The following is a 113,442-nucleotide window of genomic DNA, read 5'->3' as shown; positions in this document are numbered from 1 at the left end:
CGGCGCCCGCCCCCCAGGGGCTGCCACTCCCGGTGCCCGCCCCCCAGGGGCTGCCACTCCCGGTGCCCGCCCCCCAGGGGCTGCCACTCCCGGTGCCCGCCCCCCAGGGGCTGCCACCCCCGGTGCCCGCGCCTCAGGAGCCGCCGCCCCCGGGGTCCGCGGAGGCGAGCCCGCCAAGCCCCCCGGCCGACCCGCGACCGCAACGCAGCGCCCTGCTCCCAGGCCTCCCGCCCCCGCCGCCCGCAAGCCGCGCCCGCCCGCCGGCCTCCGCCCCCTGCCCCGTTCCCGGGCCACTCGGCTCCTCATCCCCTACCTCGGCCTCGACGCACCGGTCATGGAGCTCGGCCTCGACCGCGACCGCCGCCTCACCGCCCCGCCGGACGACGACCCCAAGCTCGTCGGCTGGTACCGGCACGGCGCCTCGCCCGGCGAACCGGGCACCGCCGTGGCCGTCGGGCATCTCGACACCGACAGCGGGCCCGCCGTCTTCGCGGGGCTGACCGAGCTGAAGCGGGGCCGGATCATCAAGGCCCGGCGCGCCGACGGGCGGATGGCCGTCTACACGGTCGACAGGATCAAGTCGTACGAGAAGGCGCGCTTCCCGAGCCAGGAGGTGTACGGCGCCCGGGGCCGCCCCGAGCTGCGGCTGATCACCTGCGGCGGCAGCTACGACCGCAGGAAGGGCTACTCCGGGAACCTGGTCGTCTTCGCCCATCTCACCGGCATCCGCTGACCCGGCCCGGTCCCGCCCGACGGCCGGATCGGGTCGTCCGCCTTCTCACCACATGGACCGAAGCCCCCGATCTCGCCCGATGTCTTCCCCCGGCCGGGCACATTCCGTTAACTTCCGTGACCCACAGCCCCGTACGACCCGCACGGGGCTTCCGACCGCGGAGCACCATCGCCCGGACACCCCTCGGGGGCCCCTCATGACACGCGCCATCTCCCTGCACGACGTGAGCAAGGCCTACCCGCGGGGTCCCCGCGCGGTGGACCGGCTGACGCTGGACATCACGCCCGGCGAGTTCCTCGTGCTGCTCGGCCCGTCCGGCTGCGGCAAGTCGACCGTCCTCAGAATGATCGCCGGGCTGGAGGAGATCGACGAGGGCCGGCTGCTGCTCGACGGCCAGTACGCCAACGACCTGCCGCCGTCGGGCCGGGACATGGCGATGGTCTTCCAGAACTTCGCCCTCTACCCGAACATGACCAGCCGCGACAACATCGGCTTCCCGCTGCGCATCGAGTCCCCGGGCGTGGACCATCGTCCCCGGGTGGACGCCACCGCCCGCATGCTCGGCATCGAGGACCTCCTCGACCGCCTGCCCGGGCAACTGTCCGGCGGTGAGCGCCAGCGGGTCGCGATGGGCCGGGCCATCTCCCGCCACCCCTCCGCCTTCCTGATGGACGAGCCGCTGTCCAACCTCGACGCCAAGCTCCGCACCCACCTGCGGGCCGAGATCTCCCGGCTCACCAGGGAGCTGGGCGTCACCACGATCTACGTCACCCACGACCAGGCCGAGGCCATGTCGCTCGGCGACCGGGTCGCGGTGCTGCGCGGCGGTGTGCTGCAGCAGGTCGACAGCCCCCGCGTGGTCTACGCGCTGCCCAGCAACGTCTTCGTCGCCGCGTTCATCGGCACCCCGCGCATCAACCTGCTGCGCGGCCTGGTGCGCGCTCCGCTCGACGGGGCGATGACCATCAGCCTGGGCAAGCAGTTCCTGCGCCTGCCCGAGCCGCTCTCCCTCGACCACCAGCTGCTGCGCGTCCAGCAGGGCCGCGAGGTCATCGTCGGCCTGCGCTCGGAGGCCGTCCGGATCGCCAACCACAGCGCCGCCCGCCCCGGCGAGGTGCCGATCACCGGTCTGGTCGAGCACGTGGAGTTCCAGGGGCACGAGGTCCTCGTCCACTTCGATACCGGCTCCAGCCCCGCCGTCGTCGCCGAACTGGAGGCCGCGCGCCCCCGCCCCGGCCGCCCCGCCCGGCGGCGCCGCGACGGCTCGGTCCTCACGCGGCTGCGGGAGCGGTCCGGAGCCGGACGGGCCGGACCCGTGATCGCCCTGGACCGCCCCGAGGACCCACCGATGGCCGCGACCGCCGACGCCCGCCTGCCCGGCGACCTCATCGTCCGCACCACCCCGGACCTGGCCCTGCGCCACGGCATGCAGGTGCCGCTCCTCGTGGACCTCGCCCACCTCTTCGTCTTCGACCAGCACGGCGACCGCATCTGCCCGCATCCGGCGCGGCAGCCCGACCTGGGGGAGTGAGGAGCCGCACCGCCGGTCGGGACCCGCGCCGCGCTGTGACGGCCCGGCGGCATCCGGGTCCCGCCACCCCGGGATGTCTGGCGCCAGAAAACTATCGCCGCTAGTTTATGTGGCGGACGACGACGCCCCGCCCCCGGAGGAAGCGCGATGAAGGCATACGACGGCATGTACATCGACGGCGCCTGGCGCCCCGCCGCCGGCCAGGACGTGATCGAGGTCGTGAACCCCGTCGACGGGCAGGTCATCGGCACCGTCCCCGCGGGCACCCCCGCGGACGTCGACACCGCCGTACGGGCCGCCCGCGCCGCTCTCCCCGGCTGGGCGGCGACCCCGCCGGCCGAGCGGGCGGCACGGCTCTCCGCACTCCGGGACGTGCTCGTGGCCCGCGCCGACGAGATCGCCGGGACCGTCACGGCCGAACTGGGCTCGCCGCCGAAGTTCTCGCAGGCCGTCCACGCGGGCGTGCCGATCGCGGTGGCGGGCTCGTACGCGGAGCTGGCGGCGACGTACGCCTTCGAGGAGAAGACCGGCAACTCGGTCGTGCACCACGAGCCGGTCGGTGTCGTGGCCGCGATCACGCCCTGGAACTACCCGCTGCACCAGATCGTCGCCAAGGTCGCCCCGGCCCTCGCGGCGGGCTGCACGGTGGTGGTGAAGCCGGCCGAGGACACCCCGCTGGTCGCCCGGCTCTTCGCCGACGCCGTGCACGAGGCGGGCATCCCGGCGGGCGTCTTCAACCTGGTCACCGGTCTCGGCCCGGTCGCCGGTCAGGCCCTCGCGGAGCACCCCGGTGTCGACCTCGTATCCTTCACCGGCTCCACCGCCGTCGGCCGGCAGATCGCCGCCATCGCCGCCGGGCAGGTCAAGAAGGTCGCCCTCGAACTGGGCGGCAAGTCCGCCAACGTCATCCTCCCGAGCGCCGACCTGGCCAAGGCGGTCAACGTCGGGGTCGCCAACGTCATGTCCAACTCCGGGCAGACCTGCAGCGCCTGGACCCGGATGCTGGTCCACCGCGACCAGTACGACGAGGCCGTCGAGCTCGCCGCGGCCGCCGCCGCCAAGTACGGCGAGCGCATCGGCCCGGTCGTCAACGCCAAGCAGCAGGCACGGGTCCGCGGCTACATCGAGAAGGGCGTCGCGGAGGGCGCCCGCCTGGTCGCCGGAGGCCCCGAAGCCCCGCGCGAGGAGGGGTACTTCGTCAGCCCGACCGTCTTCGCCGACGTGACCGAGGACATGACCATCGCGCAGGAGGAGATCTTCGGCCCGGTCCTGTCGATCCTGAGGTACGAGGACGAGGAGGACGCCCTGCGCATCGCCAACGGCACCGTGTACGGCCTGGCCGGCGCCGTCTGGGCGGGTGACGAGGCCGAGGCGGTGGCCTTCGCGCGCCGGATGGAGACCGGCCAGGTCGACATCAACGGCGGCCGCTTCAACCCCCTCGCCCCCTTCGGCGGCTACAAGCACTCCGGCGTGGGCCGCGAACTCGGCGTGCACGGCCTGGCCGAGTACCTCCAGACCAAGTCCCTTCAGTTCTAGCCCAGGGGGTCCTTCCGTCATGGCTGTCCGCGCCGCCGTCCTGCCCGCAGTCGGCTCCCCGCTGGAGATCACCGGCATCGACCTGCCCGAACCCGGCCCCGGCCAGGTCCGGGTCCGGCTCGCCGCCGCCGGGGTCTGCCACTCCGACCTGTCCCTGTCCGACGGCACCATGCGCGTGCCCGTCCCGGCCGTCCTCGGGCACGAGGGCGCCGGTACGGTCGTCGCCGTCGGCGAGGGGGTCGGCCACGTCTCGCCCGGCGACGGGGTCGTCCTCAACTGGGCCCCGTCCTGCGGCGCCTGCCACGCCTGCTCGCTCGGCGAGGTGTGGCTGTGCGCCAACGCCCTCAAGGGCGCCGCCGACGTCTACGCCCGCACCACCGAGGGCACCGACCTCCACCCCGGCCTGAACGTCGCCGCGTTCGCCGAGGAGACGGTCGTCTCCGCGTCCTGCGTGCTGCCCGTCCCGGACGGCGTCCCGCTCACCGACGCCGCCCTCCTCGGCTGCGCCGTCCTCACCGGCTACGGCGCCGTGCACCACGCGGCCCGGGTCCTGCAGGGCGAGACGGTCGCGGTGTTCGGCGTCGGGGGAGTGGGCCTCGCCGCCCTCCAGGCCGCCCGGATCGCGGGCGCGTCGAAGATCGTCGCGGTGGACGTGTCCGCCGGGAAGGAGGAGCTGGCCAGGACGGCCGGCGCCACCGATTACGTCGTCGCCTCCGACACCACCGCCCGCGAGATCCGCGGCCTCACCGGCAAGCAGGGCGTCGACGTCGCCGTGGAGTGCGCGGGCCGCGCGGTCAGCATCCGCACGGCCTGGGACTCCACGCGCCGCGGCGGCCGCACCACGGTCGTCGGCATCGGCGGCAAGGACCAGCAGGTCACCTTCAACGCCCTGGAGATCTTCCACTGGGGCCGCACCCTCTCAGGCTGCGTCTACGGCAACTCCGACCCGGCGAAGGACCTCCCGGTCCTGGCCGAGCACATCCGTGCGGGCCGCCTCGACCTGAGCGCGCTGGTCACGGAACGCATCTCCCTGGACGGCATCCCGGCGGCCTTCGAGAACATGCTGGCGGGCAAGGGCGGCCGGGCCCTGGTGGTCTTCTAGCCCGCGATTCAGGTGCCCCGGCCTCCGCGCGAGGCCGGGGCCTTCGGCGTGCCCGGGCCCGCGGTCGATGCCAACTACAGGTAAAAGTCCTGGTGCGCGACCCGTTGACGTCCATACCGTCCGGTCAGTACGTTCCCCGGAACTCGAGCCACCCCCCGTTCCGTCCCCAGCACCCCCGGAGCGTGCACCGCATGGACACGGCACCTTCCGCTCAGCCCGTCACCACCACGCCCGCCGTCGGCAACCGACGCCGGGTGGCCACCGCGGCGGCGCTCGCCTCGGCCGTCGAGTGGTACGACTACTTCGTCTTCGGCATCGCCGCCGCCCTCGTGCTCGGCGACCTCTACTTCCCCGCCGGCAGCGCCACGGCAGGCGTCCTCGCCTCGTTCGCGACCTTCGCCGTCGGCTTCCTCGCCCGGCCCATCGGCGGCATCGTCGCCGGCCACCTCGGCGACAAGCGCGGCCGCAAGCCGATGCTCGTCCTCGCCCTCGCCCTGATGGGCGTGTCCACGACCGCCATCGGCCTGCTGCCGACGTACGACACGATCGGCGTGGCCGCCCCGATCCTGCTCGTCCTGCTCCGGGTCGCGCAGGGCGTCGCCGTCGGCGCCCAGTGGGGCGGCGCGATGCTCCTGGCCACCGAGTACGCCCCGGAGGGCAAGCGCGGTGTCTACGGCAGTGTCGTCCAGCTCGGCGTCCCCATCGGCGTGGTCACCGCCAACACCGTGTTCCTGCTGGCCGGCGCGCTCACCAGTGACTCGGCGTTCGCGGCCTGGGGCTGGCGGGTGCCGTTCCTGGTCGGCCTGCTGGTCCTCGCCCTCGCCTGGTACATCCACAAGCGTGTCGAGGAGACCCCGGCGTTCCGGGAGGCCGAGCGGGCGCTCGCCGAGAAGGAGAAGTCCGAGCAGAGCTCGCCGCTGCGCACGATCCTGCGCGGCCACCTGGGCACGGTGTTCCTGGCCGGCGGCTCCTTCGCCGTGAACACCGCCACCTTCTACATCCTCATCACCGGCGTCCTGGACTACACGACCCGGGAACTGGAGATGAAGAAGGGCCCGGTGCTCATGGTCTCGCTCTGCGTCAGCCTCACCCAGCTCGTGCTGATCCCGGCCGCCGCGGCCCTCTCCGACCGCGTCGGCCGCATCCGGATCTACGCCTTCGGAGCCGTCGGCATCGCCCTGTGGGCCGTGCCGCTCTTCCTGCTGATCGACACCGGCTCGCTGCTGTGGCTCGCGGTCGGCACGTTCGTCGCGAGCTGCTTCCTGAGCATCATGTACGGCCCCCAGGCCGCCCTGTTCGCCGAGCTGTTCACGCCCGAGATGCGCTACACCGGCGCCTCCCTGGGATACCAGATCGCGGCCGTGGCGGGCGGCGGGCTCGCGCCCTTCGTGATGGTGCTGCTGCTGGAGGCGACCGGCACCTCGATGGCCGTGTCCGGCTACATCGTCGTGCTCTCGGTGATCGCCCTGGTGTCGATCAAGATCCTCGCGGACCGGGCGCGCGCGGCCGAGGCGCGGTCCGCGCCGGAGACGAAGGCCGAGCCGGAGACGAAGGCCGAGCCGGAGGCGCAGGCCGGGTCAGCGGGCTGAGCCCGCTGCCTCCTCGGGCCGTGTCTCCGGAACCGCTCCCGGAGCCACGGCCCGGGCCGCCGCCCGCGACCGCGACCGGGACACCGCGACGCCCGCAAGGCACAGCACGCCGCCGACCAGCGTGAGCAGCCCCGGCACCTCGCCGAGGAACAGCCAGGACATCAGCACGACCAGTGCGGGCGCCGCGTACGTCGTCGCACCCATCCGGCTCGCGGTCGTCCGGGACAGGGCGTACGCCCAGGTCGTGAAGGCGAGGGCGGTCGGGAAGACGCCCAGATACACCATGTTGAGCGTCGCTGTGGCGGGCGCCGTGGCGGCCTCCTGCACGAGCTGCCCGGCGAACGGCAGGCACAGCACCGCGCCGACCAGGCACCCGAACGTGGTGACCTGCAACGGGCTCGCCGTGCCCAGCGCCGGCTTCTGCGCCACGACACCAGCGGCGTACGTGATGGCCGCCAGCAGACACAGCAGCACCCCGAGCATCGAGGAACCGCCCTCGCCCGACATCGACAGGCCCACCGTCACGGCACCGGCGAACGACACGGCCATTCCCGCCAGCAGCCGCGGCGGCATCGGGTCGCCGAGCAGCCGGGCACCGAGCAGCGCGATGAGGATCGGTCCGGTGTTGACCACCAGGGCGGCCGTCCCGGCGTCGACCTGCTGCTCGCCCCAGTTCAGCACGACCATGTAGCAGCCGAACCACAGCACGCCCGATATCGCGATCCCGCGCCAGGCCGAGCGCGGCGGCAGCCCCTCCCGCCGCAGCAGGCAGATCACCCCCAGCGTCAGCGCCCCGGCCAGCAATCGCCCGAGCGCCAGCGCGCCCGGTGAATACGCGTCACCCGCGCTGCGGATCGAGACGAAGGCGGAGGCCCACAGCACGACGGTCACCGCGGCCGCACCGGCGGCGAGCAGATCCGCGCGGTGGGCGGGAGGGCGGGGGGAGTTGATCATCATGGCTCCGAGGCTAGGGGGTGTGCAGGTGCGAACGCTCGCGGTTTTCGGGCCTTGTGGTGCGGGCTGACCGACGGGGTGTCGCGGCAGGTCCGGACCCGTTCCGGGGTCTCGGCGCAGCGCCGTCGCCGCCACGCCCGGCACATCGAAGTCTGGTCTCAGCGCAGCGCCGTCGCCGCCACGCCCAGCAGATCCAAGAGGGCGCGCTCACCGGCCGCCGTCACCTTCACGGCCCGCTCGGAGCCGACGCGCACGCACCACCCCGCGTCCAGCGCGTGCCGGCACAGCGCCGCGCCCGCAACGCCCGCGAGATGGGGACGGCGCTCGGTCCAGTCCAGACATCCCCGGGCCAGCGGCCGCCGGCCCCGGCGTTCCAGGCCGATCCCGGCCGACGCGAACCAGGCCAGCCCCGCGTCGGTGAGCGCGAACCCCGTTTCCTGCTCCAGCAGGCCGCGAGCCGTCAGCGCGTCGCTGACCACGATGCCGAGCCGCCCGGCGAGATGGTCGTAGCAGGTGCGGCCGCGGGCCATCGCCGAGCCGGCGCTCGACTCCCGCAGGGTGCGCGGCCGTGCGGTCTCGTCCGGCGCGACCTGCGAGGCCAGGTCCTCCAGCAGTTGCGCGACCCGCGCGTCGGCCAGCCGGACGTACCGGTGCCGGCCCTGCCGCTCCTCGGCGAGCAGTCCGCCCGCGACGAGACGGCCCAGGTGCTCGCTCAATGTCGACGCGGCGACTCCCGCGTGCCGCGCCAGCTCGCTGGCGGTCCAGGCCCGTCCGTCGAGCAGCGCCAGCAGGCACGCGGCCCGGGTCTCGTCCGCGAACAGCGCGGCGAGCCGTGCCAGGGCCGTCGCCTTCGGGTCCCTCGTGGTCATGCCCTCCAGCATGGAACACGAACGGTTCGGCCGGCGCCGAAGCGTCGTCTACGCCGTGGGCCGCACCTGCTCGTACTGTCGCGTCAGCCCGTCCAGCAGGGCCGTCAGCCCGGTCTCGAAGGCCCTCTCGTCGATCTTCTCCTGCTGTTCGGCGAGGAGGTGGGCCTGCTGGAGGTGGGGGTAGTCGGCGGGGTCGTAGGCGCTCGCGTCGTCCACGAAGCCCCCGGCGAAGGAGCCGAGCGCGGAGCCCATCACGAAGTACCGCATCAGCGCGCCGATGGAGGTGGCCTGCGCCGGCGGCCAGCCCGCGGCGACCATCGCGCCGTAGACGGCGTCCGCGAGGCGCAGTCCGGCCGGGCGGCGGCCCGGGCCCCGGGCCAGCACCGGGACGATGTTCGGGTGGTCGCGCAGCGCGGCCCGGTAGGAGACGGCCCAGTCGTGCAACGCGGTCCGCCAGTCCCGGCCGTCCTGGAACATCGACAGGTCCACCTGGCCGCTCACCGAGTCGGCGACGGCCTCCAGGATCTCGTCCTTGGTGCGGAAGTGGTTGTACAACGAGGGCCCGCTGACCCCCAGTTCGGCGGCGAGCCGCCGCGTGGAGACGGCGGCCAGCCCCTCCGCGTCCACGAGCGCACGGGCCGTCTCGACGATCCGGTCGGTGCTGAGCAAGGGCTTGCGCGGTCGGGCCATGGCGCACATAGTAGGGCTGCACCGAGAAACTAGCAGTGCTAATTTAAATCTACACTTACGGCGTGCAGTGGGGTGACCTGTGGTGAATCTGGGGCTCAGCGAGGAGCAGAGCGCGGTCCGGCAGCTCGCGCGGGACTTCGTGGAGCGCGAGATCACCCCGCACGTCGTCGCCTGGGACCGCGCGGAGGAGGTCGACCGCGCCATCGTCGAGAAGCTCGGCGAGGTCGGCTTCCTGGGCCTGACGATCGATGAGGAGTACGGCGGCTCCGGCGGTGACCACCTCGCGTACTGCCTGGTCACGGAGGAGCTGGGCCGGGGCGACTCGTCCGTGCGCGGCATCGTCTCCGTCTCCCTCGGGCTCGTCGCCAAGACCGTCGCCGCCTTCGGGAGCGAGGAGCAGAAGCGGCACTGGCTGCCCGGCCTCACCTCCGGCGCGTCGATCGGCTGCTTCGGCCTCACCGAACCCGGCACGGGCTCGGACGCGGGCAGTCTCGAGACCCGGGCGGTTCGGGACGGCGACGACTACGTCCTGAGCGGCACCAAGATGTTCATCACCAACGGCACCTGGGCCGACGTCGTCCTGCTCTTCGCCCGCTCCACGGACGCCCCCGGCCACAAGGGCGTCTCCGCCTTCCTCGTCCCCACCGACACCCCCGGCCTGACCCGCCGCACCATCCACGGCAAGCTCGGGCTGCGTGGCCAGGCCACCGCCGAACTCGTCCTGGAGGACGTGCGCGTACCCGCCTCCGCCCTGCTCGGGGAGGAGGGCAAGGGCTTCTCGATCGCCATGTCGGCTCTCGCCAAGGGCCGGATGTCCGTCGCCGCGGGCTGCGTCGGCATCGCCCAGGCCGCCCTCGACGCGGCCGTGCGGTACGCGGGGGAGCGGGAGCAGTTCGGCAGGACCATCGCCCATCACCAGCTCGTCCAGGAGCTGCTGAGCGACATCGCCCTGGACGTCGACGCCGCCCGGCTGCTGACCTGGCGGGTCGCCGACCTGATCGACCGGGGGCGGCCGTTCGCGGTGGAGTCGTCCAAGGCCAAGCTGTTCGCCTCGGAGGCCGCCGTCCGCGCCGCGAACAATGCGCTCCAGGTCTTCGGCGGCTACGGCTACATCGACGAGTACCCGGTGGGCAAGCTGCTGCGGGACGCCCGGGTGATGACCCTCTACGAGGGCACGAGCCAGATCCAGAAGCTGGTCATCGGGCGGGCTCTGACGGGCGTCTCGGCGTTCTGAGTACCTGTCTGAGTACCTCGGCGGATGTGGCGCGGGCCACGTCCGCCGATGCTTTCCCCCATGAGTGACACACCGGGCAAGCAGCAGAACACCGCCGCCTTCTACGGCCAGGCCGTCGCCTCCTTCGCCGTCGCCATGGCGGCCACGGCCATCGGCATCTACCAGTTGAGCGCCGACGCCTGGGTGCGGGCCTTCCTCGCCATCGCCGTCCTGTACCTGGTCACCTCGGCCTTCACCCTGTCCAAAGTGATCAGGGACCGGCAGGAGGGGCCCGGAGCGGTCCCCTCGTACGCCCCCTACGAGAAGCACTGAGCGGCCACACTAAGCGCTCGCTCACCTTCGGCGGTATGGTGTTGCTCCTGCCAGTGGAGAGGGGCGAGCGATGAGTACGGCGGAGGAGACGGCCGGCGGCGAGGCGCAGGCGTGGGGCGAGGTCACGCCCGACGCGGCGCGGCGGCTGCTGGTCGCCGCGGTGGAGGCCTTCGCCGAGCGTGGCTACCACGCCACGACGACCCGCGACATCGCGGGCCGCGCCGGGATGAGCCCGGCCGCGCTCTACATCCACTACAAGACCAAGGAAGAGCTGCTGCACCGCATCAGCAGGATCGGGCACGAGAAGGCCTTGGAGATCCTGCGGACGGCGGCCCGGCGCGATGGCAGTCCCACCGAGCGGCTCGCCGGCGCGGTGAGCTCCTTCGTGCGCTGGCACGCGGGCGGCCGTACCACCGCCCGGGTCGTGCAGTACGAACTCGAGTCGCTGGGTCCCGACGCCCGCGCCGAGATCCTCGCGCTGCGCCGCGAGGTCGACGGCGAGGTGCGCGGGATCATCGAGGAGGGCGTGCGGTCGGGCGAGTTCGACGTCGCCGACGTGCACGGCACGACGCTGGCCGTGCTGTCCCTGTGCATCGACGTGGCGCGGTGGTTCAACGTCGGCGGGCCCCGGACGCCGGAGGAGGTCGGCGAGCTGTACGCCGACCTCGTGCTGCGGATGGTCGGAGCCCAGGGCCCGACGGCCTGAGGGGCGCCGGGCCCCGGCCTCAGAAGTAGTAGCGCGCCACCGACTCGGCGACGCAGACCGGCTTGTCGCCGCCCTCGCGCTCCACGCTGAAGGCGACGGCCACCTGGACGCCGCCGGGCACCTCGTCGACGCCGCTGATCGTCGCGGTGGCCCGCAGCCGGGAACCCACGGGCACAGGGGCGGGGAAACGCACCTTGTTCGTGCCGTAGTTGACGCCCATCCTCACGCCCTCGACGGCGATCAGCTGCGGCCCGAAGAGGGGCAGCAGGGACAGGGTCAGGTAGCCGTGCGCGATGGTGGTGCCGAACGGGCCCGCGGCGGCCTTCTCCGCGTCGACGTGGATCCACTGGTGGTCGCCGGTGGCCTCCGCGAAGAGGTCGATCCGCTTCTGGTCGATGTCGAGCCAGTCCGTGTACCCCAGTTGCTCGCCCACCGCCGACTTCAGGTCGTCGACGGACGTGAAGATCCTCGGCTCTGCCATGTCTTCCAGGCCTCTCGTGTGCGGGGAGTCTGCGCGCTCATATCTCTAAGCGACTGCTTAGCATGGTCGGCCGCGGTGGCTGTGTCAACGGAATCGGTAGGGTTCGCGGGGTGCACCGGATTCCAGAGAAGATCCACGAGCTCACGGTCGGCCAGCTCGCGGCGCGCAGCGGCGCCGCGGTCTCCGCCCTGCACTTCTACGAGTCCAAGGGCCTGATCGGCAGCCGCCGGACCGCGGGCAACCAGCGCCGCTACTCCCGTGACACGCTGCGCCGGGTCGCGTTCATCAGGGCCGCGCAGCGGGTGGGCATCCCGCTGGCGACGATTCGCGAGGCGCTCGCGGAACTCCCCGAGGAGCGCACGCCCACCCGGGAGGACTGGGCGCACCTCTCCGAAGCCTGGCGCGCCGAGCTGGAAGAGCGCATCAAGCAGCTGAACCGCCTGCGGGATCACCTCGCCGACTGCATCGGCTGCGGCTGCCTCTCCCTCGACAGCTGCGTCCTGTCCAACCCGGACGACGCGTTCGGTGAACGGCGCGCGGGCTCCCGCCTGATGGTGGAGCGGGGCCGTCGGGGTCAGGGCTGAGAGGCCCCGGCCGAGGGCACGCCGATCGCCTCACGACCGGCCGTACTCCACCAGCCCCACCGCGACCAGCTCCGCATTGGACCCCGCCCGGGCCCCGTCGGGCCGCACCAGCACGTCCTCCAGTCCGACCCTGGTCGCCAGCCCCAGCCGCCCCGCGAGCCGCAGCACCGGCCACGCACCCCCGTCCTCCCCGTGCAGCAGCACAGGACGGCCGTGCGCGGACCCCAGGTCGGACAGCAGTCCCCGTGCCGAAGCGACCGCGCTCAGCGGGTCCGGGTCCGTCACCTCGGCCAGAACCCGCAGCACCCTCGGCCCCAGCGCCGACGCCGCGAACCGCCTCGCCCCGTCCGTGCCGGACCAGATGCCTGCCTCCACGCCCACTCCGCGCTCCATGAGCAGAGCGGCCGTCTCCTCCGCCCCCGGCTCATGCCAGTTGACCGAGGCGTGGTCGGGCAGCACGGTCCAGCCGCGTATCCGCTCCAGCCGGGCGGCCGGGTCGGGTTCCGCCCACGCGCCCGTGGTCACACCCACCGGCACCGGCACCCGCGCCCGGATCGCCGCCAGCGTCGCGCCGAGCACCCGCGGCGACAACGTGTCCCGTCCGCAGGGCGTCTTGGGATGGACGTGGATGTCCGTCGCCCCCGCGGCCACGGCCCCGGCGGCCGAGTCGGCCATCGACTCGGGTGTCAGCGGCACGGCCACGCCGTCAGCGGCCGTCCGCGAACCGTTCAGGCACACCTGCATCATGGCGTCGATGGTGCCAGTCACCACCGGCAGTGGGGGTGCGGCATCCCCGGCGCACCCCTTCGCGCACCCGCATCCGTCAAGCCGACACCAGCAACCTGGTCCGCCTGGCGTAGGCCAGGGCCTCGGGCGTGAGCACGGGACGCGGCACCAGGATTCCGCAGTCCGCGCAGACCGGACCGGACGAGGGTTCGTGGTCCAGGTCGTACCTCCAGACGAGCTGCGCGCCGCCGCACACCGGGCACGCCGAGCCCGGCTCGCGCTCCAGCGCGGCGATCAGCCGGCGCAGTACCTCGGCCAGCGGTTCACGGGGATGGACCGCCGGGTCGTCGCACCACGCCACGCCGAAACCGCCCCAGGTCAGCCGGTGCCAGTCGTCCACACTGCCCGGCCTGCGCAGTCCGTCGTGCTTCTCCTTCTTGCGGCGCTCGGCGAACTCGACCTCGTAGGCCAGCCAGACCGCCCGCGCCTCCTCCAGCTCGTCCAGTGCGGCCACGAGCCGCACCGGATCGGGAGAGCGGTCCTCGGGACCGAATCCCGCCCGGGAGCAGAGATGGTCCCAGGTCGCCCTGTGCCCGTAAGGGGCGAACCTCTCAAGGCACTTACGCAGCGAATAGCGCCGCAGGGCCAGATCGCACCGCGGATCGCGGACCTGTCTCGCCAGACTCCGGAAACCGGCCATCGTCCTGCACCTCCGTCACACCTGCACCTGTAATCCGGTCACTTCGGCGTCGTCGTAAGGACGTCGCCGAATAGACGTATCGACAAGCGAATCGGCTCCATCCGATTTCAAATGGCCTCCATAAGCGGCCCGAAGAGGCTCGCCAGTCGACTGCCGTGATCCGTGTGTCTGTTGTGCCGACTTCAAAAAGTGACGCTTGTTCATCTTCAAGCCGGGGGATACCGGCGGTAACATCCGGCCCACCCCCGTCGGGAGGAGCCCCCATGCCACGGCGTGCCCCACGCACCGTTCTCGACAGAATGAGAACTCCCAGCGGAATCCCCGGGTTCCTGAAGACAGCATCGGTATGCACCCTGATCGCAGGTCTCTTGTCGCCGCTTGCCCCGGCTGCCGCATCGGAAACAGCGGTCGCGCAGCCCACCGCCGCGGCGAACGACTTCTGCGGGAACCAGTGTTCGGACATCCTCCCGCCCGGCCAGAACGGCAACGCCACCCTCGCCCAGATCCTCCTGAACCAGGCCTTCGGCACCCAGCCCGAGCACGCCGAGGACCAGCTCGGGCCCTACGCGAACCTCGCCAAGGGCTACCCCGCCCTCACCAACGACAAGATCAACACCTTCTTCAACGACGCCTCCTTCGGAGTCCCCGCCGACCAGGTCGCCTCCAGCGTGAAACCCGCCGGACGCGGTGACGTGACGATCGTCCGGGACAAGAAGACCGGCGTGCCGCACATCACCGGCACCACCCGCTACGGCACGGAGTTCGGCGCCGGATACGCGGCAGCCCAGGACCGGCTGTGGCTGATGGACGTCTTCCGGCACGTCGGGCGCGGTCAGCTGACCTCCTTCGCGGGCGGTGCGCCCTCCAACCAGGGCCTCGAGCAGCAGTTCTGGCGGCACGCCCCGTACGGCGAGGCAGATCTGCAGGCGCAGATCGACAACGCCGTCGCCACCAACGGCGAGCGCGGACAGCAGGCCCTCGCCGACGTCAAGGCCTACCTCGACGGCATCAACGCCTACATCGACGCCTCCGACAAGGGGCGCACCTTCCCCGGTGAATACGTACTCACCGGGCACAAGGACTCAGTCACCAACGCCGGCACCATCGAGCACTTCAAGATCACCGACCTGGTCGCGCTGGCCTCCGTCATCGGCGCGCTGTTCGGCTCGGGCGGAGGCGGCGAGGTGAACAACGCCCTCTCGCTCATGGCCGCCCAGGAGAAGTACGGCGTCACCGAGGGCACCAAGGTCTGGGAGTCCTTCCGGATGCGCAACGACCCGGAGGCCGTCCTCACCCAGCACGACGGCAGCTTCCCCTACGGCGCCAAGCCCGCCGACCCGCAGGGCGCTGCCCTGCCCGACGCAGGTTCGGTGGAGCCGGAGCCGCTCGTGTACGACCGCACCGGCAGCGCCGCGACGGCCGCTGCGACCGGCGCGTCCGGTCAAGCCGCGAAAACCGCCACCTCGTCCGCGAAGCGCGGCATGTCCAACGCCCTCGTCGTCAGCGGCAAGCACACGGCCAGTGGCCACCCCGTCGCCGTGTTCGGTCCGCAGACCGGCTACTTCGCCCCCCAGTTGCTGCTGCTCCAGGAGATCCAGGGCCCGGGCATCAGCGCCCGCGGCGCCTCCTTCGCCGGCCTGAGCATGTACGTCGAACTCGGCCGCGGCCAGGACTACGCCTGGAGCGCCACGACCTCGGGCCAGGACATCATCGACTCCTACGCGGTCGAGCTGTGCCAGGACGACTACCACTACCTCTACCGCGGCACCTGCACGCCGATGGAGAAGGTCGAGCAGAAGAACGCGTGGAAGCCCACGACCGCCGACGGCACCGCGGCCGGCTCGTACACCATGCGCGTGTGGCGCACGAAGTACGGCCCCGTCGAGTACCGCGCGACGGTCGGCGGCAAGAAGGTCGCCTACACCACCCTGCGCTCGTCCTTCCTGCACGAGGCCGACTCCATCATCGGCTTCCAGATGCTGAACGACCCGGACTACGTCAAGGGCCCGGACTCCTTCCAGAAGGCCGTCCAGCACATCAACTACACCTTCAACTGGTTCTACGCCGACTCCGAGCACACCGCGTACTACAACAGCGGCGACAACCCGGTGCGCGCGGCCGGCGTCGACTCCGAGTTCCCGGCGTGGGCCCGGCCGGCCCACGAGTGGCGCGGCTGGAACCCGGCGACCAACACGGCCGACTACACCCCGCCCTCCGCCCACCCGAACTCCATCGACCAGGACTACTACGTCTCCTGGAACAACAAGCAGGCCAGGGACTACACGGCCGCGCCCTGGGGCAACGGCCCGGTGCACCGCGGCAACCTCCTGGAGGACCGGGTGAAGAAGCTCGTCCAGCAGGGCGGGGTGACCCGCGCCGCCCTGGTGAAGGCCATGGCGGACGCCGGGCTGGCGGACCTGCGGGCCGAGGACGTCCTGCCCAAGCTCCTGAAGGTCGTCACCGGCGCACCCGTCACCGACCCGGCCGCGGCGGCCGCCGTGAGCAAACTCCAGGCCTGGGTCGCCGCGGGCGGCAAGCGCACGGAGACCGCCGCCGGTTCCAAGAAGTACGCCGACGCCGACGCGATCCGCATCCTGGACGCCTGGTGGCCGCTCCTGGTCAAGGCAGAGTTCGAACCGGGCCTCGGCAGCGAGCTGTACGAAGCCGTCACGGCCAACCTCCCCGTCGACGAGTCCCCGTCGGCAGCACACGGCCCGACCGGCTCGCACGCGGGGAGCTCCTTCCAGTACGGCTGGTGGAGCTACGTCGACAAGGACGTCCGCGCCGTCCTCGGTGAGCAGGTGAAGGGGCCGCTCGCCCGGAAGTACTGCGGCGACGGCAGCCTCGGCGCGTGCCGCGACACCCTCGTCAGCACCCTGAAGGAGGCGGCCGCGAAGACCGCGGCCCAGGTCTACCCCGGCGACGACGTGTGCGCGGCCGGCGACCAGTGGTGCGCCGACTCGATCAACCACCGCACCCTCGGCGGCATCAAGCACGGCAAGATCAGCTGGCAGAACCGGCCGACCTACCAGCAGGTCGTGGAGTTCACCGCACACCGCTGAGGCACCGTCCGGCGGCGGGTCAGCGAACGCGGCCCGCCGCCAGGACCAGCCGGGCCAGCTCCGCGTGCAGGATGTCGCTGTGCGCACCGGCCGGCGGCCCGCCCCGTCTGACCACGGCCGCCGCGTCGACGTTCACGCACCCCGAGGCGGGCAGCTTCGCCTTCAGGGCCTCGGCGAGGGTGTACGCGCGCGTGCCCGGCACCGCCTGCACCCCGTCGTGGCCCATCGCGCCCCACTTGGCGCCCAGGGCCCGCCTCAGGACCGGCTCGGCGGCCGACCGGCTGTCGCCCGCCATCCGCGAGGCCAGCGGGTACACCGTGCCCAGGGCCGTGTCATGCCGGGAGTGACAGCACACCAAGGGCCCGTCGACACGGTTCTGCTGCCCCTGGAGCACCCCTCCGGCCCGGGCGTCGTGCGGCAGCCGGGCCGCGAACGCGTAGTGCGAGAACGCCCCTTGGAGCAGCGTCACCGACTTCACCGTGCGCACCCCCTCGGGAAGCCCCCGCAGCGCGAACGACACCAGCCGCGCGCCGAAGCTGTGCCCGACCAGGTGCACCCGCACCCCTGGGGACGCCTCGGCCAGCTGCCCGACGACCCGGCCGAGCCCCCGCTCACCCACGGTCCCCGCGCGCCGCTTCATCGCGTAGTACGTCGCCTGCCGCAGCAGTTCGTGCGCACCGTGCCAGGGGTTGGGGATCGTGAACCCCCGCGGCGACCCTGGCGCCTCGCACTCCGTCAGCGCCCGTGCGAACTCCTCGCAGGCCGCCGCCGACGGTCCGGCGAACATCTCCGGCTCGCTCTGCGGCACGCCCTCCGCCACCGTGTCCGCGGCGAACAGCGCCTGCGGCCCCGGCGCGACCACCTCCACCAGCGTCCGCACCAGCCGCCCGAACTCCTCCAGCTCGGCCTCCTCCGGCGGCTGCTGCTCCAGCAGCCGGGCGATCTGGTCGACCAGGATCGCCCGGCCCGGGAAGGTCTCCAGCAGCGCGTGCCGGGTGTCCTTGTCCAGCACCGGGCGCCCCGGCGGATCGGCCGCCACGGCCCGCGGGAAGTCCGGGATCGGCTCGTCGGCGAACCGCATCGCCGGCCACAGCACCCCGACGTACCCGATCCGCGCCGCCGGGGCCAGCCGCGGCACGGGCGCGAGGAAGCGGTCGTAGAGGCGGGTGGCCCCGGAGCGGTCGTTGTTCCAGCCGTGCGCGAAGACGATCAGATCCCGCACGCCCCGCTCGGACACCCCGGCGAGCAGCCGGTCGCGAAGGCGGCTCTCCGGGTCCCCGTCCGCGTCGAAGACCAGCTCCCAGTAGGGAGTCACACTCATCGCCGGATCCGCCATGACAGGCCCCCTAGCCCCCGGTGACGCCACGATGTGGCGCATCGTCCTGCCAACGGGGGAGCTTGGCCATACGTCACGGGCGCATTCGGCTCAGCGGTAGAGGAGGTACTTCCGCCGCGTCCTGCGGAACGCCGCCAGGTCCTCCTGCCACCCGGCCACCACCTCGTCGGTCCCCGCGCCCGCGTCGATCATCGTCCGTACGCGCGCGGAGCCGGTGAGCTTGTCGATCCAGTTGTCCGGGCGCCAGGCGAAACCGCTCCAGGCCTTCTTCGCGGTCACGAGCAGGGCGATTCCCGTGCGGACCGGATCGAAGGCGGCCCGGTCGTGCACATGGACCTGCACACCGCCGATCGTCTTCCCCTGGAACTTCGAGAAGGTGGGCGCGAAGTACGCCTCCCTGAACCGCACGCCGGGCAGGGCGAGTTCGTTCGCCGCCGCCGCCCAGCGCCGGTCGACGCCCTCCGCGCCCAGCAGCTCGAACGGCCGGGTCGTGCCGCGCCCCTCCGAGAGGTTCGTGCCCTCGAACAGGCATGTTCCCGAATACACCAGAGCCGTCTCCGGCGTCGGCATGTTCGGGCTCGGCGGCACCCAGGGCAGCCCGGAGGCGTCGTAGAACTCCGAGCGCCTCCAGCCCGACATCGTCACGGTCTCCAGCGGCACGGGCTCGGGCAGAAACTCACCGTTGAACAGCCGCGCCAGTTCGGCGACGGTCATTCCATGGGCCTGGGCGATGGGCTGCCGCCCGACGAACGTGGCGAACTCCTTGTGCAGGACCGGGCCGAGGGCCGCCCGGCCGGTCACAGGGTTCGGCCGGTCCAGCACCACGAACCGCTTGCCGGCGAGCCGGGCGGCCTCCATGCAGTCGTAGAGCGTCCAGATATACGTGTAGAAGCGGGCGCCGACGTCCTGGATGTCGAAGACGACCGTGTCCACGCCGGACGCGGTGAAGACGTCGGCGAGGGGCCGGCCGCTCTTGAGGTAGGTGTCGTAGACGGGCAGGCCGGTCGCCGGGTCGTCGTGGCGGCCCTCGGAACCGCCGGCCTGGGCGGTGCCGCGGAAGCCGTGTTCGGGGCCGAAGACGGCCCTGAGATCCACTCGGGTGTCCGCGTGCATGACGTCGACGATGTGCCGGGCCTCGCGGGTGATGCCGGTGGGGTTGGTGACGATGCCGGTCTTCTGGCCGTCGAGCAGGGCGTAGCCGTCGTGGGCGAGGCGTTCGAAGCCGGTGCGGAGTTGCCCGCGGCGCTGGGCGGCGGATGCGGTGGATGTCGCCGATACGGCTGCCGCCGTGGCGGTGGTGATGACGGCTCGTCTGGAAGGGCGCATGCGGTGACCTCCTTGAGCGGGGACGGTCGGCAGTGGCACGGTATGCGCTCCCGCGGGTCGTGGGGAGGCTGCGGGCCGTCTGTGGCCGGCCGCGCAGTTCCCCGCGCCCCTTTCGGGCGGGCTGTGCTTCCGTTTCGGGGGCGTTGTCGGCCGGCCCTTCCCTGGTACATACCGACCGGTTAGTCTGGCGCCATTGCAGAGCCGCGACCGAGGAGACCGATGGTGGGAGCCTTTCAAGACGCCGGTGTCGTTGTCACGGGGGGTGGCGGCGGAATCGGTGCCGCGTTGGCCCGGCGGTTCGCCGCCGAGGGAGCCCGGGTCGTGGTCAACGACCTGGACGCCGAGCGGGCCGAGCGGGTCGCGGACGAAGTCGGTGGCATCGCCGTGGCCGGTGACGCCTCGGCGGTCGTCGAGGGCGCCCGGGACGCCCTCGGCGGCACCGTCGACGTCTACTGCGCCAACGCCGGTGTCGCCTTCGAGGGCGGGGCCGCCGACGGACCGCTGGACGAGATGGCCTGGGCCGCCTCCTGGGACGTGAACGTGATGGCCCACGTCCGGGCCGCCCACGCGCTGCTGCCCGGCTGGCTGGAGCGCGGCAGCGGACGGTTCGTCTCCACCGTGTCCGCCGCGGGGCTGCTCACCATGATCGGGGCCGCGCCCTACGCCGTCACCAAGCACGGCGCGCTCGCCTTCGCCGAGTGGCTGTCGCTGACGTACCGGCACCGGGGGGTGAAGGTTCACGCCATCTGCCCCCAGGGCGTGCGCACCGACATGCTCGCCGCCACCGGCAGCGCGGGCGACCTCGTGCTCCAGCCGACCGCGATCGAGCCGGAGACCGTGGCGGACACCCTGCTGAAGGGCATCGAGGAGGACAGGTTCCTGATCCTGCCGCACCCCGAGGTCGCCGCCTACCATCAGGCCCGGGCCGGCGACACCGACCGGTGGCTGTCCGGCATGAACCGCATCCAACAGCAGTGGGAGGAGGCCCGATGACCGGCTCCCGTTACGCCGCCAAGCCCTGGCTCGCCCTGCTCAACGACGCCCAGAGGGGTGCGATCAGCCCCGCGGACTCCCTCGTGCACGCCCTGCGCCGGGCCGTGGCCGAGACACCGGGGAGCGACTTCCTGGCCTACTTCGACGGCCGGCTGACCTACCGGGACGTCGACGAGCTCAGCGACTCCGTCGCCGGGCACCTCGCGGCGCGCGGTCTGCGGCGCGGTGACCGCGTCGCGGTGCTGCTGCAGAACTCCCCGCACTTCCTGCTCGCCCTGCTGGGCGCCTGGAAGGCGGGCGCCGTCGTCGTGCCGGTCAACCCGATGTACAAGTCGGGAGAGGTGGCGCATGTCCTGCGGGACGGCGAGGTGGCCGCCCTGATCTGCTCGGACCGGGCCTGGGAGTCGTATCTGCGCGAGACGGCGTCGGACTCGCCCGTGCGGATCGTGCTCACCGGATGCGAGCTGGACTTCCAGAGCCGCGGCGACGCACGTGTGCTGACCTTCGAGCGCCTGCCGCAGGCCCCGGACGCCGACGACCTGGTGACCGTGGCCCGGGCCGGCCACAAGGCGCCCGAGGACCGTGACCCCGGCCCCGCCGACATCGCACTGATCAGCTACACCTCGGGCACGAGCGGCACACCCAAGGGCGCCACCAACACGCACGGCAACATCATGTACAACGCCGAACGGCAGCGCACCGGCCTCGGACTGCCAGAGCGGCCCGTCTACTTCGCGCTGGCGCCGCTGTTCCACATCACCGGCATGGTGTGCCAGCTGGGCGCGTGTCTGACCAGCGGGGGCACGCTCGTGCTGGCCTACCGCTTCGAGTCGGGTGTGGTGTTGGACGCGTTCGCCGAGCACCGTCCGCACTACACGGTGGGGCCGTCCACGGCCTTCATGGCGCTGGCCGCCCACCCCTCCGTCACCCGCGACCACTTCTCCTCCTTCCGGGTGATCTCCTCCGGCGGCGCCCCGCTGCCGCCCGCGCTGGTGGAGAAGTTCCGGACCGGATTCGGACCGTACATCCGCAACGGCTACGGGCTGACCGAGTGCACCGCGCCCTGCGCCTCGGTGCCGCCCGGTCTGGAGGCGCCGGTCGACCCCGTCTCCGGGACCCTCGCCGTGGGACTGCCCGGCCCCGACACGGTCGTGCGGATCGTCGACGAGGCGGGCGAGGAGGTGCCCTTCGGCGAGCAGGGCGAGATCGTCGTCAGCGGCCCGCAGGTCGTGCCCGGCTACTGGCGCCGCCCCGACGCCACCGCCGAGACCTTCCCCGGTGGCGAACTGCGCACCGGCGACATCGGCTTCATGGACGAGCAGGGCTGGCTGTACGTCGTCGACCGCAAGAAGGACATGATCAACGCATCCGGCTTCAAGGTGTGGCCGCGCGAGGTCGAGGACGTCCTCTACACGCATCCGGCGGTGCGTGAGGCCGCCGTCGTCGGGGTGCCCGACGGGTATCGCGGGGAGACCGTCAAGGCCTACATCAGCCTGCGTCCGGACGCCGACACGGACCCGGATGCACTCGCCGCCTACTGCAAGGAGAGACTGGCCGCCTACAAATATCCGCGCCAGGTGGAGATCCTGCCGGACTTGCCGAAAACGGCCAGTGGGAAGATCCTCCGTCGGGAACTGCGTTCCCGTACGCAAGGCAACTGACAGCAGAACGGAAAGGCAGGTGGCGGCAGTGCCCAGGACCACGGACTCGGACGGCACGCCCGTGCCTCAGCGGCTCCTGGCCGCCGCCACCCGGCTCTTCGCCGAGCAGGGCTACGACCGCACCTCGGTGCAGGAGATCGTCGAGGCGGCCGGTGTCACCAAGGGAGCGCTGTACCACTACTTCGGCTCCAAGGACGACCTGCTGCACGAGGTGTACGCGCGCGTGCTGCGCATCCAGCAGGAGCGGCTGGACGCCGTGGCCGGCGCCGACGAGCCGGTCGAGAAGCGGCTGCGGCACGCCGCGGCGGACGTCGTGGTGACGACCATCGAGAACCTCGACGACGCCATGATCTTCTGGCGGTCGATGCACCACCTCAGCCCCGAGAAGGACAAGCAGGTCCGCTCCGAGCGGCGTCGGTACCACGAGCGCTTCCGCGCCCTCGTCGAGGAGGGCCAGAAGTCCGGCGTCTTCTCCGACGTGACCCCGGCGGACCTGGTGGTCGACTACCACTTCGGCTCGGTCCACCACCTGTCGACGTGGTACCGCCCCGACGGCCCCCTCACCCCCCAGCAGGTCGCCGACCACCTGGCAGACCTGCTGCTGCGCGCCCTGCGTCCGTAGCAGCCGCACCGCCTCCCGTTCAGGAGCGGCCGTGGCTGCTCTCCGCGGGGGGATCGGACTGCCGGCGCGTCGTCAGGTACTCGTAGACGCCGGTGAGTTCGAGCAGGCGGCGCAGCGCCGGGCCGACCTCGTCCAGGTGGAAGGCGATGCCGTCCCGGCAGGCGGAGCGGTGGATCTGCAGCAGGGTCGACAGCCCCATGGAGTCGACCAGACCCAGCTCCCGGCAGTCCAGGTGCAGCTCCTCGGCCTTCCCGCCGACGTCGAGAGCCGTCCGCACCCGCTGGAGCAGCTCCGCGCAGGAGTCGTAGTCCAGATCGCCGGTGAGAGCCAGCCGCACGGAGTGCGGGCCGGTGCCGAATGAGGGGGTCACGGGTTCGTCCAGCGTCTCGGGGTCAGGGGCGGGGGATGAGCGCGCCGCGCCCGGCGTCGAGCAGCCGGCAGGCGCGGGGGAAGTCGTGCAGCTGCTCCCGGAGCAGGTCCAGGCACGGCAGCAGCGAGCGCGCCGGGACGCCGCGGGCGGTGAGCACCTCGGCGGTCCAGACGAGGAAGCCGCTGAAGACCTCGTCGGCGTCCACGTACAGGGCGGCCGTCAGGAAGCCCACGATGTGGGCGATGTCCTCGGCGGTGGCTCACGCTGCTCGTCGCTGTAGTCCCGCATCGCGGGGAGGCGCTCTTCGAGAGACCGGAAGGTGTCGCGCACCAGGCGGGTGGAGGACCGCGCGACCAGCGTGTACTCCTGGTCGCGCAGATGCGGCAGATCGTCGGTCGCCTGGTGGACGGGCCCTACGCGTGACCCACACCTCACTCTGCGAAGACGAAACGAGGACTGTCTCGGTGCACAGTCCCGAAGTCCGGGTGTGTGCTGCAACCACCGGACTTGCCCGGAGTGCGACGCAGAGCGAGTCGGGAGCGGGAAACCCCGCGAAACGTCCTCCCTACCCAGACGGACGTTCACGAGACCGTGCGATGTTTCACACCCCACCCACAACTCCGGCCCGGGCCCTTCCGCCCGTGAGGAGCGAGCGGAGCGGTGGGGGCGATAACCCCCACCGCCCATGGCACGTCACATGTATCGCTTCAGCTCCCGGCGCGCCAGCGACCGCTGGTGCACCTCGTCCGGCCCGTCCGCGATCATCAGCGTCCGCGCCCCCGCGTACAGCTCCGCCAGCGGGAAGTCCTGACTCACGCCGCCGGCGCCGTGCAACTGGATCGCCCGGTCGAGGATGTCCACCACGGCCCGGGGTGTGGCGATCTTGATCGACTGGATCTCGGTGTGCGCACCGCGATTGCCCACCGTGTCCATCAGCCACGCGGTCTTCAGCACCAGCAGCCGCAGCTGCTCCACCGTCACGCGCGCGTCCGCGATCCAGTTGTGCACCACGCCCTGCTGGGCGAGCGCCTTCCCGAACGCGGTGCGGGACACGGCCCTCCGGCACATCAGCTCGATCGCCCGCTCCGCCATGCCGATCAGCCGCATGCAGTGGTGGATCCGCCCCGGGCCGAGTCGGGCCTGCGCGATGGCGAAACCGCCGCCCTCCTCGCCGACCAGGTTCGAGACCGGCACGCGCGCGTGGTCGAAGATCACCTCGGCGTGACCGCCGTGGTAGTGGTCCTCGTACCCGAACACCTGCATGGCCCGCTTGATGGTGACACCAGGGGTGTCGCGCGGCACCAGCACCATCGACTGCTGGCGGCGGATGTCCTCCCCGTCCGGGTCGGTCTTGCCCATCACGATGAAGATCTTGCAGTCGGGGTGCATCGCCCCGGAGATGTACCACTTGCGGCCGGTGATGACGTACTCGTCGCCGTCGCGCTCGATGTGCGTGGTGATGTTGGTGGCGTCCGAGGAGGCCACGTCCGGCTCGGTCATCGCGAACGCCGAGCGGATCTCGCCGGCCAGCAGCGGCTCCAGCCACTGCTTGCGCTGCTGCTCGTCGCCGAACTGGGTGAGCACCTCCATGTTCCCGGTGTCGGGCGCCGCGCAGTTCGTCACGGTCGGCGCCAGCTGCGGGGAGCGGCCCATGATCTCGGCGAGCGGCGCGTACTGGAGGTTGGTGAGCCCCGCCCCGTACTCGGAGTCCGGCAGGAAGAGGTTCCACAGACCCTGCCTGCGGGCCTCGGCCTTGAGCTCCTCGACCACGGGGACGGTCTCCCACGGCGAGGCGAGCCGCTCGCGCTGCTCGTGCGCGACGGCCTCGGCCGGGTAGACGTGCTCGTCCATGAAGGAGAGGAGCTTGGCGCGCAGCTCTTCGGTGCGCGCGTCGAAAGCGAAGTCCATGTGGATCAGCCCTCCTGGAGGCCTTCGTGGAGCGTGGTCAGTCCGTGCCGGACGAAGACGGGGACGAGGTCGCCGATGCGGTCGAAGCCGCGGCCGACCGTCTGGCCCAGCGTGTAGCGGTAGTGGATGCCCTCGAGGATCACGGCGAGCTTGAACCAGGCGAACGCCGTGTACCAGGACACCGCGGAGACGTCGCGCCCCGAGCGCGCGGCGTACCGCTCGATGAGCTCCGACGGTGCCGGATGCCCGGGAGCCTCGGCGGTGGTGGAGACCGGGGAGTCGGGCATGGCCAGCGGCATGCTGTACATGACCAGCAGGCCGAGGTCGGTGAGCGGGTCGCCCAGCGTCGACATCTCCCAGTCGAGGATGGCCTTGATCCGGTCGTCCTCGCCGATGAGGACGTTGTCGAGCCGGTAGTCCCCGTGCACGACGGCCGGGGCGGGGGAGCGGGGCAGCTCGCGCCCGAGGGCGGCGTGCAGCTCGTCGATGCCGTCGAGGTCGCGGTTGCGGGAGGCGTCCAGCTGCTTGCCCCAGCGCCGCAGCTGCCGGTCCAGGAACCCCTCGGGCCGGCCGAAGTCCGCCAGGCCCACCTCGCCCGGGTCGACCGCGTGCAGCTCCACCAGCGTGTCGACCAGGTTCAGCACCGCGCCCCGGGTCCGCTCCGGCCCGAGCGGGGCGAGCTGGTCGGCGGTGCGGTACGGGGTGCCGTCGACGAACTCCATGACGTAGAAGGGCGACCCGAGCACCTCCTCGTCCTCGCACAGCAGCACCGGCCGAGGAACCGGCACGGCGGTCGGGTGCAGCGCGCTGATCACCCGGTGCTCGCGCTTCATGTCGTGCGCGGTGGCCAGGACATGGCCGAGCGGGGGCCGTCTCACGACCCAGCGGGACGCGCCGTCGGAGACCGCGTAGGTGAGGTTGGAGCGTCCGCCCTCGATCAGCCGGCCGGACAGCGGGCCGTTCACCAGGCCGGGCCGCTCGCGGTCGAGCAGTTCGCGCAACCGTTCGAGATCCAGTCCGGGCGGATGGTCGGGGCTCATGCGTCGCTCCTACGGGCAGGTGGACAGTTCCCGACTCATGATGCCGACCGGTCGGTATGTCGTCCAGAGCGGGACCGAAACGTGATCGGAGCCACGATAGGCCGACGGCGCCTCCCGTGCGGTGGCCGGGTAGGTTTCGGCCGGTTCGTTCAGGTCATCCGGCTTGCGCGCCGCCCGGCGAGCCCGGAAGGTCAAAGCCATGAAGGCCATCAGCTACTCACGGTACGGCGGTCCCGAGGTGCTGGCGTTCGGGGAGGTTCGCGACCCGAAGGTCGGCCCCGACGCGGTGCTGGTCAAGGTGCGGGCGGCGGCGGTGAACCCCGTCGACTGGAAGGCCCGCGAGGGATATCTCGACGGGATCCTCGCCCCCGTCTTCCCGGTGGTGCCCGGTTGGGACGTCTCCGGCGTCGTCGTGCGGCCGGGTGTGGCCGTCTCGGAATTCGGCGTCGGGGACGAGGTCATCGGGTACGTGCGCGAGGACTTCCTGTCGCGCGGAACCTTCGCCGAGTACGTGGCCGCACCCCTGCGCACCCTCGCGCGCAAGCCGCGCAACCTCTCCTTCGCGGAGGCGGCCGGGCTGCCGCTGGTCGGGCTCACCGCCTACCAGATGCTGGTCAAGGTGCTCCAGGTGAAGCGGGGCGAGACCGTGCTGGTGCATGCCGCGGCCGGCGGCGTCGGCTCGATCGCCGTCCAGCTCGGGGTGCACCTCGGCGCCCGGGTGATCGGTACGGCGAGCGAGTCCAACCACGACTTCGTGCGGGGCCTGGGCGGGGAGCCGGTGGCGTACGGCGAGGTACTGGGCGAGCGGGTGCGCGGACTGGCCCCGGAGGGCGTGGACGCGGTGCTGGACACCGTCGGCGGAGACGCTCTGAAGGTGTCGGCGAACCTGCTGGCGCCCGAGGGCCGCCTGGCATCGATCGCCGACAACGACGTCGTGGCCTACGGCGGCCGCTACTACTTCGTCCGCCCCGACGCCCAGGACCTCCAGCGTCTGGCCGACCTGGCGGAGCAGGGCGTGGTCAGCGTGCATGTCGACGAGACGTTTCCCCTGGAGCGGGCCGCCGACGCGCACCGGCTGAACCAGGAGGGCCGCACCCGCGGCAAGATCGTCGTGACGGTGGACTGGGAGAGCGAGGGCGAGGACGGCTGAGTGGCGGACCCGCCTCAGAGGACCGGGGCGACCGAGTGACCCGCCTCAGAGGACGAGGGCCGCCCCGCACCCCGCCATCGCCACCGTGCACAGCACGGCGGCCGCCGCGTGCCGGGGGGCGAACGCCGCGGGGCTCGTGGCGGTCGCGAGGGTCTGGATGCGCCGATGGGCGATGCTCAGGAAGCCCAGCCAGAGCACACAGCACAGGGCGCACCCGACGATCCCGGCCGCAGAGGCCCCGCCGTGCAGCACCGTCTTCACCGCCAGCACGGCGACGACCGTGCCCGACAGTGTCGTGCGCCGCCAGGCGAGCCGGGTCCGCTCGGGCTGCAGGCCGGGATCGCGGTCGGGGTCCCGCTGCCGGGCGGCCGGCCCGCTCACCCCTCCCACCCCACCAGCACCACCACGACCATGGCGACGGCCACGACGGCGACGACGAGGCTCAGCAGCGCCGGGAACCGGGACACCGGCAGGTCCTCACCGCGGCGCATGGCCCGCTCGCAGCGCACCCAGTGGTTGACCGCCCGCAGGGAGCACAGCACGCCCGCGGCCAGCAGCGCGAGCGCGAGCCCGACCCGCCAGCCCCAGCGCAGGTCCGGCAGGAACTGGTCCACGGCGAAACCGCCGCCGATCAGCGCGAGCGCGGTGCGCAGCCAGGCGAGGAAGGTGCGTTCGTTCGCCAGCGAGAACCGGTAGTCGGGCGTCTCGCCGTCCTCCCTGACTTCCGCGGGCGCGAACCACAACCGGACGTTCCGTACGAACTCGATCACGTGCGCGACCCTACCCGGCAGTCGCGTCCGGCCCTCTTGAGCCGGCCGTCCGCAGCGCCTTGAGCCGCTCGTACGCCGCCAGCCCGTCCGGCACCCATTCCCAGTCCGCCAGGCGCCGCTCGACCTCGGCCTCGGACAGGAAGTCGTGCCAGGCCACCTCCTCGGTCTGCGGCCGTACGGGGAGCTCGCAGCGGACCTCGTAGACCGCCGACCACCAGGTCCGGCCGGAGCCGTTGTCGTACAGGAACGTGAAGAGGTGCCGCGGCTGCGGCAGGCCGGTCACGCCGAGTTCCTCCTCGGCCTCGCGCAGGGCCGCGGTGTCGTAGGACTCGCCGGCACCGACGACCCCGCCGACGAACATGTCGTGGAGGGAGGGGAAGACCAGCTTGGCCGGGGTGCGCCGGTGCACGAAGATCCGGCCCTCGGCGTCCCGGGCCAGGACGAAGACGCAACGGTGACGCAGACCCAGGGCGTAGGCCTCGCCGCGCGGGGACTGCCCGATGACCCGGTCGTTCTCGTCGACGATGTCGAGGATCTCGTCAGCAGCGCTCATGCCCTCATCCAAGCAGGGCACGGCCCCCCCGGGGGAGGGGCGGTCAGGGTGAGGCCGGGCTCACCGCGGGAACGTTCACCCGGGCCCGTTCCGGGGCGCCGTGCGGCATCGCCGGGTGCATGCCCAGCAGCACGATCCCTGCGACGACGGCCAGCAGACCGCCGGCCTCCCAGCTCAGTGCCACCGCGTCGGTGCGCAGCCGGTCGCCCAGGAAGCCGACGCCGCAGACGATCCCGGCGAGCGGCTGGGCCGCGGTCAGGGCGGGCAGCGACTTGCGCAGGGACGCGGTCTCGAACGCGCTCTGCACGAGGACCAGCCCCGTGACCCCGAGCGCGAGCACCGCGTACGGCTCCCAGCCGGTGAGCAGCTCGGCGAAGCCGCCGTCGGAGACCTTCTGCCCGCTGACCCTGGTCAGCGCGTCCTGCACGCCGTACAGCAGCCCGGCGGCCAGGGCCAGCAGCACCGGGCCCGAGCTCAGCCGGGACCGCTTGCCCCGGGTCGTGAGCAGCAGGGCGAGCCCGATCATGATCCCGATGATCAGCCACTGCCGCACCGGACCGGCCGTCGCGGCGCCGCCCTCCGGCCGGCCCGCCACGATGAACGCGGTCACGCCGCCGGCCAGCAGCAAGAGGCCCGCCCAGCCCTGGCGGCCCAGCGGCTGCCGGCTCTGCCTGCGGGAGAGCGCCAGCGCGAAGAGCAGGTTCGTCGCCAGCAGCGGCTCCACCAGTGACAGCTCGCCCTGCCCCAGCGCGGCGGCGCCCAGGCCCATGCCGACCACCATCAGCGCGATGCCGCCGAGCCAGCGGGGCACCTTCACGAGGTCCAGCAGCAGCCGGAAGGAGAGGAAATCGCTGAGCGGGGCCCGCTGGGCCGCGTTCTGCTGGAGGACGAAGCCGAAGCCGAGACAGCAGGCGGCACCCAGGGCGAGCGCCAGGACTAGAACCGACACGCGGTGTACCTCGATCGTCAGGTCGGGTTCACGGTTGCGTAGGGGCCGACTGTACCGGCCGGCTCCACCCGGCGCGCCCGTACGTCATGCCATCGTCGGGGGCGGCGACAGCCCGCGCTATGACGTACGTCACAAAGGACTTAACGGGAAAAACGGATGCGCGTCACACGTGCCCCTTGGACCTCCTGGGTCACAAAACGCTCACGAGTAGCGGCAGTTGACGCGTGTAACGCCCTGTCGGCCCTTGACGGCGACCGTTGGCTGGGGGTTTGCTGTGCGTGATCAGCCCATGGCGATGCGCGCATACGCGCTCCTTCTGCCGCCGTGAGCCGAAACACCAGAAGAGCGCGTGAGGAAGTTCCCGCGGTGTCCCCACCCCCGCCTCCCCTCGGCCGTGGCCGCAGACGTGCGGCGCAGGCCTTCGACGAGGCCCTCGACGACGCCGATCTCGTGGCCGCGCGCGCCGCACTGGCACAGGGCCGCTGGCAGAACGCCCGTTCCCTGCTGGTGCACACCGGGGACGAGTGGGACCGGCGCGCCCACCGCGTCACCGTCCTCGCCCGCGAGTCCTCCTGCGCCGCGTGGGCACGGGAGTGGCTGCTCGCCGAGCCCGAGTCCGCCGACGCCTCCGTGCTCCTCGCCCTCGCCCAGGTCCGGCGCGCGCTGCACGGCAAGACCAAACCCGACAGCGCCCGTGAGGCGTGCCGGACCGCCGCGGCCCGAGCCCCCGGCGACCCCACCCCCTGGCTGGGCCTGCTCATGCTGGAGTGCGCGGTCGGCAGCGACGAGGACGCCGTCCGCAGCTTCGAGGCGGTCCGCGGCCGGTACACCGACCACCACCACGCCCACCACCTGATGGTGGCCCGGCTCGCCACCCGCCGCACCGAGGCCGGCCCGGACCCGCTGCACGAGGTCTACGACTTCGCCAACTGGGCCGCCGAACAGGCACCCGCCGACTCCCCGCTCGCGATCCTGCCGGTCATCGCGCACGCCGAGCGCTACCGGGCGCTGGCCGCCGCCGGGCACGAACCCGCCGACCCGGCCGCCTCCGGCCACTGGACGGGCCGCCGCGCCCGGCAGGTCATGAAGGCCGCCTTCGACTGGTGGCTGGAGTGGGAGCTGGAGGGGCACCCGCGGCGGCTGATCGACCTGAACTTCCTCGCCCACGCCAAGTTCTGCGAGGGGCGGGGGGCCGAGGCCGCCGCCCTCTTCCACCGGATCGGCCGGCACGCCACACCGGCTCCCTGGTCGTACCCGGACCGCGACCCGCACACCGCTTTCGCCGCCGCCCGCGCCGCCGCGCTCGGCACGGCCTGACATCCCCGACCCGAAGAGTGAGGACGCTGCCCCGATGACCACGGACAGTTCGGCCACGAACACCTCCGCCCCCGGCGGCATCAGTACGTTCAAGGGGCAGGAGCGCGCCCTGCGGGCCGACCGGCTCGGCACCGGGGGACTGCTGCTCTCCGTCCTCGCGGCGACCGCCCCGCTCATGGTCGTCGCGGGTGTCATGCCCACCACATTCGCGGTCATGGGCATCGTCGGCCAGCCGCTGCTCTTCGTCCTCCTCGGCGTCGTCCTGATCCTGTTCAGCGTCGGCTACGCCGAGATGAGCCGCCACGTCCACAACGCGGGCGCCTTCTACGCCTACATCCGCCGGGGCCTCGGCGCCACCGCCGGCGCGAGCGCCGCCCTGGTTGCCCTCGTCGCCTACAACGCGCTCCAGGTCGGCATCTACGGCATCTTCGGCTTCGAGGTCTCCGGGCTCCTCGCCACCTACGCCGACCTGCAGATCGCCTGGTGGATACCGGCACTGGTGGCCGCGCTCGCCGTCGGACTGCTGGGCTGGCTCAAGATCGACGTCAATGCCCGCGTGCTCGGTGTGCTGCTGGTCATCGAGGTGCTCCTGGTCGTCGTCTTCGACGTGGCCGCCCTGGCCGACCCCGGAAAGGAGGGACTGTCGCTGCACGCCTTCAACCCCGACACCCTCACCGGCGCCGGGGTCGGCACCGCGTTGTGTTTCTGCATCGCCGCGTTCCTCGGCTTCGAACAGGCCCCGGTCTACGCCGAGGAGACCAGCCGCCCGCACGTCCTGGTGCCCCGCGTGATGTTCCTCGCCGTCGGCGGTGTCGCCGTCTTCTTCGCCCTCAGCAGCTGGGCCCTCACCGTCGCCACCGGCCCCGCCGCCATCGTCGGCACGGCGCAGAAGCAGAGCGCCGGGCTGCTGTTCTTCCTCACCGAGTCCCGCCTCGGCGGCACCTTCACGGACGTGCTGCACGTCCTGTTCGTCACCGGCATGTTCGCCGCGCTGCTCAGCTTCCACAACGTCGTCGCCCGCTACGCCTTCGCCATGGGCCGCGAGGGCCTGCTGCCCGCCGCCTTCGGCCGCACCAGCGGCAGCAGCGGCGCCCCGGGCACCGGCTCGCTGCTCCAGACCGCCGTGGCCGTGGTGGTCGTGGCCGCCTTCGCGATCGCCGACGACAAGCCGGTCGGCGACCCGACCGCGCCCGTCCTGCAGCTGTTCACCTGGTTCGGCAACGTCGGCGCCCTCGGCGTGATCGTGCTGATGGCCGCGGCGTCCCTGTCGGTCGTCGTCTTCTTCGTCCGCCGCGGCGCCGCCGGCGCCCAGGCCTGGCGGCTGGTCACGTCCGGGCTGGCGGGCATCGCCCTGCTGGTGATCGCCGGCTACACGGTGAAGGACTTCGAGGTGCTGGTCGGTGCCGGCCCCGACTCCTCGCTGAGCTGGGTGCTCCCGGGCATCATCGGCCTGGCCGCGCTCGCCGGCGTGATCCTCGGCCTGGTGCTGCGCGCCCGCGCCCCCGAGAAGCACGCCCGGATCGGCCTCGGCAACGAGGCGTTCCAGCTGGACAAGGCGGCCTCCTCCTGAGGCGGCCCCCGTAAGAACTGGTTACGGAAGTCTGACGCGCACCCGCGAGCCCTGTCGTACCGGGGCCGCGGGTGTTCGAATGAGTACGTGAACGAGGACGTACCCAAGGGTGTGAGCGACGAACACCCCGAAGAGCGGGGCACCCCGATCGGCCGCCGCGTCTTCCTCGGCACCCTCGCCCTGGGAGCCGCCGGCGTGGTCGCGGCGCCACCGCTGCAACGCGGCCTGGAGGGCTTCCTCGGCGGCGCGGCCGACAACGACCCCACCGGACTGACCGGCCTGCTCCCGAACGGCGGCGGCTTCCGCTACTACTCGGTCGCCTCGTCCGTCCCGCGCAAGAACGCCGGCGACTACCGCCTCACCGTGGACGGCCTGGTCGACCACCCGACGACCTACACCCTGGACGATCTCAGGGCCCTGCCCCAGACCCGCATGGTCCGCGACGTCCAGTGCGTCACGGGCTGGCGCGTCCCCGACACCCCCTTCGAGGGCGTACGCCTCTCCCGGCTCCTGGACGCCGCCCGGGTACGCCCCACGGCCAAGGCCCTCCGCTTCACCTGCTTCGACGGCACGTACACCGAGAGCCTCACACTCGGCCAGGCCCGCCGCGCGGACGTCCTGGTCGCCCTGCGCATGCAGGACAAGAACCTCGGCCACTCCCACGGCGGCCCGGTCCGCCTCTACGTGGCGCCCATGTACTTCTACAAGTCCGCCAAGTGGCTCTCCGGCATCACCGTCACCGACGAGGTCCGGCCCGGCTACTGGGAGGAGCGCGGCTACGACGTCGACGCCTGGGTGGGCCGCTCGAACGGACGCGACGATGACCCTACGAGCTGACACGCCCCGGGCCACGGCCCGCGTGCGCCGCTTCACCCCGCTGCAGCGCTGGATCCACCGCATCACCGCCGCGCTGATGGGCGTATGTGTCGTCACGGCGGCCTGCCTCTACATCCCCCAGCTCGCCGAACTCGTCGGCCGCCGCGCCCTGGTCGTGACCCTGCACCAGTGGTCGGGCCTCGCCCTGCCCGTCCCCGTTCTGGCCGGCCTCGCCTCCCGGGTCTTCCGCGCCGACCTCGGCCGCCTCAACCGCTTCGGCCCGCACGACCGCACCTGGCTGCGCGCCGCCCTGCACCGCGACAAACGCCCCGCGTCCCGCCCCGCCGCCAAGTTCAACGCCGGCCAGAAGCTCTACGCCTCCTGGATCGCCGGCGCAACGCTGGTCATGCTCGTCACGGGCCTGATGATGTGGTTCACCCACCTCACCCCCCTGCTCTGGCGCACCAGCGCCACCTTCGTCCACGACTGGCTGGCCCTCACCCTCGGCATCGTCCTGGCCGGCCACATCGGCATGGCGTTGGCCGACCCGGAGTCCAGACGGGGCATGCGCACGGGCCAGGTGAGCAGAGAGTGGGCGTCCCGAGAGCATTCTCTGTGGCGCGAGTAGGGGTCTCAGGGGTGCGGGGAACTGCGCGAACAACCACAACACACCCGCAGCCGCCCCGCGACGAGAAGCCCTACGGCGCGGAGGCGAACTCCAACAGCACCTTGCACGACCGACTCCGGTCAGCGGCCAGCGCGAACGCCGACTCCGCCTCCTCCACGGGAACCACCGCACTGATCAGCCCGTCGAACGCCGCCTCCCCGGCCAGCAGGGCCAACGCGTCGTCGAACTCCCCGTCGAAACGGAACGCCCCCCGCAGCTCGATCTCCCGGCTCACCACCAGGTTCCCGGCGAACGGACTGTGCCCCGCCGGCAACATCCCCAGCTGCACCACCACCCCACCCCGGCGCACCCGCCGCAGACACGTGTCCAACCCCGCGGCCACCCCGGAGGCCTCGACGGCCACATCGACCTCGCCGGGCCATCCACGGTCGTCGGGATCATCAGCTCTGACGACCGTCCCCGCCCCGGCGATCCGCCCGTACTCCAACGCCTCGGGCAGCAGATCCGACACCGTGACGTGCGCGGCCCCGGCCGCCTTCGCCGCCGCGACCACCAGACACCCGATGGGCCCTGCGCCCGTCACCAGCACATGCCGCCCCGCCACCTCCCCGGCTCGCCGCACCGCGTGCACAGCGACCGCCAAGGGCTCGGCCAGCGCCGCCCGCCGCACCTGCAGCCCGTCGGGCAGCGCCCGCACCTGCCCGGACGGCACGACCACCCGATCCGCGAAACCCCCCTGCACGTGCGGAAACCGCGCCGCACTCCCGAGATACCGGGTGTCCCGGCAGACGTTGCGCCGCCCGGCCCCGCACTCCGGGCACACCCCGCACGGAGTGGCCGGATGCACGGCGACGGCGGTTCCCGGAGCGGGACCCGCGGCACCGGGGCCGTACTCCACCACCGTCCCCACGACCTCGTGCCCGAGCACCATCGGCTCCCGCAGCCGGAAGTCACCGACCCCGCCGTGCCGCCAGTAGTGCAGATCTGACCCGCACACCCCGCCGTACCGCACGGCGATCAGCGCCTGCCCCGGCCCGGGCTCCGGCACCGGCAGCTCCGCCACCCGCAGATCGCCCTGACCGTGGATCACGCAACCCAGCATCGAAGCCTCCCGGCAGGTCACAGCACGCTCGTCATACCGCCGTCGACATACAGCACCTGTCCGCTGACGAAGTCCGCCGCGGGAGAGGCGAGGAACAGCACCCCGCCCACCAGGTCCTGCGTACGCCCCCAGCGCCCGGCGGGGGTGCGCCGCCGCACCCAGGCGCTGAACTCCTCGTCCTCCACCAGCGGCCGGGTCAGCTCGGTCTCGATGTAGCCCGGGCCCAGGCCGTTGACCTGCACCCCGGACGGCCCCCAGTCCGCGCACATGCCCTTGGTGAGCATCTTCAGCGCGCCCTTGGTGGCGGCGTACGGGGCGATCCCGGGCCGCACCACCTCGCTCTGCAACGAGCAGATGTTGATGATCTTCCCGTGGCCGCGTTCCGTCATCCGGCGCGCCGCCTCACGGCCGACCAGGAAGGCACTGGTCAGGTTGGTGTCCAGGATCCGGTGCCAGTCGGACTCGCCGAACTCCAGCAGCGGGGCGCGCAGTTGCATGCCCGCGTTGTTGACGAGGATGTCGAGCGGGCCCACCCGCTCCTCGACCTCGGCGACCCCCGAGGCCACCGATGATCCGTCGGTCACGTCGAACGCGGCCGTGTGCACCCGGTCGCCGGGCAGCCCGTCGGCGGCCTCGGCGAGCCGGTCCTCGTCGCGTCCGTTCAGCACGACCGTGCAGCCGGCCTCCGCCAGACCGCGCGCGAGGGCGAGTCCGATGCCCCGGCTGGAGCCGGTGACCAGGGCCGTACGGCCGCCGATGTCGAAGAGGGGGTGAGCCGTCATCGCCGCACTCCTAGATCACGAGGGACAACAGCAGGACCAGGCCGCCGGCGACCACCGAGATGATCGTCTCCATGACGGACCAGGTCTTGATGTTCTGGCCGACGCTCAGCCCGAAGTACTCCTTCACCATCCAGAACCCGGCGTCGTTGACGTGGCTGAAGAAGAGCGAGCCGGCGCCGATGGCGAGGACGAGCAGGGCCGCGTGCGTGGTCGACATGTCGGCCGCGAGCGGGGCGACCAGACCGGCCGCCGAGACCGTCGCCACGGTCGCCGACCCCGTCGCGAGGCGGATCACCACCGCGATGAGCCAGGCCAGCAGGAGCGCGGGGATGGCCCAGTCCTTGGAGATGTCCAGGACCATCCGGCCCACACCGGTGTCGATCAGTGTCTGCTTGAAGCCGCCGCCGGCGCCGACGATCAGCAGGATGCCCGCGATCGGCATGAGGCTCTTCTCGACGAGCGGAGAAAGCCGCTCCTTGGAGAACCCGGCGGGCCGCAGCAGTGTGAAGATGCCGACCAGCACCGAGGCGAGCAGGGCGATCATGGGAGCGCCGATGACGTCGAAGACGCGCTGCACCGGGTTCTCGGGGTCGTCCACCACGATGTCGACCAGCGCCTTGGCGAGCATGAGGATCACCGGGAGCAGCACGGTGAAGAGCGTGGCACCGAAGCCGGGACGCTTGTCCAGCTCCTCGGAGGGGCGCTGCGGGATCATCTTCTCGGGGGCCGGGACGTCGACCCAGCGGGCGGCGTACTTCGAGAACACCGGGCCGGCGATGATCACGGTCGGTATGGCGACCAGGACGCCGAGCGCCAGCGTCACACCGAGGTCGGCCCCTACGGCGTCGATCGCGACCAGCGGACCGGGGTGCGGCGGCACCAGGCCGTGCATCACGGACAGGCCCGCGAGCGCCGGGATGCCGATGCGCATCAGCGAATAGTTGCCGCGCTTGGCGACCATCAGCACGACGGGGATCAGCAGCACGATGCCGACCTCGAAGAACAGCGGCAGTCCGATCACGGAGGCGATCAGCACCATCGCCCACGGCATCGACCGCCCGCCGGCCTTCTCCAGGATGGTGTCGACGATCTGGTCGGCGCCTCCGGAGTCGGCGAGCATCTTGCCGAGGATCGCCCCGAGGGCGATCAGCACGCCGACGCCGGCGACCGTGGTGCCGAGGCCGGTGCTGAAGCTGGTGAGCACCTTGTCCAGCGGCGCCCCGGCGATCGCGCCGAGCGCCAGCGACCCGAGGGTCAGGGACAGGAAGGCGTGCAGCTTGAATTTGGTGATGAGCAGGACGATGACGGCGATGCCCGCCAGGACGGCGATGCCCAGCTGAGCGTGGCCGGCCGAGGTGATCGGCTCGGGTGCGTCCGCTGCCAGCATCTCGACGCTGAGTCTGGTCACGGGGTGGGTTCCCTTGCGTTGGGGGAGTTGGGGAGGGAAAGGCCGCCAGGGGCTACTGGACGGGTTCGGGGATGTCCTCCAGGGCGAGCGCCGCCCGCCGGGTGATCTCCTCCGGACTGCCCGAGACGCTCACCTCGACCCCCGCCTCGTCCGCTTCCAGGGGCTGGAGCGTGGCGAACTGGGAGTCGAGCAGCGCCGTGGGCATGAAGTGCCCCTGCCGGTGTGACATCCGGTCCTCGATCAGCGCGCGGTCACCGGCGAGGTGCACGAAGACCACGCCGGGCGCGGCGGCCCGCAGCCGGTCGCGGTACGACCGCTTCAGCGCCGAGCAGCTGACCACTCCGCCGAGCCCGGCCCGGCCGTGCGCCCACGCGCCGATGGCGTCGAGCCACGGCAGGCGGTCCTCGTCGGTGAGCGGGGTACCGGCCGACATCTTGGCGATGTTGGCCTGCGGGTGGAAGTCGTCGCCCTCGGCGTAGGGAACGCCGATCCGGGCCGCGAGCAGGGGACCGATGGTGGTCTTGCCGGTGCCCGCTACGCCCATGACCACGACGACGTGGGGGGTGTTCATCGCTGCCTCACTGTCTGCTGTCCGAGGTCGACACGTGATGTCGACGCAACTGAAACCCATTAGGTACGACGAATTCAAGAGCTCGTCATCAATAAGTCTGACTTTTTGTCTCCGTGATCTACCCCGTACGCTGAGTGCATGACCACACCGGGCCGGGGGCTGCACGGCCATGTACTGGACACCCTCGGCCCCGAGATCACGGCGGGTGAGTACCCGCCGGGCAGCGTCCTGCGCACCGACGAGCTCGCCCAGCGTTTCGACGTGTCGCGCTCCGTGATGCGCGAGGCGGTCCGCGTGCTGGAGTCCATGTACCTGGTCGAGAGCCGCCGCCGCGTCGGCGTCACGGTCCGCCCGAAGTCCGAGTGGAACGTCTACGACCCGCAGGTCATCCGCTGGCGCCTGGCCGGTGCGGACCGCCCCCGGCAGCTGCGGTCCCTCACCGTGCTGCGCTCGGCGATCGAACCGGTCGCGGCCGGCCTCGCCGCCCGCCACGCCACGTCCGAGCAGTGCGCCGAACTCACCGAGTGCGCCCTCGGCATGGTCGCCCACTCACGCGGTCACAAGCTGGAGGGGTACCTCCTGCACGACGTCGCCTTCCACCGCGTCGTCCTGGAGGCTTCCGGCAACGAGATGTTCGCCCGCCTCGGCGACGTCGTGGCCGAGGTCCTGACCGGCCGCACCCAGCACGACGTGATGTTCGAGGACCCCGACCCGGCCGCCGTCACCCTGCACGTCCAGGTCGCCGAGGCGGTCCGTTCGGGCGACGCGGCCCGTGCGGAGCAGCTGACCCGCGAAATCGCGGTCGGCGCCCTCCAGGAACTCGACATCCTGGCGCCGTAGCCCCCGCTGGGCGTCGCGGGGCAGGCGGGACTGTGCGGACACGGCCTACGCCGGAAACTCCCCGTCGACGTACACCCAGGCCCCGTCGACCCGCTCGAACCGGCTCCGCTCGTGCAGCGACCCGCCCCGGTACGACGCCCGGAACTCCACGATCCCGGCGGTGTGGAACGCCGAGCCGCCGCTCGCCCCCAGGATCTCCAGCCCGGTCCACCGCATCCCCGGATCCAGCTCCAGCGTCCCGGGCCGCGTCCGCGGATGCCAGGTCCGCAGCAGGTACGCCGCGTCCCCCTTCACGAAGGCGCAGTACCGCGACCGCATCAGGGCCTCGGCGGTCGGCGCCGCGGCGGCCCCGGAGTGGAACCGGCCGCAGCAGGCCTCGTAGGCCTCGGGCAGCCCGCACGGGCAGGAACGCCTGGTCATGGTCACCTTTCCGGGGAAACGCCTGAGGGCCGTGACCTCGCGGTCACGGCCCTCAGCCTCAAGTGTCCGAGGGGGGACTTGAACCCCCACGCCCGATAAAGGGCACTAGCACCTCAAGCTAGCGCGTCTGCCATTCCGCCACCCGGACAAGGTGTCTGTCGCGTGGGTTCTCCCCGCGGCGACGACGTAAACATTACCAGGCTTTCCAGGGTGGCCGATCACCCCCCGTCCGTACCCCGGCGCGGCGTGAACGGCGTGTGACGGGCCGGGAGCGCCCTTGGGCCGCGGGCCGGGGAGAGGGAGGATGAGGGGGATCCACCAGCAGTGACACCGGGAGGAAGCACGTGAGCGAGACGGACACGGCCAGGAGCGTCACCGGCGAGGACGAGGTCGTGGACCTCTGCCGCGAGCTGATCCAGATCGACACCAGCAACTACGGCGACCACTCGGGTCCGGGCGAGCGGAAGGCGGCCGAGTACGTCGCCGAGAAGCTCGCCGAGGTCGGGCTCGAACCGCAGATCTTCGAGTCCCACCCGGGCCGGGCCTCCACGGTGGCCCGAATCGAGGGCGAGGACCCTTCACGGCCCGCGCTCCTCATCCACGGCCACACCGACGTCGTACCGGCCAACGCCGACGACTGGACCCACCACCCCTTCTCCGGCGAGGTCGCCGACGGCTGCGTGTGGGGCCGCGGGGCCGTCGACATGAAGGACATGGACGCGATGACCCTGGCGGTCGTCCGCGACCGGCTGCGCAGCGGGCGCAAGCCCCCGCGCGACATCGTCCTCGCGTTCCTCGCCGACGAGGAGGCGGGCGGCACCTACGGCGCCAAGCACCTCGTGCGCAAGCACCCCGAACTCTTCGAGGGCGTCACCGAGGCGATCAGCGAGGTGGGCGGGTTCTCCTTCACCGTCAGCGAGCAGCGGCGGCTCTACATGATCCAGACGGCCGAGAAGGGCATGCACTGGATGAAGCTCACCGTGGCCGGCACCGCCGGACACGGATCGATGATCCACCGGGACAACGCGATCACCGAACTGTCGGAGGCCGTCGCGCGGCTCGGGCGTCACAAGTTCCCGGTGCGGGTCACCAAGACCACCCGGGCCTTCCTCGACGAGCTCGGTGACGCGCTCGGCACCGAACTCGACCCGGAGGACATGGAGTCGACCCTCGCCAGGCTCGGCGGCATCGCCAAGTTCATCGGCGCGACCCTGAGCAACACGGCCAACCCGACGCAGCTCGGTGCCGGCTACAAGGTCAACGTCATCCCGGGCGAGGCGACCGCCCACGTCGACGGACGGTTCCTGCCCGGCCACGAGGAGGAGTTCCTCGCCGACCTCGACCGCATCCTCGGCCCGAACGTGCGCCGCGAGGACGTCCACGCCGACAAGGCCGTGGAGACCACGTTCGACGGGGCGCTCGTGGGCGCGATGCAGTCCGCGCTGCTGGCCGAGGACCCGACCGCCAAGGCGATCCCCTACATGCTCTCGGGCGGGACGGACGCCAAGTCCTTCGACGACCTGGGCATCCGGGGCTTCGGCTTCGTGCCGCTGAAGCTGCCGCCGGAGCTGGACTTCGCCGGCATGTTCCACGGCGTGGACGAGCGGGTGCCGGTGGAGGGCCTGCAGTTCGGCGTGCGGGTGCTCGACCGCTTCATCGACCTGGCCTGAACCCCCCCGCGAAACGCCGGTATTCGGTCGCGCGTACGGAACCGACTGGGAAGAGTGAATGCGACCATAAGCTCGTAGCCTCATTACTCCCTCCTCGTTACAGGTAATGCGATCGCAAGATGGGTCGCTTTGCCAACTAGGAGGAATAATGATCAAGAAGGTCGTCGCTGCTGCGGCTGCCACCGGTGGGCTGGTTCTCGCGGGCGCGGGCCTGGCCGTCGCCGACTCGGGTGCTCAGGGTGCCGCCGTGCACTCCCCGGGCGTCCTGTCCGGCAACGTTGTCCAGGTGCCCGTTCACGTCCCGGTGAACGTCTGCGGCAACACGGTCTCCGTGATCGGGCTGCTGAACCCCGCCTTCGGCAACACCTGCATCAACAAGTGATGCTTTCCCCTCGCTGAGGGGAGTTCAAAGCCATCGGTCCCGGAGCGCATGCCATGCGCTCCGGGACCGAACGCTTCTTTCAAAGAATTCGAGAAGAATTCGAGACAGGGTCGAAGGCAGGTATTCAGTAAATGCGACAGGTCACCCGCAAGGGTCTGATGACCGTGGCGGCCGCGACCGGCGTGATCGCCGCCGCGGGCGGCTCCGCGCACGCCGACGCGGGCGCCCAGGGCTCGGCGTCGGGCTCGCCCGGTGTGCTCTCCGGAAACTCGGTGCAGGCGCCGGTGTACGCGCCGATCAACGTGTGCGGGAACACCGTCAACGTCGTCGGTCTGCTCAACCCGTCGGTGGGCAACTCGTGCGCCAACAAGGGCGGTGGAAAGTCGCCGGGCGGCCACGGCGGCCACGGTGGTTCCCACGCGAGCGGGCACGCCACCGACTCGCCCGGTGTGGGTTCGGGCAACCATGTCCAGGCGCCGGTCCATGTGCCGGTGAACGTCTGCGGCAACAGTGTCGACGTCATCGGCGTCGCCAACCCCAGCATGGGCAACGACTGCTCGAACGGTGGCGGCGGCCACGAAACCCCGGGCCGGCCGGGAAACCCCGGCAATCCGGGCAACCCCGGTAACCCCGGTAACCCTGGTAACCCTGGTAACCCTGGTAACCCTGGTAACCCTGGTAACCCGGGTGAGCCCGGTAATCCCGGGGACCCCGGCAACCCTGGTAACCCGGGTGAGCCCGGTACTCCTGGGAACCCCGGCAACCCGGGTGAGCCCGGTCACCCTGGCACTCCGGGCACCCCGCCCTCCACCGGCGGCGAGACCCCGGGAGGCTCCTCGCACGGCGAGAAGCCGGGCGGCCGGTTCGTCACCCAGCCCCACGGCGAGTCCCAGCTCGCCAGCACCGGCAGCGACCTGCCGCTCGGCCTGGTCCTGCCGGCCGGCGCGGGCGCGCTGCTCGCGGGCGCGGTCCTCTACCGCAAGGCGCGCGCCTCGGCCTGACACCCCCGCAAACGGAACGGGCCCCGCACACGGCGGGGCCCGTTCCGTCATGTGCCTTCTTCCCGTGCCCCGTCCTCGCTCACCACGTGGCCCGCACCTGGCGGATGATCCGCCGGCGCAACCGCACCCTGCGGCTTCCGTCGCGCAGCAGGCTCAGACGGTACAACTCCCAGTGTCCGTACTCCGCGTGGTCGGTCAGCAGACGTGCCGTCTCCTTGCGGGAGACCCCGCGCGGCACGTACACGTCGACAAATTCGTATTCCGGCATCGCATCTATTGTGCGGGCTGGGCCCCGGTACGGATAGCGTCTGCACTATGTCTGATGCTGCGCAGCCCACCGCTGCCGAGGTACGCGCCGCCGCCGAGGCGGTCAAGACCGCGCTCGACCGCCACCTGGCCGCGGTCGAACGCAGGTCGGGGGAGGACGACCCGGCCGTGTTCGAGGCGTTCAACCAGCTGGCCGCGGCCGCAGAGGTGTACGACGAACTGCTCTACGACCGCTACGACGAGGTCACGCCCTTCGAGATCCCCGGTGCGGAGGACACGCTGCCCCCGTACACGGGCCCCGAGGAACCCAACGCGCTGAGCGTACTGATCCGTCGTGACTACGCCGTCTCCGAACCGCAGCGCCTGCTGGCCCAGGCAGAGCGGATCGAGGCCGCGGAGGGCGATGACGGCTCCCCGGCCTCCGGGACGGTGCACGGCGCGCTGGGGCTGCTGTTCGGCGAGTTCGAGCCCGACGAGATCGCCTCCCGGCACAAGGAGTTCGGGCTGGAGGAGGGCGACTCCACGCTCTGGGTGACGGCGGCGGACGAAGCGGCCGATCCCGGCGAGTGGCTGGAGGCGCCCTTCGAGCAGGTCGACCCGCAGCAGGTGGTCTGCCGCTTCGACGTCAGCGCCGTCTTCGACGACGAGATCGACGACGATGACGAGGACGGCGACGCTCTGGAGGACGAGCTCGGCGGCGACCTGGACGAGGACGAGGACCTGGAGCCGCTGGACGCGGACCGCCGCTGAGCGCACACGCACCGGGGTGGTGGTCAGGGGCCCGGGCCCCTGACCACCCCCGTCACGCGCCGCTGACCTGTGGCGCCAGCAGCACCGGAAGCCGGGTCGTGCGCGGCTTCGCCGGAACCTCCGCCACGGCACGGGGCAGCGCCTGCTCCACCCCGTGCACCACGGACAGATGCCGGTCGGCCCGCCCGAACGCCGTGTACACCCACGGCCGGCTGAGCGCCTGCGCCGCATCGCCGGGCAGCACCACGACCACCGCGGGCCACCGGCTCCCCACGGCCTGGTGCGCGGTCAGCGCCCACCCGTGCCGCACCGACTGCTCCACCCGCTCCTTCGGGACGACGACACTCTCGCCCCCGCAGGACAGATGCAGCCCCTCGGCGTCCGCCGTCACCACCCGGCCCGGCAGCGCCCGCCCCGGCACGGGGGAGTGGACGATCCGGTCACCGGGGTCGAAGCCGCCGAAGCGGCCCGGGCCCGGATTGAGCCGCTCCTTCAGCGCGGCGTTGAGCACCCGCGTCCCGACGGCCCCGCCGTGCCCGGGGGTGATCACCTGGGTCTCCTCCGCCGGCACACCGATCGCCCGCGGCACCGAGTCCACGACGAGCTGTACCGCCCGGTGCACGGCCTCGCCGGCATCCCGCACCGGCACGATCACGAGCTCCTTGCCGGGAGCCTCGACCTTGTTCAGCTCGCCGATGCCGACACCGGAGACCAGCTCGCCCAGCGGCCCGGGATCCGGTCGTCGCGAGGCCACCTGGGGGCAGATCCGCGCCGCGAGCAGGTCCGCGAACACCCGGCCCGGGCCCACGGACCACAGCACCGCCGGGTCACCCGCCAGGACCAGCCGTGCCCCGTCCGGCATCGACTCGGTCAGCAGAGCCGCCGTCTCGACATCCAGCTGAGGCGCGTCGAGCACGACGAGCAGATCGAGATCGAGGGCCCCGTCCGCGTCCCGGCCGGGCCCTTCGTGACCGGCGAGCAGTCCGGAGACGGTGGCGACGGGGAGGCCGGTGCTCGAGGGGGCGTCGGCCGCTTCGCCCGCCGGCCCGTCGGCCCTCCGCAGCAGAGCCGCGAAACGGTCGCGGCCGATCGGGCCGTGCGCGGCCGCCCAGGCCCGCAGTCCGAGCGACCGCGCGGCGTTCAGCAGGGCCGCGGGCTCGGCCAGGGACGCCTCCCCGCCGGTGTGCAGCACCAGGCCCTGACCGGCCACCGCGCGGATCAGCTCCGCGGTGGAGCCCTGGGCCCCGGCGGCGGCACGCTCCCAGTCCGCGGTCGAACCGTCCTGCGTGGGCGCCGAGTTGACCAGCCGGGCCAGGCCGTCGGCCAGGCTCTCCTCCGCCAGCGCGTACCGCTCCAGCCCGACCAGGACGCGGACCGGACGCTCCTCGTCCTCCGCGGCGTCCTCGTCGGTCCGGGTGGGAGTACCGGCCTCCTCCTCCAGGGTGTCCTGGAAGACCAGGGCATCGCCCTCCGCGATGGCGCCCTGCACGGCGGCGTCGGGTTCCGGCACACCCCGCTGGGCCAGGGCCGCGAGGAGCGCGGGCATCTCCAGGGCGGTGTGCCCGGCCAGCGCCGCCTGCTCCAGGAGCCAGCCGGTGAGGGCCCGGCCGCGCCGCTCGTCGTCCGGGCCGCACTTGGCGCCGAGCAGCGCCCGTGCGAAACCGTCGGCCTGCTCGGCACGCACACCGGCGATCCGCAGCAACTGCCAGGGGTCGGCGCGCAGTTGTCCGTCCGCACCCTCGCCGAGAGCCGTGGCGACCTGCGGTGCGAGCGCCTCCGGCGCACCGCCTTCGACGAGCACCTGCCGGACGGCCTGAACCGCCTCCGGCGCGGGAGCCGCCGACGCGGCGACGGGCTCGGGAGCCACCGGCTGCGGCCGCCGTTCCGGCTCGGGGGCGGGGCGCCGGGGGGCGGGCGGGGGTTCCTCGAACACCGTGGCCACCGGCTTCTCGCCGCTCTCGACGGCTCGTACGGCCGCGAGCAGATCGGCTGCCCTGCCGCTCAGCTTGGTGCCGCTCTCGATCGGAGCCTTCTTCTCGGCCTTGCGCTGCTCGATGCGCTCCCGCTCGAGCTGCTGCGCCCGAAGCTCGGCCTCCGCCTCGGACACCTGCCCGGCAGCCGCGTCACCGCTCTCCGCTTCCGACACCTGCCCGGCACCCGCAGCGTCGCTCTCGGCCTCAGGCGCCTGCCCCGCGCCCCCGTCACCGCTCCCGGTGCCGGCCCCGGCGCCCGCGTCACCGCTCTCCGCCTCGGGCATCTCCCCTGCGCCCGTGCCACCGCCCTCGGTGCCGGGCGCAGGCCCGGCGTCGGTCTCTTCGTCACCGCCGGCCGCCTCGGCCGGTGTGACCTCGGCGCCCGGTGTCCCCGGCTCGGCGTTCTCCGTGGTCTCGGGCTCCGTGCTCACAGCGTGCTCCAGTCGTGATCGGGATAGCGGTGCACGGGTACCGACACATCGTCGAGCGCCCGGCAGATCTCGTCAGGAAGACTAAGGGTCTCCACTGACAATGCCGCCGTGAGCTGCTGCGCGTTGCGCGCGCCGACGATCGGGGCGGCCACGCCGGGCCGGTCGCGCACCCACGCCAGGGCCACCTGGAGCGGCGTCACCGCCAGCCCGTCGGCGGCGGTCGCCACGGCGTCCACGATGCGGCTCGCCGTGTCGTCGAGGTACGGCGCGACGAAGGGCGCGAGGTGGTCCGAGGCACCACGCGAGTCCGGCGGCACCGTGTCGCCCCGGTACTTGCCCGTCAGCACGCCGCGCCCGAGCGGTGAGGAGGGCAGCAGCCCGATGCCCAGGTCCAGCGCGGCCGGCAGTACCTCCCGCTCCACACCGCGCTGGAGCAGGGAGTACTCCAGCTGCGTACCGGCCAGCCGGGTCCGGGTGCCGGGCGCCGCCAGCTGCCAGGTCGCCGCCTTGGCCAGCTGCCAGCCGCAGAAGTTGGAGACGGCGGCATACCGGGCACGCCCGCTGGAGACCGCCAGGTCGAGGGCCTGGAGGGTCTCCTCCAGCGGAGTGTCCGGGTCGAAAGCGTGCACGTGCCACAGGTCGACGTGGTCCGTTCCGAGCCGGGTGAGCGAGGCGTCCAGCGCGGAGAGCAGATGACCGCGGGAGCCGTCGAAGCGGCGGTCGGGGTCCGGCACGCTGCCGGCCTTGGTGGAGATGACCAGGTCCCGGCGGGGCACCAGCCCTTCCATGAGCCTGCCGAGCAGGTACTCGGCCTCACCGTCCCCGTACACGTCCGCGGTGTCGACGAGAGTCCCGCCCGCTTCCCAGAACGTCTTCATCAGGTCCGCGGCGTCGTGCTCGTCGGTGTCCCGCCCCCAGGTCAGGGTGCCGAGCCCGATGCGGGACACACGAAGGCCGGTGCGGCCGAGATGCCTCTGCTCCATGAACGCCGAGATTACTGGCCAGAACCTACGTGTGGGTGGCCGCGGGCGACGGATTTCCCGGGGCGGCCGGTCGACTGCCCCGGCCCGGCCGCAGGCCGTCGTCCTCGGTCAGCACGTGCCGTCCGACACCTGAAGCCCCTTGTTCGCGCCCGCCGTCCGGTTCACGACGGCCGGCACGCAGCCCGCCGCGTCGAGACGGTAGGAATACGGGATCGCGACCGTGGTGGTGGACTTCGGGTCGGGACCGGCCGGATGGTTCTCGCTGCCGGGGCTGGACCAGGTCACGTTGTCGAAGACGTTGCCGCCGACCTGCCAGGAGCCGGCCTCGTCGGTGTAGAAGGTGCCGAGCACGTCCTTGGAGTCCTCGAAGTAGTTGTTGTCCACCTTGGCGCGGGCGCCGGCCCGGGAGTTGATGCCGGACTCGTTGAGACGCACGTAGTGGTTGTTGTAGAGGTGCGCGATGCCGCCGCGCAGCAACGGGGCGCGCGAGTCGATGTTCTCGTACCGGTTGTGGTGGTACGTGATGTAGCCGTTGGAGCGGTCGCTCTCGCTGTTGCCGACCAGGCCGCCCCGGCCGGAGTTGCGCAGGACGCTGTAGGACAGGGTGACGTACTGGGTGTTGTCCTTGATGTCGAACAGTCCGTCGAAGCCCTGCGACTCGCCGCCCGACGCCTCCAGGGTCGTGTGATCGATCCAGACGTTGCGGACGTCGCGTTCGATGCCGATGGCGTCTCCGCCGTTGGACGTGGGGGAGCCCGACTTCTTGACGTTCCGCACGGTCACGTTCTGGACGATGATGTTCGTCGATTCGCGGATGTGGATGCCCAGTTGGTCGAAGAGGGCGCCGCTGCCGACCCCGACGAGGGTCACGTTGCTGACCTTCTTGAGTTCGATCACGCCGTCCGCGGTGTCGCAGCCGCCTCCCGACACCTTCTTGGTGTTGGCGTGGTTGATGGTCCCGGTGACCTCGATGGTGATCGGGGTGCTCGTGCTCGCCCGGCCGCACAGCGCCTGGTGGATCGCCGTTCCCGTGGTCGCCCGGACCGTTTGGCCTCCGGCACCGCCGGTGGTCCCGCCGTTCTGGGCCGCGTAGCCGGTGACGCCGCCGGTCGCGGCCGATGCCTCGGGCATCGCCACGAGCGTGCCCGTCGCCGCCAGGGTCAGTGTGGCCAGCGCCGCCGGGAGCCCCAGGGGGAGTGTTCGCTTCATCCTTGCCTCTCCGTCCGTCGTCGGAAGATGAGTGCGGAAAGCGCTTTCCACGGTGAAGGTAGGGACTTGCTCTGGACGCGTCAATGGTCGCGAACATGATTTCTGTTCACGCATCTGGACAGCCGGCCGGCTGTGGCCGTGTACCTCCCCCGGCCCGCGCGCTAAGGTGCCCGCACAAGAACGTTACTGATCAGTAAGGGGATGTTGGCATGCAGCTCGGTATCAACCTCGGCTACTGGGGTGCCGGAATGGACGCGGACAATCTGGCCGTCGCCCAGGAAGCCGACCGGCTCGGGTACGCCGTCTGCTGGGCCGCCGAGGCCTACGGCTCCGACGCCGCCACCGTACTGAGCTGGGTCGCCGCACAGACCGAGCGCATCGACGTGGGCTCCGCCATCTTCCAGATCCCGGCCCGTCAGCCCGCGATGACGGCGATGACGGCCGCCACCCTCGACTCCCTCTCCGGCGGCCGCTTCCGCCTCGGCCTCGGCGTCTCCGGCCCGCAGGTCTCCGAGGGCTGGTACGGCGTGAAGTTCGACAAGCCGCTCGCCCGCACCCGCGAGTACGTCGAGATCGTCCGCAAGGCCATGACCCGCGAGCGGCTGTCCTACGAGGGACAGCACTGGACGCTGCCCCTGCCCGGCGGCCCGGGCAAGCCGATCAAGCTGACCGTGCACCCGCAGCGTGAGCACATCCCGCTGTACATCGCCGCGATCGGCCCGAAGAACCTCGAGCAGACCGGCGAGATCGCCGACGGCGCCCTGCTGATCTTCCCGTCCGCCGAGCACCTCGAGGACACCACGATCACGCACCTGCGCGCCGGGCGCGAGAAGGCCGGCAAGACGCTCGACGGGTTCGACGTCTGCCCGACCCTGCCGCTCGCCGTCGGCGACGACAAGGACGTGGCCGCGCTGGCCGACACCTTCCGTCCCTACACCGCGCTGTACGTCGGCGGCATGGGCAGCCCCAAGCAGAACTTCTACAACCAGCTCGCCCAGCGCATGGGCTACGAGCAGCAGGCCGCCGAGATCCAGAGCAAGTACCTCTCCGGCGACAAGCAGGGCGCCGCGGCCGCCGTGCCGCACGACCTGATCGACAAGACGACCCTGCTCGGCTCCGTCGACCGGATCGCGGACCGGATGAAGGCCTACGCCGCCGCCGGGGTCACCACCCTGTCCCTCGCACCGGCGGGCTTCACGCTCGACGAGCGGCTCGCGTCCCTCAGGGCCGGCACGGAGGCCCTGGAGCGCGCCGGACTCGCGTAGGTCCGCAGCAGGACACAGAGGGAAGTTTCAGCGGCCGTGGTGGGGGCTCGGGGGTCTTCCCCGCCACGGCCGTCACGCGGAACAACGCGCCGGGGCCGCCCGCGGTTACGGCACCGCCGCCTCTTCTCCGGCCCGGCCGTCGTGGCCCCGCGTCCTCCATTCGGCGGAGTTGTCCCTCACACCTGTTGCAGCGCCCTCCACCCCGCACTTGACTCGTTGTTCGCGGAACCCTGCGGAACGCCGCAGTACGCCCACGCGCGCGGGAGAGGTGCCCACGATGCTTTCGGCCAAGAGTCTGTTCCAGGAGATCCTCGACAATGACGAGTCCTTCGCCCTGTTCTGCTCCATCGCCGCGAGCGGCGAGTCCCAGGGCGGCTGGGAGAACGCCCGCATCGCCGCACTCGTGCCCGAGGCCGAGCGGGAACTCGCCCCCAAGATCAGCAGGCACGGCGCCGACGAGGACAAGCACGGCCGGATCTTCAACGCTCTGCTGAAGAAGCGTGGCCTCGACCCCGTCCCGGTCCCGCCCGAGACCGACTACACCATGCTCCTGGAGAAGAACGGCATCGGCCTCGCGCACGAGCAGCTGAAGCGCGACGAGCGGCTCGCGGTCCGGGACATCGTCACCTACCTCTCGCACAGCAGGGTCACCGAGCAGCGCGCCTCCGAGCAGATGGACCTGCTCCGCAAGCACTTCGCCGACCACCCGGACATCGGCCGCGCGGTCAAGCAGATCTCGGGCGACGAGGACAACCACCTCGCCTACTGCCACGAGGAGCTGCTGCGCTTCGCCTACGCGGGCCACGGCCGGGTCATCCAGCGCACCCTGCGCGAGTGCGCGCTCGCCGAGATCCGGATCTACCGTGACGTCAGCCTCGCCGTGATGGCGCACATGGGCCGCATCCTCGGCTGGTCCAAGGCCAAGTCGGCGGTGCTGGTGGCGGGGATCCACGCGATGTACGCCTATGAACGCATGGGCGGCTGGCGCCGGATGGTGTCACTGGCGCCGCCCGAGCGCCGCAACGCCCTCGGCGGCCCCGCGACCCCGGAACCCGAGTTCGCCTGACCCGGTCCCGCTACAGCCATCCCCGGCGCTTGAACAGCCGGAAGACCATGACCTCCAGGACGGCCATCAGGGCCATCAGGGCCGGATAGGACCAGCCGTAGCGCAGTTCGGGCATGTGCTCGAAGTTCATGCCGTAGATCCCCGCGAACATCGTGGGGATCGCGGCCATGGCCGCCCACGCGGAGATCTTCCGCATGTCGTCGTTCTGCCGGACGCTCATCTGCGCGAGATGCGCCGAGAGGATGTCCGACACCAGCCGGTCCAGGTTCTCCACGGACTCGTTCACGCGCGTGAGGTGGTCATTGACGTCGCGGAAGAACGGCCGGGCCCGGTCGTCCACGAACGGCACGGTCACGCCGGTCGACGCCGTGCCCGCCAGTCGGCTCATCGGCGGGGCCAGCGGTCCGGTCGCCCGGCGGAACTCCAGGACCTGCCGCTTGAAGTCGTAGATCCGCGATGCCGTGTTGCGGGAGCCACCACCGTCCGGCGAGAAGACCTCCGCCTCCAGGCCCTCCAGGTCCGTCTGCAACTCGGTCGCCACGTCCAGGTAGTGGTCGACGGTGGCGTCGGCGACCGCGTACAGCACGGCCGTGGGGCCCTTGCCCAGCAGCTCCGGCTCCCGCTCCAGCCGGTGACGTACGGCCTTGAGCGGGGAGCCCTCGCCGTGCCGGACGGTCACCACGAACGAGTCGCCCAGGAAGATCATGATCTCGCCCGAGGACACGGTGTCGCTCTGCGGCTCGTACGCCACCGGCTTGAGCACCACGAAGAGCGAGTCGTCGTACACCTCCAGCTTGGGCCGTTGATGGGCCTTGAGGGCGTCCTCGACGGCCAGCGGGTGCAGCCCGAACTCCTGGGTCACATGGTCGAACTCGTCCTCCGTCGGCTCGTGCAGCCCGATCCACACGAAGCCGCCCGCCGTGCGGGCGTCCCCCAGGGCGTCGGAGAGGTCCTCGGGGCCTTCCGTCCGTTGTCCGTCGCGATAGATGGCACAGTCGACGATCACGAAACGAGTCTCCCGTCACTCGAACGACACCGCACGCGTGCGTGCGCCTACGCTGGAGCGCATGCCCACGCTGATCCTGGTCAGGCACGGACGCTCCACCGCCAACACCGAGGGGCTGCTCGCCGGCTGGACGCCCGGTGTCGCCCTCGACGAGCGCGGCGCCGCGCAGGCCGCCGCGCTGCCCGGGCGGCTGGCCGAAGTGCCTCTCTCCGAAATCGTCACCAGCCCGCTCCAGCGCTGCCAGGAGACGATCCAGCCCCTTCTCGACGCCCGGCCGCGGCTGAGCCCGCACACCGACGAACGTATCGGCGAGTGCCACTACGGCGACTGGTCGGGGCGCAAGCTCGCCGAGCTCAAGGACGAGCCCCTGATGGAGGTCGTGCAGGCGCACCCCTCCGCGGCGGCCTTCCCCGGCGGGGAGTCCATGCGGTCCATGCAGACGCGTGCCGCCGAGGCCGTACGCGAGTGGAACGCGCGCGTGGAGCGCGACCACGGCGCCGACGCCGTCTACCTCATGTGCTCGCACGGCGACATCATCAAGTCGCTCGTCGCGGACGCGCTCGGGCTTCACCTGGACCTCTTCCAGCGGATTTCCGTCGAACCGTGTTCCATCACCGCGATCCGCTACACACGACTGCGGCCGTTTCTCGTACGGCTCGGCGACACCGGTGACTTCACGTCCCTCGTGCCGCGCGAGGAGGCGCCGGGCGGCGAGGCCGAAGTCGGGGGTGGTGCGGGCGCACCGTGATCGTTCACCGCAGTAGGGTGAAGCGGTCGCAGCAGTGCCGTGGTCACACGGTTCCCACGATTCCAATGGAGACAGGACGTGTCCCGTCAGGTGTTCCTCTACGACCATCCGGAGCGCTTCGTGGCCGGTACGGTCGGACTGCCCGGGCGCCGTTCGTTCTTCCTCCAGGCCTCCGCCGGCTCCCGGGTGACCAGCGTGGCCCTGGAGAAGACCCAGGTCGCCGCCCTCGCCGAGCGCATGGACGAACTGCTCGACGAGGTCGTACGCCGTAGCGGCGGCAGCGCCCACGTCCCCGCAGTCGCCCCCTCGGACACCGACACCGCACCGCTGGACACCCCCATCGAGGAGGAGTTCCGGGTCGGCACCATGGCGCTCGCCTGGGACGGCGACGAGCAGCTCATGATCGTCGAGGCGCAGGCGCTCGTGGAGCTGGACGCGGAAAACGAGGAGGACCTCGCCGAGGCCGAGGAGCGGCTGCTCCAGGACGAGGAGAACGGGCCGCCGATGCTGCGGGTCCGGCTCACCGGCACGCAGGCCAGGGCCTTCGCCAAGCGCGCCCTCGACGTCGTCAACGCCGGACGGCCGCCGTGCCCGCTGTGCAGCCTCCCGCTCGACCCGGAAGGACACGTATGTCCGCGCCAGAACGGATACCGCCGCGGAGCGTGACGCCTCCCGCGAACGCCGCCGAGCTGCTCGCCCGCGGCGAACTGACCGTACGCGGACGCATCCGCGAGGCCTCCAACGCGGCCCTGTACTGCACGGTGTCCCACGACGGCGAGGACGCGGCCTGCATCTACAAGCCGGTCGCGGGAGAGCGGCCCCTGTGGGACTTCCCCGACGGGACGCTGGCCCAGCGCGAGGTCGCCGCGTACGAGGTCTCCGAGGCGACCGGCTGGAGCCTCGTACCGCCCACCGTGCTGCGCGAGGGGCCCTACGGCGAGGGCATGTGCCAGCTGTGGGTCGAGGTGACGCCCGAGGCGGAACTGCTCGCCCTGGTCGACGGCGAGGAACCCGAGCCGGGCTGGAAGGCGATCGGCTTCGCCGAGGTCGGCGAGGGTCGCACCGCGCTGCTCGTGCACGCCGACGACGAACGGCTGCGACGGCTCGCGGTCCTCGACGCGGTCATCAACAACGCCGACCGCAAGGGCGGTCACCTGCTGCCCACCGGTGAGGGGCGGCTCTACGGCATCGACCACGGCGTCACCTTCAACGCCGAGAACAAGCTGCGGACGCTGCTGTGGGGCTGGGCGGGGGAGCCCCTCACCCGGGAGGCCGTCGACGTCCTCGAAGGCCTCAGGAAGGGTTTGGCGGAGGGCGGGACGCTCACCACGCGGCTCGAACCGCTGATCACCGGGGCGGAGATCGACGCCACCCGGGCGCGGGTCGGAGCGCTGCTCGCCTCGGGGACCCACCCGGAGCCGAGCGGGGAATGGCCGGCGATCCCCTGGCCACCCGTGTAGCAGCACGGTCGCCGGATCACCGCAAGAGCGCCTTCTCGGTCGTGTGGCCCGCTCCCATTCGTATCTGGAACTTCAGTCCGGTTAGGCTCAAGGCATGCATGCCTGGCCCGCTTCCGAGGTCCCCGCCCTGCCTGGTCAGGGCCGCGACCTGAGGATCCACGACACCGCGACCGGCGGCCTCGTCACCCTCGACCCCGGTCCCGTCGCCCGTATCTACGTCTGTGGCATCACCCCGTACGACGCCACGCACCTGGGACACGCGGCGACCTACAACGCGTTCGACCTCGTTCAGCGCGTGTGGCTCGACACCAAGCGCCAGGTTCACTACGTCCAGAACGTCACCGACGTCGACGATCCGCTCCTGGAGCGGGCGGAGCGCGACGGCGTCGACTGGGCCGCGCTCGCCGAGAAGGAGACGGCCCTCTTCCGCGAGGACATGACGGCCCTGCGGATGCTGCCGCCCCGGCAGTACATAGGCGCCGTCGAGGCCATACCCGGGATCGTCCCGCTCGTCGAGCGGCTCCGGGACGTCGGCGCTGCCTACGAGCTGGAGGGGGACGTCTACTTCTCCGTCGAGTCCGACCCGCACTTCGGCAAGGTCTCGAACCTCGACGCCGCTGCGATGCGGCTGCTGTCCGCCGAGCGCGGCGGCGACCCGGAGCGCCCCGGCAAGAAGAACCCGCTCGACCCGATGCTGTGGATGGCGGCCCGCGAGGGCGAGCCCAGCTGGGACGGCGGATCGCTCGGGCGCGGACGCCCCGGCTGGCACATCGAGTGCGTGGCCATCGCCCTCGACCACCTCGGCATGGGCTTCGACATCCAGGGCGGCGGCTCCGACCTCGCCTTCCCGCACCACGAGATGGGCGCCTCGCACGCCCAGGCCCTCACCGGCGAGTTCCCCATGGCCAAGGCGTACGTGCACGCCGGCATGGTCGCCCTGGACGGCGAGAAGATGTCCAAGTCCAAGGGCAATCTGGTCTTCGTCTCCAAGCTCCGGCAGGACGGCGTCGACCCGGCCGCGATCCGGCTCACGCTGCTCTCCCACCACTACCGCGCCGACTGGGAGTACACCGACCAGGTTCTCCGGGACGCCGTCGCACGGCTCGGCCGCTGGCGGGCCGCCGTGTCCCGGCCCGACGGGCCGCCGGCGGAGGCCCTCGTCGACGAGATCCGCGAGGCCCTGGCGAACGACCTGGACGCCCCCGCCGCACTCGCCGCGGTCGACCGCTGGGTCGCGCTCCAGGAGCGCGGCGGCGGCACGGACATCGGCGCGCCCGGGGTGGTCTCCCGGGCCGTGGACGCGCTGCTGGGCGTAGCGCTGTAGCAGTCGAACACACGACAGGGGCGTCTCCCGGCCGGGAGACGCCCCTGTGACGTGCGTGCGGTGCGGCGCAGCGCGGTGCTTCGCCTCAGTCCTCCGACGACTCGTCGTCGTCCGTGCCCGGCTTCGGCGGCTTCGGCGGGCGGGTGCGGCCGCTGGGGTTGTCCCGCAGGTACGACGTGCTGTCGCTGCCGTCGGCCGTGGCGTGACCGCCGGGCGCTGGCGGCCCGCCGCCGTCGTGGCGCCGCAGGTAGCGTTCGAACTCCCGGGCGATCGCTTCGCCGGACGCCTCCGGCAGCTCGGCGGTGTCCCGGGCCTCCTCCAGCGACTGGACGTACTCGGCGACCTCGCTGTCCTCGGCGGCCAGCTGGTCCACGCCGACCTGCCAGGCGCGCGCGTCCTCCGGCAGCTCGCCCAGCGGGATGCGCACGTCGATCAGGTCCTCCAGGCGGTTCAGCAGCGCCAGGGTGGCCTTCGGGTTCGGCGGCTGCGACACGTAGTGCGGCACCGCGGCCCACAGTGAGACGGCCGGGACACCCGCGTGCGTGCAGGCCTCCTGGAGGACGCCGACGATGCCCGTGGGGCCCTCGTACTTGGTCTCCTCCAGGTCCATGCGGCGGGCCAGGTCCGGGTCGGACGTCGTGCCGCTGATCGGAACCGGCCGGGTGTGCGGGGTGTCGCCGAGCAGGGCGCCCAGGACGACCACCAGTTCCACCCCCAGTTCGTGCGCGAAGCCCAGCAGTTCGTTGCAGAACGAGCGCCACCGCATGGACGGTTCGATGCCCCGGACGAGGACGAGATCGCGCGGCTTCTCACCGCCGACCCGGACCACCGACAGCCTGGTCGTGGGCCAGGTGATCTTGCGGACGCCCGCTTCCATGAACACCGTGGGGCGGTTGACCTGGAAGTCGTAGTAGTCCTCGGCGTCCAGCGCCGCGAACACCTCGCCCTTCCATTCCCGGTTCAGATGCGCGACCGCGGTGGAGGCGGCGTCGCCGGCATCGTTCCAGCCCTCGAACGCGGCCACCATGACCGGGTCGACCAGCTCGGGAACCCCCTCGAGCTCGATCACCCAGCGCCTCCTTCCGACGTGCCCTCGCTTGACCACCCAACCTTACGGCGTGCCGCGGGGGCGCCCGCAGCCCCCTTGCAGGGGGAGTGACCCATCACTGCCCCGTGATCCGCCCCTGAACACCCCGGATGCGTCCGAGCAGTCCGTGAGGCCCTGGTCACAGCGTGGAGCGCAGCCACTGCTCCACACTCGCGACGTGGACGGTCGCCCACGAGCGCGCCGCCTCGGGGTCCCGGTCGCGCAGGGCGGCCAGGATCGCGCGGTGCTCGCGCAGGGTGCGGGCGACGGCGTCCTCCTGGGTGAGGCCGCGCCAGATCCGTGCCCGGGTCGTGGGGCCTGACAGACCGTCGAGCAGCGAGCACAGCACGGAGTTGCCCGAGCTCTGCACGATGCCCCGGTGGAACTCCAGGTCGCAGGCGACGAGGTCCTCCACGGACGGGGTGTCGCCGAGCCTGTCCAGCTGGGCGGCGAGCGCGTCCAGTTGCTGCTCGCTGATCCGCAGCGCCGCCATGGCGGTCGCCGCCGGCTCCAGGATGCGGCGTACGGCGAGGAACTCCAGCACCGTGTCGTCGCGGTGGAAGTCGACGACGAAGCTCATCGCCTCCAGCAGGAGTTGCGGGTCGAGGCTGGTGACGTAGGTGCCGTCGCCCTGCCGTACGTCGAGGATCCGGATCAGCGACAGGGCGCGCACGGCCTCCCGCAGGGAGTTGCGCGACAACCCCAGGTCGGCGGCGAGTTCGCTCTCCTTGGGCAGCCGGTCGCCCGGGCGCAGCGCGCCGGAGACGATCATCCCTTTGATCTTCTCGATCGCCTCGTCGGTGACTGCCATGGCGGCCTCCCTGTGCGTTTAAGACCTCCGACGTATCAGGTCATTATGCGGGCACGGGAACGCGGCAGGGGCGGCTCCGTCGGCATGGAGCCGCCCCTGCCGGGATGGGGTCCCCCCGTACCCGTGCCTACTTCTTGTCGAGCACGTCCTGCACCTTGGCGCGGATGTCGTCCGTGGCGAGGCCGCGGATCGTCAGCGTCGTGCGGCGGCGCAGCACGTCGTCCTGCGTCTCGGCCCACTCGTGGTCCCGGGCCCAGACGACCTGCGCCCAGATCTCCGGGGCGTCGGGGTGGACGCGCTCGGCGAGCTCGGGGCTCTCGTTGGCCATGCGGGCGATGTCGAACGCCAGCGAACCGTAGTGCGTGGCCAGGTGCTTGGCCGTGTCCGCCGCCATGCGCGGGCCCGGCGCCGGCCGGTCGGTGAGCAGCCGGTGGGCCACCGCGCGGGGGTTGGCGATGCCGGGCAGCGGCAGCTTCTTCGGCAGCGCGCTGATCGGCTCGAAGTCGTCGCCCAGCGGGTGGCCCGGCAGCGCCTCCAGCTTCTTCATGATCGTCCGGCCGATGTGGCGGAAGGTGGTCCACTTGCCGCCCGCGACGGACAGCATGCCGCCCTTGCCCTCGGTGACGACCGTCTCGCGCTTGGCCTTGGAGGTGTCGCCGGGGCCGCCCGGCAGCACCCGCAGGCCCGCGAAGGCGTAGGTGATCAGGTCGCGGTCCAGCTGCTGGTCCCGGACCGAGAAGGCGGCCTCGTCGAGGATCTGGGCTATGTCCTTCTCGGTGACCGAGACGTCCGCCGGGTCGCCCTCGAACTCCTCGTCGGTGGTGCCGAGCAGCAGCATGTCCTCCCAGGGGAGGGCGAAGGTGATGCGGTACTTGTCGATCGGGGTCGCGAGCGCGGCCTTCCAGGGGGAGGTGCGCTTGAGGACCAGGTGCGCGCCCTTCGACAGGCGGATGGACGGCGCCGCGTTCGGGTCCTCCAGCTTGCGCAGGTGGTCGACCCACGGGCCGGTCGCGTTCAGCACCAGCCGGGCGCTGACGCCGAACTCGTCACCGGACAGCCGGTCCTTCAGCTCGGCGCCGGTGACCCGGCCCTGGGTGAAGCGCAGGCCCGTCACCTCGGCGTGGTTGAGGACGACCGCGCCCGCCTCGACGGCCCCGCGGACCGTCATCAACGCCATGCGCGCGTCGTTCATCTGGTCGTCGCCGTAGACGGCGACGGCCTTGAGGTTTTCGGTGCGCAGCTCGGGCACGTCCTGCGCGGCCTTGGCCGGCGACAGCAGGTGCCCGACGCCGTCACCGAACGCGGAGAGCGCGGAGTAGGCGAAGACGCCCGCCCCGAGCTTCGCCGCGCCGTGCGGCCCGCCCTTGTACACGGGGAGGTAGAACGTGAGCGGGTTCGCCAGGTGGGGAGCCACCTGGCGGGAGACCGCACGGCGCTCGAAGTGGTTCTCCGCGACCAGCTTCACGGCGCCGGTCTGCAGGTAGCGCAGACCGCCGTGGAGCAGCTTGGAGGAGGCGGAGGACGTGGCGCCGGCGAAGTCGCCGGCGTCCACCAGAGCCACCCTGAGGCCGGACTGCGCGGCGTGCCAGGCGGTGGAGATGCCCAGGATGCCGCCGCCGATCACGAGAAGGTCGTACGACGCCTTGGAAAGCTGCTCCCTGGTCTCGGCTCGGCTCGGGTTCGAGCCGGAGGCCGGGTGCGTCCCCAGGGCAGGCACGGACTGCAGGGTGGACTTGGTGGTCATGCTGTTTCTTACTCCTCGTCCTCGAGCCAGCCCATGGTCCGCTCGACGGCCTTGAGCCAGTTCTTGTACTCACGGGCGCGGGTGTCCGCGTCCATGCGGGGGGTCCACTCGGCGGCCCGGCGCCAGTTGGCGCGCAGGTCGTCGGTGCTGTTCCAGAAGCCGACGGCGAGACCGGCGGCGTAGGCGGCGCCGAGGCAGGTGGTCTCGGCGACCATCGGGCGCACCACGGGGGCGTCCACGAAGTCGGCGAGGGTCTGCATCAGCAGGTTGTTGGAGGTCATGCCGCCGTCGACCTTGAGGGCGGCAAGCTCCACGCCGGAGTCCTTCGTCATGGCGTCGGCGATCTCCCGCGTCTGCCAGGCGGTGGCCTCCAGGACGGCGCGCGCGAGGTGCGCCTTGGTGACGTACCGGGTGAGGCCGGCGATCACACCGCGGGCGTCGGAGCGCCAGTACGGGGCGAACAGGCCGGAGAAGGCCGGCACGAAGTAGGCGCCGCCGTTGTCCTCGACCGACAGGGCGAGGGTCTCGATCTCGGCGGCGGTGGAGATCAGGCCCATCTGGTCGCGCATCCACTGCACCAGCGAACCGGTGACCGCGATCGAGCCCTCCAGGGCGTAGACCGTCTTCTGGTCGCCGATCTTGTAGCCGACCGTCGTCAGCAGGCCGCTGTAGGAGTTGATGATCTTGTCACCGGTGTTCATCACCATGAAGGTGCCGGTGCCGTAGGTCGACTTGGTCTCGCCCTCGGCGAAACAGGTCTGGCCGAACAGGGCCGCCTGCTGGTCGCCGAGCGCGGAGGCGACCGGGATGCCGCCGAGCAGGTCGCCCAGCTTCCCGCCGGTGATCTCACCGTAGACCTCGGCGGAGGAGCGGATCTCGGGCAGGATCTGCTGCGGGACGCCGATGGACTCGCAGATCTTCTCGTCCCACTGCATGGTGTGCAGGTTCATGAGCATCGTGCGCGAGGCGTTGGTGACGTCCGTGACGTGCTTGCCGCCGTCGGTACCACCGGTCAGGTTCCAGATGACCCAGGTGTCCATGGTGCCGAAGAGGATGTCGCCCGCCTCGGCGCGCTCCTTCAGGCCCTCGACGTTGTCGAGCAGCCAGCGGGCCTTGGGGCCGGCGAAGTAGGAGGCGAGCGGCAGGCCCGTCTCACGGCGGAAGCGGTCCTGGCCGACGTTGCGGCCGAGCTCGCGGCAGAGGGCGTCGGTGCGGGTGTCCTGCCAGACGATGGCGTTGTGGACGGGCTCACCGGTGTTCTTGTCCCACAGCACGGTCGTCTCGCGCTGGTTGGTGATGCCGATGGCCTTGATGTCGTCGCGGGTGATGCCGGCCTTCTCGATGGCCCCGGCGACGACCTCCTGGACGTTCGTCCAGATCTCGGTGGCGTTGTGCTCGACCCAGCCCGGCTTCGGGAAGATCTGCTCGTGCTCCTTCTGGTCGACGGAGACGATCCGGCCGTCGCGGTCGAAGACGATGCAGCGGCTGGAGGTCGTGCCCTGGTCGATGGCGGCGATGAACGGGCCGGCGGTGTGCGCGTCGGTCACTGTGTGCTCCTGGTAATTCCGGGTTTATGGGGCTTTACGTACGGCGCGTGCTGGAAGTTTCCCGACAGGGCGGGGAATCGCTCCTAGGCGAATGCGACGTTGTAGATGCCCGCCGCGATGGCGCCGCCGATCAGCGGAGCCACCACGGGGACCCAGGCGTAGCCCCAGTCGGAGCCGCCCTTGTTGGGCAGTGGCAGCAGGGCGTGCACGATGCGCGGGCCGAGGTCACGGGCCGGGTTGATCGCGTACCCCGTCGGGCCGCCGAGAGACAGGCCGATGGAGACCACGACGAGCGCGGTGATCAGGGCGCCCAGGTTGCCCAGGCCGTTGCCCTTGTCGTTCAGGCCCTGAGTGAGCACGGCGAGAACCAGCACGATGGTGCCGATGACCTCCGTCGCCACGTTCTGCCAGGCGACACGGACCTCGGGGCCGGTGGAGAAGACGCCCAGCACGGGGCCGGCGCCCTTCTCCTGGGCCTCGACGGCCTTGGCAGTGGTGTCCTGCGCACCCGGGCCGCCCACTATCTCGCGGTCGGTGAGGTGCGCGTGGAACTGACCGTAATAAGCGACCCAGACCAGAGCGGCACCGATCATGGCGCCGAGGAGCTGGCCGGCCCAGTAGACCGGGACGTTCTTCCAGTCGCCGTCCTTGATGGCGATGGCCAGCGTCACGGCCGGGTTCAGATGGGCGCCGGACAGCGGCGCCGAGGTGTAGACCGCCGTGAGCACCGCGAAGCCCCACCCGAAGGTGATGGCGAGCCAGCCGGCGTTGCGTGCCTTGGAGGCCTTCAGCGTGACGGCGGCACAGACGCCGCCGCCGAGGAGGATGAGTATGGCGGTACCGATGGTCTCGCCGATGAAGATGTCGGAGCTGGACACCCGCGACTCCTTTGTCCTACGTCCAGGGAAGTTCGATACCGGCCTGGCGTTGTCACACTCTAGCGCGTATTGCCGGTAGCTGTTCGACAATGTCGACCGATGGACGGGAGTCTTGCTTCGGCGTTACGAGCACGTCAAGGGCTGTGGACTCGAAAATCTGATCGTTACTGATCGCCGCCGACTCGGTGATCTTTGCCGCAGGTGAGCGCGGACATGCCGAGGACCGGAACGCCGTACGACGCCCCGGTCCGCTGGTGTGCCCTCAGAACCGCCCGGCGCCCAGGTCTCTCGAGACCGCGCGGGCGCAGTCCCGTACGGCCGCGATGAGCTCCGGCCGCAGTGCTCCCTCGTCGTCGGGCCGGCACAGCCGCTCCACGGCGCCCGTGATGCCCACCGCGCCGACCGGCATGCGCCGCCGGTCGTGGATGGGGGCGGCGATGGACGCCACGCCCTCCCAGGTCTCCTCCACGTCCGCCGCGTACCCACGCGCGCGCGTGACGTCGAGGATGTGCTCGAAGCCCTCCGGCTCGCACACCGTCCGGTCGGTGAACGCCTTGCGGTCGGCCTCCAGGGCCTCGCTGTGCGCCACCGGGTCGTAGGCGGACAGCACCTTGCCCAGGGCCGTGGAGTGCAGCGGCTGCATGGCCCCGATCTCCAGGACCTGCCGGCTGTCGTCGGGCCGGAAGACGTGGTGCACGATCAGCACGCCCTGCTGGTGCAGGACGCCCAGGTAGACGCTCTCGCCGCTGGAGCGGGCCAGGTCGTCGGCCCACACCAGGGCGCGGGCCCGCAGCTCGTGCACATCGAGGTAGGTGGTGCCCAGGCGTAGCAGCTCCGCGCCCAGCTGATAGCGCCCGGAGGCGTCGTCCTGCTCCACGAAGCCCTCCTGCTGGAGGGTGCGCAGGATGCCGTGGGCGGTGCCTTTGGCCAGGCCCAGCGACGAGGCGATGTCCGACAGGCCGAGCCGCCGCTCGCCGCCCGCGAGCAGCCGCAGCATCGCGGCCGCCCGTTCGAGCGACTGGATGTTCCGTGCCATCGCCGTACTGCCTCCGTCCCCTTCGACCGCCGACGAGCGTCACCACAGCCCTCGTTCGGCAATGTCGAACACTACCGGTCGATGTCGACCTCCCGCTAATGGCTGGTCCCCATTTGTTGCGCCGGGATGACCGACGCGTCACCCGGTCGGCCGATCCGATGCCACCGGAGTCCGCCCCGTGGACGCCCTGCCCATCCAAGCCCACTCCCGGTTACGCTGGCGCGGTGCGCCCTTCCCCGGATGCCCCGTGGCTGCCCGGGAGGCCGCAAAGCCGACAGCCGTCGCATTCGAGGGAGCCTCTTTCATGGCCGCGTTGCCGCCGACCCCTTCCACAGACAGCCGGGCCCGCGTGTCCGCGTTCCGAGAAGCCCTGGCCACCCGAGTGGTCGTGGCCGACGGAGCCATGGGCACCATGCTCCAGGCGCAGGACCCCACCCTCGAGGACTTCGAGAACCTCGAGGGCTGCAACGAGATCCTCAACGTGACGCGGCCGGACATCGTCCGTTCGGTCCACGCCGAGTACTTCGGCGCCGGTGTGGACTGCGTGGAGACCAACACCTTCGGCGCCAACCTCACCGCCCTCGGCGAGTACGACATCCCCGAGCGCGTCACCGAGCTGTCCGAGGCCGGCGCCCGGATCGCCCGCGAGGTGGCCGACGAGTTCACCCTCAGCACCGGGCGACAGCGCTGGGTGCTCGGCTCGATGGGACCCGGCACCAAGCTGCCCACCCTCGGCCACACCACCTTCGGGGCCATCCGAGACGCCTACCAGCAGAACGCCGAGGGCCTGCTCGCGGGCGGCGCTGACGCGCTGCTCGTGGAGACCACGCAGGACCTCCTCCAGACCAAGGCCTCCGTCATCGCCGCCCGCCGGGCCATGGAGGCCACCGGCCACTCCGTCCCGTTGATCGTCTCCGTGACCGTCGAGACGACCGGCACCATGCTGCTCGGCTCCGAGATCGGCGCGGCCCTGACCGCGCTGGAGCCGCTCGGCATCGACATGATCGGTCTGAACTGCGCCACGGGCCCCGCCGAGATGAGCGAGCACCTGCGCTTCCTGTCCCGGCACTCGCGCATCCCGCTGTCCTGCATGCCGAACGCGGGCCTGCCGGTGCTGACCAAGGACGGCGCGCACTACCCGCTGACCGCGCCCGAGCTGGCCGAGGCGCAGGGCACCTTCGTCCGGGACTACGGCCTCTCCCTCGTCGGCGGCTGCTGCGGCACGACCCCCGAGCACCTGCGTCAGCTGGTCGAACGCGTCCGGGACACCGCCCCGACCGAGCGCGCTCCGCAGCCCGAGCCGGGCGCGGCCTCCCTGTACCAGTCGGTGCCGTTCCGGCAGGACACCTCCTACCTGGCCATCGGCGAGCGCACCAACGCCAACGGCTCGAAGAAGTTCCGCGAGGCCATGCTGGAGGGCCGCTGGGACGACTGCGTGGAGATGGCCCGCGACCAGATCCGCGAGGGCGCGCACATGCTCGACCTGTGCGTGGACTACGTCGGCCGCGACGGCGTCGCCGACATGGAGGAACTGGCCGGCCGCTTCGCCACCGCCTCCACGCTGCCGATCGTGCTGGACTCCACCGAGGTCGACGTCGTCCGGGCCGGTCTGGAGAAGCTCGGCGGCCGCGCGGTGATCAACTCGGTCAACTACGAGGACGGCGACGGCCCCGAGTCCCGCTTCGCCAAGGTCACGGCCCTCGCCCAGGAGCACGGCGCGGCCCTGATCGCGCTGACCATCGACGAGGAGGGCCAGGCCCGCACCGCCGAGAAGAAGGTCGAGATCGCCGAACGGCTCATCGACGACCTGACCGGCAACTGGGGCATCCACGAGGAGGACATCCTCGTCGACTGCCTGACCTTCACGATCTGCACCGGCCAGGAGGAGTCCCGCAAGGACGGCATCGCCACCATCGAGGGCATCCGCGAGCTGAAGCGGCGCCACCCGAAGGTGCAGACCACCCTCGGCCTGTCCAACATCTCCTTCGGCCTCAACCCGGCCGCCCGCATCCTGCTGAACTCCGTCTTCCTCGACGAGTGCGTCAAGGCGGGCCTGGACTCGGCGATCGTGCACGCCAGCAAGATCCTGCCGATCGCCCGCTTCAGCGAGGAGGAGGTCCAGACGGCCCTGGACCTCATCCACGACCGCCGCGCCGAGGGCTACGACCCACTGCAGAAGCTCATGCAGCTCTTCGAGGGCGCCACCGCCAAGTCCCTCAAGGCCGGCAAGGCCGAGGAACTGGCCGCCCTGCCGCTGGACGAGCGACTCAAGCGGCGCATCATCGACGGCGAGAAGAACGGCCTCGAAGCGGACCTCGACGAGGCCCTCCAGGAGCGGCCCGCGCTCGACATCGTCAACGAGACCCTGCTGGACGGCATGAAGGTCGTCGGCGAGCTGTTCGGCTCCGGCCAGATGCAGCTGCCGTTCGTCCTGCAGTCCGCCGAGGTCATGAAGACGGCCGTCGCCCACCTCGAACCGCACATGGAGAAGACCGACGAGGCCGGCAAGGGCACCATCGTGCTCGCCACCGTGCGCGGCGACGTGCACGACATCGGCAAGAACCTCGTCGACATCATCCTGTCCAACAACGGCTACAACGTCGTCAACCTCGGCATCAAGCAGCCGGTCTCCGCGATCCTGGAAGCCGCCGAGGAGCACAAGGCCGACGTGATCGGCATGTCCGGACTGCTGGTGAAGTCCACGGTGATCATGAAGGAGAACCTGGAGGAGCTCAACCAGCGCGGCCTGGCCTCCGGCTACCCGGTCATCCTCGGCGGCGCCGCGCTCACCCGGGCCTACGTCGAGCAGGACCTGCACGAGATCTACGAGGGCGAGGTCCGCTACGCCCGGGACGCCTTCGAGGGGCTGCGCCTGATGGACGCGCTCATCGGCGTCAAGCGCGGCGTGCCCGGCGCGAAGCTCCCCGAGCTCAAGCAGCGCCGGGTCAGGGCCGCGGCCCCGGCCGCCGTCGAGGAGCGCCCCGAGGAGGGGCACGTCCGCTCCGATGTCGCCACCGACAACCCCGTGCCCACCCCGCCCTTCCGCGGCACCCGCGTGATCAAGGGCATCCAGCTCAAGGAGTACGCGAGCTGGCTCGACGAGGGCGCCCTGTTCAAGGGCCAGTGGGGCCTCAAGCAGGCCCGCACCGGCGAGGGCCCGTCGTACGAGGAACTCGTCGAGAACGAGGGCCGGCCCCGGCTGCGCGGCCTGCTGGACCGGCTCCAGACGGAGAACCTGCTGGAGGCGGCCGTGGTCTACGGCTACTTCCCGTGCGTCTCCAAGGACGACGACCTGATCATCCTGGACGAGCAGGGCAACGAGCGCACCCGCTTCACCTTCCCGCGCCAGCGCCGGGGCCGCCGCCTGTGTCTGGCCGACTTCTTCCGCCCGGAGGAGTCCGGCGAGACCGACGTCGTCGGCCTCCAGGTCGTCACCGTCGGCTCGCGCATCGGTGAGGAGACCGCGCGGCTCTTCGAGGGCAACGCCTACCGGGACTACCTCGAACTGCACGGGCTGTCCGTGCAGCTGGCCGAGGCGCTCGCCGAGTACTGGCACGCGCGCGTGCGCTCCGAGCTCGGCTTCGCCGGCGAGGACCCGGACGAGATGCAGGGCATGTTCGAGCTGAAGTACCGGGGTGCCCGCTTCTCCCTCGGCTACGGCGCCTGCCCCGACCTGGAGGACCGGGCCAAGATCGCCGACCTGCTCCAGCCGGAGCGCATCGGCGTCCAGCTGTCCGAGGAGTTCCAGCTGCACCCCGAGCAGTCCACGGACGCCATCGTGATCCACCACCCGGAGGCGAAGTACTTCAACGCCCGCTGAGCGGCTCTTGCCGGTGCACGTCACGGCGGCGCCCGGCGTATCCACGGTGTGCCCGGGGGCACAGCCGCTGAACGAGGCACTTCGCTCACGGACGACGTAGACTGGTCGGTCCACCGCAGGCCGGTTCCCTTCGTGGGAGCCGGCCTGACCGTCCCTCAAGGAGGTACGTGGATGACCAGTACGGTCCCCGCACTCGGCACCCGGTCCGCCGAAGGGTCGGCCCTGCAGGCCGTGCTCCTCGACATGGACGGCACGCTGGTGGACACGGAGGGCTTCTGGTGGGACGTCGAGGTCGAGGTCTTCGCCTCCCTCGGCCACACGCTCGACGAGTCCTGGCGCCATGTCGTGGTCGGCGGCCCCATGACCCGCAGCGCCGGGTTCCTCATCGAGGCCACCGGCGCCGACATCCCCCTCGACGAGCTCACCGTGCTCCTGAACGACGGCTTCGAGGACCGCATCGACCGCGCCCTGCCGCTGATGCCCGGCGCCGGCCGGCTGCTCGCCGAGCTGTACGAGTACGAGATCCCCACAGCCCTCGTCTCCGCCTCACACCGGCGCATCATCGACCGGGTGCTCACCTCGCTCGGAGCCCACCACTTCCGCCTGACGGTTGCTGGTGACGAGGTGCCGCGCACCAAGCCCCACCCCGATCCGTACCTGGCCGCCGCCGCCGGACTCGGCGCGGACCCGGCCCGGTGCGCCGTCATCGAGGACACCGCGACCGGGGTCGCCGCCGCCGAGGCCGCGGGCTGCCAGGTCGTGGCCGTGCCCTCCGTGGCCCCCATCGCCCCGGCCCTGCGCCGCACGGTCGTCACCTCCCTCGAAGAGGTCGACCTGACATTTCTGCACGGTCTGATGACGGAAATGCGCTAGGCGTTCACCCAGCGTGCAGCGGTGTTAGGGCGGCAATTCCGAAGGCGAATTCGAAGCTCTCCGGACGATCGAATTCCCGTACCTGCGCACCCGTTTACGCGTGTGACGTTCCCCACGCATTCCGGGGTCGACAACCGATCCGGCGCGTGCTGTGCACCCCCTCAAGGGGGCTGTCGGCGTGCCCTTGTGTCCCGATTGATGGAACGCTGTACCAAAGCTTCCACTGTCGGGTTTTCGGTGTGTCCGCGCCCGGTTCCACAGCGTGATGGGTGCTCAACTCCGGTGGCTGCGAACCCTCCTGCCGGCCCGGACTAACCTCGTCGCGAGAACATCGCCCCACCCCCGTGATCCGCTGCGCCACCCCTGCATGCCGGGTACACGGAGTCGACAGCTCTGGAGAAACTCGAGCATGAACCGCAAGACTTTGGTGCTGCCGGCCGTGATCGGCCTGCTCGCGCCGGTGCTCGCCGCCTGCGGAGGGTCCGACAGCGGGAGCAGCGACAGCGACGCGATCGTTGTCGGTACCACGGACCGGTTCACCGCCTCGAAGGACGCCCCGGCGCCCCTCGACCCGGCCTACGCCTACGACGTCGGCACCTGGAACATCCTGCGCCAGACCGTGCAGACCCTGATGATCCAGCCGCGCGGCGAGGGCGAGCCGGTACCGGAGGCCGCCGAGCGGTGCGGCTTCACCGACACCGGCAACGAGCGCTACGCCTGCACCCTGCGCGACGGCCTGAAGTTCTCCAACGGCAACGCTGTCACCGCGGCCGACGTGAAGTACTCCATCGACCGCGCCCGCTCCCTCAAGGCCGACAGCGGCGTGTTCGCGCTGCTGTCCACCATCGACACCGTCGAGACCCAGGGCGACCGCGAGGTCATCTTCCACCTCAAGACCGCCGACGCGACCTTCCCGTACAAGCTGTCGACCCCGGTCGCCGGCATCGTCGACCCCGACGACTACCCGAAGAACAAGCTGCGCGACGGCTTCGACCTGGAGGGCTCCGGCCCGTACACCCTCAAGGCCGACGTCGAGAACAACGAGCTGGTCAAGGCCGAGTTCACCAAGAACCCCGACTACAAGGGGACCCTGAAGGTGAACAACGACAAGGTCGACATGGTGTCCTTCAAGGACGCCGACGCCATGGGCGAGGCACTGGACAAGGGCGACATCGACCTGATGACCCGCGCCATGTCGCCGGATCAGATCCGCAAGCTCTCGGGCGGCACCGACACCGACGTCGACCTCGTCGAGATGCCCGGCCTGGAGATCCGCTACCTGGGCTTCAACACCGACGCCCCGACGGTGAAGTCCAAGGCCGTACGCCAGGCGATGGCCCAGATCGTCAACCGCAGCGCCCTGGTCTCCAAGGTCTACGGCACCCAGGCCGAGCCGCTGTACTCGCTGGTCCCGGCCAGCGTCACCGGCCACTCCAACTCGTTCTTCAACAAGTACGGCGAGCCGAACGTCACCAAGGCCCGTTCCCTGCTCAACCGGGCGAACATCACCACGCCGGTGAAGCTGACGCTGCACTACACCACCGACCACTACGGCCCGGCCACCAAGAAGGAGTTCGAGGTCCTGCGCGACCAGCTGAACTCCAGCGGCCTGTTCGACGTCGGCATCAAGGGCACTCCCTGGGACACCTTCCGCCCGGCCGAGAAGAAGGGCGACTACGACGTCTACGGCATGGGCTGGTTCCCGGACTTCCCGGACGCCGACAACTTCCTCGCGCCGTTCCTCGACGCCGACAACACGCTCGGCTCGCCGTACGCCAACAGCCAGATCCGCAACACCCTGATCCCGGAGTCCCGCCGTGAGGCGGACCGGCTGTCCGCCTCCACCAGCCTGACGGACATTCAGGACATCGTCGCCGGTGATGTGCCGGTGCTGCCGCTGTGGCAGGGCAAGCAGTACGTCGCCGCCCGCGACGACGTCACGGGTACCGCCTACGCGCTCAACTCCGCCTCGACGCTCCAGCTGTGGGAGCTCGGGCGGGGCGTGAGCGGCTGACGGACCCGCTGGATCCCCGGGGGCCCCTGACCGCGGCCCCCGGGGATCCGTGCCCCGGAGCCAGGGACAGGCTCCGGGAGTTCTCGAGAACCGACGACAAGGCACACACGTGAAGATACGCAACCAGTGGCCGGTCCTGCCCATCGTGGCGGGGCTCGCCTCCGGACTGCTGACCGGCTGTGGCACGGAGAGCGGAGACTCCGCGGGGGACGGCTCCAACGTGGTGGTGGGGATGTCCGACGACGTCCTGGCCACGGACCCGGCCTCCGGCTACGACCCCGGCTCCTGGCTGTTGTTCAACAACGTCTTCCAGTCCCTGCTGAGCTTCCCCAAGGGCGCCACGGAACCGCAGCCCGAGGCCGCCGAGAGCTGCACCTTCACCGACACGAAGAGCTCGGTCTACAGATGCACGCTGAGGGACGGCCTCAAGTTCAGCAACGGTGACGCCCTCACCTCACAGGACGTCAAGTTCTCCTTCGAGCGGATGCTGAAGATCAACGACCCTGACGGGCCCGCGATCATGTTCCCCACGCTGGACGAGGTCGAGACCCCGGACGAGCAGACGGTCGTCTTCCACCTCAACACGTCCGACGCCACCTTCCCGAGCAAGATCGCCTCCGGCGCCGGCTCCATCGTCGACCACAACGAGTACGACGCGGGCAAGCTGCGCAAGGACGGCCAGGCCGTCGGCTCCGGCCCCTACAAGCTCGACTCGTTCGACGACGGCCAGGCCGTCTTCTCCGTCAACGAGAACTACAAGGGCACCGCCAAGGTGAGCAACACCGGCGTGACGCTGAAGTTCTTCGACGGCGACCAGACCGCCCTGAAGAAGGCCATCCAGGACGAGGACGTCGACATCGCCTACCGCGGCCTCACCGCGGGCGACGTCGCCGACATGGAGAAGGCCGACGACGGCACCGGCACCGAGGTCGTCGAGGGCAGCAGCGCCGAGGTCCAGCACCTGGTGTTCAACATGAACGACCCGGTCGCAGGAAAGATCGGCGTCCGCAAGGCCATCGCCCACCTGCTCGACCGCGAAGCCCTCATCAAGGACGTCTACCAGGGCACCGCGACCCCGCTGTACTCGATCATCCCGGCCGGTATCGCGGGCCACAACACGGCCTTCTTCGACACCTACGGCGCCCGCCCCTCCAAGGCCAAGGCCCGGGCCGCGCTCCGCGAGGACGGCATCACGGACAGGGTGAAGCTCACCCTCTGGTCGACCCCGTCCCGCTACGGCCCCGCCACCGACCAGGAGCTGGAGGCCATCGCCGGCCAGCTCAACACCAGCGGCCTGTTCGACGCGAGCGTCAAGTCGGTCTCCTTCGGTCAGTACGAGAAGGACATCGCAGCCGGCAAGTACGGCGTCTACGTGAAGGGCTGGGTGCCGGACTACCCGGACGCCGACAACTTCACGGCCCCCTTCTTCGGCGAGGGCAACGTGCTGAGCAACAACTACGACAACGGCACGATCACCGGATCGCTCATCCCGCGCACCGCCGCCCTGACCAACCGGGCCTCCACGGACAAGGAGTTCGGCGAGCTGCAGGACATCGTCGCCGACGAACTCCCCGTCCTGCCGGTGTGGCAGGCCAAGCAGTACGCGGTCGTCCGCGACGGCGTCTACGGCCTCGAGTACTGCCTCGACGCCTCGACGGTGTTCCGCTTCTGGGAGCTCAGCAAGGACGCCTGACGCACCGAAACGAAAAAGGGCGCCTCCCGCTCGGCGGGGGCGCCCTCTCGCGTGCCGGATCGCGGTCGCTACTGCGCTCCCGGGCGCACCAGCCCGCTCTCGTATGCGTACACCGCCGCCTGCACCCGGTCGCGCAGGCCCAGTTTCGTCAGCACATGCCCGACGTGCGTCTTGACGGTGGTCTCACTGACGAACAGGTCGGCGGCGATCTCCGCGTTGGACAGCCCGCGCGCCACCAGCTTCAGCACCTCGACCTCGCGGTCGGTGAGCGTGTGCAGCGTGTCCGGCACCGGCTCGTCCCCCGACGGCAGGTGCGTGGCGTACTTGTCGAGCAGCCGGCGCGTGATGCTCGGCGCGAGCATCGCCTCGCCCGCGGCGACGACCCGGATGGCCTGCACCAGTTCGTTGGCGGGCGCGTCCTTGAGCAGGAACCCGCTGGCACCGGCGCGCAGCGCCTCCACCACGTACTCGTCGAGGTCGAAGGTGGTCAGCACCAGCACCTTCGCCGGCCCGTCCCGCTCGGGGCCGGTGATCTGCCGGGTCGCCTCCACACCGTCCATCCGCGGCATGCGGATGTCCATCAGAACCACATCGGGCTGTAGCGCACGCACCTGGTCGAGTGCCTGCAGTCCGTCACCGGCCTCCCCGACGACCGCGATGTCCTGCTCGGCCTCCAGGATCATCCGGAAGCCGGTACGGAGCAGCGGCTGGTCGTCGACCAGTAGGACGCGGATGGCCACGTAAGTCTCCTTCGCTCGTCCGGCCCCATTCTGCCCTGCGCGGGCCCGCCGGACTCAGGCGCCCTCACCGGCGGCGGGCTGCACCGGAAGCTCCGCCGCGCGCACCGGCAGCGGATACGGCGGGGGAGTGCCCCCGAACTCCGGGCAGTGAGCCCGGTGGTCGCACCAGCCGCACAACTTCGTGGGGCGCGGCCGCCAGTCGCCCGTCTCGGTGGCGAGCCGGATCGCCTCCCACAGCGCCAGCAGCTTGCGCTCCACCCGCTCCAGGTCGGCGAGGACCGGGTCGTACGTCACCACCTGGCCGCTGCCGAGGTAGACCAGCTGGAGCCGCCGGGGGACCACGTTCTTCAGCCGCCACACCACCAGGGCGTAGAACTTCATCTGGAACAGGGCGCCCTCGGAGTACTCCGGCCTGGGCGCCTTCCCCGTCTTGTAGTCGACGATCCGGACCTCGCCCGTGGGCGCCACGTCGACCCGGTCGATGATGCCGCGCAGCCGCAGCCCGGACTCCAGCTCGGCCTCGACGAACAGCTCCCGCTCGGCCGGCTCCAGACGGCTGGGGTCCTCCAGGGTGAACCAGCGCTCGACGAGCTGCTCCGCCTCGCCCAGCCAGCGCGCCAGCCGCTCGCCCCGCGGATCGTCGGCGAACAGCTCCCCGACCTCCGGCCGCGTCTCGCGCAGCCGGTCCCACTGGCCGGGGACCAGCGACTTCGCCCGGGGCGCCGTGCGCTCGGCCGCCGGGGCGTCGAAGAGCCGCTCCAGGACCGCGTGCACCAGGGTGCCCCGGGTCGCGGCCTCGCTCGGCTTCTCCGGCAGCCGGTCGATCACCCGGAAGCGGTAGAGCAGAGGGCACTGCATGAAGTCACTGGCACGCGAGGGGGACAGCGAGGCGGGCGGTATGGCGGTGGACCCGGTCACGAGGGCGCTCACGGCTTCGGTCTCGGCCGCTGCCTCCGCCACCGGCCGGGCCTCGGCCTCCGTCCGCGCCTCTGCCGCCGTCTCCACTGCCGTCTCCGCGGGCCCGGCCGGGACCGGCGGATCCACCGCCGCGGCCGGACTGCTGTCGGGCTGCGCCGCGCCCTCGGTGCTCGTCTCCATGCCCCAGACCTTACGGCCCGCCACTGACAGTGACCCGGCCGTGTTGCGTGGGGGAAGCCGGGAGAGGAGGTCGACGTACGGGAAACACAGGGGTGCCGGGGCGAAACGCACCACGACGGACGCATACCATCGACTCGAGACCCTCCCGTCCGGCAGGCGCGGGAGACGCTTCGATCGAGGGGACACCGGTGGACGAGAGCGGCGGGCGCGGGCGGCCGCGGTCCGGCAACGACGAGTCGGCCGAGCGCCACGCGGGGCGCCCGGGCCGGGCCACCGACCCGATCCCCACCGGCGAACAGCCCACGAACCAACACCGCTTGACTCCCGAGCAGCCCGCTGCGGCGCCGGACCAGCCCATGGAGGGCCCGGAGCAACGTACTGCGGCCCCGACACCGACCGCTCCGGCGTCAGAGCAGCCCGCTGCCGCGCCCAAGCCGGACGCCGCGCCGGCGGCGCAGCCCACTGAGGCCCCGAAGCCGGACGCAGCGTCGCCGGACCAGCCCGCAGCGGCGCAGGAGCCGATCGATCCGGTGGCTCCCGCCGGTACCTCTCCGGCAGACACACCTGCGTCGCGGCCGGCCGCGTCGGACGGCCAGGAGGACGACTCGGCAGCGGACCAGACTCCCGCCGTCGGCGACCGCGGCGGTTCGCCGGAGGGCGACACGCACCCCGACCGCGCCTACGCCAGCGGCCCCCACTCGGCATCTTCCGGCGGCCGGCCCGAGGCGGATCGCCTGAGCAAGACCCCGGCCCCCGGCCCGGGCGATCAGGACCGTCCGCAGCCCTCGGGCCCCGCCCCCGCCCCCGGCCACTCGAGTCACCACGGCGACCGCCCCCTCGCGCACTCCGCCGACGGCAAGGGTCCCGTCCCCCAGCGGCCGGAACCCCGGGGCGGGCTGCTCATGGGGCGGCCCTTCGGGGTGCCCGTGTACGTCGCACCGAGCTGGTTCCTCGTCGCCGCACTGATCACCTGGGTGTTCGGCGGCCAGCTGGAGCGCGTGCTGCCCGAGCTCGGCGCCGCCCGCTACCTGGTCTCCCTCTTCTTCGCGGTCGCCTTCTACGCCTCCGTGCTCGTCCACGAGCTGGCCCACACCGTCGCCGCCCTCCGTTTCAAGCTCCCGGTCCGCCGCATCCAGCTCCAGTTCTTCGGCGGCGTCTCCGAGATCGAGAAGGAGGCCGAGACCCCCGGTCGCGAATTCGTGCTGGCCTTCGTCGGGCCCCTGCTCTCCCTGGTCCTCGCCGGCGTCTTCTACGCCGCCCTGCTGGCCGTGGAACCCGGCACCGTCCCGGGTGTCCTGCTCGCCGGCCTGATGATCTCCAACCTCATCGTGGCCGCGTTCAACCTCCTGCCCGGACTGCCCCTCGACGGCGGCCGCATGCTCCGGGCCGTGGTCTGGAAGATCACCGGCAAGCCGATGACCGGCACCATCGCCGCCGCCTGGGTCGGCCGCGCCCTGGCCGTCTCCGTCCTGATCGGGCTGCCGCTGCTGACCCAGTCCGGCGCCCTCGGCACCGACGCCGTCGACAACGTCGGCATGGACACCGTCCTCGACGCCCTGCTCGCCGCCATCCTCGCCGCGATCATCTGGACCGGCGCCGGCAACAGCCTGCGCATGGCCCGCCTGCGCGAGCACCTCCCCGAACTGCGCGCCCGGGCCCTCACCCGCCGCGCGGTCCCCGTCGAGACCGACACCCCGCTCTCGGAGGCCCTGCGCCGCGCGAACGCCGCAGGAGCCCGCGCCCTGGTCGTCGTCGACGCCGACGGCAAGCCCCTCTCCCTCGTCCGAGAGGCCGCCATCGCCGGCGTACCCGAGCACCGCCGCCCCTGGGTCGCCGTCAGCGGCCTCGCCCAGGACCTCACCGACGGCATGCGCGTCTCCGCGGAACTCTCGGGCGAGGAACTCCTCGACGCCCTCCGGGCGACCCCCGCGACCGAGTACCTCGTCGTGGAGGAGACGGGCGAGATCTACGGCGTGCTCTCGGCGGCCGACGTGGAACGGGCCTTCGTGAAGGCGATGGCGAGGCCCAGCTGAGTGGTCGGAGCCCCCTCCCGGGACCGGTAGGCTGGTCACATGTCCGAACCGACCGGTGCCGCCCGCAGGCGCGGGCCCTTCAAGGTCGGGGACCAGGTTCAGCTGACCGACCCCAAGGGCCGCCACTACACGTTCACGCTCGAGGCCGGGAAGAACTTCCACACCCACAAGGGTTCCTTCCCGCACGACGAACTGATCGGCGCTCCCGAGGGCAGCGTTGTCCGCACCACGGGGAACGTCGCCTACCTCGCGCTGCGCCCCCTGCTCCCCGACTACGTCCTGTCCATGCCCCGCGGCGCCGCCGTGGTCTACCCCAAGGACGCGGGGCAGATCCTCGCCTTCGCCGACATCTTCCCCGGCGCGCGCGTCGTGGAGGCGGGTGTCGGCTCCGGCTCGCTCAGCAGCTTCCTGCTGCGGGCCATCGGCGACCAGGGCATGCTGCACAGCTACGAGCGCCGTGCCGACTTCGCCGAGATCGCCCAGGCGAACGTGGAGCGCTACTTCGGCGGGCCGCACCCCGCCTGGCAGCTCACCGTCGGCGACCTCCAGGACAACCTGTCCGACGCCGACGTCGACCGCGTCATCCTCGACATGCTCGCCCCCTGGGAGTGCCTGGAGGCCGTCTCCAAGGCGCTCGTCCCCGGTGGCATCCTGTGCTGCTACGTGGCGACCACCACCCAGCTCGCCCGGACCGTCGAGTCCATCCGCGAGATCGGCTGCTTCAACGAGCCGACCTCCTGGGAGACGATGATCCGCAACTGGCACATCGAGGGCCTGGCCGTCCGCCCGGACCACCGGATGATCGGCCACACCGGCTTCCTGCTCACCGCCCGCCGCCTCGCCGACGGCGTCGAGCCGCCCATGCGCCGCCGCCGCCCCGCCAAGGGCGCCTACGGCGAGGACTACGCGGGTCCCAACGCCGACGGCGGCACCGCCCGCTGAAGCGGTCCGTCACCGCGTCCAACGCACCGGCGCCGTGCCGGAGTTCCCGGATCCGTACCGGAACTCCGGCACGGCGCCCTTTCGTTGCCGCCCGGGGTGAACCCCCGTCCGGCGCCGTTGACCTGCCGCGCAGGCCCCGACGACCCTGGGCGCGCCGCAGCGCGGGCGAGGCCTCCGCGGTCCGCTGACACTGCGGCAGGAACCGTAACCCTTCTGACTTCCCCGGCGCGGGACATGCACACCCCGCCGTTCCCTCGGGCTGTGACGTGTGGCACCATGCTGGCCACCCCACCGGCACAGCCTCAGGAGACCCTCCTAGTGCAGTCTTCCGCCGTCCCGGAGCTCGCCCACACCCACACCCGCCCCATCCACTGGCTCGCCACCGCGACGGCCGTCGCCGGTGTCGTGGCCTTCTCCTCGATCCTGCAGCCCGGCGCGGCGACCGCGGCCCAGCCGGCAGCCCCCGAGACCAAGAGCGCTCCGGCGCACCTGACTCCGCCCGACCCGGCGACGGTGGCGTTCCCGATCGAGTGCGGCCCGGTGAAGGCCGTGGTGAAGAAGCGGGCTTCCGGAGACCTCGACGGCGACGGCCGCCCCGAGACGGTGGCCGTGGTGCACTGCGACTCCCCGATGGGCACCCCGCCGGACGGCGTGTACGTCGTGACGCGCGACGCCGGCGGCGGCACACCACGCGTCGTGGCCACGCTGCTCGACCCCAAGGACGGCACCACCGTCACCGACTTCGCCGTACGGGACGGCGCCGTGACGGCCACGCTCCTCGGCTACTCGTCGGCCGACGTGCCGCGTTGCTGCCCCGATGTGAAGAGCGACGCGAAATGGCGTTGGCAGGGCGGCTCGTTCGTCCGCTCGACGCCCGCCGGAGCCCGCACCGTGTGAGGCAGGTGCGACGGCGCGTGTGAGATATCAGACAGTAGTCACGGAACGTAGATAACTGGTCACTCTGCGTCCGGGCCGTAGACTTCGGCCCTGTCCGAAACCCGACGTACGTGGATGCACTCGCCCGGACACTCCTTCGCGGAGTCGATCACGTCCGTGAGAAGGGGCAGCGGAACGGGCGTTGTCGCTCCCTTGTCCTGGAGCAACTCGTCGCCGGCACTCTTCACATAGGCCAGACCGTCGATGTCCAGCTCGAACACCTCCGGCGCGTACTGGGCGCAGATGCCGTCGCCGGTACACAGGTCCTGGTCGATCCAGACCTCCAGCTCCTCGCCTTCCGCCCCGGCCACCTGCTGCACGCTCATCTCTCCTGCCGTTTCTCCGCCGAGCCGTGTCGGGAATCCGGCCAGCTCCGGCGGGTGTTGAACAGTTCGACCCTACCTTCGCCTGGGTTCCAATCATGTTCGCTGGGTATTCCCCTGGCGTGAGGGAGAGCGCAAGGGTGAAGATCGGACACACCCCGACCGTCTTTGTGATCTAGGGGTTTCAATCGACACCCGCCCAGGTAGGGTCTGGAAGCGTCCAGCTCCCCTTGGAGGAGGTGAGGACCGTGGCAGCCCACGACGACGACATGAACCGCGGCATCCGCCCGGGACGCGGGTCCGACGACCCGGCCGGGCAGATTGCTTACCTTGAGCAGGAAATCGCCGTCCTGCGGCGCAAGCTCGCCGACTCTCCGCGACACACGAGGATTCTCGAAGAGCGGATCGTCGAGCTGCAGACCAACCTGGCCGGCGTGTCCGCGCAGAACGAGCGACTCGCCAACACGCTCCGTGAGGCACGTGACCAGATCGTGGCCCTCAAGGAGGAGGTCGACCGGCTCGCGCAGCCGCCGGCCGGCTTCGGGGTCTTCCTGACGGCGAACGAGGACGGCACCGCCGACATCTTCACCGGCGGCCGCAAGCTCAGGGTGAACGTCAGCCCCAGCGTCGAGCTCGAGGAGCTCCGGCGCGGCCAGGAAGTAATGCTCAACGAAGCGCTCAACGTGGTCGAGGCCATGGAGTTCGAGCGCGTCGGTGACATCGTCACCCTCAAGGAGATCCTCGAGGACGGCGAGCGGGCCCTGGTGCTCGGGCACACCGACGAGGAGCGGGTGGTGCGGCTCGCCGAGCCGCTGCTGGACGTCACCATCCGCCCCGGCGACGCCCTGCTCCTGGAGCCCCGCTCCGGATACGTATACGAGGTCGTCCCCAAGAGCGAGGTCGAGGAGCTCGTCCTCGAAGAGGTCCCCGACATCGGCTACGAGCAGATCGGCGGTCTCGGCGGCCAGATCGAGGCCATCCGCGACGCGGTCGAGCTGCCGTACCTCTACCCGGACCTGTTCAAGGAGCACGAGCTGCGCCCGCCCAAGGGCGTCCTGCTCTACGGGCCTCCCGGATGCGGTAAGACGCTCATCGCAAAAGCCGTCGCGAACTCGCTGGCCAAGAAGGTCGCCGAGGTCACCGGCCAGGCCCAGGGGAAGAGCTTCTTCCTCAACATCAAGGGTCCCGAGCTTCTGAACAAGTACGTCGGTGAGACGGAGCGGCAGATCCGCCTCGTCTTCCAGCGGGCCCGTGAGAAGGCCAGCGAGGGCACGCCCGTCATCGTCTTCTTCGACGAGATGGAGTCCCTCTTCCGCACCCGTGGCTCCGGTGTCAGCTCGGACGTGGAGAACACCATCGTCCCGCAGCTGCTCGCCGAGATCGACGGTGTGGAAGGCCTGCAGAACGTGGTCGTGATCGGCGCCTCCAACCGTGAGGACATGATCGACCCCGCCATCCTGCGGCCCGGCCGTCTGGACGTGAAGATCAAGATCGAGCGTCCCGACGCCGAGGCGGCGAAGGACATCTTCGGCAAGTACCTCACCGAGCGCCTCCCGCTGCACTCGGACGACCTCGGAGAGCACGGCGGCAGCAAGGCCACCACCGTCCAGAGCATGATCCAGACGGCTGTGGAACACATGTACACCGAGTCCGAGGAGAACCGCTTCCTGGAGGTCACCTACGCCAATGGTGACAAGGAAGTCCTCTACTTCAAGGACTTCAACTCCGGCGCCATGATCGAGAACATCGTGGGCCGTGCCAAGAAGATGGCGATCAAGGACTTCCTCGAGAAGAACCAGAAGGGTCTCCGCGTCTCCCACCTCCTCCAGGCCTGCGTGGACGAGTTCAAGGAGAACGAGGACCTGCCGAACACCACCAACCCGGACGACTGGGCCCGCATCTCCGGAAAGAAGGGCGAACGGATCGTGTACATCCGTACGCTCATCACCGGAAAGCAGGGCGCGGACACCGGACGCTCCATCGACACGGTGGCGAATACCGGTCAGTACCTGTAAAAGGCAGGGCGGCTGCGGGTGCCCTCGACGGGTACCCGCAGCCGACTGTTTTTCAGGCCACGCCTGGAGCAACGCAATGACGCAAATGATCTCCCCACCAGCGCAAAGGCGTTCTAGGCTCTTGCGTACCGCCGAGTCGCGCAGTGCGGGGACGGGCACCGCACACGCAACCGAGCGCCAGCGGTATCTGAGTGGCGCCCACGACCGAGGGTGCCGCCGGGCAAGGAGGGCCGCATGACCGTACGGCGAGTAATGGGCATCGAGACGGAGTACGGGATCTCCGTCCCCGGCCACCCCAACGCCAATGCCATGCTCACCTCGTCCCAGATCGTGAACGCCTACGCGGCTGCGATGCACCGGGCCCGCCGGGCTCGCTGGGACTTCGAGGAGGAGAACCCGCTGCGGGACGCGCGAGGTTTCGACCTCGCCCGCGAGGCCGCCGACTCCAGCCAGCTCACCGACGAGGACATCGGCCTGGCCAACGTGATCCTCACCAACGGTGCGCGGCTCTACGTCGACCACGCGCACCCCGAGTACAGCTCCCCGGAGGTGACCAACCCCCGGGACGCCGTCCTCTGGGACAAGGCCGGCGAGCGGATCATGGCCGAGGCCGCGGAACGGGCCGCGCAGCTGCCCGGTGCCCAGCCGATCCACCTGTACAAGAACAACACCGACAACAAGGGCGCGTCCTACGGCACGCACGAGAACTACCTGATGAAGCGGGAGACCCCCTTCTCGGACATCGTGCGGCACCTGACGCCGTTCTTCGTCTCCCGTCAGGTCTTCGCCGGAGCGGGCCGCGTCGGCATCGGCCAGGACGGGCACGAGCACGGCTTCCAGCTCAGCCAGAGGGCCGACTACTTCGAGGTCGAGGTCGGCCTCGAGACGACACTCAAGCGCCCGATCATCAACACCCGCGACGAGCCGCACGCGGACGCCGAGAAGTACCGGCGCCTGCACGTGATCATCGGCGACGCGAACCTTTCGGAGATCTCGACCTACCTCAAGCTGGGCACGACCTCGCTGGTGCTGTCGATGATCGAGGACGGTTTCATCGCCGTCGACCTGGCCGTCGACCAGCCCGTCCGCACGCTCCACCAGGTCTCGCACGACCCGTCGCTGAAACGCCTGGTCACGCTCCGCAGCGGCCGTACGCTCACGGCGGTCCAGCTGCAGATGGAGTACTACGAGCTGGCGCGCAAGTACGTGGAGGAGCGGTTCGGGGCCGACGCCGACGACCAGACCAAGGACGTCCTGTCGCGCTGGGAGGACACCCTCAGCCGTCTGGAGCACGACCCGATGAGTCTGGCCGGAGAGCTGGACTGGGTCGCCAAGCGGGAGCTGATGGAGGGCTACCGGCGCCGGGACAGCCTCGACTGGGACGCGGCGCGGCTGCACCTGGTCGACCTCCAGTACGCCGACGTACGGCCCGAGAAGGGCCTGTACAACCGTCTGGTGGCCCGCGGCCGCATGAAGCGGCTGCTGACCGACGCGGACGTGGAGCGGGCCCGTACGGTGCCGCCGGAGGACACCCGGGCGTACTTCCGCGGCCGCTGCCTGGAGCAGTACGCGGACGACGTCGCGGCGGCCTCCTGGGACTCGGTGATCTTCGATCTGCCGGGCCGGGACTCGCTGCAGCGCGTCCCAACCCTGGAACCGCTTCGCGGAACGCGTAATCACGTCAAGGAGCTCCTGGACCGCTGCCGCACCGCGGAAGACCTGGTCAGGGTCCTGTCGGGCGGGTGAACCCGATGAGCGGGTACTCGTCCGTAACCAGCCGGACAGGGTGGAAAGTCCCTGGTCCGGGAATCATCGAGGTGGTCCCCGTACGTTGGAGCAACTGCGGGGCCATTGTCAGACCCGGCGAGTAGGGTCTGATCTTGACCGAGCAACTGTGTCGGGCGAACCGAGCGGGGTGAGGGATATGGCGACCAAGGACACCGGCGGCGGACAGCAGAAGGCCACCCGGTCCACCGAGGAGGTCGAGGAGCAGGCGGCGGAGACGCAGGCTTCCGAGGACCTCAAGGAGCGTCAGGAGAAGCTGAGCGACGACGTGGACTCGGTTCTGGACGAGATCGACGACGTACTTGAGGAAAATGCCGAGGATTTCGTTCGGAGCTTCGTGCAAAAAGGTGGACAGTGAAGGTCGGTTGGGCGCTCTAGCCTTTGATTTGAAGGTGGCGGGGGGTGGGAGCGGTCAGCGAGCCGAACGCGAAGGAATGCAGGAAGTGTCGGCGAGATCTGCCCCTTGCTGCATTCGCTCGTGACAGGAATCGGCGTGACGGCCTCCAGGTGCACTGCCGGGAGTGCGTGGCGAAGTACAGCGCCGCGCACTACCGGCGTCGCCGCGAGGCCATGGGAAAGCCGGTCCGGGAGCGGGTGGAAGTTCCGGACGGACACAAGCTCTGCCGGACGTGTGGCGAGATCAAGCCGCACAGTGAATGGCACCGCAACGCGACCGCATCCGACGGGTTTTCAACCCGCTGCAAGGCCTGCCGGGCGGTGCAGGGCCGACAGGGGCACCTGAGGCGTCAGTACGGCATCACGGAAGCCGAACGCGACGGTCTGATCGCCTCCCAGGGAGGCGTGTGTTGTATATGTCTGTCGGCTGTGCCCGAGCATGTGGATCACTGCCACAAGACGGGTAGGGTCCGAGGCGTACTGTGCTTCAGCTGCAATGCCGCGCTGGGGCAGTTCAAAGATCGGCCCGATGCCATAAGGCGGGCTGCTGCTTACGTGGAAGGAATCGCGTGGAAGCCAACACTCGTAGCACCGGGCGTCTACCAGCTGCCTTCCTGACGCCAGGGTCTTCCTCCTTCATGGACTTCCTGTCCGAACACCAGCCGGAGATCCTGCCCGGCAACCGGCAACTGCCTCCCACCCAGGGCGTGATCGAGGCACCGCACGGCACGACGATCGTCGCCGTGACATTCCCCGGCGGTGTGGTCCTCGCCGGTGACCGGCGGGCCACCATGGGCAACGTCATCGCGCAGCGCGACATCGAGAAGGTCTTCCCGGCCGACGAGTACTCGGCGGTGGGCATCGCCGGCACGGCGGGCCTGGCCGTGGAGATGGTGAAGCTGTTCCAGCTGGAGCTGGAGCACTTCGAGAAGGTCGAGGGTGCGCAGCTGTCCCTGGAGGGCAAGGCGAACCGGCTGTCGACGATGATCCGCTCCAACCTCGGCATGGCCATGCAGGGCCTGGCCGTGGTGCCGCTGTTCGCCGGGTACGACGTGGACCGCGGCAGGGGCCGCATCTTCTCCTACGACGTCACCGGCGGCCGCTCGGAGGAGCACAACTACGCGGCCACCGGTTCCGGGTCGATCTTCGCGCGCGGCGCGATGAAGAAGCTCTTCCGGGACGACCTCAGCGAGGCCGAGGCCACGACGCTCGTGGTCCAGGCGCTCTACGACGCGGCAGACGACGACTCGGCGACCGGCGGTCCCGATGTCGCCCGCCGGATCTATCCCATCGTCACCGTGATCACCGACGACGGTTTCCGCCGGCTCACCGAGAACGAGGCGTCCGAGATCGCGCGCTCGGTCCTGGAGCGGCGGCTGGAGCAGCCGGACGGGCCGCGGGCCTCGCTGCTGTAGCGGCGATCGTCTTCGTGAAGGTGGTCCAGTGAACCGACGGAATCTTCAAGAGAGGGACGGATAACCGGTGTCGACGCCGTTCTATGTCTCACCCCAGCAGGCCATGGCCGACCGGGCGGAGTACGCCCGCAAGGGCATCGCCCGTGGTCGCAGCCTGGTCGTGCTGCAGTTCGCCGACGGCATCGTGTTCGTCGGCGAGAACCCGTCCCGTGCGCTGCACAAGTTCAGCGAGATCTACGACCGGATCGGCTTCGCGGCCGCCGGCAAGTACAACGAGTACGAGAACCTGCGGATCGGCGGCGTGCGCTACGCCGACCTGCGCGGCTACACCTACGACCGGGACGACGTGACGGCCCGGGGCCTGGCGAACGTCTACGCGCAGACGCTGGGCACGATCTTCTCCAGCGCCGCGGAGAAGCCCTACGAGGTGGAGCTGGTCGTCGCCGAGGTCGGGGAGACCCCCGAGGGCGACCAGATCTACCGGCTGCCGCACGACGGCTCCATCGTGGACGAGCACGGCTCGGTCGCGGTGGGTGGCAACGCCGAGCAGATCAGCAGCTATCTGGACCAGCGCCACCGGGAGGGCATGACCCTCGCGGAAGCGCTGAAGCTGGCGGTCCAGGCGCTGTCCCGCGACACCAACGGCAGCGAGCGGGAGATCCCCGCGGAGCGGCTGGAGGTCGCGGTGCTGGACCGCACACGCCCCCAGAAGCGCAAGTTCAGGCGGATCAGCGGGCGGCAGTTGTCGCGGCTGCTCGGTGCGGATGCCGACGGCGGTGCGGATGCCGCCGGGGGCGAGGAGGACTCGCCGGAGGACGCCGAGTAGTTCTGACGTGGTGTGGCGCGCCCCGGGCCGGGCATTCACGGCCGGGGCGCGTCGCCGTGTGCGGGTGCGTGGCCGGTTCGCCCTGCGCCGGGTGTGGGTCGGGGCCGCGCCGGGGGGTGTCCGTTCTCGGAACGTCGCGATGGGCTTGCACACCGACTGACTCTTCGTTGACGCGACAACCGCTGCGGGCGGACACCCCCCGACACGGCCCCTTGCGTCCGACGGCGGGTGCGGGCTCGTCGCGGGCTCGCCTAGCTGCGGGCAATCGTGCCGCTAAGGGCGGCACGGGTGGGCGTGGGGGTCCCCCCTGCTCGAGCGAAGCCGAGAGCTTGGGGGAGGCACCCCGCTACGCCGGGCTGCGGTCCCACCCGGCCCCAGCCCCAACGCCCGGCACGGCTAGCGAGGGGGTGCCGTAGAGCCCCGTACGGCCAGCTGCACCGGGATGTCCCCGGCCTCGGGCGCACGGTCCTCCAGAACGGCCAGCAGGGCCCGCATGCCCCGCTCCCCGAACAGCTCCGCGTCCAGGCGGACCGTCGTCAGCTCCGGGTCCATGGCCGTGGCGAGGGCCAGGTCGTCGATGCCTGTGACCGACAGGTCGTCGGGGATGCGCAGCCCCAAGCGGCGGGCCGCCTTGTACGTGCCGGCCGCGAGCTGGTCGTCGTCGCAGATCACGGCGGTGGGGCGATCGCCGGGGGCGGAGAGGGCGGCCTGGGCGGCCGACACCGCTCCCTCGATGGAGATCGGCGAGCGAGCCGTGCGCGTCGACGTGCCCGGTACCGCCGACAGCCGCGCCGCCAGCTCCCGGGCGCGTACCTCGAAGGTCCAGGAGGGGACGTCCGCCGCCAGGTGGAGGAAGTGGCGGTGGCCCAGGGCCAGCAGGTGCTCCGCGGCCTGCCGTACGCCGTCGGCGATGTCCAGGTTCACCGTCGCCGCCCCGAGGCTGCCCCGCGGGTCGCTGTCCAGCATCACCAGCGGCAGCGCCTCGCCACGGATCGCGGTCAGCGCGTCCGCGGCCATGGACGAGGCGATCACGCCGTCCAGCGCGGCCTGCGCTGAGGCGAAGGGGTCGCGGGCGGGGCCGATGCCCTCGGGCGAGGGGTAGAGGACCACGCCGAAGCCGTGCTGGGCGGCGACGCGGGCGGCGCCCGTGTAGACGCCGGCGAAGAACTCCGTGGTGAGGGCCGGGACGACCAGGAGGACCGTGCGGGTGTGGCCCAGGCGCAGATTGCGGGCGGCCAGGTTCGGGCGGTAGCCCAGGTCGCGGGCGGCCTCCCGGACGCGCTCCGCCGTGGTCTGGGAGACCCGGCCGCGCCACTTGTCGCCGAGGACCAGGGACACGGCCGCCTGGGAGACGCCGGCGGCCTGGGCGACGTCCCGGCTCGTGGGGCGTGTGCTGCCTCGTACCACCGTCGGCCTGCTCCTTCGTCTGGACCCGCGAACAGCGGCCATGGTACGTATGGACTCCGACGTTATACGTAAAACCTAGGGGCGGGACATGGCCACGGGATACCTGGAGATCCTTCGGGCGCGACACGCCGCCCGGCTGCTCGTCGGCACGCTGGTGGGCAGGCTGCCCAACGCCACGGCCGCCATCGCGATCCTGCTGTTCGTCCGGGCGGAGGGCGGTACGTACAGCCTGGCGGGGGCGCTGGCGGCCGTCTACGGCGTCGCCAACGCCGTCGGGCAGCCCGTGCTGGGCCGGATCGTGGACCTGCGGGGGCAGCCGCGTGTGCAGCTGCCGGCCGCTGTCCTGTCCGGGCTCTCGATGGCCCTCTTCGCCTTCTCCGGTATCGGGTCGCTGCCGCTCGCGTACGCCGCCGTGGCCGGCGCAGGGCTCTTCACACCGCCTCTGGAGGGCGGGCTGCGGGCGCTGTGGTCCTCCGTGCTGCGCAGGGAGGACCAGGTGCACACGGCGTACGCCATGGACGCCGTGGCTCAGGAGGTGATGTTCACCGTCGGGCCGCTGCTCGTGACGCTGTGCGTGTCCCTGTGGTCCACCCAGGCCGCGTTGCTCGTGATCAACGCCGTCGGCGTGCTCGGGGCGCTGTCCGTGGTGGTCTCGGAGCCCTCGCGCGCCTGGCGGTCCGCGCCGCGCGAGGCGCACTGGCTCGGCGCGCTGCGCTCGCCCGGGCTGCTCGCGCTGCTGGCGGCCTTCCTGTTCATCGGCATGGCCCTCGGATCCATCACCGTCGCCTCCGTGCCCTACGCGGACGAGCACGGCGGGGACGCCGTGTACGGCTGGCTGATGGCGGCCCTGGGCTTCGGCGCGCTGGTCGGCGGCACCGTGTACGGCGCCCGGCAGTGGGCCGGTGAGCCCGCGCGGCGACTGCGGGTGCTGGTGGCGCTTCTGGTGGTGTGTTACCTGCCGCTGATGCTGATGCCGGACGCGGTTCCCATGGTCGCGCTGACGGCGCTCGCCGGCGTCTTCCTCGCGCCCGCCATCGCCTGTGCGTTCGTCCTCGTCGACCGGCACGCCCCGCGCGGCACCGTCACCGAGGCGTTCTCCTGGCTGGTGACGACGTTCACCGTGGGCCACTCGGCCGGAACGGGTGTCGCGGGACCCGTCGTCGAGGCGGGCGGTGCCCTGTGGGGCTTCGCCGTGCCGGCCGCCGCGGGCGGCGTGTCCCTGCTGGTTTTGACCGCCACAGGACGGGTAGTCGCAGCTCCCGGCCGGGGAGCGGTTGTTGCGACCGGTTCGGAAAATGATCCGAACCGTGCCGTCGAACCCCGTTTCAGTTCAGGGGATCGGGCGTAATGTTCCCTCATGGACCGCCGCATTTTCGGGCTGGAGAACGAGTACGGCGTCACGTGCACGTTCAGGGGACAGCGCCGCCTGTCTCCTGACGAGGTGGCGCGGTACCTCTTCCGCCGTGTCGTGTCATGGGGCCGAAGCAGCAACGTCTTTCTGCGAAACGGCGCCCGCCTCTATCTCGACGTGGGATCGCATCCGGAATACGCGACACCGGAATGCGACAACGTGACCGAACTGGTCACCCACGACAAAGCGGGCGAGCGCATTCTCGAAGGACTCCTGGTGGACGCCGAACGACGCCTGCACGAGGAGGGAATCGCGGGCGACGTCTACCTCTTCAAGAACAACACCGACTCGGCGGGCAACTCCTACGGCTGCCACGAGAACTATCTGGTGGCGCGGCACGGGGAGTTCTCCCGACTCGCGGACATTCTCATTCCGTTCCTGGTCACCCGCCAGCTGCTGTGCGGTGCGGGCAAGGTGCTGCAGACACCGCGCGGCGCCGTGTACTGCGTCAGCCAGCGCGCCGAGCACATCTGGGAGGGCGTCTCCTCGGCGACGACCCGTTCCCGGCCCATCATCAACACGCGTGACGAGCCGCACGCGGACGCCGAGCGCTACCGTCGCCTGCACGTCATCGTGGGCGACTCCAACATGTCCGAGACGACCATGCTGCTCAAGGTCGGTGCCACCGATCTGGTGCTGCGCATGATCGAGGCGGGCACGGTGATGCGGGACCTCACCCTGGAGAACCCGATCCGGGCGATCCGCGAGGTCAGCCACGACATCACCGGCCGCCGCAAGGTGCGCCTGGCCAGCGGGCGCGAGGCCTCCGCCCTGGAGGTGCAGCGCGAGTACTACGAGAAGGCCCTGGACTTCTGCGAGCGCCGGGGCATCCGCACCGGCACCGTCGAGCAGGTCCTGGAGCTGTGGGGCCGCACCCTGGACGCGATCGAGGCCGAGGACCTCGACCGCATCGGCACCGAGATCGACTGGGTCATGAAGTACAAGCTCATCGAGCGGTACCGCGCCAAGCACAACATGACCATGTCGCACCCGAGGGTCGCGCAGATAGACCTCGCCTACCACGACATCCACCGCCGTCGTGGCCTGTACTACCTGCTCGAGAAGAAGGGCCAGGCGGCCCGTATCTGCAACGACCTGAAGATCTTCGAGGGCAAGTCCGTCCCGCCGCAGACCACGCGCGCCCGGCTGCGCGGGGACTTCATCAGGCGGGCCCAGGAACAGCGCCGGGACTTCACGGTCGACTGGGTCCACCTGAAGCTCAACGACCAGGCCCAGCGAACCGTGCTGTGCAAGGACCCGTTCCGTTCCGTGGACGACCGGGTGGAAAAGCTGATCGCCGGAATGTGAGCCGGATACGGCCCGTCCGGGAAGCCGGTGCCCGAAGGTTTTCCTGCCTTCGGGCACCGGCGTTTTTCCGCCTGCTCGGCCCGTGCGGGAGCGGCCGGGGCGGCATCGTGTCGCGCGGTGTGGGGAGTGTGGAGCGGCTACGCCGTAGAGTGGCGGACATTGGCCCCCCACCTCCGATCCCAGTTGGACTGATGAACTACAACACGAAACGACTCGTGGCCGCGCTGCTGGCCGTTCCCGCCCTGTTGTTCACCGCCGCGTGCGGATCGGACGACGGGAACAACGGCGATGCGGCGGGAGGCGTCGCCGAGGTCAAGGGGAAAGTCGGCGCGAAGCCCGAGATCTCCGTGCCCAAGGACGGCAAGCCGTCCGACAAGACCGTGGTCAAGACGCTCTCGGCGGGCACCGGAACCCCGATCAAGGGCTCGGACTTCGTCCGCCTGGACTGGACCGTCGAGAAGTGGGGCGGTGACCAGGAGCTCGGCGGCACCTGGGCCGCGGGATCGACGGGTGACAAGGCGCCCCGGCGGCAGTCCATCGAGCAGATCGGCAAGCCGAGCCAGCAGCTTCCCGAGAAGGTCCTCGACGCGGTGAAGGGCAAGAAGCCCGGCAGCCGTGTCCTGGTGCAGGGCACCGCGGGTGATCTGATCGGACAGAGCCTGAACACGTCCTCCGGTATCTCCGCGAAGGACGTGCTGATCTGGGTGGTCGACCCGGTCGGTGCCGCGAGCGTCGACGTCAAGGCCGAGGCCAAGGGGGAGCAGGCGCCCTCGGAGCCGGGCATGCCCGAGGTGAAGTCGCCGTCGCAGAAGGCCGCGGTCATCACCGTTCCCAAGGGCGAGAAGGCTCCCAAGGACCTCAAGGAACAGGTGCTGATCAAGGGCGACGGCAAGAAGGTCGAGGCCGGCCAGGGCCTCATCGCCCAGTACACCGGGGTCAAGTGGGAGGACGGCAAGAAGTTCGACTCCTCCTGGGACCACGGCGGGGCCACCGCCTTCCAGATCGGCAACGGCTCCGTGGTGGCAGGCTGGGACAAGGGCCTCGTCGGCAAGCACGTGGGCGACCGGGTGCTGCTGGTGATCCCGCCCTCGCTGGGCTACGGCGCGAGCCCTCAGAGCGAGCTGGCCAAGAACACACTGGTCTTCACGGTGGACATCCTCGGCACGGTCTGACCCGGCCGGTCTGTGAGACTGTCCCCGACGCAGGTCACGTAACAAGGAGAGATGAAGTGAGCATCGACAAGCCCGAGATCGACTTCCCGGGCGGCGAGCCCCCGGCGGACCTCGAGATCAAGGACATCTGGGAGGGCGACGGCCCGGTCGCGCAGGCCGGCCAGACCGTCACCGTGCACTACGTGGGTGTCTCCTTCAGCACGGGCGAGGAGTTCGACGCCAGCTGGAACCGCGGCACCCCGTTCCGCTTCCCGCTGGGCGGCGGCCGGGTCATCAAGGGCTGGGACCAGGGCGTGCAGGGCATGAAGGTCGGCGGCCGCCGCCAGCTGACCATCCCCGCGCACCTCGCCTACGGCAATCAGAGCCCGTCTCCTCTGATCAAGCCCGGTGAGACGCTGATCTTCGTGGTCGACCTGCTCGGAGTCTGAGCAAGCTCCGGACAGACTCGATCACGTGGGGCCCATGCCTGCTCGGGCATGGGCCCTCGGCTTTTGCCGTGCCACCGTGTGGCGGTACGGTCATCGCTCGTAAGCACCATAGGGAGGCGAAGCGCGTCGATGGCCATTGCCAAGGCAGAGCGGCTGATGAATCTGGCGCTGTGTCTGCTCGGGACGCGGCGCCCGCTCAGCAAGCGTGAGCTGCGTGACTCCATCGAGGCCTACGTCGAGGCCTTCGGGCCGGGCAACGGCACGACCGGCTCCGATGATTCGTTCAACCGCATGTTCGAGCGCGACAAGGACGACCTGCGCGAACTGGGGCTGGTCATCGAGACCGTCGAGAGCCTCGAGGGCGAGATCGGCTACATGGCCCGCCGTGACAGCAACCGCCTCCCGCCCATCACCCTGGACGCCGAGGAGGCCGCCGCCCTCGGGCTGGCCGCCAAGGTGTGGCAGCAGGCCCGGCTCGCCGGAGCGGCCAGCGGCGCCCTGCAGAAGCTGCGCGCGGCCGGGCTCCCCGAGGACGTCGACCCCTACGGGTCGCACGGCGCCCTGGAGCCGCGCATCCCGGTGCACGAGGCCGCGTTCGAGCCGCTGATGCTGGCCTGCCGGGACCGCAGGCCCGTCGCCTTCGACTACCGCAAGGCCACCGCCGCCCGCCCCGAGCAGCGGCACGTGGAGCCGTGGGCGCTGGAGTGCTGGCGGGGCCACTGGTACCTGGCGGGCTGGGACCGCGACCGGGGCGCCGAGCGGGTCTTCCGGCTGTCCCGGATCACCGGCAAGGTCCGCTCGCGCGCGGGCCGTTACACCGCCGAGGTGCCGGACGTCGTCACCGTCCGGGAGACCGTCGCGAGCTGGGCCGGGGAGGTCGCCGACCGTTCGGCGCGGATCCGGCTGCGCGCGGGGGCGGGGTACCCCCTTCGGGCGAAGGCCACCTCCGTCCGGGAACTCGGCGACGGCTGGGACGAGTTGGAGATTCCGTACGGTCACGGGCTGGACGCCTGGCTGGTGGAGTTCGGGCCGGACGTGGTCGTCCTGGAGCCCGCCGAGCTGCGTGCCGACGTGGTGGACCGGCTGCGGGCCGTGGCCAAGGGCTGAGGGGGAGCGGAAAGACAGTGGCAGGCAAACCGGTCAGGCCCGTCAACGCCATCGACCAGACCCGGCGGATGCTCTCGCTGGTGACGTATCTGAAGGAGCGCCCCGGAGCCCGGGTCGAGGACGTCGCGCGTGCCTTCGGCATCAGCGAGGACGAGCTGGTCTCCGACCTGGACGTGCTGCCCATGTGCGGCACCAGCTTCCGCGGCGGCGACCTGCTCGACATCGACACCGACGGCGAGCGCATCTGGTGGCACAACCCGGCGGCGCTCGCGGCGGAGGCCGCCGAGCCGCTCAGACTCGCCGCCGACGAGGCCACCGCCCTGCTCGTCGCCGCCCGGGCGGTGTCCACACTGCCCGGACTGCGCGAGAGCGACCGGCAGGCGCTGCTGCGGGCGACGGCCAAGGTGGAGACCGCGGCCGGCGAGGCGGCGGGCGCCAGCTCGCGCCTGTCGGTGACCTTCGAGTCCGAGGGCGGCGTCTTCGCGGACGTCGACCGTGCGATCGCCGAGCGCCGCCGGCTGTGGATCCGCTACTACTCGCCCGCGCGCGACGAGGTGACCGAGCGGGAGATCGATCCCATCCGCCTGGTCAGCGTCGGGCACACCTATGTCGAGGCCTGGTGCCGCCGCTCCGAGGCGCGCCGCACCTTCCGGCTCGACCGGGTCGCCGAGATCAAGATCCTCGACGAGCCGTCCGCGCCGCCCGAGATCGAGCTGCGCGACCTCTCGGAGGCGCTGGTGCAGCCGGCGGCCGAGGACCCGGAGGTCGTGATCGAGGTCGGGCCCGGCGGCCGCTGGGTCGCGGAGTACTACCCGCACGACAGTGCGGATGAGCTCCCGGACGGTGGGCTGCGTATCACTCTGCGGACACCCGAACCCGCGTCGCTCCGGCGCCTGGCACTGCGGCTCGGGCGGGACGGCCGGATCGTCTCGCCGCCGGAGCTCGCCGGCAGCGCCCGGCAGGCGGCCCGGGAGGCGCTGGCGGCGTACGACGGGATCGAGGCGGCGCGGACAGCCGGCGTCGCGAAGGACGAGCGCGGACCGCACGCGGTGCGGACGGTTCCGGACGGGCCGGGCGACGGACCGGAGTGAGTCACGGACGCCCTCCGGGGTCCACGGCCGGACCGCGACACCGGTCGTGCACCCCGGAGGCGTACGACGCCAGGAAGAGGAGCGAGGGCTTGAGCGAGTCGGTGACGCCCGGTGGTGCCGGGGGCATGACGGTGGAGTCCGCGTTCGCGGGGATGAGAAGCGTGACGCCGGTCGTGTTCCGGGCGGGCTGCCCCGACTGCCGGGAGCACTGCGAGCTCGCGGCGGGCGCGCTGCGCCTGGCCATCGGCGCCACGAGCCGCACGACCTTCTACTCCTTCACCTGCCCGGAGTGCGGCGCGTCCGTCCGCAAGCCCGCGGGGGAGCGGATCGTGGAGCTGCTCACCGGTGGCGGGGTGCGGACCCTGCGGCTGCACTCCACCGTCTAGTGGGCCGGGGGTTCCGGCCGTACGGAAAGGTCTAGGCTCGGCGTCATGTTCTGGCCGATGTTCGCGGTTGCGGTGGGTTTTGTTGGTCTCGTGGTGCTCGGGGTGCTCGCCGTGCGGGTCTTCGTGGAGGCACAGCGCCTGGGCAGGCAGGTCACGGACTCGGCGCGCCGTATCAACCGGGCCGCCGAGGACCTGGAGCGGTCGGCGCAGAGCGCGGCCCGTTCCGTCGACGCTCTGTGAGGTGTCCGGCCGACGGCTGTGAGTTGCGTTTCGGGACACTTCGCCCTGTCACGTCGGCCGTTCGTACAGGTACTCTGCTGGTCGCGGCCCGGTTAACGAGGCACTGGTCGCGGACGGGAGTGCGCGCAAGGGATGCAGAGGGATTGCCTCACGTTTACCCCCGAGCGTTACGATCGCTGCCAACACGACCGTTCGGACAAGTGTCCGACCGGTCGGACAGCACCCCCACCACAGCCGCCTCGGTGAGAAGGTAAAGACTTATGTTCGGAAGGCTCGGAGCCCCCGAGATCATTCTCATCCTCGTCGTCATCATCCTGCTGTTCGGCGCGAAGAAGCTTCCGGACATGGCTCGGTCGCTCGGCAAGTCGGCCCGCATCCTCAAGAGCGAGGCCAAGGCGATGAAGGACGAGAGCAAGTCGTCCACGACCCCGGCCGGCCCGCCCAACAACGACGAGCCCTCGCAGCGCACCATCCAGGCAGCGCCCGGTGATGTGACCAGCTCGCGCCCGGTCAACGAGCCCACGGACACGACCAAGCGCTGACGCAGGGCCGGTGACCTCCGGCCCGCCGCACGAGATGGGAACGTGGGTTGCTGAAGTCTGCCCGCAAGCAGGAGAGGGATCCCGAGGGGCGCATGCCCCTCGCGGAGCACCTTCGCGAGCTCCGCAACCGGCTCGCCAAGGCGATGCTGGCGATCGTCCTCGTCACGGTCGTCGCCGCCTTCTTCTACAACGACATCATCAACTTGATCACCAAGCCGATCCTCGACTCGGTCGGCTGTGACAAGACCTTCGCGGAACTGGCCAGGTCGCAGCCCGGCGCGAAGCCCTGTGCGCAGATCACCATCAACGGCCTGCTCACCCCCTTCACGCTCGCGCTGAAGGTGTCCCTGATGGCCGGCGTCGTCTTCGCCTCGCCGATCTGGCTCTACCAGCTGTGGGCCTTCGTCGCGCCGGGTCTGCACCGCCACGAGAAGAAGTACGCCTACGCCTTCGTCGGCACGGGCGCCCCGCTGTTCATCGTCGGCGCCTACTTCGCGTACTCGGTCCTTCCCACCACGGCGAAGGTGCTCCTCGAGTTCACCCCCGGCGGCACGTCCAACCTCCTGCCGCTGGACGACCTGCTCGACCTGGTCATGCGGATGGTGCTGGTCTTCGGCCTCTCCTTCGAGCTGCCCCTGCTGCTGGTCATGCTCAACCTCACCGGCATACTCACCGGCAAGCGGATGCTCGGCTGGTGGCGCGGCATGATCATGGGCATCACGGTCTTCGCGGCCATCGCCACGCCCAGCACCGACCCGCTGACCATGCTGGCGCTCGCGGCGCCCATCTGGATCCTGTACTTCGCGGCCGTAGCCTTCTCCCTGGTCAACGACCGCCGCAAGGCCCGTCGCGAGGCCCTCGGCCCCGCCGACGACGAGGCCTCCGAGCTGGACCTCACCCTCGAGGACATCGGCGAGATCGAGCCCGTGACGACCAGCCGCGCGGCGCTGCCCGAGCAGGCGAGCTCGGAGCGCACGGACCGGGTCAACGGTTATGACGACGTGACCTGAAGATCGGCGGGCACCTCGTAGGGTCGATGCCGTGACCAGCGAGATCACCCTCTTCGTCAACCCCACCGCGGGCCGCGGCCGGGGCGCCCGCGCGGCGCAGCCGGCCGCTTCCGCGTTGCGGGCGGCCGGCTTCTCGGTCCGGACCGTCCTCGGAGAGGACGCCGCGGACGCCCTCGTCCGCGCGCGTGCGGCCGTCGAGTCCGGCACGGGCGCGTTGATCGCCGTCGGCGGCGACGGCATGGCCGGGCTCGCGCTCAGGGCGGTCGCGGGCACCCGCACGCCGCTCGGCCTGGTCGCGGTCGGCACCGGCAACGACTTCGCCCGTGCCCTCGGCCTGCCGGTCCGGCAGCCCGCCGCCGCGGGCCGCATGATCGCCGACGCCCTCAAGTGCGGCCGGATCCGCGACATCGACCTCGGGCAGGTCGGCGACCGCTGGTTCGGCACGGTCCTCGCCTCCGGCTTCGACTCCCGCGTCAACGACCGCGGCAACCGCATGCGATGGCCCACCGGCCGTCTGAAGTACGACCTGGCGATGATCGCCGAACTCGCCGAGTTCCGGCCCGTGCCGTACCGGATCCGGCTCGACGACGGCGAGGTCCGTGAGGTCGAGGCGACCCTCGTGGCCGTCGGCAACGGTTCCTCGTACGGCGGCGGCATGCGGATCTGCCCCGGTGCCGACCTGACCGACGGGCTGTTCGACGTGACGGTGGTCGGCGACTGCAGCCGCAGGACGCTGCTGCGGGTGTTCCCGCGGGTGTACCGGGGTACGCACATCGAGCATCCGAAGGTGACCGTGCTGCGGGCGGCACGGGTCGAGATCTCCGCCGATCACGTCACCGGCTACGCCGACGGGGAGCCGCTCGGCCCGCTGCCGCTGAGCGCGCGCTGCGTGCGCGCGGGCGTGCGGGTCGTCGGCCCCTGAGCTGCGCGGATCCGGGGTTTCGCAGCAACGGATCCGGATAATGATCGTCCTGTTGTCAGTGCGGCCCGGTACGCTCGAAAGCACGATGACAGAGGACCTCTCCCCGGCCGAGCGGTACGCGGCAGCCCGCAAGCGCGCTGCCGAGCAGGCCACCGCGCTCGCCTCCTTCCGCGAGATGTACGACTTCGGCCTCGACCCCTTCCAGATCGAGTCCTGCCAGGCGCTCGAGGCGGGCAAGGGCGTGCTCGTCGCCGCGCCCACCGGCTCCGGCAAGACGATCGTCGGCGAGTTCGCCGTCCACCTCGCCCTCCAGCAGGGCAAGAAGTGCTTCTACACGACACCCATCAAGGCCCTGTCGAACCAGAAGTACGCCGACCTGTGCCGCCGCTACGGCACGGACAAGGTGGGCCTGCTGACCGGCGACAACAGCGTCAACTCCGAAGCGCCGGTGGTGGTGATGACCACCGAGGTGCTGAGGAACATGCTGTACGCCGGTTCCCAGACCCTCCTCGGCCTCGGCTACGTGGTCATGGACGAGGTGCACTACCTCTCCGACCGGTTCCGCGGAGCCGTGTGGGAAGAAGTGATCATTCACCTTCCCGAGTCGGTGACGCTGGTCTCGCTCTCGGCGACCGTGTCCAACGCCGAGGAGTTCGGCGACTGGCTGGACACGGTCCGCGGCGACACCGAGGTGATCGTCTCCGAGCACCGGCCCGTCCCGCTGTTCCAGCACGTGCTGGCCGGGCGGCGGATGTACGACCTGTTCGAGGAGGGCGAGGGCCACCGGAAGGCCGTCAACCCCGACCTCACGCGCATGGCGCGCATGGAGGCGAGCCGGCCGTCGTACCAGGACCGCCGGCGCGGCCGGTCCATGCGCGAGGCCGACCGTGAGCGCGAGCGCCGTCAGCGGTCCCGGATCTGGACGCCGAGCCGGCCCGAGGTCATCGAGCGGCTCGACGCCGAGGGGCTGTTGCCCGCCATCACCTTCATCTTCAGCCGTGCCGCCTGCGAGGCAGCCGTCCAGCAGTGCCTGCACGCGGGCCTCAGGCTCAACGACGACGAGGCCCGCGAGCGGGTCCGCGCCCTGGTCGAGGAGCGCACGGCGTCCATCCCGACGGAGGACCTGCACGTCCTCGGCTACTACGAGTGGCTGGAGGGCCTGGAGCGCGGCATCGCGGCCCACCACGCGGGCATGCTGCCGACCTTCAAGGAGGTCGTCGAGGAGCTGTTCGTACGCGGCCTGGTCAAGGCCGTGTTCGCGACCGAGACCCTGGCCCTCGGCATCAACATGCCCGCCCGTTCGGTGGTGCTGGAGAAGCTCGTCAAGTGGAACGGCGAGCAGCACGCGGACATCACCGCGGGCGAGTTCACCCAGCTGACGGGCCGGGCCGGGCGGCGTGGCATCGACGTCGAGGGCCACGCCGTGGTGCTCTGGCAGCGCGGTATGAGCCCCGAGCACCTGGCGGGCCTGGCCGGCACGCGTACGTATCCGCTGCGCTCCAGCTTCAAGCCGTCGTACAACATGGCGGTCAACCTGGTCGAGCAGTTCGGGCGGCACCGCTCGCGCGAGCTGCTGGAGACGTCGTTCGCGCAGTTCCAGGCGGACAAGTCGGTGGTCGGCATCTCCCGGCAGGTGCAGCGCAACGAGGAGGGCCTCGAGGGCTACAAGGCCTCCATGACCTGTCACCTCGGCGACTTCGAGGAGTACGCGCGGCTGCGCCGCGAACTGAAGGACCGGGAGAACGAGATCGCCCGGCAGGGCGTGGCGCAGCGGCGCGCGGAGGCCGCCGTCGCGCTGGAGAAGCTGAAGCCCGGTGACGTCATCCACGTCCCCACCGGCAAGTACGCGGGCCTGGCGCTGGTGCTGGACCCGGGCCTGCCGGCGGGCCGTTCGAACGGTCACCGCGGCTTCGACCACCACGACGGGCCGCGCCCGCTGGTGCTGACCGCCGAGCGGCAGGTGAAGCGGCTGGCGTCGATGGACTTCCCGGTGCCGGTCGAGCCGCTGGAGCGGATGCGGATCCCGAAGTCCTTCAACCCCCGGTCCCCGCAGTCCCGTCGGGACCTCGCGTCGGCGCTGCGCACCAAGGCCGGGCACATCCCGGCCGAGCGGCACCGCAAGCGGCGCTCCCAGGCGGCCGACGACCGTGAGATCTCCCGGCTGCGGACCGCGCTGCGCGCGCACCCCTGCCACGGCTGCAACGACCGTGAGGACCACGCCCGTTGGGCCGAGCGGTACCACCGGCTGCTGCGCGACACCTCGCAGCTGGAGCGGCGGATCGAGGGCCGTACGAACACGATCGCCAGGACGTTCGACCGCATCGTGGCGCTGCTGACCGAGCTGGACTATCTGCGCGCCGACGAGGTCACCGAGCACGGCAAGCGTCTCGCGCGGCTGTACGGCGAGCTGGACCTGCTCGCCAGCGAGTGTCTGCGCGAGGGGGTCTGGGAGGGCCTCGGCCCCGCCGAACTGGCCGCATGTGTCTCGGCGTTGGTGTACGAGTCACGTGTCGCCGACGACGCCATGGCGCCGAAGGTGCCGTCCGGCAAGGCCAAGGCCGCGCTGGGCGAGATGGTGCGGATCTGGGGGCGGCTGGACGCGCTGGAGGAGGAGTTCCGGATCACCCAGACCGAGGGGGTCGGGCAACGCGAGCCCGATCTCGGCTTCGCCTGGGCCGCGTACGAGTGGGCCTCCGGGAAGGGGCTCGACGAGGTGCTGCGCGAGGCGGAGATGCCGGCGGGGGACTTCGTGCGGTGGTGCAAGCAGGTCATCGACGTGCTGGGGCAGATCGCGGCGGCCGCTCCGCAGGGGTCTTCCGTGGTGAAGAACGCGCGTAAGGCTGTGGATCTGTTGCTGCGGGGTGTCGTTGCCTATTCGTCGGTGGGGTGATCGTCTGATGCGCGGGTGACCGTTGTCGGTGGTTGTTCGCGCCCGCGCGGCGGAGCCGCACATCGACACAGCCCCGCGCCCCTGAAACGGCGTTGTACTGAAGCCCATTCACCCCTCGCGGTGAATGGGTTCTCGTACGCCTGTTTGTCGCTACGCACGGTATTCGAACGATGTCGCAGCGTGCAAACGACCGAGCGTACTATCCCTTCGCGTCCGGTTTCCGGCAGTTGCTGAATATGACACAGCGATGATCCGGTCGGACTAAGCTCGCCCGCAGCGCACCGGCTTGAGATGAATTCGTGCGCTTGTTCCCCAATGTGTGGAAGATCCCGACAGCTTCATGACATACCCCCTTGTAAGTCCCCCCGAACCTCAGTCGACTCCTGTCAGAAGGCCCACATGGTGAGTGTTCAATCCCCGCCCGGTCGTCGTGAACTCCCCTACGCGCGCGTGCTGTTGCTCCCGGCCATAGTCATGGCCGCGGCAACCGGGGCCGCCGTCGCGCTGGTGACGGAGCCGGCCCGGGGTGCCGTCGGCTGGTGCGGCGGTATCGCCACCGCGCTGGTGCTCGCGACGGCGGCCGAGGCGGTGCGCCGCGGCCGTGCGCTGCGCAGCCAGCGTGCCGAGCACACCCGGCACAGCGCGCATCTGGAACAGCGGATCGCCGCCCACGAGAGCGAGCTGGTCCGCTTCTCGAGGGAGATCATCCCCGCCGCGCTCGACCTGCTGCGGACCGGGGAATCCCCCAGGGAGGTGATCCGCAAGCTCGGCCTCGCCAACCCGGCGTTCCGCGACCTCCCCGAGGCGCAGGCGGAGACGCTGCTGAGGATGCTCAAGATCGTCGACTACGAAGTGACGATGCGCGACGCCGCCGCGCGCTCCTTCGTCAGTGTGGCCCGCCGCGTCCAGGCGATCATCCATCAGCAGGCCGAGGAACTGCGGGAGATGGAGGAGGACCACGGCCGCAACCCCGAGGTCTTCGACGACCTCCTGCGCATCGACCACGGCAACGCCCTGATCGGCCGCCTCGCCGACTCCGTCTCCGTCCTCGGCGGCGGCCGCCCCGGACGGCAGTGGCCCGCGCCGGTGTCCCTGTACAGCACCCTGCGCGGTGCCATGTCCCGCATCCTCGAGTACCGGCGCATCCAGCTGTCCTCCATCGCCAAGGTCAGCGTCAAGGGCATCTACGTCGAGCCGGTCATCCACGCGGCCGCCGAGCTCCTCGACAACGCCACGCGCTACTCGCCGCCGCAGACCAAGGTGCACGTCACCGCCACCGAGGTGCAGACCGGCGTCTGCATCGAGATCGAGGACGGCGGCGTCAACCTCAACGAGGAGGCCCGCGCCCGGATCGAGGGCATGCTGGAGGCCGCCAAGGCGGGCGTCGACCTGCAGGACATCGGCGAGCACCCGCGCCTCGGCCTGGCCGTCGTGGGCCGTCTGTGCACGGCGTACAACATGCAGGTCTCGCTGCGCGCCTCCGCGTACGGCGGCGTTCGCGCCATCCTCATCGTGCCCAGCGAGATGATCACCCACGAGCCCGGTGTCGGACTCGCCCACGGCATCGGCGCCACCGGCATCCCCATGACGGTCGGCATCCCCGAGGGCCCCAAGCGCGCGCCCAAGAGGCGACGCCCCACCAGCCCGAAGATCCCCGCCACGGTCTCCCTGGAGGACGAAGACGTCCCCGAGGTCACCGAGTGGACCGCGAACGGCCTGCCGCAGCGCCGCAGCAAGGTGAAGATGCCGCTCGCCGAGCGCCTCGCCCAGCAGGCCGCCAACGAGAAGGCCGACCAGGAAGCAGCCGAACGGGGCGAGTACAACCCGTGGGCGACACCGGAGCCCGAGCCCAAGTCATGGCACGACATGTCGTCCCCCGACGCCCCCGGCAAAGGCCTCGAAGCCTTCTGGGAGGGACTCAAGCAGGGCATCGAACCCGGCACCCACCCGACCGACTTCATCCGGAACCCGCACAAGTACCTGCACCTGATCAACGACCCGGCCCCCACCGAGGCCGATGACGAGGGGGACCTCAAGTGATCCAGCAGCGAGGCAACTTCGACTGGATGCTCAAGCAACTCGCCGACGGGGTGCCGGGCATCGAGATGATCGTGGTGCTCTCGGCCGACGGTCTGCGCATCGCCCGCTACGGCGGCGAGCCGGACGCGGCCGACCGGGTCGCCGCCGCCTGCGCCGGCCTGCAGTCCCTCGCGGGCAGCATCTGCCAGGAACTCACCGTGGGCGACGGCGAGATGAAGCTCGTCATGATCGAGATCGACCGCGGCTACTTCTACCTGATGGACGCGGGCGCCAACGCCTTCCTCGCGGTGCTCTCCGACGTGCGGTGCGAACCCGGCCGGATGAGCGCCATGATGCGCGACCTGGTCGTGCGGATCGGCGGCCACCTCACCAGTCCGCCCCGGCGGAACGGGCAGATCGTATGACGCCTCCGCAACGCCAGAGGCGCGACCTGGCCCCGGAGCCGCCCACGCCACCTCAAGGCGAGGACAAACCCGGGAACCCGGAGCGGATGTACGTGGTGGCAGGTCCGGACGGCGAACGGGCCGAGCTCGACCTCGTGACGTTAATCGTGGCGCGGGCCACGGACCCGCCGCCCTCCGCCTCCCCCGAGCAGGCGGCGCTGCTCCGGCTCTGCGCCGCCCCCCTGTCCGTGGCCGAGCTGTCGGCCTACCTCCACCTGCCGTTCAGCGCGATGGGCGTCCTGCTCACCGAGCTGATGACGGCGGACCTGGTGCAGGCGCGCGCCCCGATCGTCCGCAAGGCGCGCTCCGACCGTTCCCTCCTCGAAGCGGTGATGAATGGACTTCAACGGCTCTGACACCATCCCGGGCCCCCGGGCCGAGGACCAGCTGCCCCACACGGCACAGTCCGCGGCCAAGATCGTGATCGTGGGCGGCTTCGGCGTCGGCAAGACGACCATGGTCGGCTCGGTCAGCGAGATCACTCCGCTGACCACCGAGGAGACCATGACGCAGGCCGGTATCGGTGTCGACGACAACTTCGGCTCCGCGTCCAAGACGGCCACCACCGTCGCCATGGACTTCGGCCGGATCAGCATCACCGACCAGCTCGTGCTGTACCTCTTCGGCACACCCGGCCAGCAGCGCTTCTGGTTCCTGTGGAACGGCCTGTTCGAGGGCGCGCTCGGCGCGGTGGTGCTGGTCGACACCCGGCGGCTCGAGGTCAGTTTCGACGTCATGGGACGACTGGAGGAGCGTGGCGTGCCGTTCGTGGTCGCCATCAACTCCTTCCCCGACGCCCCCCGTTACGCCATCGAGGAGCTGCGCACCGCCCTCGACCTCACGCCGGACATCCCGATCATGGAGTGCGACGCGCGGCGCCGGGCCTCCAGCCGCGACGTGCTGATGACCCTCATGCGCTTCCTGCACTCGCTCGCCATGACGGGCTCCCGCGTCTGATCCGTGCCGCCCACCCCACACCCCCCAGACACCTGCGACAACTTCAGTTTCGGAGCGATCACTGTGACGCCTGAATCCCACGCCCCGACCAGTACGGACCTCCCGCCCGGCCCGCCCCCCGGCTGCCCCGCGCACGGCCTCGGGCCCGGGGGACTGCACCGGCTGCACGAGGCGGAGGACCTGGGAGCGCTGTACGAGCAACTGCGGGACCAGCACGGTCCCGTGGCGCCCGTGCTGCTCCACGACGACGTGCCGATGTGGATCGTCCTCGGCCACGCCGAGAACCTGCACATGGTGCGCTCGCCCTCGCAGTTCTGCCGGGACAGCCGCATCTGGACCCCGCTCAGGGAAGGCCTCGTCAAGCCCGACCACCCGCTGATGCCGCACATCGCCTGGCAGCCCATCGCCTCGCACGCCGAGGGCGACGAGCACAAGCGGCTGCGCGGCGCGGTCATGGGCGCCATCTCCACCATCGACTTCCGCAGCCTGCGCCGCTACATCAACCGCAGCACGCAGGTGATCGTCAACCGGTTCTGCGAGGCGGGCGAGGCGGACCTCGTCGGCGAGTTCACCGAGCACCTGCCGATGGCGGTGATGTGCGAGATCCTCGGCATGCCCGACGAGTACAGCGACCGGCTCGTCGAGGCCGCCCGCGACGCCCTCAAGGGCACCGACACCTCGCTCGCCAGCCATTCCTACGTCATGGACGCCCTGAGCCGGCTCACCGCCACCCGCCGCGCCCGGCCGGAGGAGGACCTCGCCAGCTACCTGATCACGCACCCGGCCCGGCTGAGCGACGACGAGGTCAGGGAGCACCTGCGCCTGGTGCTCTTCGCCGCCTACGAGGCCACCACCAACCTGCTGTCCAACGTGCTCCTCACGGTGCTGATCGACCCGCGTTTCAGGGCCCAGCTGAACGGCGGCCAGATGACGGTGCCGGAGGCGGTGGAGCAGTCCCTGTGGAACGAGCCGCCGTTCAGCACGGTCTTCGCCTACTTCGCCAAGCAGGAGACCGAGCTGGGCGGGCAGCGCATCCGCCGGGGCGACGGGCTGCTCTTCGCGCCACTGCCGGCCAACGTCGACCCGCGGGTGCGGCCGGACCTGAAGGCCAGCATGCAGGGCAACCGATCCCACCTCGCCTTCGGTGGCGGCCCGCACGAGTGCCCCGGGCAGGACATCGGCCGCTCCATCGCCGACGTGGGCGTGGACGCGCTGCTGATGCGGCTGCCGGACGTGGAACTCGACTGCCCTCAGGAGGACCTGCGCTGGACGGCGTCCATCGCCTCCCGGCACCTGGTGGAGCTGCCGGTGCAGTTCGCGCCCCGGCCGCCCCAGGACGTGCAGGAGGTGCCGAACCACAAGCCGGTCGCCGCGCAGCGCTCGGACTGGCAGATCGGCAGCGCGCAGCCCCCGGCCGCCGCTCCGGCCGTGGCACAGTCGCCGCCGGTCGCCGCGCAGCCCCAGCCGGCCCAGGTGCAGCCCCAGCCCCAGCCGGTGCCCGTGCCGCCGCAGCCGGCCGTCGCGGAAGCACCCCGCCGCAGGGGCGTGTGGCAGCGGTTCCTGAGCTGGTGGCGCGGCTACTGACCGTCTGACGGGCCGTCGTACGACCCGGCGGCCCACCGGTCGTACGACGCCCAGGCCGCGAGCGTCCGGCCGCTGTGGAACCGGTGCTCCTCGCCCGTGACCGGGTCGGTGAACTCCAGGGACCGTGCCAGCAGTTGCAGCGGCCGGCGAAAGTCGCCGGCCGGTACGGGGGCGGTCACCTCGGGGTAGAGCGGGTCGCCGAGGATCGGCACCCCCAGCGCGGTCATGTGGACGCGCAGCTGGTGCGTCTGCCCGGTGGCGGGTGCGAGACGGTACCGGGCGAGCCCACCGGATCCGCCCTGCCCGCCGGGCCGGTCGCGGTGCTCGACGAGCTCGACGCGGCTCACCGCGTTGGGCTCGCCGGGGACCTCCCGAGCGGTGAGCACTCCGCGCTCCTTCACGATCCGGCTGCGAACCGTCCGGGGCAGGGCGAGACCGGCGTCGAAGGGAGCGACGGCCTCGTACTCCTTGCGGACCCGGCGGTCGCGGAACAGCGTCTGGTAGGCGCCACGCTCCTCGGGGCGCACCGTGAACAGCACGAGTCCCGCGGTGAGCCGGTCCAGCCGGTGCGCGGCGCCGAGCGATGGAAGGTCCAGCTCGCGGCGGAGCCGGGCCAGCGCGGTCTCGGCGACATGGCCGCCACGCGGGGTGGTGGCGAGGAAGTGTGGCTTGTCGACGACGACGATGTGCTCGTCCCGGTGTACGACCTCCAGCGGGAAGGGCACGGGCACCTCTTCGGGCAGGTCCCGGTGGAACCACACGTACATCCCCGGGAGGAAGGGGGCGTCCGCCGCGACGGGCCGTCCGTCCGCCCCGACGATCCGGCCCGCGTCGAACATGCCCTCGACGACCCCGGCGCCCGCCCCGGAGAGCCGCTCCACCAGGTGCTCGCGCACCGTCCCCCAGGTTCCGGTCGCGGGCAGCCGCACCCGCACCGGGTCCACGCCCCGGCGCTGCGGCAGGGGAGAGGGCGGGATGCGGGTCTTGCGTCTCATCGCGGCCCAGCGTACGAGGCCGGTACGGCGGGCGGAAAAATCACTGGGGCCGCCCGGCGGGCGCTTGCCAGGATGCGGGCATGCCGTTTCTCATCAGCCCGGTCCTGACCGCCGGTGCCCTCGCGGGCCACCCTCAGCCGACTCTCCCCGCCGACGGCGGACTCGTCCTACGGCCCTGGCGGGAGGCGGACGCGCCCGCGGTGTACGAGGTCTTCCAGGACCCGTTGATGCACCAGTGGCACGCCCGGTCCGCCGACTCCGTGGCGGAGGTGCGTGACTGGATCCGCACGTGGCATCGGGCGTGGGAGGGGGAGCGGGAGGCGCACTGGGCCGTGGCCGACGCGGAGTCGGGCGCGCTGCTGGGCCGGGTGGCGCTGCGCGAGCTCCGGCTCGACGACGGGACGGCGGAGGTGGCGTACTGGACCGTCCCGGAGGCCCGGGGCCGGGGCGTGGCCGCCCGCGCCACCACCGCGCTCACCCACTGGGCCCTCGACGTAACCGGCTTCCACCGCCTCGAGCTCCTGCACGCCGTGCGCAACGAGGCGTCCTGCCGCGTCGCCGCCAGGACCGGCTTCGGCCTGGAGGGCACCAAGCGCAGCGCGATCATGCAGCCGGACGGATGGCACGACATGCATCTGCATGCGCGGGTGCGGGGGGACTGAGGCGGCGTCGCGCCCTTGCGGCGGCCGGTGGGTCGTTCTCAGGCAGCGGACACGCTCTCCTGCTCCGCCTCGATCCGGGCGTTCCACTCGCGCTTCGACGCCTGCCAGCCGTCCTCGTTGTGGCCGCGACGCCAGTAGCCGGAGATCGACAGGGCCTCGCGCGGGACCTGGCGCTCGACGCGGAGCAGATGGCGCAGCTGCTTGACGAAGTGCGCCTCGCCGTGGACGAACGCGGAGACGCGGCCCTCGGGGAACTCCAGCTCCCGCACGGCGTCGACCAGCGCCTCGCCGAGGGGCCGGGCCCCGCGGTGCAGCCAGACGACCTCCACGTCCGCATCGATCTTCTGCTCCTCCTCGGGGCCGGAGATCTCCACGAAGGCGTACGCCCGGGCGCCGCGGGGCAGCGCCTCCAGAGCGCAGGCGATCGCGGGCAGCGCGCTCTCGTCCCCCGCGAGCAGGTGCCAGTCGGCGGCAGGGTCGGGCGCGTACGCCCCACCGGGTCCCATGAAGCGCACGGTCTCGCCCGGCCGGACGCGCACGGCCCACGGACCGGCCAGACCCTCGTCACCGTGGATGACGAAGTCCAGCGTCAGTTCGCGGTGCTCGGCGTCCCAGTGGCGGACCGTGTAGGTCCGGGTCACCGGCCACTGTTCGCGCGGCAGCTCGGCACGCACGCGTTCCAGGTCGAAGGGCTCCGGATAGGTGACGCCCACCGGCGGGAACAGCAGCTTCACATAGTGGTCGGTGCACGTGCCGGCCGCGAAGTCGGCGAGGCCCTCGCCGCCGAGCACCACGCGCTGCATGTGCGGGGTCAGCCGCTCGGTGCGGACGACCTGCGCGGAGTGGAGCCTGCGCGGCTGGCGTCCCGGTCGCTCTGCCATGAGGACCTCCCTGTCTCGCATAGTTAGGGTTACCTAAGTTAGCACCTTGTTCCCACTTCACACCTCTCGCGCGGGAAGGTCCCGTCGTTCTCTTACGAACTCTTGAGGAAAGATCAGGTCGCGAGCGTGGCCAGCAGGCGCTCCAAGGAGCCGCCCAGTCCCCAGCGGGCCGCCAGCGCCTCCAGGGCCGCCGGGTCGCGAGGGGTGCGCGGCAGTGCCGTGGAGACGTCCGGCAGGGGGACGTCGTCCGCGACCCGGACCACCTTCGGGGCGACCGCGAGGTAGGGACGCGCCTCGTCGAGCCGCCTGCGCTGCGTCGGCGTCAGCTTCGACCCCCGGTCCTCGACCGCCGCCATGATCCCGGCCAGGTCCCCGAACTGGTCCAGCAGCTTGGCGGCCGTCTTCTCACCGATGCCCGGCACGCCCGGCAGGCCGTCGCTGGGGTCGCCGCGCAGCAGAGCCAGATCCGCGTACCCGTTGCCGTCGACCCCATACTTCTCACGCAGCACCGCCTCATCGGTGTGCTGCAGCGTGCCCACGCCCTTCAGCGGGTACAGCACGCGCACCCCGCGGGCGTCGTCCACCAGCTGGTACAGGTCGCGGTCGCCGGTCACGATGTCCACCGGCCCCTTCGCCCGGGCGGTGAATGTGCCGATCACGTCGTCCGCCTCGTACCCGGCGACACCCACCCGGGCGATGCCCACCGCGTCCAGCACCGCCTCGATGACCGGCACCTGCGGCGACAGCGTGTCGGGTACCTCCTCCTCGTCCGGGCCGGCCGCGTGCTCCTCGGCGACGCGGTGGGCCTTGTAGGACGGGATCAGCTCCACCCGCCACTGCGGCCGCCAGTCGGCGTCCATGCACGCCACCAGAAGGTCCGGCCGGTGGTCCTTGACCAGGCGGTCGATGAAGTCGAGCAGTCCGCGCACGGCGTTCACCGGTGTGCCGTCCGGGGCGCGGACCGAGTCCGGGACGCCGAAGTAGGCGCGGAAGTACAGGGAAGCGGTGTCGAGAAGCATCAGTCGTCCGGTCACGCCACGCATCATGCCGTACCGCACCGACAGCCCCCGGCGCAGCGCAACGTGTTGCGTCTTGTGAGAACCGTGTGAAGTGCCCCACTCTTCCGTTTGCTTTCGAGGATCAAGGGGAGGTGCCGCCCCGGCGCGAGGCTGGTTGCGCATTTCAACTGTTGCGCCCTGTCCTCGCTCTGTTCTGTTGCCAAGCAAATAGAGGTGCACGTGTCAGCGACGTTGGAAGCGACCAGTCTGTACAAGGTGTTCGGCAGGAGACCGGACCGGGCCGTCGAGCGGCTGCGCGGCGGAGCCGACCGGGAGGAACTGCGGGCCGAAGGCATGACCGCGGCCGTGATCGACGCCTCCTTCACCGTCGAGCCCGGCCAGATCTTCGTGGTCATGGGCCTGTCCGGCTCCGGCAAGTCCACCCTGCTGCGCATGCTGAACGGCCTGCTCGAACCGACCGCCGGACAAGTGCGCTTCGACGGCCAGGACCTGACCACGCTGTCCGACCGCGAACTGCGCCAGGTCCGCTCCCGCAAGATCAGCATGGTGTTCCAGCACTTCGCGCTCTTCCCGCACCGCAGCGTGCGCGAGAACGCCGCCTACGGTCTGGAAGTGCAGGGCGTGCCCCGCGCCGAGCGCGCACGCCGCGCCGACGAGGCGCTCGCCCTGTGCGGCCTGGCCGGCTGGGAGAAGTCCTGGCCCGACGAACTCTCCGGCGGCATGCAGCAGCGCGTCGGGTTGGCCCGCGCACTCGCCACCGACGCCGACCTGCTGCTGATGGACGAGTCCTTCAGCGCCCTTGACCCGCTGATCCGGCGTGACATGCAGGACCAGCTGCTGGAGCTGCAGCAGAAGCTCAAGAAGACGATCGTCTTCATCACCCACGACCTGAACGAGGCCATGCGCCTGGGCGACCGCATCGCCGTCATGCGTGACGGCCGCATCGTCCAGAACGGCACCGCCCAGGACATCCTGCTGCGGCCGGAGAACGACTACGTCGCCTCCTTCACCCAGGACGTCGACCGCTCCCGCGTCCTGACCGCCGGCGAGCTCATGGACACCTCGGTCACCGCCTCCGACCCCGGCTGCCGGTGCGAGACCGCCACGCCCGACACCCCCTTCACGGAACTGTGCGCGATCAGCGCCCGGCTCTCCCACCCGGTCGCGGTCCTGGACGCGGACGACCGGCAGGTCGGCGTCGTCCCCCGGCAGCGTCTGGTCGGCTTCCTCGGTGACGAGCCGGACGCCGCCCCGCAGCCCTGCGACTCCCCGCGGGACAAGGGCGGAGAGAAGGTGACCGCCGATGCCTAGGATTCAGCTCGGCAGCTGGGTCAACGACGCGGTCGACTGGCTCACCACCCACATGGCGTGGCTGTTCGACTTCTGCAAGACCGTCTTCCTCGGCCTCTACGACGGCATCAACGCCGTCCTGCAGGCCCCCGAACCGCTGCTCCTCGCGGGCATCTTCGCCGTGATCGCCTTCTGGCTGCGCGGCACCCTCGCGGGTGTTCTCACCTTCGCCGGGTTCGCGTTCATCGACTCCCTCGGACTCTGGGAGAACGCGATGATCACCCTGGCGCTCGTCCTCGTGGCGACCGTCATCGCGCTGGTGATCTCCCTGCCCGTGGGCATCTGGGCGGCCCGCTCGGACCGCGTCAGCTCACTGGTGCGGCCCGTCCTGGACTTCATGCAGACGCTGCCCGCGATGATCTACCTCATCCCGGCGATCCTGTTCTTCGGCACCGGCGCCCCCGCCGGCATCGTCGCCACCCTGATCTTCGCTCTCGCACCCGGCGTGCGCATGACCGAGCTGGGCATCCGGCAGGTCGACAGGGAACTGGTCGAGGCGGCCGAGGCGTTCGGCACCTCACCCCGCAACACCCTGCTGCGCGTCCAGCTCCCGCTCGCCCTTCCCACCGTGATGGCCGGCGTCAACCAGGTCATCATGCTCGGCCTTTCCATGGCCGCGATCGCCGGCATGGTCGGCACCGGCGGCCTCGGCGGCGACGTCAACGAGGCCATCGGCCAGCTCAACGTGGGTCTCGGCTCCGAGGCCGGGGTCGCGATCGTGATCCTCGCGATCTACCTCGACCGCATGACCAGCGCCCTGGGCACCCAGGTCTCCCCGCTCGGCCGCCGCGCCGCCGCCAAGCTGCGCGCCGCCCAGGGGCTGAAGATCTGGTCGTACCGGCCCCGCGCGGCCGTCGCCGTGATCGGCGTGGTCGTCCTCGCGCTCACCGCGGGCGGCATGGGCGTCCTCGGCGGTGGCACGTCCGGCGGCGAGGCCGTGGCGGACGGCGGCGCCATCGGCGAGGGCAAGAAGATCAGCATCGGCTACATCCCCTGGGACGAGGGCGTCGCCTCCACCTTCCTGTGGAAGGAGATCCTGGAGCGGCGCGGCTACGAGGTCGAGGCCAAGCAGATGGACGCGGGCCCGCTGTACACCTCCCTCGCCCAGGGCGACGTCGACTTCCAGACGGACGCCTGGCTGCCCACCACCCACGCCCAGTACTGGAAGAAGTACGGCAAGCAGCTCGACGACCTCGGCGCCTGGTACGACAAGACGTCCCTGGAGCTCACGGTGCCCGCCTACATGAAGGGCATCGACTCCCTGGCGGACCTCAAGGGCAAGGCCTCCGAGTTCGGCGGAAAGATCACCGGTATCGAGTCCAGCGCCGGCGAGATGGCCCTGCTGAAGAGCAAGGTCCTCAAGGAGTACGGCCTCGACAAGGAGTACGAGGTCGTCGACAGCTCCACGCCGGCGATGCTGGCCGAGCTGAAGCGCGCCTACGCTCAGAAGAAGCCGATCGTCACCACGCTCTGGTCGCCGCACTGGGCGTACAACGACTACGACCTCGAGAAGCTCAAGGACCCGAAGGGCGCCTGGGGCGAGGGCGACGGCGTGCACACCCTCGCGCGCAAGGGCTTCGCCGGCGACGACCCGACGGTCGCGAAGTGGCTGACGAACTTCACGATGAGCGAGAAGCAGCTCACCGGCCTAGAAGCCGAGATCAACAAGGCGGGCAAGGGCAGCCAGCAGGACGCTGTCCGCGCCTGGCTCGAGCGGAACCCCGGCCTCGTCGACGAACTCGCCCCGGTGCCGGACTCCGGCGGCAGCGCGCCCGCCGAGGCGAAGCAGCCCCTGGACGTCGCCTGGTTCCCGTGGGACGAGGACATCGCCGTCACCTACCTCTGGAAGAACGTCCTGGAACGGCGCGGCTACAAGCTGAACCTCAAGCAGATGGACGTCGGTCCGGTCTACACGGGCCTGGCCTCGGGCGATCTCGACCTCAACTTCGACGCCTGGCTGCCCTACGCCCAGAAGAACTACTGGGACAAGAACAAGGACCGGCTGAAGGACCTCGGCACCTGGTACGAGCCGACGTCCCTGGAGATCGCCGTACCGTCCTATGTGAAGGGCGTCGACTCCCTGGAGGACCTCAAGGGCAAGTCCGGCACCTTCAAGGGGAAGATCATCGGCATCGAGCCGGGCACCGGTGAGATGGACCTGCTGAAGAACAAGGTTTTGCCCGGCTACGGCCTGGACGAGGAGTACGAGGTCGTCGACGGCTCCACGCCCGCGATGCTGGCCGAACTGAAGCGCGCGTACGCCAAGAAGGAGCCGATCGCCGTCACCCTGTGGTCGCCGCACTGGGCGTACAGCGACTACGAGCTGACCAAGCTGAAGGACCCGAAGAAGGCCTTCGGCGAGGGCAACACGATCCGCACCATCTCCAACGAGAAGTTCCCCGGGGAGTACCCGCAGCTCACGAAGTGGATCAAGAACTTCAGGATGAGCGAGGAGGAGCTCGGCAGCCTGGAGAGCGAGATCAAGGACCGCGGCCAGGGGCATGAGGAGGAGGCCGTGGCCGACTGGCTCGAGCAGCACCCGGACATGGTGCGGAGGATGACTCCGCAGTAGGGTTCCGGGGTGGGACGCGCGACACGCCGCGTCCCGCGCCGGCCCCGATCACACGAGCGGGATCCGGACAACCACAGAGCGCTACGCCACCCCCTGAACCCCGTCTCTCCGCCTGTTCCCCCAAAGGCGGGCGGCCTGCCCCGCCCCCTTCGGCGGCGGATCGCCTGGCGTGAAGTGTGAGGTGTCGTGCTGTCCCGTATGACAGCGATGTGACGGCCGCCTGAAACGGTTTGCCGAACATGCGTAGGGTGCAGACAACTCAACAGAAGCAGTGCGCGGGACACCGCCGCACGGGGAGCGGATCGACGGGCGAAGGAGGGAGCCGGAGCGATGGGCGACCACAAAGAACAGCCCCTTCGGGTGGGCGCGGCCGTGCGACGGCGGCGCCGCGCCCTGGAGCTCACCCTCGCCGTCGTGTCCGCGCGCAGCGGCCTGTCGGTCCCGTTCCTGAGCCAGATCGAGAACGACCGGGCGCGGCCCAGCACCAGCTCCCTGGAGAAGCTCGCCGACGCCCTGCGCACCACGGCCGTGGAGCTCCTCGCCGCGGCCGACCCCGCGTGCAGCGTGGACGTCGTCCGGGCCGACGGCAGCGAGCCGCAGCCCCTGCCCCGGGCCCGCTCCCTGGTCCGCGGCCACCACCAGATGCATGCCTCCGAGTTCACCGGCGACCATGACGCCGGCCGTGAATTCCAGTACCGCAACGACCAGTTGATGTACGTCGCCGACGGCGCGGTGGAGATCGAGGCGGAGGGCCGCGCCTACCGCCTGGGCCGTGGCGACACGCTGTACCTGACCGGCGGGGTACGGCATCGCTGGCGGGCCGCCGAGTCGGACACCCGCGTGATCGTCGTCGCCGTGGCGGAGCACATCGAGGCGGTCCGGGACCGGCCACGCCGGTGAGGGTCGTCTCGCTGGTCCCCTCGTTGACCGAGGCCGTGGCCCGCTCGGCGCCCGTCATCCTGGCCGGTGCCACCGACTGGTGCACACACCCCCCGGACCTGGACGTCGTACGCGTCGGCGGCACCAAGAACCCGAAGACCGACCGGATCCTCTCCCTCGCGCCCGACCTGGTGATCGCCAACGAGGAGGAGAACCGCGCACCCGACCTGGCGGCTCTGCGCGCGGCGGGTGTCGAGGTCCTGGTGACGGAGATCCGCGACGTGCCGCAGGCCTTCCGGGAACTGGGCCGCGTGCTGGAGGCCTGCGGAGTGGCGTCCCGCCCTCGCTGGCTGGACGAGGCGGAGGAGAGCTGGGCGGCCCTGCCGGAGCACGGGACGCGGCTGACGGCCGTCGTGCCGATCTGGCGCCGTCCGTGGATGGTCCTGGGCCGCGACACCTTCGCGGGGGACGTCCTCGCCCGCCTCGGCGTGGACCACGTGCACACGACGCACCCCGACCGCTACCCGCGCGTCCCGCTCGAAGAACTCCGCGCCGCGGCACCCGACGTGGTGGTGCTGCCGGACGAGCCCTACCGTTTCACCGCCGACGACGGCCCCGATGCCTTCCCCGGCCTGCCCTGCGCACTCGTCAGCGGACGGCACCTGACGTGGTACGGACCGTCACTGGCCGAGGCGCCGCGGGTACTGGGGCGGGCGCTGCGAGCAGCTCGCCCCTGAGCAGCCCGCGCACGGTGCCCACGGCGGCCGTTCCCCACGCCGCGACCAGCACCGCGTACAGCAGCACCGCCGGACCCGTGTAGACGACGAGCCCGGTGTGCCGGCCCAGCGCCTCGGTGCCCGTGACACAGGTCCCGACCGGGAAGGTGAACGACCACCAGGTCATCGAGAACCGCATCCCGTGCCGTCGGGCGCGCAGCACATGGGCGGCGGCCAGGCAGGCCCACAGCAGCGCGAACCCCATCACCGGCACGCCGTAGAGCACGGCGAGGACCCCGAAGGCCTCGCTGTACGGCACCGGGACGACGCCGGGGGCGACGTCCGCGAAGGCGCCGACGGCGGTGGTGGACTGCCCGAGCGGGCCGAGCACCAGGAACAGGGCCGGGGTGAGGGCGAGGGGCAGCGGCCCGCCGGTGAGCGTCCGGGCGAACACCAGCGGCAGCATGACCAGGGTCGCGACCAGACTGAGCCCGAACAGCGCGAAGCAGACGAGGAGCAGCGTCTCCCGGGCCTGACCGGGTGGCAGATGCGGCACCAACTGCGGCCCGACGGCGGCCGACACCATGGGCGCGACGACCGGCAGCAGCCACACCGGTGTGGCCTGCCCCGGCTCGACCCGATGGCGTACGGCCATCAGATACGGCACCGCGACGGCCGCGGCGAGACCGATCAGCGTGCCCGCGGTGAACAGCACCGCGTCGAGCGTGAGGGCCGCCCGCAGGCCGATCCAGTCCCGGCCGACGGTGAGGGCGCCGCCGCCCACGGCCAGCAGGGCCATGGCGAGGCAGCCGTAGAAGGGGGCCGTCGCCGGGTCGAGGAGGTGGGCGCGGGCCTGGTCCCGGTGCCGGGCCCAGTGCACCGCCCGGCCTGTGAGCAGGGCCAGGAGCAGGACGAGGGAGAGGGCCCACATCACGGTGAGCACCCCGCGCAGTCCCGGGACGTGCGGTGCGAGGGCGGCCCCGGCGGTGGCGACGACGGCGGTGCCCATCACGGTGGCGTACCAGTTGGGTCCGAGATGACGCAGGGAGAGCGGGTACACGAGGGGCTGGGCTGCGGTGACCATGGCTCCACGATGGTTCCGGGCGAGGCGCACCACCAGGGACCATGCCTCTATGGCGACATAAGCTGGGTTTATGAGCAACGCGGATGAGCAGGACGGTCCGGGGATCACCGGGCCCCTGGCGCACCGGGTGCCGGATCTGGGCGCCCTGGAGCTGCTGCTGGCGGTGGCGCGGCTCGGCAGTCTCGGCGGTGCGGCGCGGGAACTCGGCATCACCCAGCCCGCGGCCAGCAGCCGCATCCGGTCGATGGAGCGGCAGCTCGGCGTGGCGCTGGTCGACCGCTCGCCCCGCGGCTCCCGGCTCACGGACGCCGGTGCCCTGGTGACGGACTGGGCGCGGCGGATCGTGGAGGCGGCGGAGGCGTTCGACGCGGGGGCGCAGGCGCTGCGCGTCCGCCGCGACTCCCGTCTGCGGGTGGCCGCGAGCATGACCATCGCCGAGTACCTGCTGCCCGGCTGGCTGCTCGCGCTGCGCGCGCAGCGACCCGACACGGCGGTGTCGCCGCACGCGGGGAACTCGACGGCGGTGGCGGAGCGACTGCTGGCGGACGAGGCGGATCTGGGGTTCGTGGAGGGGCTGTCGGTGCCGCCCGGACTCGACTCCGCGGTGATCGCCCATGACCGGCTGATAGTGGTGACGGCGCCGGGGCACGCGTGGGCCCGGCGGCGGCGGTCGCTGGCCGCGGGGGAGCTGGCGTCGACGCCGCTGATCCTCCGGGAGAAGGGGTCGGGGACGCGGCAGGTGCTGGACGCGGCGCTGGGCGGGCTGGCCCGGCCGCTGATCGAGTTGTCGTCCACGACGGCGGTGAAGGCGGCGGCGGTGAGCGGGGCGGGACCGGCGGTGCTGAGCGAACTGGCGGTGGGGGAGGAGCTGGCGATGCGTCGGCTGGTGCCCGTGCCGGTGGAGGGGGTCGCCCTGGCGCGGGACCTGAGGGCGGTGTGGCCGACGGGGCATCGTCCCACCGGTCCGGCGCGGGACCTGCTGTCACTGACGCGGGGTTAGTCTCTCGCCCCCGCCGCCCCTTACCGTCCCATCCCCAGGGGCGCTGCCGCCCCTTCGGCCCCGCCGGGGGGCTGCGCCCCCTGGGTTCACCCCTTCGCCGCCGCCTCCACCAACGCCCCCATCACCCGCACGTCCTCCCCCATCTCCGGATGCCACTGCACCCCCAGCACCCAGTCGGCCGACGGCAGTTCCACCGCCTCCACCGTGCCGTCCGACGCGTACGCCGACGGGACGAGGCCCTCGCCCAGACGATCCACGGCCTGATGGTGGTACGTCGGCACGAACGTCTCCTCCGGCACCACCCCGGCGTACAGACTCCCCGGCACCGGCTTCACCGCATGCCCGCCGAAGACGCCCACGACCTCCGCGTGCCCCTCGATGTGCTGCAGCAGCGTCCCCCCGAGCGCGACGTTCAGCAGCTGCATGCCGCGGCAGATGCCCAGCAGCGGCAGCCCTGCCGCCAGCGCGGCCTCGATCAGCGCCAGCTCCCACGCGTCCCGCTCCGGCGCCGGCGGGCCCGTCCGCGGCTCGCGCTCGGCCCCGTACCGCACCGGTTCCACATCCGGTCCGCCCGCGATGACCAGCCCGTCCAGCCGGGCCACGGCAGCCGCGGCGTGCCGGGGGTCGTCCGGCGGCAGCATCGCGGCCAGGCCGCCCGCCCGCTGCACCAGCCGCGGGTACCCGACCGGCAGCAGCGCGGCCTCCAGCTCCCACACGCCCCAGCGCGCACCGGTCTCCAGGTAGGTGCTGACACCGATCAACGGCCTGGTCACGACGACTCCCTCACGCTTCGACGACTCAGTCCCTTGCCAACTCTGCCTCGGCGGCCGCCAGCGCCGCGAACTCCTCCTCCGGTGC

The 113,442-nt window shown here is 71.2% G+C and carries 104 protein-coding genes, 1 tRNA gene and 3 pseudogenes (2 of these 108 cut by a window edge); 65 read left to right on the top strand and 43 right to left on the bottom strand.

The genetic code is table 11. The features are described 5' to 3' along the window. The 5 genes from ABTX60_RS19615 to ABTX60_RS19595 form a co-directional block, all read left to right on the top strand. Window positions 1–733 carry the 3' portion of a class F sortase gene (locus ABTX60_RS19615; protein WP_352098307.1) on the top strand. The gene continues 146 nt to the left of window position 1, outside the view, so only the last 733 of its 879 coding nucleotides appear in the window; its start codon lies beyond the left edge, outside the window; its stop codon occupies window positions 731–733. Window positions 734–929: 196 nt separating this feature from the next. Continuing rightward, entirely contained in the window at window positions 930–2,264 is a 1,335-nt protein-coding gene (locus ABTX60_RS19610; protein WP_352098273.1) for an ABC transporter ATP-binding protein, read from the top strand. A 147-nt stretch (window positions 2,265–2,411) separates the two neighbouring features. Then, window positions 2,412–3,800, top strand: a complete 1,389-nt coding sequence (locus ABTX60_RS19605; protein ID WP_352098272.1) for an aldehyde dehydrogenase family protein — start codon at window positions 2,412–2,414, stop codon at window positions 3,798–3,800. Between the two features lie 19 nt (window positions 3,801–3,819). Then, entirely contained in the window at window positions 3,820–4,902 is a 1,083-nt protein-coding gene (locus ABTX60_RS19600) for a Zn-dependent alcohol dehydrogenase (protein WP_352098271.1), read from the top strand. A gap of 191 nt (window positions 4,903–5,093) precedes the next feature. Then, window positions 5,094–6,491: an MFS transporter gene (locus tag ABTX60_RS19595; RefSeq protein WP_352098270.1), complete on the top strand. Its 1,398-nt coding sequence runs from the start codon at window positions 5,094–5,096 to the stop codon at window positions 6,489–6,491. On the opposite strand, the gene ABTX60_RS19590 is transcribed toward ABTX60_RS19595, so the two are convergent. The 3 genes from ABTX60_RS19590 to ABTX60_RS19580 all read right to left on the bottom strand — a co-directional run bounded on the left by ABTX60_RS19590 (window position 6,480) and on the right by ABTX60_RS19580 (window position 9,013). Next, window positions 6,480–7,448: a DMT family transporter gene (locus ABTX60_RS19590; RefSeq protein WP_502992354.1), complete on the bottom strand. Its 969-nt coding sequence runs from the start codon at window positions 7,446–7,448 to the stop codon at window positions 6,480–6,482. The two genes, ABTX60_RS19595 and ABTX60_RS19590, sit on opposite strands and share 12 nt — an antisense overlap. Window positions 7,449–7,603: 155 nt before the next feature. Next, a complete protein-coding gene (locus ABTX60_RS19585) occupies window positions 7,604–8,326 on the bottom strand; it encodes an ArsR/SmtB family transcription factor (RefSeq protein ID WP_502992353.1) in 723 nt (240 codons plus the stop codon). Window positions 8,327–8,362: 36 nt separating this feature from the next. After that, window positions 8,363–9,013 (bottom strand): TetR/AcrR family transcriptional regulator, encoded by a 651-nt coding sequence (locus ABTX60_RS19580; protein WP_352098268.1) that lies wholly within the window; start codon window positions 9,011–9,013, stop codon window positions 8,363–8,365. 73 nt (window positions 9,014–9,086) lie between these two features. On the opposite strand from ABTX60_RS19580, the gene ABTX60_RS19575 reads away from it, so the two are divergent. The 3 genes from ABTX60_RS19575 to ABTX60_RS19565 all read left to right on the top strand — a co-directional run bounded on the left by ABTX60_RS19575 (window position 9,087) and on the right by ABTX60_RS19565 (window position 11,256). Then, on the top strand, window positions 9,087–10,238 hold the full coding sequence (locus ABTX60_RS19575; RefSeq protein ID WP_352098267.1) for an acyl-CoA dehydrogenase family protein: 1,152 nt from the start codon (window positions 9,087–9,089) through the stop codon (window positions 10,236–10,238). Window positions 10,239–10,298: 60 nt separating this feature from the next. Beyond that, on the top strand, window positions 10,299–10,550 hold the full coding sequence (locus ABTX60_RS19570; RefSeq protein WP_352098266.1) for a YiaA/YiaB family inner membrane protein: 252 nt from the start codon (window positions 10,299–10,301) through the stop codon (window positions 10,548–10,550). A 70-nt stretch (window positions 10,551–10,620) separates the two neighbouring features. Further along, a complete protein-coding gene (locus tag ABTX60_RS19565; RefSeq protein WP_352098265.1) occupies window positions 10,621–11,256 on the top strand; it encodes a TetR/AcrR family transcriptional regulator in 636 nt (211 codons plus the stop codon). Between the two features lie 19 nt (window positions 11,257–11,275). Here the strand turns inward: ABTX60_RS19565 and ABTX60_RS19560 are convergent, their stop codons facing one another. Then, entirely contained in the window at window positions 11,276–11,737 is a 462-nt protein-coding gene (locus ABTX60_RS19560; protein WP_352098264.1) for a MaoC family dehydratase, read from the bottom strand. A 110-nt stretch (window positions 11,738–11,847) separates the two neighbouring features. On the opposite strand from ABTX60_RS19560, the gene soxR reads away from it, so the two are divergent. Continuing rightward, on the top strand, window positions 11,848–12,321 hold the full coding sequence (soxR, locus tag ABTX60_RS19555; protein ID WP_352098263.1) for a redox-sensitive transcriptional activator SoxR: 474 nt from the start codon (window positions 11,848–11,850) through the stop codon (window positions 12,319–12,321). A 30-nt stretch (window positions 12,322–12,351) separates the two neighbouring features. On the opposite strand, the gene ABTX60_RS19550 is transcribed toward soxR, so the two are convergent. Then, window positions 12,352–13,068, bottom strand: coding sequence for a 3-keto-5-aminohexanoate cleavage protein (locus ABTX60_RS19550; protein WP_352098305.1), 717 nt, complete (start codon window positions 13,066–13,068; stop codon window positions 12,352–12,354). Window positions 13,069–13,144: 76 nt separating this feature from the next. Continuing rightward, window positions 13,145–13,747, bottom strand: a complete 603-nt coding sequence (locus tag ABTX60_RS19545; RefSeq protein ID WP_352098262.1) for a hypothetical protein — start codon at window positions 13,745–13,747, stop codon at window positions 13,145–13,147. Window positions 13,748–14,010: 263 nt separating this feature from the next. Here ABTX60_RS19545 and ABTX60_RS19540 point away from each other — a divergent pair, with 263 nt between their 5' ends. Continuing rightward, the gene (locus tag ABTX60_RS19540) at window positions 14,011–16,809 is read left to right on the top strand and encodes a penicillin acylase family protein (RefSeq protein ID WP_352098261.1); all 2,799 of its coding nucleotides are present in this window, start codon (window positions 14,011–14,013) and stop codon (window positions 16,807–16,809) included. 19 nt (window positions 16,810–16,828) lie between these two features. On the opposite strand, the gene ABTX60_RS19535 is transcribed toward ABTX60_RS19540, so the two are convergent. Then, the gene (locus tag ABTX60_RS19535) at window positions 16,829–18,145 is read right to left on the bottom strand and encodes a serine-threonine protein kinase (protein WP_352098260.1); all 1,317 of its coding nucleotides are present in this window, start codon (window positions 18,143–18,145) and stop codon (window positions 16,829–16,831) included. A gap of 90 nt (window positions 18,146–18,235) precedes the next feature. Beyond that, window positions 18,236–19,471 carry an exo-beta-N-acetylmuramidase NamZ family protein gene (locus ABTX60_RS19530; protein ID WP_352098259.1) on the bottom strand — a complete coding sequence of 412 codons (1,236 nt, stop codon included), beginning with the start codon at window positions 19,469–19,471 and terminating at the stop codon, window positions 18,236–18,238. Window positions 19,472–19,690: 219 nt separating this feature from the next. Here ABTX60_RS19530 and ABTX60_RS19525 point away from each other — a divergent pair, with 219 nt between their 5' ends. The 3 genes from ABTX60_RS19525 to ABTX60_RS19515 are packed head-to-tail and all read left to right on the top strand — an operon-like array spanning window position 19,691 to window position 22,747. Beyond that, window positions 19,691–20,464 (top strand): SDR family oxidoreductase, encoded by a 774-nt coding sequence (locus ABTX60_RS19525; protein ID WP_352098258.1) that lies wholly within the window; start codon window positions 19,691–19,693, stop codon window positions 20,462–20,464. Further along, complete coding sequence (locus tag ABTX60_RS19520) at window positions 20,461–22,125, top strand: class I adenylate-forming enzyme family protein (RefSeq protein WP_352098257.1); 1,665 nt, start codon at window positions 20,461–20,463, stop codon at window positions 22,123–22,125. The genes ABTX60_RS19525 and ABTX60_RS19520 overlap by 4 nt, the downstream gene beginning before the upstream one ends. Before the next feature lie 28 nt (window positions 22,126–22,153). After that, complete coding sequence (locus ABTX60_RS19515; protein WP_053673962.1) at window positions 22,154–22,747, top strand: TetR/AcrR family transcriptional regulator; 594 nt, start codon at window positions 22,154–22,156, stop codon at window positions 22,745–22,747. Window positions 22,748–22,766: 19 nt separating this feature from the next. Here the strand turns inward: ABTX60_RS19515 and ABTX60_RS19510 are convergent, their stop codons facing one another. From ABTX60_RS19510 to ABTX60_RS19495, 4 genes and pseudogenes are all read right to left on the bottom strand, one after another. Next, on the bottom strand, window positions 22,767–23,117 hold the full coding sequence (locus tag ABTX60_RS19510) for an STAS domain-containing protein (RefSeq protein WP_352098256.1): 351 nt from the start codon (window positions 23,115–23,117) through the stop codon (window positions 22,767–22,769). A 22-nt stretch (window positions 23,118–23,139) separates the two neighbouring features. Beyond that, window positions 23,140–23,525, bottom strand: a pseudogene (locus ABTX60_RS19505) (cobalamin-binding protein); the annotation flags it as partial. Window positions 23,526–23,810: 285 nt separating this feature from the next. Beyond that, window positions 23,811–25,025: an acyl-CoA dehydrogenase gene (locus tag ABTX60_RS19500; RefSeq protein WP_352098255.1), complete on the bottom strand. Its 1,215-nt coding sequence runs from the start codon at window positions 25,023–25,025 to the stop codon at window positions 23,811–23,813. A 5-nt stretch (window positions 25,026–25,030) separates the two neighbouring features. After that, complete coding sequence (locus ABTX60_RS19495) at window positions 25,031–26,065, bottom strand: phosphotransferase family protein (RefSeq protein ID WP_352098254.1); 1,035 nt, start codon at window positions 26,063–26,065, stop codon at window positions 25,031–25,033. 199 nt (window positions 26,066–26,264) lie between these two features. Here ABTX60_RS19495 and ABTX60_RS19490 point away from each other — a divergent pair, with 199 nt between their 5' ends. Continuing rightward, window positions 26,265–27,215 (top strand): NADP-dependent oxidoreductase, encoded by a 951-nt coding sequence (locus ABTX60_RS19490; protein ID WP_352098253.1) that lies wholly within the window; start codon window positions 26,265–26,267, stop codon window positions 27,213–27,215. Window positions 27,216–27,260: 45 nt separating this feature from the next. On the opposite strand, the gene ABTX60_RS19485 is transcribed toward ABTX60_RS19490, so the two are convergent. From ABTX60_RS19485 to ABTX60_RS19470, 4 genes are read right to left on the bottom strand one after another with little or no spacing between them, the layout of a single operon-like run. Then, window positions 27,261–27,596, bottom strand: a complete 336-nt coding sequence (locus ABTX60_RS19485; protein WP_352098252.1) for a DUF202 domain-containing protein — start codon at window positions 27,594–27,596, stop codon at window positions 27,261–27,263. Continuing rightward, window positions 27,593–27,985: a YidH family protein gene (locus ABTX60_RS19480; protein ID WP_104778612.1), complete on the bottom strand. Its 393-nt coding sequence runs from the start codon at window positions 27,983–27,985 to the stop codon at window positions 27,593–27,595. Before ABTX60_RS19480 ends, ABTX60_RS19485 begins: the two co-directional genes overlap by 4 nt. A gap of 10 nt (window positions 27,986–27,995) precedes the next feature. Continuing rightward, on the bottom strand, window positions 27,996–28,538 hold the full coding sequence (locus ABTX60_RS19475; protein WP_352098251.1) for an NUDIX hydrolase: 543 nt from the start codon (window positions 28,536–28,538) through the stop codon (window positions 27,996–27,998). 43 nt (window positions 28,539–28,581) lie between these two features. Then, window positions 28,582–29,487 carry a DMT family transporter gene (locus ABTX60_RS19470; protein WP_352098250.1) on the bottom strand — a complete coding sequence of 302 codons (906 nt, stop codon included), beginning with the start codon at window positions 29,485–29,487 and terminating at the stop codon, window positions 28,582–28,584. Between the two features lie 366 nt (window positions 29,488–29,853). Between ABTX60_RS19470 and ABTX60_RS19465 the strand changes: the two genes are divergently transcribed. From ABTX60_RS19465 to ABTX60_RS19450, 4 genes are all read left to right on the top strand, one after another. Continuing rightward, a complete protein-coding gene (locus tag ABTX60_RS19465; RefSeq protein ID WP_352098249.1) occupies window positions 29,854–30,804 on the top strand; it encodes a tetratricopeptide repeat protein in 951 nt (316 codons plus the stop codon). Between the two features lie 34 nt (window positions 30,805–30,838). Beyond that, window positions 30,839–32,374, top strand: coding sequence for an APC family permease (locus ABTX60_RS19460; RefSeq protein WP_352098248.1), 1,536 nt, complete (start codon window positions 30,839–30,841; stop codon window positions 32,372–32,374). A gap of 111 nt (window positions 32,375–32,485) precedes the next feature. Next, on the top strand, window positions 32,486–33,211 hold the full coding sequence (locus ABTX60_RS19455) for a molybdopterin-dependent oxidoreductase (protein WP_352098304.1): 726 nt from the start codon (window positions 32,486–32,488) through the stop codon (window positions 33,209–33,211). After that, window positions 33,195–33,818, top strand: coding sequence for a cytochrome b/b6 domain-containing protein (locus tag ABTX60_RS19450; protein WP_352098247.1), 624 nt, complete (start codon window positions 33,195–33,197; stop codon window positions 33,816–33,818). The genes ABTX60_RS19455 and ABTX60_RS19450 overlap by 17 nt, the downstream gene beginning before the upstream one ends. Before the next feature lie 70 nt (window positions 33,819–33,888). Here the strand turns inward: ABTX60_RS19450 and ABTX60_RS19445 are convergent, their stop codons facing one another. From ABTX60_RS19445 to ABTX60_RS19430, 4 genes are read right to left on the bottom strand one after another with little or no spacing between them, the layout of a single operon-like run. Further along, the gene (locus ABTX60_RS19445) at window positions 33,889–34,920 is read right to left on the bottom strand and encodes an L-idonate 5-dehydrogenase (protein ID WP_352098246.1); all 1,032 of its coding nucleotides are present in this window, start codon (window positions 34,918–34,920) and stop codon (window positions 33,889–33,891) included. A gap of 17 nt (window positions 34,921–34,937) precedes the next feature. Continuing rightward, window positions 34,938–35,702 (bottom strand): SDR family oxidoreductase, encoded by a 765-nt coding sequence (locus tag ABTX60_RS19440; RefSeq protein ID WP_352098245.1) that lies wholly within the window; start codon window positions 35,700–35,702, stop codon window positions 34,938–34,940. Between the two features lie 10 nt (window positions 35,703–35,712). Then, window positions 35,713–37,110, bottom strand: a complete 1,398-nt coding sequence (locus ABTX60_RS19435; protein ID WP_352098244.1) for a GntP family permease — start codon at window positions 37,108–37,110, stop codon at window positions 35,713–35,715. A gap of 52 nt (window positions 37,111–37,162) precedes the next feature. Continuing rightward, window positions 37,163–37,681, bottom strand: a complete 519-nt coding sequence (locus ABTX60_RS19430) for a gluconokinase (protein WP_352098243.1) — start codon at window positions 37,679–37,681, stop codon at window positions 37,163–37,165. 138 nt (window positions 37,682–37,819) lie between these two features. Between ABTX60_RS19430 and ABTX60_RS19425 the strand changes: the two genes are divergently transcribed. After that, window positions 37,820–38,521: a FadR/GntR family transcriptional regulator gene (locus ABTX60_RS19425; protein ID WP_352098242.1), complete on the top strand. Its 702-nt coding sequence runs from the start codon at window positions 37,820–37,822 to the stop codon at window positions 38,519–38,521. A 45-nt stretch (window positions 38,522–38,566) separates the two neighbouring features. Here ABTX60_RS19425 and ABTX60_RS19420 read toward each other — a convergent pair whose 3' ends face one another. Continuing rightward, window positions 38,567–38,941 (bottom strand): YchJ family protein, encoded by a 375-nt coding sequence (locus ABTX60_RS19420; RefSeq protein ID WP_352098241.1) that lies wholly within the window; start codon window positions 38,939–38,941, stop codon window positions 38,567–38,569. Between the two features lie 63 nt (window positions 38,942–39,004). Next, window positions 39,005–39,089: transfer RNA gene (locus tag ABTX60_RS19415), tRNA-Leu, on the bottom strand. A 196-nt stretch (window positions 39,090–39,285) separates the two neighbouring features. Here ABTX60_RS19415 and ABTX60_RS19410 point away from each other — a divergent pair. From ABTX60_RS19410 to ABTX60_RS19400, 3 genes are all read left to right on the top strand, one after another. After that, a complete protein-coding gene (locus tag ABTX60_RS19410; RefSeq protein ID WP_352098240.1) occupies window positions 39,286–40,611 on the top strand; it encodes a M20/M25/M40 family metallo-hydrolase in 1,326 nt (441 codons plus the stop codon). A gap of 148 nt (window positions 40,612–40,759) precedes the next feature. Then, window positions 40,760–40,993, top strand: coding sequence for a chaplin ChpH (gene chpH / locus ABTX60_RS19405; RefSeq protein ID WP_030608446.1), 234 nt, complete (start codon window positions 40,760–40,762; stop codon window positions 40,991–40,993). A 131-nt stretch (window positions 40,994–41,124) separates the two neighbouring features. Further along, entirely contained in the window at window positions 41,125–41,994 is an 870-nt protein-coding gene (locus ABTX60_RS19400) for a chaplin (RefSeq protein WP_352098239.1), read from the top strand. A gap of 79 nt (window positions 41,995–42,073) precedes the next feature. Here ABTX60_RS19400 and ABTX60_RS19395 read toward each other — a convergent pair whose 3' ends face one another. Continuing rightward, entirely contained in the window at window positions 42,074–42,262 is a 189-nt protein-coding gene (locus ABTX60_RS19395; protein ID WP_030244084.1) for a DUF5703 family protein, read from the bottom strand. 47 nt (window positions 42,263–42,309) lie between these two features. Here ABTX60_RS19395 and ABTX60_RS19390 point away from each other — a divergent pair, with 47 nt between their 5' ends. Then, complete coding sequence (locus tag ABTX60_RS19390) at window positions 42,310–43,011, top strand: hypothetical protein (protein ID WP_352098238.1); 702 nt, start codon at window positions 42,310–42,312, stop codon at window positions 43,009–43,011. 52 nt (window positions 43,012–43,063) lie between these two features. Here ABTX60_RS19390 and ABTX60_RS19385 read toward each other — a convergent pair whose 3' ends face one another. The 3 genes and pseudogenes from ABTX60_RS19385 to ABTX60_RS19375 all read right to left on the bottom strand — a co-directional run. After that, entirely contained in the window at window positions 43,064–45,415 is a 2,352-nt protein-coding gene (locus ABTX60_RS19385) for a helix-hairpin-helix domain-containing protein (protein WP_352098237.1), read from the bottom strand. Beyond that, on the bottom strand, window positions 45,412–46,398 hold the full coding sequence (locus ABTX60_RS19380) for an aldo/keto reductase (protein ID WP_352098236.1): 987 nt from the start codon (window positions 46,396–46,398) through the stop codon (window positions 45,412–45,414). The genes ABTX60_RS19385 and ABTX60_RS19380 overlap by 4 nt, the downstream gene beginning before the upstream one ends. A 111-nt stretch (window positions 46,399–46,509) precedes the next feature. Beyond that, window positions 46,510–47,607: pseudogene (locus ABTX60_RS19375) on the bottom strand (pectate lyase family protein); the annotation flags it as partial. Between the two features lie 209 nt (window positions 47,608–47,816). On the opposite strand from ABTX60_RS19375, the gene ABTX60_RS19370 reads away from it, so the two are divergent. Continuing rightward, window positions 47,817–48,872 carry an LLM class F420-dependent oxidoreductase gene (locus ABTX60_RS19370; protein ID WP_352098235.1) on the top strand — a complete coding sequence of 352 codons (1,056 nt, stop codon included), beginning with the start codon at window positions 47,817–47,819 and terminating at the stop codon, window positions 48,870–48,872. Window positions 48,873–49,149: 277 nt separating this feature from the next. Next, a complete protein-coding gene (locus ABTX60_RS19365) occupies window positions 49,150–49,938 on the top strand; it encodes a ferritin-like domain-containing protein (RefSeq protein WP_352098234.1) in 789 nt (262 codons plus the stop codon). 10 nt (window positions 49,939–49,948) lie between these two features. On the opposite strand, the gene ABTX60_RS19360 is transcribed toward ABTX60_RS19365, so the two are convergent. Then, the gene (locus ABTX60_RS19360; RefSeq protein ID WP_352098233.1) at window positions 49,949–50,944 is read right to left on the bottom strand and encodes a magnesium and cobalt transport protein CorA; all 996 of its coding nucleotides are present in this window, start codon (window positions 50,942–50,944) and stop codon (window positions 49,949–49,951) included. Between the two features lie 61 nt (window positions 50,945–51,005). On the opposite strand from ABTX60_RS19360, the gene ABTX60_RS19355 reads away from it, so the two are divergent. The 4 genes from ABTX60_RS19355 (at window position 51,006) to mshC (ending at window position 54,476) form a co-directional block, all read left to right on the top strand. Further along, window positions 51,006–51,692, top strand: coding sequence for a histidine phosphatase family protein (locus tag ABTX60_RS19355; RefSeq protein ID WP_352098232.1), 687 nt, complete (start codon window positions 51,006–51,008; stop codon window positions 51,690–51,692). Between the two features lie 78 nt (window positions 51,693–51,770). Then, window positions 51,771–52,358 carry a DUF3090 domain-containing protein gene (locus tag ABTX60_RS19350; protein WP_352098231.1) on the top strand — a complete coding sequence of 196 codons (588 nt, stop codon included), beginning with the start codon at window positions 51,771–51,773 and terminating at the stop codon, window positions 52,356–52,358. Further along, a complete protein-coding gene (locus tag ABTX60_RS19345) occupies window positions 52,322–53,152 on the top strand; it encodes an SCO1664 family protein (protein WP_352098230.1) in 831 nt (276 codons plus the stop codon). Before ABTX60_RS19350 ends, ABTX60_RS19345 begins: the two co-directional genes overlap by 37 nt. Before the next feature lie 94 nt (window positions 53,153–53,246). Continuing rightward, complete coding sequence (gene mshC, locus ABTX60_RS19340; RefSeq protein ID WP_352098229.1) at window positions 53,247–54,476, top strand: cysteine--1-D-myo-inosityl 2-amino-2-deoxy-alpha-D-glucopyranoside ligase; 1,230 nt, start codon at window positions 53,247–53,249, stop codon at window positions 54,474–54,476. 85 nt (window positions 54,477–54,561) lie between these two features. Here the strand turns inward: mshC and ABTX60_RS19335 are convergent, their stop codons facing one another. The 6 genes from ABTX60_RS19335 to ABTX60_RS19310 form a co-directional block, all read right to left on the bottom strand. After that, window positions 54,562–55,545 (bottom strand): PAC2 family protein, encoded by a 984-nt coding sequence (locus tag ABTX60_RS19335; protein ID WP_352098228.1) that lies wholly within the window; start codon window positions 55,543–55,545, stop codon window positions 54,562–54,564. A gap of 157 nt (window positions 55,546–55,702) precedes the next feature. After that, window positions 55,703–56,374, bottom strand: coding sequence for a FadR/GntR family transcriptional regulator (locus ABTX60_RS19330; protein ID WP_352098227.1), 672 nt, complete (start codon window positions 56,372–56,374; stop codon window positions 55,703–55,705). Between the two features lie 127 nt (window positions 56,375–56,501). Continuing rightward, window positions 56,502–58,118, bottom strand: coding sequence for a glycerol-3-phosphate dehydrogenase/oxidase (locus ABTX60_RS19325; protein WP_352098226.1), 1,617 nt, complete (start codon window positions 58,116–58,118; stop codon window positions 56,502–56,504). Window positions 58,119–58,126: 8 nt separating this feature from the next. Then, on the bottom strand, window positions 58,127–59,665 hold the full coding sequence (glpK, locus tag ABTX60_RS19320; RefSeq protein ID WP_352098225.1) for a glycerol kinase GlpK: 1,539 nt from the start codon (window positions 59,663–59,665) through the stop codon (window positions 58,127–58,129). Window positions 59,666–59,748: 83 nt separating this feature from the next. Next, window positions 59,749–60,543 carry an MIP/aquaporin family protein gene (locus ABTX60_RS19315; protein WP_352098224.1) on the bottom strand — a complete coding sequence of 265 codons (795 nt, stop codon included), beginning with the start codon at window positions 60,541–60,543 and terminating at the stop codon, window positions 59,749–59,751. A gap of 262 nt (window positions 60,544–60,805) precedes the next feature. Further along, window positions 60,806–61,579 (bottom strand): IclR family transcriptional regulator, encoded by a 774-nt coding sequence (locus ABTX60_RS19310; RefSeq protein ID WP_352098223.1) that lies wholly within the window; start codon window positions 61,577–61,579, stop codon window positions 60,806–60,808. 304 nt (window positions 61,580–61,883) lie between these two features. On the opposite strand from ABTX60_RS19310, the gene metH reads away from it, so the two are divergent. The 4 genes from metH (at window position 61,884) to ABTX60_RS19290 (ending at window position 69,979) form a co-directional block, all read left to right on the top strand. Further along, window positions 61,884–65,399, top strand: coding sequence for a methionine synthase (gene metH / locus ABTX60_RS19305; protein WP_352098222.1), 3,516 nt, complete (start codon window positions 61,884–61,886; stop codon window positions 65,397–65,399). A 171-nt stretch (window positions 65,400–65,570) separates the two neighbouring features. After that, window positions 65,571–66,272 carry an HAD family hydrolase gene (locus ABTX60_RS19300; protein WP_352098221.1) on the top strand — a complete coding sequence of 234 codons (702 nt, stop codon included), beginning with the start codon at window positions 65,571–65,573 and terminating at the stop codon, window positions 66,270–66,272. Window positions 66,273–66,681: 409 nt separating this feature from the next. Beyond that, window positions 66,682–68,286 (top strand): ABC transporter substrate-binding protein, encoded by a 1,605-nt coding sequence (locus tag ABTX60_RS19295; protein ID WP_352098220.1) that lies wholly within the window; start codon window positions 66,682–66,684, stop codon window positions 68,284–68,286. Window positions 68,287–68,395: 109 nt separating this feature from the next. Next, the gene (locus tag ABTX60_RS19290; RefSeq protein WP_352098219.1) at window positions 68,396–69,979 is read left to right on the top strand and encodes an ABC transporter substrate-binding protein; all 1,584 of its coding nucleotides are present in this window, start codon (window positions 68,396–68,398) and stop codon (window positions 69,977–69,979) included. Window positions 69,980–70,047: 68 nt separating this feature from the next. Here the strand turns inward: ABTX60_RS19290 and ABTX60_RS19285 are convergent, their stop codons facing one another. Beyond that, complete coding sequence (locus ABTX60_RS19285; protein WP_018570356.1) at window positions 70,048–70,719, bottom strand: response regulator; 672 nt, start codon at window positions 70,717–70,719, stop codon at window positions 70,048–70,050. A 57-nt stretch (window positions 70,720–70,776) separates the two neighbouring features. Then, window positions 70,777–71,817, bottom strand: a pseudogene (locus tag ABTX60_RS19280) (RecB family exonuclease); the annotation flags it as partial. A 188-nt stretch (window positions 71,818–72,005) separates the two neighbouring features. Between ABTX60_RS19280 and ABTX60_RS19275 the strand changes: the two are divergent. The 3 genes from ABTX60_RS19275 to ABTX60_RS19265 all read left to right on the top strand — a co-directional run bounded on the left by ABTX60_RS19275 (window position 72,006) and on the right by ABTX60_RS19265 (window position 75,689). Further along, a complete protein-coding gene (locus ABTX60_RS19275) occupies window positions 72,006–73,850 on the top strand; it encodes a site-2 protease family protein (RefSeq protein ID WP_352098217.1) in 1,845 nt (614 codons plus the stop codon). Window positions 73,851–73,889: 39 nt separating this feature from the next. After that, window positions 73,890–74,792: a tRNA (adenine-N1)-methyltransferase gene (locus ABTX60_RS19270; RefSeq protein ID WP_031141913.1), complete on the top strand. Its 903-nt coding sequence runs from the start codon at window positions 73,890–73,892 to the stop codon at window positions 74,790–74,792. Between the two features lie 318 nt (window positions 74,793–75,110). Further along, window positions 75,111–75,689, top strand: a complete 579-nt coding sequence (locus tag ABTX60_RS19265) for a hypothetical protein (RefSeq protein ID WP_352098216.1) — start codon at window positions 75,111–75,113, stop codon at window positions 75,687–75,689. A 59-nt stretch (window positions 75,690–75,748) separates the two neighbouring features. Here the strand turns inward: ABTX60_RS19265 and ABTX60_RS19260 are convergent, their stop codons facing one another. After that, on the bottom strand, window positions 75,749–76,054 hold the full coding sequence (locus ABTX60_RS19260; RefSeq protein WP_053673880.1) for a ferredoxin: 306 nt from the start codon (window positions 76,052–76,054) through the stop codon (window positions 75,749–75,751). Between the two features lie 245 nt (window positions 76,055–76,299). On the opposite strand from ABTX60_RS19260, the gene arc reads away from it, so the two are divergent. From arc to prcA, 6 genes are all read left to right on the top strand, one after another. Further along, entirely contained in the window at window positions 76,300–78,066 is a 1,767-nt protein-coding gene (gene arc / locus ABTX60_RS19255; protein ID WP_352098215.1) for a proteasome ATPase, read from the top strand. 234 nt (window positions 78,067–78,300) lie between these two features. Next, on the top strand, window positions 78,301–79,812 hold the full coding sequence (dop, locus tag ABTX60_RS19250) for a depupylase/deamidase Dop (RefSeq protein ID WP_352098214.1): 1,512 nt from the start codon (window positions 78,301–78,303) through the stop codon (window positions 79,810–79,812). A gap of 178 nt (window positions 79,813–79,990) precedes the next feature. Beyond that, entirely contained in the window at window positions 79,991–80,209 is a 219-nt protein-coding gene (locus tag ABTX60_RS19245) for a ubiquitin-like protein Pup (protein ID WP_019757212.1), read from the top strand. 167 nt (window positions 80,210–80,376) lie between these two features. Further along, the gene (locus ABTX60_RS19240; RefSeq protein WP_502992352.1) at window positions 80,377–80,865 is read left to right on the top strand and encodes an endonuclease VII domain-containing protein; all 489 of its coding nucleotides are present in this window, start codon (window positions 80,377–80,379) and stop codon (window positions 80,863–80,865) included. Continuing rightward, window positions 80,817–81,662, top strand: coding sequence for a proteasome subunit beta (gene prcB / locus ABTX60_RS19235; RefSeq protein ID WP_352098212.1), 846 nt, complete (start codon window positions 80,817–80,819; stop codon window positions 81,660–81,662). The genes ABTX60_RS19240 and prcB overlap by 49 nt, the downstream gene beginning before the upstream one ends. Window positions 81,663–81,729: 67 nt before the next feature. Then, window positions 81,730–82,488 (top strand): proteasome subunit alpha, encoded by a 759-nt coding sequence (gene prcA, locus ABTX60_RS19230; RefSeq protein WP_352098211.1) that lies wholly within the window; start codon window positions 81,730–81,732, stop codon window positions 82,486–82,488. Between the two features lie 396 nt (window positions 82,489–82,884). On the opposite strand, the gene ABTX60_RS19225 is transcribed toward prcA, so the two are convergent. Beyond that, window positions 82,885–83,895, bottom strand: a complete 1,011-nt coding sequence (locus tag ABTX60_RS19225) for a LacI family DNA-binding transcriptional regulator (protein WP_352098210.1) — start codon at window positions 83,893–83,895, stop codon at window positions 82,885–82,887. An 88-nt stretch (window positions 83,896–83,983) separates the two neighbouring features. On the opposite strand from ABTX60_RS19225, the gene ABTX60_RS19220 reads away from it, so the two are divergent. From ABTX60_RS19220 to ABTX60_RS19140, 17 genes are all read left to right on the top strand, one after another. Beyond that, window positions 83,984–85,243 carry an MFS transporter gene (locus tag ABTX60_RS19220; protein ID WP_352098209.1) on the top strand — a complete coding sequence of 420 codons (1,260 nt, stop codon included), beginning with the start codon at window positions 83,984–83,986 and terminating at the stop codon, window positions 85,241–85,243. Window positions 85,244–85,252: 9 nt separating this feature from the next. Beyond that, the gene (gene pafA / locus ABTX60_RS19215; RefSeq protein ID WP_031106199.1) at window positions 85,253–86,614 is read left to right on the top strand and encodes a Pup--protein ligase; all 1,362 of its coding nucleotides are present in this window, start codon (window positions 85,253–85,255) and stop codon (window positions 86,612–86,614) included. 191 nt (window positions 86,615–86,805) lie between these two features. Beyond that, entirely contained in the window at window positions 86,806–87,786 is a 981-nt protein-coding gene (locus tag ABTX60_RS19210) for an FKBP-type peptidyl-prolyl cis-trans isomerase (RefSeq protein WP_352098208.1), read from the top strand. Between the two features lie 56 nt (window positions 87,787–87,842). Then, a complete protein-coding gene (locus ABTX60_RS19205; RefSeq protein WP_010045336.1) occupies window positions 87,843–88,214 on the top strand; it encodes an FKBP-type peptidyl-prolyl cis-trans isomerase in 372 nt (123 codons plus the stop codon). A gap of 129 nt (window positions 88,215–88,343) precedes the next feature. Beyond that, window positions 88,344–89,321, top strand: coding sequence for a helix-turn-helix transcriptional regulator (locus tag ABTX60_RS19200; RefSeq protein WP_352098207.1), 978 nt, complete (start codon window positions 88,344–88,346; stop codon window positions 89,319–89,321). A gap of 17 nt (window positions 89,322–89,338) precedes the next feature. Next, window positions 89,339–90,412, top strand: a complete 1,074-nt coding sequence (locus ABTX60_RS19195; RefSeq protein WP_352098206.1) for a helix-turn-helix transcriptional regulator — start codon at window positions 89,339–89,341, stop codon at window positions 90,410–90,412. A gap of 89 nt (window positions 90,413–90,501) precedes the next feature. After that, entirely contained in the window at window positions 90,502–90,798 is a 297-nt protein-coding gene (locus ABTX60_RS19190) for a hypothetical protein (RefSeq protein ID WP_352098205.1), read from the top strand. A gap of 45 nt (window positions 90,799–90,843) precedes the next feature. Further along, the gene (locus ABTX60_RS19185; protein ID WP_352098204.1) at window positions 90,844–91,038 is read left to right on the top strand and encodes a hypothetical protein; all 195 of its coding nucleotides are present in this window, start codon (window positions 90,844–90,846) and stop codon (window positions 91,036–91,038) included. A gap of 260 nt (window positions 91,039–91,298) precedes the next feature. After that, window positions 91,299–91,580, top strand: coding sequence for a Sec-independent protein translocase subunit TatA (tatA, locus tag ABTX60_RS19180; protein ID WP_352098203.1), 282 nt, complete (start codon window positions 91,299–91,301; stop codon window positions 91,578–91,580). A 47-nt stretch (window positions 91,581–91,627) separates the two neighbouring features. Continuing rightward, a complete protein-coding gene (gene tatC, locus ABTX60_RS19175) occupies window positions 91,628–92,590 on the top strand; it encodes a twin-arginine translocase subunit TatC (RefSeq protein ID WP_352098202.1) in 963 nt (320 codons plus the stop codon). Between the two features lie 31 nt (window positions 92,591–92,621). Next, entirely contained in the window at window positions 92,622–93,512 is an 891-nt protein-coding gene (locus ABTX60_RS19170) for a diacylglycerol kinase (RefSeq protein WP_352098201.1), read from the top strand. Between the two features lie 40 nt (window positions 93,513–93,552). Then, a complete protein-coding gene (locus tag ABTX60_RS19165) occupies window positions 93,553–96,402 on the top strand; it encodes a DEAD/DEAH box helicase (protein WP_352098200.1) in 2,850 nt (949 codons plus the stop codon). Window positions 96,403–96,801: 399 nt separating this feature from the next. Continuing rightward, window positions 96,802–98,442, top strand: a complete 1,641-nt coding sequence (locus ABTX60_RS19160) for a sensor histidine kinase (RefSeq protein ID WP_352098199.1) — start codon at window positions 96,802–96,804, stop codon at window positions 98,440–98,442. Continuing rightward, a complete protein-coding gene (locus ABTX60_RS19155; RefSeq protein WP_352098198.1) occupies window positions 98,439–98,846 on the top strand; it encodes a roadblock/LC7 domain-containing protein in 408 nt (135 codons plus the stop codon). Before ABTX60_RS19160 ends, ABTX60_RS19155 begins: the two co-directional genes overlap by 4 nt. Then, the gene (locus ABTX60_RS19150) at window positions 98,843–99,241 is read left to right on the top strand and encodes a DUF742 domain-containing protein (RefSeq protein WP_352098197.1); all 399 of its coding nucleotides are present in this window, start codon (window positions 98,843–98,845) and stop codon (window positions 99,239–99,241) included. The genes ABTX60_RS19155 and ABTX60_RS19150 overlap by 4 nt, the downstream gene beginning before the upstream one ends. Beyond that, a complete protein-coding gene (locus ABTX60_RS19145) occupies window positions 99,222–99,842 on the top strand; it encodes a GTP-binding protein (protein WP_352098196.1) in 621 nt (206 codons plus the stop codon). Before ABTX60_RS19150 ends, ABTX60_RS19145 begins: the two co-directional genes overlap by 20 nt. 63 nt (window positions 99,843–99,905) lie before the next feature. Further along, a complete protein-coding gene (locus ABTX60_RS19140; RefSeq protein WP_352098195.1) occupies window positions 99,906–101,426 on the top strand; it encodes a cytochrome P450 in 1,521 nt (506 codons plus the stop codon). Here the strand turns inward: ABTX60_RS19140 and ABTX60_RS19135 are convergent. Beyond that, window positions 101,420–102,421 carry an RluA family pseudouridine synthase gene (locus ABTX60_RS19135; protein ID WP_352098194.1) on the bottom strand — a complete coding sequence of 334 codons (1,002 nt, stop codon included), beginning with the start codon at window positions 102,419–102,421 and terminating at the stop codon, window positions 101,420–101,422. The two genes, ABTX60_RS19140 and ABTX60_RS19135, sit on opposite strands and share 7 nt — an antisense overlap. Before the next feature lie 80 nt (window positions 102,422–102,501). Here ABTX60_RS19135 and ABTX60_RS19130 point away from each other — a divergent pair, with 80 nt between their 5' ends. Next, entirely contained in the window at window positions 102,502–103,083 is a 582-nt protein-coding gene (locus tag ABTX60_RS19130; protein WP_352098193.1) for a GNAT family N-acetyltransferase, read from the top strand. Window positions 103,084–103,121: 38 nt separating this feature from the next. Here ABTX60_RS19130 and ABTX60_RS19125 read toward each other — a convergent pair whose 3' ends face one another. After that, a complete protein-coding gene (locus ABTX60_RS19125; RefSeq protein WP_352098192.1) occupies window positions 103,122–103,964 on the bottom strand; it encodes a siderophore-interacting protein in 843 nt (280 codons plus the stop codon). Window positions 103,965–104,077: 113 nt separating this feature from the next. Next, the gene (locus ABTX60_RS19120) at window positions 104,078–105,007 is read right to left on the bottom strand and encodes a 5'-3' exonuclease (protein WP_352098303.1); all 930 of its coding nucleotides are present in this window, start codon (window positions 105,005–105,007) and stop codon (window positions 104,078–104,080) included. Between the two features lie 195 nt (window positions 105,008–105,202). On the opposite strand from ABTX60_RS19120, the gene ABTX60_RS19115 reads away from it, so the two are divergent. The 4 genes from ABTX60_RS19115 to ABTX60_RS19100 all read left to right on the top strand — a co-directional run bounded on the left by ABTX60_RS19115 (window position 105,203) and on the right by ABTX60_RS19100 (window position 110,521). After that, window positions 105,203–106,294, top strand: coding sequence for a quaternary amine ABC transporter ATP-binding protein (locus ABTX60_RS19115; protein WP_352098191.1), 1,092 nt, complete (start codon window positions 105,203–105,205; stop codon window positions 106,292–106,294). Then, window positions 106,287–108,905, top strand: coding sequence for an ABC transporter permease/substrate binding protein (locus tag ABTX60_RS19110; RefSeq protein WP_352098190.1), 2,619 nt, complete (start codon window positions 106,287–106,289; stop codon window positions 108,903–108,905). The genes ABTX60_RS19115 and ABTX60_RS19110 overlap by 8 nt, the downstream gene beginning before the upstream one ends. 330 nt (window positions 108,906–109,235) lie before the next feature. Beyond that, a complete protein-coding gene (locus ABTX60_RS19105) occupies window positions 109,236–109,805 on the top strand; it encodes a helix-turn-helix domain-containing protein (RefSeq protein WP_352098189.1) in 570 nt (189 codons plus the stop codon). Continuing rightward, on the top strand, window positions 109,802–110,521 hold the full coding sequence (locus tag ABTX60_RS19100) for a helical backbone metal receptor (protein ID WP_352098188.1): 720 nt from the start codon (window positions 109,802–109,804) through the stop codon (window positions 110,519–110,521). The genes ABTX60_RS19105 and ABTX60_RS19100 overlap by 4 nt, the downstream gene beginning before the upstream one ends. Here the strand turns inward: ABTX60_RS19100 and ABTX60_RS19095 are convergent. Beyond that, a complete protein-coding gene (locus tag ABTX60_RS19095; protein ID WP_352098187.1) occupies window positions 110,433–111,584 on the bottom strand; it encodes a TDT family transporter in 1,152 nt (383 codons plus the stop codon). The genes ABTX60_RS19100 and ABTX60_RS19095 overlap by 89 nt on opposite strands. A 70-nt stretch (window positions 111,585–111,654) precedes the next feature. Here ABTX60_RS19095 and ABTX60_RS19090 point away from each other — a divergent pair, with 70 nt between their 5' ends. Beyond that, window positions 111,655–112,584: a LysR family transcriptional regulator gene (locus ABTX60_RS19090; RefSeq protein ID WP_352098186.1), complete on the top strand. Its 930-nt coding sequence runs from the start codon at window positions 111,655–111,657 to the stop codon at window positions 112,582–112,584. Window positions 112,585–112,670: 86 nt separating this feature from the next. On the opposite strand, the gene ABTX60_RS19085 is transcribed toward ABTX60_RS19090, so the two are convergent. Together ABTX60_RS19085 and eat are read right to left on the bottom strand one after the other, a co-directional pair. Next, the gene (locus ABTX60_RS19085; RefSeq protein ID WP_352098302.1) at window positions 112,671–113,345 is read right to left on the bottom strand and encodes a gamma-glutamyl-gamma-aminobutyrate hydrolase family protein; all 675 of its coding nucleotides are present in this window, start codon (window positions 113,343–113,345) and stop codon (window positions 112,671–112,673) included. Between the two features lie 37 nt (window positions 113,346–113,382). Then, window positions 113,383–113,442: the end of an ethanolamine permease gene (eat, locus tag ABTX60_RS19080; RefSeq protein WP_352098185.1), read on the bottom strand. The gene runs 1,386 nt beyond the window's last position; only the last 60 of its 1,446 coding nucleotides appear in the window; its start codon lies beyond the right edge, outside the window; its stop codon occupies window positions 113,383–113,385.

Source organism: Streptomyces sp. NPDC126510 (assembly GCF_040302345.1).
Classification (GTDB): domain Bacteria; phylum Actinomycetota; class Actinomycetes; order Streptomycetales; family Streptomycetaceae; genus Streptomyces.
The sequence above is the reverse complement of the archived record's forward strand: the minus strand, read 5'-3'. Positions and strand labels throughout refer to the sequence as shown.

Excerpts from the sequence above, each read along its gene's own strand:
- ABTX60_RS19610 (WP_352098273.1), top strand. The coding sequence starts at position 930 with ATGACACGCGCCATCTCCCTGCACGACGTGAGCAAGGCCTACCCGCGG.
- ABTX60_RS19605 (WP_352098272.1), top strand. The coding sequence starts at position 2,412 with ATGAAGGCATACGACGGCATGTACATCGACGGCGCCTGGCGCCCCGCC.
- ABTX60_RS19600 (WP_352098271.1), top strand. The coding sequence starts at position 3,820 with ATGGCTGTCCGCGCCGCCGTCCTGCCCGCAGTCGGCTCCCCGCTGGAG.
- ABTX60_RS19595 (WP_352098270.1), top strand. The coding sequence starts at position 5,094 with ATGGACACGGCACCTTCCGCTCAGCCCGTCACCACCACGCCCGCCGTC.
- ABTX60_RS19590 (WP_502992354.1), bottom strand. The coding sequence starts at position 7,448 with ATGATGATCAACTCCCCCCGCCCTCCCGCCCACCGCGCGGATCTGCTC.
- ABTX60_RS19585 (WP_502992353.1), bottom strand. The coding sequence starts at position 8,326 with ATGCTGGAGGGCATGACCACGAGGGACCCGAAGGCGACGGCCCTGGCA.
- ABTX60_RS19580 (WP_352098268.1), bottom strand. The coding sequence starts at position 9,013 with ATGTGCGCCATGGCCCGACCGCGCAAGCCCTTGCTCAGCACCGACCGG.
- ABTX60_RS19570 (WP_352098266.1), top strand. The coding sequence starts at position 10,299 with ATGAGTGACACACCGGGCAAGCAGCAGAACACCGCCGCCTTCTACGGC.
- ABTX60_RS19565 (WP_352098265.1), top strand. The coding sequence starts at position 10,621 with ATGAGTACGGCGGAGGAGACGGCCGGCGGCGAGGCGCAGGCGTGGGGC.
- ABTX60_RS19560 (WP_352098264.1), bottom strand. The coding sequence starts at position 11,737 with ATGGCAGAGCCGAGGATCTTCACGTCCGTCGACGACCTGAAGTCGGCG.
- ABTX60_RS19550 (WP_352098305.1), bottom strand. The coding sequence starts at position 13,068 with ATGATGCAGGTGTGCCTGAACGGTTCGCGGACGGCCGCTGACGGCGTG.
- ABTX60_RS19545 (WP_352098262.1), bottom strand. The coding sequence starts at position 13,747 with ATGGCCGGTTTCCGGAGTCTGGCGAGACAGGTCCGCGATCCGCGGTGC.
- ABTX60_RS19540 (WP_352098261.1), top strand. The coding sequence starts at position 14,011 with ATGCCACGGCGTGCCCCACGCACCGTTCTCGACAGAATGAGAACTCCC.
- ABTX60_RS19535 (WP_352098260.1), bottom strand. The coding sequence starts at position 18,145 with ATGGCGGATCCGGCGATGAGTGTGACTCCCTACTGGGAGCTGGTCTTC.
- ABTX60_RS19530 (WP_352098259.1), bottom strand. The coding sequence starts at position 19,471 with ATGCGCCCTTCCAGACGAGCCGTCATCACCACCGCCACGGCGGCAGCC.
- ABTX60_RS19525 (WP_352098258.1), top strand. The coding sequence starts at position 19,691 with ATGGTGGGAGCCTTTCAAGACGCCGGTGTCGTTGTCACGGGGGGTGGC.
- ABTX60_RS19520 (WP_352098257.1), top strand. The coding sequence starts at position 20,461 with ATGACCGGCTCCCGTTACGCCGCCAAGCCCTGGCTCGCCCTGCTCAAC.
- ABTX60_RS19500 (WP_352098255.1), bottom strand. The coding sequence starts at position 25,025 with ATGGACTTCGCTTTCGACGCGCGCACCGAAGAGCTGCGCGCCAAGCTC.
- ABTX60_RS19495 (WP_352098254.1), bottom strand. The coding sequence starts at position 26,065 with ATGAGCCCCGACCATCCGCCCGGACTGGATCTCGAACGGTTGCGCGAA.
- ABTX60_RS19490 (WP_352098253.1), top strand. The coding sequence starts at position 26,265 with ATGAAGGCCATCAGCTACTCACGGTACGGCGGTCCCGAGGTGCTGGCG.
- ABTX60_RS19475 (WP_352098251.1), bottom strand. The coding sequence starts at position 28,538 with ATGAGCGCTGCTGACGAGATCCTCGACATCGTCGACGAGAACGACCGG.
- ABTX60_RS19460 (WP_352098248.1), top strand. The coding sequence starts at position 30,839 with ATGACCACGGACAGTTCGGCCACGAACACCTCCGCCCCCGGCGGCATC.
- ABTX60_RS19450 (WP_352098247.1), top strand. The coding sequence starts at position 33,195 with ATGACCCTACGAGCTGACACGCCCCGGGCCACGGCCCGCGTGCGCCGC.
- ABTX60_RS19445 (WP_352098246.1), bottom strand. The coding sequence starts at position 34,920 with ATGCTGGGTTGCGTGATCCACGGTCAGGGCGATCTGCGGGTGGCGGAG.
- ABTX60_RS19440 (WP_352098245.1), bottom strand. The coding sequence starts at position 35,702 with ATGACGGCTCACCCCCTCTTCGACATCGGCGGCCGTACGGCCCTGGTC.
- ABTX60_RS19430 (WP_352098243.1), bottom strand. The coding sequence starts at position 37,681 with ATGAACACCCCCCACGTCGTCGTGGTCATGGGCGTAGCGGGCACCGGC.
- ABTX60_RS19425 (WP_352098242.1), top strand. The coding sequence starts at position 37,820 with ATGACCACACCGGGCCGGGGGCTGCACGGCCATGTACTGGACACCCTC.
- ABTX60_RS19420 (WP_352098241.1), bottom strand. The coding sequence starts at position 38,941 with ATGACCAGGCGTTCCTGCCCGTGCGGGCTGCCCGAGGCCTACGAGGCC.
- chpH (WP_030608446.1), top strand. The coding sequence starts at position 40,760 with ATGATCAAGAAGGTCGTCGCTGCTGCGGCTGCCACCGGTGGGCTGGTT.
- ABTX60_RS19400 (WP_352098239.1), top strand. The coding sequence starts at position 41,125 with ATGCGACAGGTCACCCGCAAGGGTCTGATGACCGTGGCGGCCGCGACC.
- ABTX60_RS19395 (WP_030244084.1), bottom strand. The coding sequence starts at position 42,262 with ATGCCGGAATACGAATTTGTCGACGTGTACGTGCCGCGCGGGGTCTCC.
- ABTX60_RS19390 (WP_352098238.1), top strand. The coding sequence starts at position 42,310 with ATGTCTGATGCTGCGCAGCCCACCGCTGCCGAGGTACGCGCCGCCGCC.
- ABTX60_RS19380 (WP_352098236.1), bottom strand. The coding sequence starts at position 46,398 with ATGGAGCAGAGGCATCTCGGCCGCACCGGCCTTCGTGTGTCCCGCATC.
- ABTX60_RS19370 (WP_352098235.1), top strand. The coding sequence starts at position 47,817 with ATGCAGCTCGGTATCAACCTCGGCTACTGGGGTGCCGGAATGGACGCG.
- ABTX60_RS19365 (WP_352098234.1), top strand. The coding sequence starts at position 49,150 with ATGCTTTCGGCCAAGAGTCTGTTCCAGGAGATCCTCGACAATGACGAG.
- ABTX60_RS19355 (WP_352098232.1), top strand. The coding sequence starts at position 51,006 with ATGCCCACGCTGATCCTGGTCAGGCACGGACGCTCCACCGCCAACACC.
- ABTX60_RS19345 (WP_352098230.1), top strand. The coding sequence starts at position 52,322 with ATGTCCGCGCCAGAACGGATACCGCCGCGGAGCGTGACGCCTCCCGCG.
- mshC (WP_352098229.1), top strand. The coding sequence starts at position 53,247 with ATGCATGCCTGGCCCGCTTCCGAGGTCCCCGCCCTGCCTGGTCAGGGC.
- ABTX60_RS19330 (WP_352098227.1), bottom strand. The coding sequence starts at position 56,374 with ATGGCAGTCACCGACGAGGCGATCGAGAAGATCAAAGGGATGATCGTC.
- ABTX60_RS19325 (WP_352098226.1), bottom strand. The coding sequence starts at position 58,118 with ATGACCACCAAGTCCACCCTGCAGTCCGTGCCTGCCCTGGGGACGCAC.
- ABTX60_RS19310 (WP_352098223.1), bottom strand. The coding sequence starts at position 61,579 with ATGGCACGGAACATCCAGTCGCTCGAACGGGCGGCCGCGATGCTGCGG.
- metH (WP_352098222.1), top strand. The coding sequence starts at position 61,884 with ATGGCCGCGTTGCCGCCGACCCCTTCCACAGACAGCCGGGCCCGCGTG.
- ABTX60_RS19300 (WP_352098221.1), top strand. The coding sequence starts at position 65,571 with ATGACCAGTACGGTCCCCGCACTCGGCACCCGGTCCGCCGAAGGGTCG.
- ABTX60_RS19295 (WP_352098220.1), top strand. The coding sequence starts at position 66,682 with ATGAACCGCAAGACTTTGGTGCTGCCGGCCGTGATCGGCCTGCTCGCG.
- ABTX60_RS19270 (WP_031141913.1), top strand. The coding sequence starts at position 73,890 with ATGTCCGAACCGACCGGTGCCGCCCGCAGGCGCGGGCCCTTCAAGGTC.
- ABTX60_RS19260 (WP_053673880.1), bottom strand. The coding sequence starts at position 76,054 with ATGAGCGTGCAGCAGGTGGCCGGGGCGGAAGGCGAGGAGCTGGAGGTC.
- dop (WP_352098214.1), top strand. The coding sequence starts at position 78,301 with ATGACCGTACGGCGAGTAATGGGCATCGAGACGGAGTACGGGATCTCC.
- ABTX60_RS19245 (WP_019757212.1), top strand. The coding sequence starts at position 79,991 with ATGGCGACCAAGGACACCGGCGGCGGACAGCAGAAGGCCACCCGGTCC.
- ABTX60_RS19220 (WP_352098209.1), top strand. The coding sequence starts at position 83,984 with ATGGCCACGGGATACCTGGAGATCCTTCGGGCGCGACACGCCGCCCGG.
- pafA (WP_031106199.1), top strand. The coding sequence starts at position 85,253 with ATGGACCGCCGCATTTTCGGGCTGGAGAACGAGTACGGCGTCACGTGC.
- ABTX60_RS19210 (WP_352098208.1), top strand. The coding sequence starts at position 86,806 with ATGAACTACAACACGAAACGACTCGTGGCCGCGCTGCTGGCCGTTCCC.
- ABTX60_RS19200 (WP_352098207.1), top strand. The coding sequence starts at position 88,344 with ATGGCCATTGCCAAGGCAGAGCGGCTGATGAATCTGGCGCTGTGTCTG.
- ABTX60_RS19185 (WP_352098204.1), top strand. The coding sequence starts at position 90,844 with ATGTTCTGGCCGATGTTCGCGGTTGCGGTGGGTTTTGTTGGTCTCGTG.
- tatA (WP_352098203.1), top strand. The coding sequence starts at position 91,299 with ATGTTCGGAAGGCTCGGAGCCCCCGAGATCATTCTCATCCTCGTCGTC.
- ABTX60_RS19165 (WP_352098200.1), top strand. The coding sequence starts at position 93,553 with ATGATCGTCCTGTTGTCAGTGCGGCCCGGTACGCTCGAAAGCACGATG.
- ABTX60_RS19160 (WP_352098199.1), top strand. The coding sequence starts at position 96,802 with ATGGTGAGTGTTCAATCCCCGCCCGGTCGTCGTGAACTCCCCTACGCG.
- ABTX60_RS19150 (WP_352098197.1), top strand. The coding sequence starts at position 98,843 with ATGACGCCTCCGCAACGCCAGAGGCGCGACCTGGCCCCGGAGCCGCCC.
- ABTX60_RS19145 (WP_352098196.1), top strand. The coding sequence starts at position 99,222 with ATGGACTTCAACGGCTCTGACACCATCCCGGGCCCCCGGGCCGAGGAC.
- ABTX60_RS19135 (WP_352098194.1), bottom strand. The coding sequence starts at position 102,421 with ATGAGACGCAAGACCCGCATCCCGCCCTCTCCCCTGCCGCAGCGCCGG.
- ABTX60_RS19130 (WP_352098193.1), top strand. The coding sequence starts at position 102,502 with ATGCCGTTTCTCATCAGCCCGGTCCTGACCGCCGGTGCCCTCGCGGGC.
- ABTX60_RS19125 (WP_352098192.1), bottom strand. The coding sequence starts at position 103,964 with ATGGCAGAGCGACCGGGACGCCAGCCGCGCAGGCTCCACTCCGCGCAG.
- ABTX60_RS19120 (WP_352098303.1), bottom strand. The coding sequence starts at position 105,007 with ATGCGTGGCGTGACCGGACGACTGATGCTTCTCGACACCGCTTCCCTG.
- ABTX60_RS19110 (WP_352098190.1), top strand. The coding sequence starts at position 106,287 with ATGCCTAGGATTCAGCTCGGCAGCTGGGTCAACGACGCGGTCGACTGG.
- ABTX60_RS19105 (WP_352098189.1), top strand. The coding sequence starts at position 109,236 with ATGGGCGACCACAAAGAACAGCCCCTTCGGGTGGGCGCGGCCGTGCGA.
- ABTX60_RS19095 (WP_352098187.1), bottom strand. The coding sequence starts at position 111,584 with ATGGTCACCGCAGCCCAGCCCCTCGTGTACCCGCTCTCCCTGCGTCAT.
- ABTX60_RS19090 (WP_352098186.1), top strand. The coding sequence starts at position 111,655 with ATGAGCAACGCGGATGAGCAGGACGGTCCGGGGATCACCGGGCCCCTG.